We start from the raw sequence: 81496 nt of genomic DNA, 5'->3' as shown, positions 1-81496 counted from the left end.
GCTAAGTTTCTATTTTTTCTTTGTTTTTTCTTCTGGAAATGTCTTTTCCTTCGCAAATTTTCTTCTGAAAACTCATGCACTAGCCCCGATAGAAGTGGAAATCCTTTTATTTTGGGGTTCAAAATAAAAGATTGAAACGGATAGCGGGAAATAGCTCCATCAAAACAAAGTTAAAAGGCTTCGACTTCGCTCAGCCGGACATAATGTTCGTGAATTAGATTTCCTGTATCGATGCACTGCATTTTATACGTGACGTAGACGCACTGCTGTGCTTCTCTACGGAAAATTGGGATTCAATTTATTCTATACTTATATATATGTATAAAAAACAAACCCGACAGGTTTTGAAAACCTGTCGGGTTGTGGGAATGAAATCTACTCTTATATATAGTATACTTATATATGTATACTTTCATTTAGGCTGTCAATTGCTTCTTTTGTGATTTGAATGCTTTTTAGTTTTGCCTGATGATCGAAGATTGGACTGGTTACCATTAGTTCGTCGATTCTCGCGTAGTCAATGAACTTTTTCAAATCGGTTATTAATTGTTCTTTGTTTCCTGTGAAAGTTCCGGCTGTCATTTGATTGACATGGAAACGTTCTTGTTCGTTCATGATATCATCTAATGACGGAACCGGCGGCTGTAAACCTTTGCGGTCGTTTCTAATTAAGTTCAGGAACATTTGATACAAACTTGTAGACAATAGTTCTGCTTCTTCGTTTGTGTCTGCCGCAATGATATTGACGCAGGCCATTGTTTTTGGTTTGTCTAGAAACTCTGAGGCTTGGAAATTTTGACGGTAAAATTCAAATGCCTGAATCATCAGCTTTGGAGCAAAGTGTCCGGCAAAGGCATACGGTAATCCGTAAGCTGCTGCCAAGGCTGCACTATCCATACTTGATCCTAGAATCCAAATTGGAACTTTTAAACCTTCGGCTGGAAATGCACGCACTTTTCCTGTTTCATTTTCACTTGAAAAATACTCTTGAAGTTTGCTTACGTTTTGCGGAAAACGTTGTGCTTGCTCAAAAAAGTCTTTTCGAATGGCTTCGGCAGTTGGCTGATCTGTTCCAGGCGCTCTTCCTAAACCTAAATCGATTCTATTTGGATAAAGTGTTTCCAGAGTTCCAAACTGTTCTGCAACTACTAAAGGAGAATGATTCGGAAGCATAATTCCACCAGAACCTACACGGATATTTTTGGTCTGACTTGCCACATAACCAATTAAAACCACTGTTGCTGTACTTGCAACGTGTGCCATATTGTGATGTTCTGCAAGCCAAAATCGCTTGTATCCTAAAGTATCTGCTAATTGCGCTATGTCTTTTGTTTTTTGAAATGTTTCTGAAGCGTTGCTATCCTGAGTGATGATAGCGAGGTCTAATAATGAGACTGAAATTGGGTTTTTCATATAAAAAAATGCTAATATGCAAAATTAACTCATTTATATGGATGCCTTTTGTTTTCTAATGTTAATAGATTTATAATATTTCCAAAACGTTTCAAAAATGTAATTTTTAATAATTAATTATTGTTTTACGATAATTAATTATACATTTGCAATATCAATCTAACTTTTCAATATATGAAGACAACTCATATTGTATCTAGAATATTATTTTACTTTACCCGATTTTTGGCTGTTGTTTATTTCTTTTTGGCCTCATATTCTGTTTTTACTTTGATAACGGGATTGTTTTTGACTTTTAAGGACAACAGAAAGTATTTTCAGGTTTGTTATCCTTTTACTTCTCATCCTTTAATGCTTGGGGATTACAATCTGCCTTATATTCTTTTTGATTTTTTGGCTCCGCTGAGTTTGTACGGACTTTTCTTTTTATTGAGCAGTAATGTTTTTAAAGTATTTTTTCAGCCTAAATTATTTACTCCAAATGGAATTTCTCATTTAAGGCGTTTCTATTTATCTAATCTATTAATTCCGGGTATTGTGATATTTATAGCTTTCTTTTTTGTTCCATTGGATAATGAAGTTTCGCTTTTTATTCTGTTGCACGGAATGCTTGGTGTTTTTGCTTACTTTTTAGCCGCCATTTTTAAACAAGGTTTAAACCTTCAGAACGAACAAGACTTATTTATATAACTATGCCAATAATTGTAAATGTTGATGTAATGCTTGCCAAACGCAAGATGCAGAGTAAAGAGTTGGCAGAAAAATTAGATATTACACCTGCCAATTTATCGATTCTAAAAACTGGAAAAGCAAAAGGAATTCGGTTTGACACTCTCGAAGCTATTTGTAAAATATTGGATTGCCAGCCTGGCGATATTTTAGAATACGTGGCAGAATAGCTTTCTTTTAAATCTTATTTCACTCCTAAATAAATCGGTTTTTGAAGCCGACAGGTATTCTACTGCCTAATTTTTTCAAATCATAGTTTAATTCAATCATCAAAATCAATCAAAAAATGAACAGTTTATCAATCCAAAATCTCAGCAAAACGTATGAGAACGGTACAAAAGCGATTGACGATTTATCGCTTGAAATTACAAACGGAATGTTTGGTTTACTAGGGCCGAACGGCGCTGGAAAATCGACTTTAATGCGAACTATTGCGGCTTTGCAGGAATCCACTTCGGGAATTATTGAATTTAACGGAATTAATATTCTGGAAAACCCAATTTTTATCAGACAAAATCTGGGTTATCTGCCACAGGAATTTGGTGTTTATCCTAAAATTTCCGCTTATCGCCTGCTCGATCATCTGGCAGTTTTAAAAGGAATTGTCGATAAAAAGGAACGACACGATCAAATTTTGTATTTATTACAGCAGACCAATTTATTACAGCATAAAGATAAAGCGGTTCATTCTTTTTCAGGCGGAATGCGTCAGCGCTTTGGAATTGCTCAGGCATTATTGGGAAATCCGAAGATAATTATTGTGGATGAACCAACCGCTGGACTTGATCCGGAAGAAAGAAACCGATTTAATAATTTATTAAGTGAAATTGGCGAAAGCATTATTGTAGTTCTATCAACTCATATTGTAGAAGACGTTCGTGATTTATGTCCAAAAATGGCAATTATTTCTAACGGAAAATTGATTTTGGAAGGAAAACCAAACGAAGCGATTGATTCTTTGAAAGATAAAATCTGGATGAAGGCAATTGAAAAAGCAGAATTAAAAGAACATCAATTGAACTTCAATATCATTTCGTCCAACTTAAATTCAGGAAAAATCAATATTCATGTTTTCTCAGATGAACGGCCAGATTCTGGTTTCGAATTGATATCGCCAGATTTAAGCGATGTTTATTTTAGTGTTTTAGCTCAAAATCAACTTAAAAATTAGTGTTATGCTTTCTAAATTAATTCAATTTGAATGGCATAACAATACCAGAAGCTGGACTTTTTATGCCATGTTTATTATTTATTTGGTTTTAGGATTTTTTGTGAGTGCTTTTGCGAATTTTTCTTTTTCGGGCGCTTACAAAAATAGTCCGTATGTGCTTACGTATGCGATTGGGCTGATTTCGTTAATGACGATATTTTCGATTACACTTCAGGTCGCGCAAAGTTTTTTAAAGGAATATGAAACGAAATTCGATTCGATTATTTTCTCCTCTCCTATTTCTAAGTTTCATTATTTGGCGCCTAAATTTATTACTGCGTTTATAATCGCCGTAGTTTCTTTTGGGGTGTTTATCGCAGGAATGATCTTTGGACATCAAATGTCGTGGCTTTCTAAAAGCGAGATTGGCCCTTTTGAAATTATAAATTATCTCTGGCCGTATTTTGTAATTGTGATTCCGAATATTTTTCTGTGTCTTTCTATATTGACGGCTTTGGCTTGGCTTACGCGAAGTAAACTTTTTATTTATGTTGGCGGTTTATTAATTTATATCTTATATATCGCGGGTTCGATTTTTTCTAATTCGCCGATATTTGCGAATGCTTCTCCATCTTCGGCGAAAGCCATGTCTTTGGCGGCAAAAATAGATCCGTTTGGTTTGGCAGCATTTTTAGAGCAAACGAGATATTGGACTTCAATTCAAAAAAATACCGAACTGGTTTCGTTTTCGGGGAACTTTCTTTTCAATAGAATTCTTTGGATTTCTATTGCGATACTTTTACTTTTTGTTTCGTATCGATTGTTTTCCTTCCGAAAAACGAAAACTAAAAAGATAAAAACGCTTAAAACTATTTCAAAAGAAGCAAAAGTCCTTTCTTCGGAAATTCCACAAAACATCGAGTTCAAAACTTTCAGGCATAATTTTGCTGTTTTTAAAAGCAATATCAAACTGGATATTTTCTTAGTTTTAAAAGGAATTCCGTTTTTATTGATTGTTTTTTTGTTTTCTGGATTATTGATGATTGAGATTTCGGATGAAATTGACGGCGGAATCCGATTAGCGGAAAAAATTACAGATACTGCTTTGATGATTTCCACCATAATGGATCGCCTTCCTTTTATTCTGATTTTAATTCTGCTTTTTTACAGCAGTGAATTATTAAACCGAAGCGAAAATTCAAGATTTGAAATGCTGGAAAATACCGCACCTTATTCTCAGTTCATAGTTTTACTATCCAAACTGACAGCACTTTTTATCATTCCGCTAATCATCATCAGCATTAGTATATTGATTGGATGTGCATTTCAGACAGCTAATGCCAATGCTCCAATCGAAATGGGTCTTTATATTTCTTTGTTTTATTATCTCGGATTTCCGTTGTTGCTGATTTCGATTTTGGTAATTGCGATTCAGACTTTTATTAAAAATAAATACATCGGACTTTCGGCTGCTTCTTTTGTCTGTATTTTGTTTTGTACGGGAATTGGAGAACAATTGGGAATTTCGCATCCTTTACTTCGATTTGGAGATGCTTTTAAAAGAGAATATTTTGATATCAATGGTTTCGGAAAATACACTTATCCATTTCATATTTCGATGTTGTACAATTTTGGATTGGCTTTACTGCTTCTTACTTTGACTGGAATTTTATGGAAAAGAAATGCTTCAATCGTAAAAACCTTCCGAAGAAATTCCTGCAATGCCATTCAAAAAGCAACTTTCTCATTAGGAATTATTCTTTTTATTGGTTTTGGAAGTTATCTTTTTTATAAAACTAATATTGAATATCCGTATTTGAGCGAAGACGATCAGAATAACTGGAGCGATAAATATGAAAAGCAATTCAAAAAATATACAAATCTGCCACAGCCTACAATTGTTTTTGTAAAAAGTAAAGTCGATTTATTCCCTGAGGAAAATCGTTATGAAGTAAAAGGCAGTTATGAATTGATTAATAATTCTGAAAAACCAATTGATAGTTTACTCCTATATATAGATCGAAATTCGAAACTGACTTCTGTTGAAATTCCGAATTCTAAAAATCTGGACGATGTTTCGGCATTTCACCATTATTGGTATCGATTGGAAAAGCCTTTAGAACCTCAGCAGAAAATAAAAATAAGCTTTTCTTTTGAGTCATCATGGTCGCCATTTAAAGGACACACGGCTTTTAATTCTATAATCGAAAATGGATCGTTTATGCGAATAAGCCGTTACTTTCCACTTTTTGGTTATCAGGAATCGAATGAAATCAGCAGTAAAAAAGAACGGGCAAAAAGACATTTGAAACCGCAGACGCCTCTTAAAAAACTGGAAGACAAATCGGAAATTAAATATGATTTTGTTGATTATGATGCTGTGGTTTCGACTTCTAAAAATCAAACCGCGATTGGTGTTGGAGATTTAATTGGGAAATGGAAAAAAGACAACCGCAATTATTTTCATTATAAATCTAATGGCAGGATTCCGTTTCGATTTGCTTTTTCTTCTGCCGAATATGAAATCAAAAAAACAGATTATAAAGGTATTTCTATTGAAGTTTTTTATGATAAAAGACATTCGAGAAACATCAAAAAACTAATTCAGGATGTAAAAAATACTTTAGATTATTGCCAGAATAATTTTGGAAAATATCCATACAAAACCATTCGTTATGCCGAAGTTTCTGCTTTCGCCGATGGATTTGCTGCGACTTCTTATCCGTCGACGGTTTTTATGAAAGAGAATTTTGGATTTTACAGCAACCTCAACAACAAGGATAAGGAAGATGTAATTAATCAATTAACGGCACATGAATTGTCGCACGAATGGTGGGGAAATTCACAGATTAGTCCGGAACAAAAAGAAGGAAGCTGGATTTTGACTGAAACTCTGGCGCAATACACGGAACTGATGTTGTATGAAAAAGAACATGGTTTGGAAAAAGCGCTCGAAACTTTAAAAATTCATCTCGATTTATATTTGAGCAGCCGAAGTTATGATCCTGAAACGCCTTTGTATAAAACGAATTATGATACGCCGCATTTACCTTATGATAAAGGAATGTTGGTGATGTATCAGCTTCGGATTTTAATTGGTGAAGAAAAGGTAAATCTGGCTTTGAAAAATTTTCTGAATCATTATAAATATCCAAACCCGTTTCCTGATTCTGAAGATTTATTAAAAAAGATTTATGCTGTGACAGATCAAAAACTGCATGCTAAATTAGATGAAATGTTTAAGCAGATTATTACTTATTCTTCAAAAATAGAATCGGTTTCAAGTAGTAAAAAGAATGGTTTTTATGAAGTTTCATTTAAAGCTGATTCTAAAAAGTATATGGAAAATGCAACGGGAGAACGCAGACAAATTCCAAATGATCCCACAATAGATATTGGTATTTATGATGAAAATGGAAAATTGTTTCTTTATCCTTTTGCCATCAAAAACAATAAAATTGAAGGCAAAGTTAAACTCAAAACAAAACCTCAACGCATTGTTATTGATCCGTATTTAATGAATATCGATACTTTTATAAAAGACAACGAAAAGGAGATTGATTAGTTTTTTTGCCACTAATTCCACTAATTTCCACTAATTTTTAATTTTAGTTTTTCGCAAATGCTCAAAATATAGCTCGCGGTTTCAACCGCGAGAAACGTTACGAATCGGGTGTAATTATATATTGTGTACCCGTGGTTGAAACCACGGGCTATGTTTGAAATAAAAACCAGTCAAAAAAGTAGGAATTAGAGAAATTTGTGTAATTCGTGGCAAAAAAAATCATTTTAATCCTTTTAATCTGTGGTAAAAAACTTTTACTTCTGCTGAATCAAAATCTGTTTGTGAGTTGTTTTTCCGTCGTTTTTAATTTTTAAACCTTTATTTGATTCGATTTCAAATTTTGAAGAAGTATCAACTGCTAATGAAATATCATGGTAACGAAAGTTTTCTGGAATTTCAGGCAATTCAATCGTAACTTCTATTTCTTTATTTTTTTGCTTGTAATCGACTTTGATTCTGTCTCTTAACCAAATATATTCGTAAACTTCCTGCCACGGCGCCATCCAGATAGAATCTTTTCCTTTTGCGCCATATTTATTGGCAAGCGTTGTGATATAGTATTTAAAATCATGAAAACGCATGCTTAGACTCCACAAATTTGTATTTCCGGTTCCATGTGTAAACTCATTAAACCAAATTGTATTAGGCTGTTTTACAATTGAATCCATCGTTTTTAGATAACGATCCATCGTTTTAAAACTAGTCGTGTCTTTTGAACTCTGCACAAAAGTTCTGACCGTAATCATTTTATCTAAATTTACTTTTGAATCGACATTAAAAACTGGTCCGACACCATAATAAGAAGCTACAGAAAAATATCCGTTATTAAGTGCCTCTTTTTCATATTCCAAATAATATTTCTCATCGCCTTCTCCGCCTGGAACCACAAAATGCGACATGGTAAAATCAAGATTTTGTTTTATCGAAGTGGTATTTTCGGTTACTTCTGTCAAATAATTTGTGCCGTGTTTTGTTGCGTGGTGAAAACCATGATTCAGGATATCCCAGCCTGCATTGTACATTTCTTTAATTTCAGGCCATGAAAGATGTCCGCGGTTTGCCGGTAAATCACGAATTACGCCGCCGTTTACTGCCAAAGCCAATTTAAATGGAATTTTATTTCCGAATCCATCTGAATAAAAAAGACCTTTTGAAGTTGTTCCGTCTCCGCCTTGATCAATTTTCCATTCGTTTTTATCTGGACTGCTAATTTTTCCTCCATTCAATAACGGAAATGCTGTTAAATAAGCAGATCTATATCCATCATCTAACGTAAAACTGTATGCGAAATGTTTATTGAATTTTAAAGGAGCTGGTTTTATTTTGACTTTATTGTCTGATTTCAATTTAATTTTAAAGGAAATGGTTTTCGTTTTTGAAGAATCAATTTTAGTATTGAATTCATTTGCAAAACAAAGTGAAACCGAATTAATCAGGAGAACAAAAATGAATAAAAAGAGTTTTATTTGGGAATGTGGTATTTTCATTTTAGGATTAGAATTAGAGATTTTAAAGATACAAGATAATTGATAAGTTTTGAGTGTAATAATTGCACACGGATAAAACGGATTCGCTTCGCGAAAACGCTGATTGACGCAGATTTGATTTTTTAAATGATAAAACAGAAATAAAAAATCCGTTTTTATCCGCGTTTTCACGAAGTGAATCCGTAAAATCAGTGTTCTAAATTTTATCGCTTTAAAAGTTGATATTTCAACACATTAAACGTATTTAACGAAATATAATAGTTCTCCATAATTCAAAATAGCAGAAAATCCTTTATAATCAATACTTCGCAAAAGGGCATGTAGATTGTATTTTAAAATACAATTAAAAAATCCTGCTATGTATCTATCTAATACAAAAACAATTGTGTTTATTTCGGGAGCTTTTGTAAGTCACTTTTATTGGGAAGAATGGCTTGCTTTTTTTGAAAATAAAGGATACAAAGTTGTAGCTCCGCCATGGCTTCATAAAAATGATTCAGCTGAAAATTTAAGAAAACTAAACCCGTGCGTAAAAATTGGATCGATCAGTTTATTTGATCTTTTGTGTTATTATACCGAAATCATTGAAAAACTTCCTGAGAAACCTATTTTAGTTGGACATTCTTATGGTGGGCTTTTAGTACAATTATTGGTTCAGAAAGATCTGGCCGAGGCAGGAATTTGTATCAATCCTTTTCCGCCAAAAGGTTTTACGACTTTAAAATTTTCGTTTTATAAAAATATTATGCCTTTTTCGTTCAATATTTTTTCTTCTAAAAAAACTTTCATTTTATCCTTCGAAAATTGGAAAGCTGCATTCTTTAATATTGTTTCAATTGAAAAACAAAAAATGGAGTATGAGAAATTTATAATTCCCGAATCTAAAAAAGCGTTGCGGAATTTATTTTCAAAAAATGCTAAAATCAATTTTAGAAAAAAACATGTTCCGTTGTTTTTTATTTCTTGTTCTGAAGATCAAATCATTTCCCAAAAATTGGTTCATTGGAATTTTAAAAAACACAGAAATTTACATTCTATAACCTGTTACAAAAAATTCAAAAACAAAAATCATTTTGTAATTATTCAAAGCGAATGGCAGGAAGTCGCAGAATGTGTGGCAAAATGGATTGAGAAAGTTACTTAACTTAATTAATGTAAACACATAGAAACATAGGTTTTGCTACTGCTAAAAGGCATTTCACTTGCATTGACAAACATAGAACTATGTGTTAGAAACTAGTTTCTTTTGATTTTCTTTTTATAGATAAAGAAAGACTATGTTTCTATGTGTTTAATTATATTTTATGTAGAGAACCCCGCTAACTTATTTCTCGCTTAATTTCTAATTTCTTGATTTTTGAATTTAAGGTTGAAGGATGAATATCCAGAATTTCGGCTGCACCGCCCGCACCAGAGATTTTTCCATTACATTTTTTAAGGATATATAAAATGTAATCCCGTTCATTTTCTAAAATGGTTTTAATCGAAAACGAATCAGTGTTTTGCTGTGCGTGCATTTTTGACGAAGGCGAAAATTCAATTGCTTTAATTATATTTCCTTCTGTAAGCAATAATGTACGCTGTATAAGATGTTCGAGTTCTCTAATATTTCCCGGCCAGTCGTAATTTGTTATTTGCTGTAAGGCATTCTCAGAAAGTGTTGGCATTTTTCTGTTTGTTCTTTCGCTATAAATTTTTATAAAATGATCTGCCAGTTCTGGAATATCTTCTTTTCGTTTTTTTAATGACGGAACCAAAATTGGGAAAACGTGCAAACGATAATATAAATCCATTCTAAAACGCCCGGCAGCAACTTCTTCTTCCAGATTTTTATTGGTTGCAGCAATAATGCGGACATCAATTTTTATGGGCATCAATCCACCAACACGTTCAATTTCACGTTCTTGTAAAACACGCAATAATTTTACCTGAAGTTCTAACGGCATCTCTCCTATTTCATCCAGAAAAATTGTTCCACCATTTGCTAATTCAAATTTTCCAATTCGTTTTTCTAAAGCTCCTGTAAAAGCACCTTTTTCATGTCCGAAAAGCAGTGATTCAGCAAGGTTTTCAGGAATCGCACCACAATTTATAATTATTAATGGTTTCTCTTTTCTTGGCGATAAATCGTGAATGCTTTTGGCAATTTTCTCTTTTCCGGTACCGCTTTCTCCTAAAATTAAAACCGAAGTATCTGATGGTGCTACTTTTTTGATGTAGTTAAAAACCGTTACCATTTGGGAGCTGTTGCCAATTATTCCCTCAAAACCAGATTTTATGTTTTCCGTTTTTTCTTTTTTCTGTGGAGTTTCTTTTGTCTCTAAAATTATTGCTGCAGGCGAATAAAAACGAGAAATAAATTGCGAAAATGTATTTTCTAAATTAGATAACAGTTTTAGATTTTCATCAGAATAAACATTAAAATTACGACTGTAAAAAGTAAAACAAAAACGCTGCGAAACCGCAATTGAAAGCGGAAAAACCAAATACGATTTGATTCCGAAATTATGCGAAATAATTCCTTTTATCGGCGCGGCCTGAAAATTATTAATCAGCGATTCTTCACTGTAAATAATTGGTTTTATGTCTATTTGAGATTTTATGTAAGTTTCGTTTAACTCTTTTATGGATATATCGGCAATTTGAGAAAACTTTTGTACGCTGATAATTTGGTATTGGTCGATATTTTTTCGGATGATTCCGAGGTTCGAATATTGTTCTGCATTTACAAATCCAACTTCTAAATAATCAAAGCAAATAAAAGTCTGGATTATTTTGGCAAAAGCCAATAAAGCTTCTTCGAGTTTTAGGTTTGAATTGATTAATTCTGTAATCTCATTTTTCAATTCTAATTGCTGCATTAACTGCGATTCGAGACTGTATTTTTGTCTGTAAAAAGCAATTTCGAGCGTTGTTAGAATATCTTGTTCTCTAAAAGGTTTTACAATAAATCCGTATGGCTGTGTGGTTTTGGCCTGATCCAGGATTCTCTTACTTGAATTTGCCGAAATAAAGATAAAGCCAATATTTTTTTCCTTTAAAATATGTGCCAGATAAATTCCGTTTTTATCTCCTTTGAGCATAATATCCAAAAATACCAAATCTGGTTTTTGGGTCTGAATTACATCCAAAGCCTGATCGACAGAACGCACAATTCCTATAACTTTATAGTTTGCTTTTTCCAGAATTAACTGCAAGTCGTGCGCTTCAATAAATTGGTCTTCAACAATTAATATTTGCTTTTGATAGTCGGTTTCGTCAGATTGGGTGCTTTTATCAGACAAGGTTCCCATAAATGTAGTATTATTTATATTATAATCTTCATAATTCACTGGCATAAAATTAGTTAAATAATACCAGTAATTCCAGTGTTTTTGAAAATTTAAATCAAAAAAAATCACATTTAATGTGAATTTTCTTGATATTTTTCAAAAAAAGCACACCTCTTTATTTCTATATTTGTTTACTAAAACCAATCCAAAAAACTAATTTTTAACAAATTATGAAACGACCGCTTACTTTCTATTTGATTTTGTTAATTACCAATTCATTATTTGCACAAATAGCCCCTGCCGTTGCTAAATATGATCTTGCTAAAAAAAGACTATTGATACAAAGCTGTTCTATATATTTATTTAATGCCAATCAAGGTGCAATAGATGTCGATAGTGCTGTAGTTGTTGCCTGCAAAGCTTACAAATTGCCTGTTTCATTAAGCTATACTGAGGGTTTTAATGATGGCACAAAATTAATTGGGAGTGAGTTCATAGATAAAGGAAACATCACTTCTGTACTAAAGCTTTTGGCTAAATCAAAAGGTGAAGACCAAATTAAATTATTACTTCAATTAGGAAGTTTTTATCTTTTTAAACCCGGAACTAAACCACAAGATCTACAAAATGCAAAACTCTATATTGATAAAGCAGTTTTGGCAGGCAATCAGTTTAAAATCAAAAAATGGCAGCATCAAAGTTTACTGCTATTAGGCAAATATTATTATCAGGCAAGTAATCCGGCAGAAGGAAAAAAAATATTTTTGCTGGTTATAGATGAATGCCGAAAACAAAATGACAAATTAGGTCTTGCCAAAGCTTTAGATACTTACGGAACTCTTTTATTCAATCTTGATCCCGAAAAAGAAAAAATACTTCAGGAAGCTGTTTCACTTTATGCTTCTTTAGGTTTAGAAGAAAAGAGAATAGAGAATTACACCAAAATCACGACAATCTATTTTTGGACAAATAAAGTAAATAAAGCTAAAAAAAGATTGTATCAAAATTTAGTTGATTTACGAAAAATTGGTTTTACACATCAGCAATTTGCAGAAACAACTATAACTTTTATTGAACTGGGTCAGCACAATATTCCAACTGCTCTATATTATGCATTAAAGAGTGTTAAAAGAATGGAAGCTGAAAAGGATTATACTTTTGCTGAAATTTTTTATACACGTCTGGGCGATGTATATAACACCTACGGGCATAATGAAGAAGCACTTGAATTGTATAAAAAAAGCATTAAGATTGGACGTCAAACTCTAAACACCGGCACTTGGTATAAAAGTTTTTTAAGCGCCGTCGCTGCTTTGTCTTTAAAGAAAAAAAACAAAGAAGCTCTTGCTTATATCGACACCATAACTGCTGATTATCCTCCGCAAAGTATTTTTGATAAAATGCTGGTAGCTTATGCGAGAGCAAATTGTTATGGAGCATTAAAAAAATATGATTTAGCAGAAAAATATTTTATCGAAATGGATTCTTATGCTCAACAATTAAATACTCCCGAAACCTTTCGAGAAGTTGTACATTGTTACGCAAGTATGGCTTATTTTTATTCGTTTATAAATAACGCTCAAAAAGCAAAATATTATACCAATAAAGTTTTTACACTCTGTAAAACTCACAACAAACCTTACAACTCAGAAATTTTTGAATACTCTTTATATAAAATTGATTCGCTTAACGGCAATTATCTTGGTGCTTTAGAGCATTACCGGAATGTAAAAAAACTTAGTGATTCTACTAGCGGTATTAACAAAAACAAGCAAATTGACGAGTTAAAAATTGAATACGAAACAGCTAATAAAGAGCAAAAAATTAAACTTTTAAATGATCAGGATAAATTGCAAAAAAGCGAACTGCAAAAATCGAAACTCTTAAATAGTGTATCGATCTGGAGTTTGATTTTATTACTGATTACCATTGGATTATTATATAACCGATACCGGTTAAAACAACGTAATCACGCCAAACTTGAAATCAAGGAAAAAGAAATCAACCAGAAAAACATTAATCTGAAACATTTACTGGATGAGAAAGAATGGCTGCTGAAAGAAATTCATCATCGTGTAAAAAACAATCTGCAAACTGTAATTAGCCTATTGAATTCGCAATCGGCTTATTTGGAAAATGATATGGCATTGTCGGCTATAAAAAATAGTCAGCACAGAATTCATTCGATGTCCTTGATTCATCAGAAACTATATAATTCTGAGAATATTTCGACGATTAATATGCCGAATTATATTAAGGAATTAGTCGAATATTTACGAGAATCTTTTTCGCTTGGACAGAGAATTCGTTTCGAAGTAAAAATTGATCCGCTGGAATTAGATGTGGCACATGCCGTTCCGCTTGGGTTGATTTTAAATGAAGCGATTACGAATTCTATTAAATATGCTTTCCCTGATGATCGAACCGGAATGATTTATATAACGCTTGAAACGAAAGCTGAAAATCAATATGTGTTGACGATTTCTGATAACGGAATTGGTTTTGATCTAAACCTCAACAACACGAAAGCAAACTCGTTTGGAATGAGCTTAATAAAAGGTTTAACGGATGATCTTGACGGAAAATTGACAATGGAAAATAATAACGGAACGATTTTGAAAATTGAATTTTCGCAAGAATTTCCTCTGAACCAAAAAAGGAATGTGATTTAAAACCTAAATTTGTACATCAAAATACCAATTCGGTTTTAGCTTATCTGCAAATGACACATAAAATTTTAATTATAGACGACGAAGAAAAACTGAGAAGTCTATTGGCGCGTATTATAAAATCGGAAGGATTTGAAGTTATCGAAGCCAAAGATTTAAAATCAGGTTTTAAAAAACTGGAACAAACGGATATTGATGTTGTTTTATGTGATGTGAAACTTCCTGACGGAAATGGTGTTGATTTTCTTCAAAACATAAAAGGAAGTTTTCCGTTTACGGAAGTTATTCTGTTAACTGCTTTTGGAAATATTCCCGACGGTGTTCAGGCGATGAAAAACGGTGCTTTTGATTATATTGTAAAAGGCGATGACAACGATAAAATTATTCCGCTTCTTTATAAAGCTGTTGAAAAAGTTCATTTACAGAAAAAAGTGCAGCAGCTTGAAAAACGTATCAACGATAAATATTCCTTTAGTACCATTGTAGGCAAATCGAAAGGAATTGAACAAGTTATTGATCTCGCCCAAAAAGTTGCCAAAACAGATTCGACCGTTTTACTTACAGGTGAAACAGGAACGGGAAAAGAGGTTTTTGCACAGGCCATTCATGAAAACAGCAATCGCGTCGGTAAATCATTTGTGGCATTAAACTGCAGTACTTTCAGCAAAGAAATTTTAGAAAGCGAACTTTTTGGTCATAAACAAGGGGCATTTACCGGTGCTTTAAAAGATAAAAAAGGTTTTATTGAAGAAGCAAACAGCGGAACTTTATTTCTGGATGAAATTGGTGAAATGCCAATTGATCTTCAAGCCAAATTGTTGCGTGTTTTAGAAACTTCTGAATATATTCCCGTTGGTGACACAACTCCAAAAAAATCAAACTTTAGATTAATTGCAGCTACAAACCGAGATTTAAAAACAGAAAGTGATGAACATCGTTTCCGTTCTGATTTGTATTTTCGTTTGAATATCTTCGAAATTAAATTGCCTTCATTAAGAGAAAGAATCAAAGATATTGGTGTTTTGACGCATCATTTCGTGAAACAGTTTTCTGAAAAAACGAATAAAAAAACTTTACATATCAGTGATGATTTTCTGCAGAAATTAGAAAACTATTCCTGGCCGGGAAATATCCGCGAACTTAAAAATATTATCGAAAGATCGGTTATTTTGAGTAATGGTGATACTTTAACTTCAGATGTTTTACCATATGAAATGCAGCATCCAGCCGAAAAAAGCAGCAAACCTATGTCAGCTTTCTCCATGCAGAGTGTTGAGAAACTTCATATTCAAAAGGTTTTAAATTATACTAAAGGAAATAAAGCAGAAACGGCTAGATTGTTAGAAATTGGGATTGCGACTTTGTATAGAAAACTAGAAGAATATAATATACAGCCGTGATCCTGCAAGGTTTTCAAAACCTTGTAGGTTTAGATTTTTAAACAATTTAATATTTTGCACTTAAATAGAATACCTACAAGGTTTTGAAAACCTTGCAGGAAACGATACTAATCGAAATAACCCTATCATTTCAATAAAAGCTTATCATTTTGATAGGCTTTTTTTATGCCTGATTTTTGGCACACAACTACATTCCTTTTATTGACAGCACTTTAGCTGTAACTTCATTTTTTCGGAACACATTTTGGCATAAGGAGGGAGAACATTAAAAATTCATTCCAAATGAAAAATCAAGTAACCTCAATCTACAAACAGGCCGAACGGTTTGCTGAGATAACCAAAAAATCTATTATTTCTGGAAACATCGTTCGAGCAAAAAAATGCTTGGCACTTGCTGAACGTCTATTTATAACCGGAAGCATCGAAACTAAAAATGCCATTTCTAATGTGTACGTTTTTTCGGTTTCTTCTTTTATGGAAGTGCGTCACTGTAATATTTCACATCTTTTTCCACAAACACTTAAAACGGAATATATCAAGCAGATTAATGCTTCGGGAGTCTAAAAAGTTTAATCGGTTAACTGTTTAATCGCTAAAGTCCTAAATCTAAATTCTGAACTCTAAAATCTAAAATAAATCCTATGATCACTTTTCTTTTACTCGGACTGGCCGTCGTGCTGTTTGCAATCTGTTTTCTCTCTGTTGAATTTTTTGAAAAAATCTAAATCATGACCGCACTATTTATTGTTTCAATCGCCGTTTTCGTGTACTTGGTTTATGTATTAATCAAACCCGAAAAATTTTAAAATATGAATTTTTAGAATTTAAGATTGTCTCAAAGAAATCTAAAATCTAAAATCAACAATCTAATATTAAATATATGAACACAGAATTAATAGGCGTCATTGGTATTTTTATCTTAACCATTGTTTTAGCAATTCCATTAGGAAAATATATTGCTAAAGTTTATTTGGGAGATAAAACACTTCTTGACCCGATTTTCAATCCAATTGAAAAATTTATCTTTAAAATCAGTGGTATCAATTCCACTGAAGAAATGAACTGGAAACAACACTTGAAAGCACTTTTAAGTATTAATATGGTTTGGTTCTTTCTTTGCTTTTTTGTCTTATTGTTTCAGGGTTCTTTGCCTTTAAATCCGGATAACAATCCCTCTATGACGCCTGATTTGGCATTTAATACTGCTATTTCATTTTTAGTCAATTGTAACTTACAGCATTATTCAGGCGAAAGCGGGGTTTCTTACCTTTCACAAATCGTCTTGATGTTCCTTCAATTTGTTTCTGCAGGTATCGGTATGGCTGCTGCTGCAATGATTTTTACAGCAATGAAAGAAAGAACGACAGAACAATTAGGTAATTTTTATAATTATTTCATCAAAAGCTGTACTCGTATTTTATTACCACTTTCAGCAATTGTAGCTATTGCATTAGTTTTCAGTGGTACTCCAATGACTTTTGAAGGAAAAGATGCTATTACAACGCTTCAAGGTGATCATGTAGAAGTTTCTCGCGGACCAGCTGCAGCATTTATTGCTATTAAACATATTGGTACAAATGGTGGTGGATTTTTTGGAGCCAACTCAGCGCATCCATTAGAAAACCCAACTTATTTTACTAACCAAGTTGAACTTTGGGCGCAAATGATTATTCCGTTTGCCATGATTTTTGCACTTGGATTTTTCCTAAACAAAAGAAAATTATCAAACATCATATTTGGTGTAATGACGGTTGGATTTTTACTTCTGGTTGTTCCAACAGTTATAAGTGAAATAAACGGAAATCCAGCTATCGAAAAAATGGGCATCGCACAAACAACCGGAGCGATGGAAGGAAAAGAAGTTCGGTTTGGACCCGCAATGTCAGGTTTCTGGAGTATTGCTACAACAGTAATTTCTACAGGTTCTGTAAACAGTATGCACGATAGTTCAATGCCAATGTCTGGTACTATGCAATTATTATCTATGATGGTGAATGCCTTTTACGGCGGATGTGGTGTTGGTATTTTGAACTACTATATTTTCATTATTCTGGCTGTATTCATTTCCGGATTAATGGTTGGTCGAACTCCTGAATTTTTAGGGAAGAAAATCGAAGCACGGGAAGTTAAAATTGCTGCTTTTATCGCTATTCTTCACCCCTTATTAATATTAGCCGGAACTGCTTTAGCCTCTTATTTTGCTGCGCATGATACTGCAATGGGGTATTGGTTTAACGGAAACGCAACAGGCTGGTTAAACAATCCTGGAAATCACGGATTCTCAGAAATGTTATATGAATACACTTCAAGTGCTGCCAATAATGGTTCTGGTTTTGAAGGTTTGGGAGATAACAATCCGTTCTGGAATATCACAACTGGAATTGTGTTACTGTTAAGCCGTTTTATTCCAATCATTGGTCCGTTAGCAATTGCAGGTTTATTGGCAGGTAAAAAATACATTCCAGAGAGTGCAGGAACTTTAAAAACTGACACATCAATTTTCGGAATAATGACTTTTGCCGTAATCGCAATTATCGCTGCTTTATCATTCTTCCCAGCGTTGGCGCTTGGACCTTTGGCGGAATATTTTACACTAAAATAAAAATGCTGGATATTTTAAACACATAGAAACATAGAATTTAAATCTATAGAAAAGAATAAAAAGAAAACTCGTTTTCACACATAGTTAGAATAAAAATTAGCAATTCAATATAGCCCGTGGTTTCAACCACGGGAAACAAATTGCAGAGACACAGATTGTGATATACGTTGCGTTCCAACGGTTGAAACCGCTGGCTATGTTTTCTAATCTATTTGTTTTCCAACGCATAACATTTTACAAATAACATTTTACACAACAAAAAATGACAACTAATAAATCCACATCATTGTTTGAAAGTAAACAGGTAAAAGAAGCCTTAGCGCAGTCTTTTGTGAAGCTTAATCCAAAAATGATGATCAAAAATCCGGTAATGTTTACCGTAGAAATTGGAACTGCCATTATGTTTGCTGTCTGCATTTCAATATTAATGGGGGCAAATGACCAAGGTAGTTTTACTTATAACTTAATTGTGTTTTTAATTTTATTGGCAACGCTTTTATTTGCCAATTTCGCCGAAGCAATTGCCGAAGCAAGGGGAAAAGCACAAGCCGACAGTTTGCGAAAAACAAGAGAAGAAACTCCTGCAAGACAAATTTTACCTAACGGAGAAATTAAAAACATTAGTTCTTCGGCATTAAAAAAAGACGATATTTTCGTTTGTGAAGCAGGCGATTTAATTGCTGCCGATGGTGAAATTATCGAAGGTCTGGCTACAATCGACGAAAGTGCCATTACCGGAGAAAGTGCTCCTGTAATCCGAGAAGCAGGCGGTGATAAATCATCGGTTACCGGAGGAACAAAAGTATTATCTGATAAAATTAAAGTAAAAGTTACTTCTGAACCTGGCGAAAGCTTTTTAGATAAAATGATTGCTTTAGTTGAAGGTGCGAGCCGTCAGAAAACACCAAACGAAATTGCATTAACTATTTTATTAGCCGCATTTACTTTAATTTTCGTGATTGTGTGCGTTACGCTAAAACCGTTTGCCGACTATGCAAATGCACCCATCACGATTGCGGCTTTCATTGCTTTGTTTGTATGTTTAATCCCAACTACAATTGGAGGTTTACTTTCTGCGATTGGTATTGCGGGAATGGACAGAGCTTTACGAGCTAACGTAATTACAAAATCGGGTAAAGCGGTTGAAACTGCTGGGGATATTGATGTACTGCTTTTGGATAAAACTGGAACAATTACAATTGGAAACAGAAAAGCAACTAATTTTTATCCAACAAAAGGAATTTCTTTAGATGATTTTATTAAATCTGCCGTATTAAGTTCCCTTGCAGATGATACTCCGGAAGGAAAAAGTATTATTGAGTTGAGCAAAACGATCGACTTAAATGGTAAAATCCAATCTGATATTGCACAATTTACAGAGAACATTTCGCACACTATAAAATTTACTGCCGAAACCAGAACTTCTGGAGTAGTATTAAAAGATGGAACTAATATTAGAAAAGGTGCTCAGGATGCTGCAAAAAATATTGCGCAGCAAGCCGGAAATTCTTTTCCTGAAGATACTGCCCAACAAGTTATCACGATTTCGTCTAACGGAGGAACGCCGCTGGTTGTTATTAAAGACAATGTAGTTCAAGGTGTTATCGAACTTCAGGATATTATAAAAACCGGAATGAAAGAACGTTTTGAGCGTTTACGAAGAATGGGAATCAAAACGGTTATGGTTACGGGTGATAATCCGTTGACTGCGAAATTTATTGCCGAAGCCGCTGGTGTTGATGATTTTATTGCTGAAGCTAAGCCTGAGGATAAAATGAATTACATTAGAAAAGAACAGGCTGAAGGAAGATTGGTTGCCATGATGGGTGACGGAACAAATGATGCTCCTGCCCTTGCCCAGGCGAATGTTGGAGTTGCGATGAACAGCGGAACTCAAGCTGCAAAAGAAGCAGGAAACATGGTTGATCTTGACAATGACCCAACCAAACTAATTGAGATTGTTGAAATTGGAAAACAGCTTTTAATGACTCGCGGAACTTTAACCACTTTTTCTATTGCAAATGACGTTGCGAAATATTTTGCTATTGTTCCTGCTCTTTTTATTACTGCGATTCCTGCGCTGCAAGGTTTAAATATCATGCATTTACACAGCCCTGAAAGTGCAATTTTATCAGCGGTAATTTTCAATGCGATTATCATTCCAATTTTGATTCCGCTTGCGCTGAAAGGTGTTGATTATCGACCAATTGGAGCAAGTGCAATTCTTAAAAGAAACCTTTTGATTTATGGCCTTGGCGGATTGATTGTTCCTTTTATCGGAATAAAAGTTATTGATTTGCTGGTTGCTCTATTTATGTAAACAAAAGTTGCTAAGGTTCTGAGATGCTAAGGTGCTAAGTTTTTTTCTTAGTCCCTCAGAATCTTAGTCCCTTAGAACCTCTAAAAATAAAAAACATGAAAAATCTATTTTCACTATTAAAACTTACCGTATTTACTTTGATTTTGTTTGCGGTTATTTATCCTTTAGCGATTTATGGAATCGCACAATTGGCTCCAAATCAAGGAAAAGGAGAAACGATTTCGGTTAACGGAAAAGTTGTTGGTTATCAAAAAATTGGTCAGAAATTCGATAAGTCGAATTATTTCTGGGGAAGACCTTCAGCTGTTGATTATAATGCTGCCGGAAGTGCCGGAAGCAACAAAGGCCCAAGCAATACCGATTATTTGGCTCTAGTTCAAAAAAGAATTGATACGCTTTTATTGGTTCATCCTTATTTGAAAAAATCTGATATTCCGTCAGATATGGTTACGGCTTCTGGAAGTGGTTTAGATCCGAACATTTCTCCACAAGGGGCTTTGATTCAGGTAAAACGAATTGCTAAAGAAAGAAAACTGGATGAAGCTAAAGTAAAAGCTTTGGTTGAATCTAAAATTAATACTGCTGTTGTAGGTCCTGAAACAGTTAATGTTTTAGAATTGAATGCGGCTTTGGATCAATTGAAATAATACGTTTTAAAAACCTGCCGGGTTTGACAAACTGATTCGCTCATTTTTGTCATTGCGAGGAACGAAGCAACCTCACTAACAATTATACATAAAGTTGATTTTGTAAATGTGATTGCTTCGTTCCTCGCAATGAGAAATCGAGACGTTGATCTACTAAACTTATAATTATACCTACAAGGTTTTGAAAACCTTGCAGGAAACAAAAAATCCTTTTTACCCCAAATTTCCTAGCCCCGATAGTAGTGGAAATCCTTTTATGCCGGGGTTCGGCACAAAAGATTGAAACGGATAGCGGGATTAGCTCCTAAAAAATCTACTAATAATTTAATTAAGAGGATGAGATTGCTTCGTTCCTCGCAATGACAAAATGAAAAAAATAATACTTACTGCTTTAATCGCTTTTGGTTTTAGCAATTTACACGCACAAGAAGAATCAAAAAGTCCGTTTACGTTTTCAGGATATATAGACGCTTATTATAGTTATGATTTTGCAAAACCGGAAGATCATACGCGCCCGGGATTTTTTTACAGTTATAATAAAAGCAACGAGGTAAACCTAAATTTAGGTATGGCAAAAGTGAATTATTCGAAAGAAAATATTCGAGGAAATTTTGCCTTAATGGCGGGAACTTATGCCGAATATAATATGGCTGCCGAGCAAGGTTTATTGAAAAATGTTTACGAGGCAAATGTTGGTGTAAAGATTTCAAAAAACCATAATTTATGGATTGATGCGGGAATCATGCCTTCACATATTGGTTTTGAAAGTGCGATTGGAAAAGACTGCCAAACCTTGACGAGAAGTATTCTTGCTGAAAATTCTCCTTATTACGAAACGGGAGTTAAAATTGGTTATACTTCTGAATCTGGAAAATGGTATTTGGCGGGTATGTACTTAAACGGCTGGCAGAGAATTGAAAAAGTCGAAGGAAATCAAACACCTGCTTTTGGAACTCAAGTTACATACAAGCCATCTGATCGAGTTGTTTTAAACTGGAGTACTTATGTTGGAAATGAGCAGCCGGATATTGACAAAAAATGGCGTTATTTTAATAACTTTTACGGACAATTTAAAGTAACAGAGAAAACAAACGTAACAGCTGGTTTTGATGTTGGATCACAGCAATCAGCTAAAAGCAGTAATAAATACGATACTTGGTTTTCGCCAGTTTTGATTCTGCAATACAAACCAACAGATAAAATTCAGCTTGCAGCACGCGGTGAATATTATAGTGATGAAAAAGGTGTAATTATAGCAACTGAAACGCCAAATGGTTTTAAAACTTACGGATTTTCAGCTAACTTTGATTACTTAGTTACTGATAATGTTATGTTTAGAATTGAAGCGAGAAATCTTTCAAGTAAAGATGAAATCTTCACAAATAAAGATAATCTTCCAACGGATACAAATACGTTTGTAACGACTTCCTTGGCGATTAGTTTTTAGAGGAATATTTCTTGCCACAGATTACACAGATTAAAAGGATTTTTTAATCGCTTTGTGTAGATTTATTTGCCACGAATTACACAAATTTTCACGAATTATATTAAATAAAAATTTGTGCAAATTTGTGTAATTCGTGGCTTAAAAAAAATCCTTCTAATCTGTGTAATCTGTGGCTTAAAAAAAACTTTGTGACTTAGCGCCTTCGTGGCAAAAAATATGGAAAACGAAAATAATAACGCACAGCACTTTCTCGATTTAATTCAGAAATCACGAAAGGGAAAGTTTAAAATCTACATTGGAATGAGTGCCGGTGTGGGCAAGACTTTTCGTATGCTTCAGGAAGCGCATTCGTTATTGAAAAACGGAATCGATGTAAAAATTGGCTACATCGAAACGCACATGCGAAAGGAAACTCATGAATTATTAGCGGGTTTACCTATAATTCCGAGACGGACTATTTTTTATAAAGGAAAAGAACTGGAAGAATTAGATGTTCAAGCCATAATCAATCTTCGTCCAGAAGTAGTTATTGTTGATGAATTAGCACACACTAATGTTGAAGGAAGCAAAAATGAAAAACGCTGGCAGGATGTTTTAGAAATTCTGGAAGCGGGAATTAATGTGATTTCTGCGGTGAATATTCAGCATATTGAGAGTTTAAATGAAGATGTAAAACGTATAACAAACATTGATGTTCAGGAACGCATTCCGGATAATGTTTTGCGATTGGCAGATGAAGTCGTCAATATCGATTTAACATCTGAAGATTTGATTGCGCGTTTGAAAGAAGGAAAAATTTATACTCCGGATAAAATTCAGACGGCTTTAACGAACTTTTTTAAATCGGAACAAATTTTACAACTTCGAGAACTGGCTTTGAAAGAAGTAGCGAGTCAAGTCGTTCGAAAAGTTGAAAATGAGGTTCCGAACCTTCATGCTTTACGACATGAAAAATTGTTGGCGTGTATTAGCAGCAATGACAAAACGGCTAAAATTGTAATTAGAAAAGCAGCACGACTGGCCAGTTATTACAACGGATCGTGGTATGTTTTGTATGTGGAAACTCCGCAGGAAAGCAGTACGAAAATTGCTTTAGATAAACAGCGACATTTAATTAATAACTTTAAACTTGCCGTACAATTAGGCGCGGAAGTAATTAAATTAGAAAATAAAAATATTGCCAATGCGATTTTAGCAGCCGTAGAAGAAAAACAAATTACAACTGTATGTATCGGGAAACCGCATTTGAATTTATTTAAAGTAATTTTGTCTACAACAATTTTTAGGCGTTTGCTAAACAAACTGTCTCTATCAAATGTTGATCTTGTTATTCTGTCATAAAATTTTCTAACCATTAAGACATTAAGTAAATAAAGACTATGCTTATTTTCTCATTCAAAGTTTCATTAAGTAAAAACTTAATTTACTTAATATCTTAATGGTTCAAATAAAAAACTTGTTTTTAAATAAACGTCATGAGAATTAAAACCAAATTGAATCTGGGAGTTGGATTGTTATTTTTAATGATCATTATACTTTCGTTAGTAAGCGGTTATTCTGTTTTTTTGATAAAAGCAGACACAGAGAATATTCTGAAAGCGAATTATAATACGCTGGAATATTCCCGAAATATGATTTTGTCTTTGGACGAAATTAAAGCGAGCCCTGATAGTAAGATTCATGTTTTCAAGGAATATCTTGAAAAACAAACACAAAATATTACCGAACCTGGAGAAAAAGAAGCAACTGCAAGTCTTGAAAAAAGTTTTGCTCTTTTAGAAAAAAACGGGTCTAACGAAGCTTTAAAGTCACAGGTTAGACAGGATATTTTTGCTATTATGAAATTGAATCTGGATGCCATAAAACAGAAAAGCGATATCGCCAAACATACGGCTGAAAATGCTAATTTATGGATTGCTATTGTGGGAACTTTATGCTTTTTAATTGCTTTTAATTTACTGATCAATCTGCCCAATAATATTGCCAATCCAATAAAGGAATTAACACTAAGTATTAAGGAAATTGCCAATAAAAATTATTCAGAACGTGTTCATTTTACGAGTCATAGCGAATTTGGAGATTTGGCCAAATCGTTTAATACGATGGCGCAGAAACTTCAGGAATATAACGACAGTAATTTGTATAAACTCTTTTTCGAAAAGAAACGACTGGAAACTTTAATCAATAATATGAACGATCCTATTATTGGTCTGGACAATGAAGGAATAGTTTTGTTTGCCAATGATGAAGCACTTAAAATTATTGGTTTAAAATTGGAAGATGTTATTGGTAAATCAGCTTCTACTCTAGCCTTGTCAAATGATTTGATTCGTTCTTTGATTTTAAAAGATGATGTCGACGCTCCTAAAAAACAACCGCTTAAAATTTATGCGCACGGAAAAGAAAGTTATTTTGAAAAAGAAATTCTGAATATTACTATAATTCCAACAGGTGAAGAAAAAGAAATCAATATTGGTGATGTTATTATTCTGCGAAATATTACACTTTTTAAAGAATTGGATTTTGCTAAAACCAACTTTATTGCAACGGTTTCGCACGAATTAAAAACACCAATTGCGTCTATAAAATTAAGCCTTCAATTGCTTGAAAATGGTAAAACAGGCGACATGAACGATGACCAGAAACAATTGGTCGAAAGTATAAAAGATGATAGTCAGCGATTGTTGAAAATTACAGGTGAATTGCTTAATCTATCTCAATTAGAAACTGGAAATATTCAGCTGAATATCGAAAAAAGCAATCCCCATGAAATTGTAAATTATGCTGTTGAAGCTGTTAAAGTTCAGGCTGATCAAAAACAAATTAAACTTTTAATTGATGCTGATGAAAATCTGCAAGATGTAAAAGCCGACAGCGAAAAAACAGGCTGGGTTTTGATTAATTATTTGTCGAATGCGATTCGGTATTCTTCTGAAAAAAGCACGATTATCATCAAATTAAAAAAAGAAAACAATCAAATCGTCTTTCAGGTTATCGACACCGGAAAAGGAATTGATACAAGATATAAAGACAAAGTTTTTGATAAATATTTCCAGGTTCCGGGAAGCCAAAAATCCGGAACGGGATTAGGTTTAGCGATAAGCAAAGAATTTATTGAAGCCCAAAACGGAAGCGTTGGTGTTGAGAGTAATTTAGGATTGGGAAGTACGTTTTGGTTTTCGTTGAAGGTTTAGATTTTTTTTGCCACAGATTTCACAGATTAGAAGGATTTTTGAATGACCTTGTCATTTGTCTGCCACGAATTACACGAATTTGCACGAATTAAATTTAAATAAAAAATACAAAAAAGAGCCGAAGGCTCGATCTATATTGTAGGGCTGGATTTCAATCCAGTCTATTAAACAATATGTACCGAGCCTTCGGCTCTTTTGAATTATGGATCTATTTTTTAACCGGATTGAAATCCGGCCCTACAATATGAATCGTCCCTTCGGGACTTAAAAAATGTGTGAAATATTTCTTTAGAATTTTAGAAAACATATTTAACATTTTTGTTTATCTAATTGCGATTGTCAGTCTGAGCGAAGTCGAAGACCTTTTTTACGTATTCGAAGTATTATTCTTAATCTCCCTAACTTCTCTTTTTAATTCTAAAAGCAAATCCTTCATTGCTCCCGTTTCTGTCATTTCTTGTTTTTTATCCGAACGGCCAATGTTACATTCGTATTCCCAAATCTCCAAAATATCAGAAGCTTTCACTTCATAATTTGGATAAAAACTATTATCCGATTCTAAAACCAAGGCGTTCTTTTTGTTTTTATTGAGACGCTTATATACCATTCCTTCATTCTTAGTGATAAGAATATAGGTTTTACCATCCATCACCTCTCCCAGCTTTTCCACATAACGGCCAATAATAATAGAACCATCTTCGTGTGGAGGCATTGAATCACCTTCAACAGGAAATCCGCGATGTTTTCCCGGTCCTAAAAAAGGAAGTGTAATCTGCTGTAAACTTTCAATATATTCAGGATCAGCATATCCGTTTAGATAACCTGCTTTTGCTTTTTGAGATACAATTTCAATAAAGTTTTCTCCAAAACTATCCACTTGAATGGGTAAAATAAGTCGATTGCCTTCCAGTTTTATCAAATTTTGCACATCAATTTTGCGTATATCGACAGATAATATCAAATCAATACTCATATGAAAATATAAGGCAATTTTCTTTAAAATATCATACGGTGCTTCCGAAGTTCCATCTTCGTATTTAACGTATCTTCCTCTGGTAATGCTAAGGTTCTCAGCTAATTTCTCCTGAGATATTTTATGCTTAACCCTCAATGCTCTGATGTTATCTGAAAATAAGGACATAATTAATTTGTTATAATTTGGAACAGCAAATATATAAAAAAATGTTATCAACTGTACTAATTTTGCTTTATACAAAAAAACATTTTTTTGAAGTGATTATGAAATTGAGAAATATAAATACCACAAGATCAATAGAATTGTACATTCCGGATGTAAGTTCAAAAGTAATGCTGCCTTTTTTTGACGTTGGTATCAGCGCAGGTTTTCCTTCGCCTGCTGATGACTTTATCGAATTATCGATTGATCTCAACAAAGAATTCATCAAAAATAAATACACTACTTATTTTGCCAGAGTTAAAGGACATTCTATGAAAAATGCAGGTATCAATGATGGCGATTTATTGATTATTGATAAAAGTCTGGAACCTCAAAATAATAAAATTGCTGTTTGCCAAATTGATGGAGAATTTACCGTAAAACGTATCAGAATAGAAAAAGACATCATCTGGCTTATTGCCGAAAATGAAGATTATCAGCCTATAAAAGTAACTCCCGAAAATAATTTTGTGATTTGGGGAATTGTAATTCATAGTATTAAAACTTTTTGAGTTGTCAGTCTGAGCGAAGTCGAAGACCTTTTATACGATAAAGCCCTTCGACTTCGCTCAGGGTGACAAAAGAGAAATAGAAATAAAAAAACACATTCAGAAAATGTTTGCTTTAGTCGATTGTAACAATTTTTATGCTTCTTGCCAAAGAGTATTTGAGCCAAGTTTAAGAGGAAAACCTATCGTTATTCTCTCTAACAATGATGGCTGCGTTATTTCGCGTTCTGATGAAGCTAAAGCGCTGGGCATACCAATGGCTATTCCTGCTTTTAAATATGAATCTGTTTTTAAAGAAAAAAACATTTTTGTTTATTCTTCAAATTATCCGCTATATGGAGATATGAGCAATCGGGTCATGAACCTGCTTCAAACTTATACTCCCGAAATCGAAATTTACAGTATTGATGAAGCTTTCCTAAAATTTTCAGGTTATGATTTATTTGACCTGAATACGCTGGGGTTGAAAATGCGAAAAGAAGTCACTCAAGGAACAGGCATTCCTGTCAGCATAGGTTTTGCGCCGACCAAAGCTTTGGCTAAAATGGCGAATAAAATTGCCCGAAAATTTGCAGATCGTACGCAAGGTGTTTATTCTATTGACTCTGAAGAAAAAAGAATTAAAGCGTTAAAGTGGACTAAAATTGAAGACGTGTGGGGAATTGGAAGAAAGCACGCCAAACGGCTTAAATTGAAAAAAATCAATACAGCTTATGAATTTACTGAGCTTCCTGATGCTTGGGTAAGAAAAGAAATGTCTGTAGTTGGGCTTCGGCTAAAACATGAATTAGAAGGGAAACCAACTTTAGGTTTAGAAGAAGCCACAGATCGTAAAATGATTGCCACTACGAGATCTTTTGAAAAAAGGTATACTACTTTTGAAGAAATATCGGAACGAATCAGCACGTTTACAGCTTCTTGCGCTGAAAAATTAAGACGTCAGGAGTGTCATTGCAATATGGTAACTGTTTTTATCCAGACTAGTTTTATAAAAAATGAAGAATCGCAATATTCACGAAGTATTACCATCACTACTGATTTTCCAACCAATTCGACAATAGAACTTAACGAGGCTGCACAAAAAGGATTTAAAGCTATTTTTAAAAAAGGCTATCGTTATAAAAAAGCGGGTGTAATTGTAATGGGCTTAACTCCAAATAGTGAAACACAGCTTAATTTATTCGAAACTTCAAATCCTAAACATCAGCCTTTAATGAGTGTAATTGATAAAATGAATCAGAGTTACGGTAATAATAAAATTAAATTCGGCGTACAGTCGTTAGGGCGGCAATGGAAAATGAAGCAGAACAGATTATCTCCCAAATTCTCTACTTTGCTCAAGGATGTTATTACGGTTAAAGTTTAAATATAAACAACAGAAAAACAATCGGTTTTACGTTATATAAAGATGAAAAATACGGAATATGCCATAGTCGATATTGAAACCACAGGCGGGAACGCCAGTGGCAGCCGCATTACAGAAATTGCCATTATTATTCATGACGGCAAAAATGTACTTGATCGTTATGAAACACTCGTTAATCCAGAGCAGGACATTCCTCCTTCTATTTTTGGATTAACAGGTATTAATAACGAAATGGTGGCTAATGCACCTATTTTCGATGATATTTCAGATAAAGTATTAGAAATGCTTACTGATCGTGTTTTTGTTGCTCATAATGTAAACTTCGATTATTCATTTGTTCATCATCAGTTGGAAAAAGCGGGTTTTAAATGGTCTGCAAAAAAGCTTTGTACCGTTCGCGCAGCCAGAAAAATTAAACCGGGTTTAGGTTCTTACAGCTTAGGAAATCTCTGCAACTCCTTAAATATTGGTTTAGAAAACAGACACCGCGCGGGCGGAGACGCAGATGCAACTGCTATTTTATTTTCGCTTTTACTGGAATGGGATGATGCGGGAGAAATCGATAAAATGATCAAAAAAACGGCACAAGACCAACGTTTACCACCGAATCTTCCACCTGATGATTTTAATAATTTACCCGAAAAACCGGGCGTGTATTATTTTTATAATCAGCAGAAAAAAGTGATTTATGTGGGGAAAGCTATCAATGTAAAAAAACGTGTGGCTTCGCATTTCAGCGGTAACAATATTAATCCGCAAAGGCAGCATTTTTTAAGGGATATTCACGGAATTTCTTTTGAAATCTGCGGTACCGAATTAATGGCCCTTTTATTAGAATGTACCGAAATCAAAAAACTCTGGCCAACTTACAACAGGGCCTTAAAACGCTTTGAAGCGAAATTTGGAATCTACCAATATGAAGCCCGAAACGGTTATAAATATCTCGCCATTGGAAAAGTGAGCAAATTTCAGATCTGCATTCATGAATTTAACAGCCAATATGATGGAATTAATTTATTGAGAAGTCTGGCCGAGCAGTTTGAAATCGATCATAGATTCTGCAAATATACAAGGCTCGAAGAAGGAGAACTTTTTCAAAATAATGAAGTAAAAGATCTGCCTGATGTTTTGCTTCACAACGAGCAAGTTGACAATGCTATTGATTTTTTATTGACTAACAGGCCCACTTTTGCTATTATAGATAAAGGAAGATCAAAGGATGAACGCAGTTGTATTTGGATTGAAAACGGACATTTTCATGGTATGGGATATATTCCGTCAGATATTTCGATTCATGATCCGTTAGAAGTAAAAAACTATACTGAACCTTATAAAAGTAATCAATATATCGAGCATTTGATTTTTGCTTACGCAGAAAAACATCCGGGTAAAGTGTTCTTTAACAAACAGTTCCTGAAATAAGAATATTAAATCAATCTAGATTAAATGCTTAATAATCAGTAAATTTAATAATACAACTAATTAAATGTACCATGAAAATAGCAACATATAATGTAAACGGAATCAACGGACGCCTGCCTGTATTATTACGCTGGCTTGATGAAGCTGCTCCAGATATTGTGTGCCTGCAGGAATTAAAAGCGCCACAGGATAATTTCCCACTTAAAGCGATTAATGATGCCGGTTACAATGCAATTTGGCACGGACAAAAGCAATGGAACGGTGTTGCAATTCTTGCCCGAAACATGGAAATTGAAGAAGTAACGCGGATTCTTCCGGGAGATGATGAAGATGTACAAAGTCGTTATATCGAAGCTTTGATTAATGGAATCGTGATTTCCTGCCTGTATCTTCCAAACGGAAATCCTCTGCCGGGACCTAAATTTGACTATAAACTGAAATGGTTTGATCGTTTAACTGAACGCGCACAAACATTATTGGATTTAAAAATCCCTGTAATCCTAATTGGTGATTTTAATGTTATGCCAACAGAATTAGATGTCTATAAACCAGAAAAATGGGTTAACGATGCGCTGTTCAGACCCGAAGTTCGAAAAGCTTTTGGTGCTATAGTTTCGCAAGGTTGGACAGATGCGATTCGGAAATTATATCCTGACGAAAAAATTTACACTTTTTGGGATTATTTTAGAAATGCTTACGAACGAGATGCCGGTTTAAGAATTGATCATTTTTTACTGAGTCCGCAAATAGCTTCAGCATTACGTTCGGGCGGCGTTGACCGTCATGTGCGAGGCTGGGAAAAAACAAGTGATCATGCTCCTGTTTGGATTGAAATTGACAAAAAATAAATGGAAAATGACATTATTTAACGACACCGAGTTATTTACCGCAGGTTTGGCAGGAAAAAAAGTATTTGACATCCCTGATTCTGAATTGATTTTGATTGATAATTTCTTCACTAAAGAAGAATCTGATCGTTTTTATGAAAGACTGCTTCGTAAAACGAAATGGAGAGAATACGAAATGGAAATTTACGATAAAACTTATACGGTTCCCAGAATGATTGCCTGGTATGAAGATAAAGATAATCCCGGAGCAGACCCAAAAGGCCCCGACTGGAATTACGAATTACTAACGATTAGAGGCCGCGTAGAAAAAGAAACACAGCTGGATTTTAATACCGTTTTACTTAATTTATACAGAGATGGAAATGACGGCGTGAGCTGGCACAGCGATAAAGAACACAATACGGGACCAAACCCGGTTATTGCTTCGGTCACTTTCGGAGAAACCAGAATGTTCAGGCTTCGTCATAAATTCAACAAGGAAATTCCGCAGGTCGAAATTCCGCTGCACCATGGATCTTTTTTATTGATGGCAGGAACAACAAATAGTTTTTGGCAGCATCAGGTTCCTAAAACGGCACGGAATGTTTTACCCAGAATCAACCTTACTTTTAGGCAAACCAAACGTAATGTATGATTTATAATCAATTCAAAATGAGTTTTTTCACCATTTAATAACGATGAGGAAAATTCTGTCGAAAAAAGTTAAAATACTGATTGTATGAAGGTTTTATTAGGCAGACCCTTTCTTTTTTACTAGTTTTGCAACCCTTTTTTAAAATATAATACCAAAATGGCTTATTCAAACAATGATTTATCGCGTTTCTTAGATGCGCAAAATAAACTTTATCTTACTGCCCTGGCTGAGATCAAAAAAGGAAAAAAAGAAACACACTGGATGTGGTTTATTTTTCCTCAGATTAAAGGATTGGGTACTAGTGATACTTCAAATCTTTATGCGATTGCCGATCTAAAAGAAGCTTCAGAATTTCTGGAGCATCCTATTTTAGGAAAACATCTTATTGAAATTTCTGAAATCTTATTGACTTTTAAAAGAAAATCAGCTGACGGAATTTTGGGCGATTTAGATGCTAGAAAATTACGTTCTTCAATGACGCTTTTTTCAATGGCCGAAAATACGAATCCTATATTTCAGGAAATTTTAGATGCTTTTTTCTCTGGAGAATCAGACCCGCTTACTATATCTATTATTAATTCAACTATAAAATCATCTACTGAAACTGTTGTTATATAGTTTATAACACTCATAGATTTTTACGTATAAAGGCACTGCATTATGTAGTGCCTTTTTTGTTTTTATCTGCTGCGTTTTTGCCATCAAAACACGAAAACATAAAGTTTTATATTTGGTATTCTATTTAGTTTTACCTTGCATAAAAAAACCAAATCATGACCGAAAAAATCAAAACCCTTCAAATTATTCACCTTGCCATTTGTGCAGGAACAATTGTTGCTTATTTCTTTTTAGGTGAACTTTCAGTCGAAAAACTAAATATTCCCAATATTGATTCATCGTCATTGGTGTATGTTTTTATTCCTGTTTTAGCCTTTGTTTTGAGTACTTTTTTATTCAAATCACAATTAAAACAAATTGACCCAAAACTAAAAACCGAAGACAAATTACCCATTTATCAGACAGCATCGATTATGCGATGGGCAGTTTTAGAAGGCGCTGCTTTTTTAATCTTATTTTTAAAACCAGATTTCGTGTTATTCGGAATCCTTATTATTATATATCTTATTTTCTTAAGACCTACAGAAGAGAGAATCAATAACGATTTAAAAGAACTTTGATTCTTAATACATAAAATACCAAACCACAAAGAAAAATAAACCTTTGCGGCTTCGCGAGATTATCTAACTTTTTTTCTCTTTATTCTATCTTCTTGCCTCTATTCTCTTAAGCAGCGAAATTTCACGAAATAGAATTTGATTCTCGAAATATAACAGCGTATCAAAAACATAAAATGCCCAAAATGCTTTGTTTTTCGGGCATTTTTTTATGTGGCATACGTATTGGTTTCTTACAAATCAATTAACATTAAACCACATGAATTATGAAAAAATCAATTTTTATTTTATGCTTCATTTTTTTTAATTACACTGTTTCGAAAGCCTGTGACAAATGCGGAACTTACAATAATAGTGACTTTAAGATAAAATCGGCCACAATTACTCATAAAGCAGATTTAGGTATTACGGTTTGGGATATTAAGGTTGAAGGAACTGCCGGAAAAACAATGCCTAAACCTGTTGGACAATTAAACGGAGCTCCCGTTTTGGCTTACGTTTTTCCAACCACTTTAAAATCATCTGATATTGGTTTCGGTCAAGCCGAAGGAATCGTAGCACTTGCCCTGACTTCACATCCTGATTTTGAAGATACTCCGCTTTGGGATGAAAATCTGGACGGAAATTATCTTAACGACGGATTGGTTTGGCATGCTCATTGGGTTCTTTTAGTTGAAGATAAACGTGTTGCGGGCGGACTTTCTGTTAGGGAATTTACAAAAGGTGATCCTAATGTCATTTTACCTCCAACAAATCCCGGAATGGCAATGTATATGGACAGTCCCGGTTTTAATATCGTTTCTAAAGGAAATTCAATAAAAGTAATTGTTCCCAATTTTAGGATCAATAACAAAACTAATTTCAAGTTTGATGCTGTAAGCTGTTATATGGAAGTCAGCACTGGTGCCGGTGGTTCACATGAAGGAGAAGGAAAAAAACCAATGCTGGGCGTTTACAAAGTTTATACCGTTGCCAGCGGAAATCTATCCCTTCCTTATTCTGTTAAATAAACTCGCTTTACAAAAGTTTTTTCCCACGGTTCTAACGGATTAAACGGGTTTTCACTGGTTATTTTAATTCAATCGCATAGTTTTAATAAAACAGCGTAAACCCGTTTAATCCGTTAGACCGGTGGGCATATTCATATTTTTTTTGAGGAATTTTATTTTATTTTTGGTTATAATTTGTTGCACAAAAAAGCGCCTTGAGATTATCAAGGCGCTTTGGTATTTTTTAGAGTTTGAAACTTGAAACCTCAAACTTGAAATAAAAACTTTATTTTTTTGGTTTTGTTAAGTAGTAAACCGGAATTCCAGTTAGCATAATTAAAACTCCCCATCCGCAGGTTGAGAATTTTGTGATTAATAATGAAACACAAATTGCCGCTGCTATTATAATATATAACATTGGTAAAAATGGATATCCGAAAGCTTTATAAGGTCTCTCGGCATCTGGCATTTTTTTACGCAAAATGAAGATTCCGTAGATTGTTAGAATATAGAAAATCAAAACAATGATGATTACGAAATCTAATAAATCACCATATTTTCCAGTCAAACATAAAGCCGAAGCCCAAATACATTGTGCCCAAAGCGCCCAAGCAGGAACGCTTGATTCGTTTAGAACAGCAGCTTTTTTAAAGAACAAACCATCTTTTGCCATTGTATAATAAACTCTCGCACCAGCCATGATTAATCCATTGTTACAGGCAAAAGTCGAAATCATAATCATGATCGCAATAATCAATGTTCCTATATTCCCGAAAATATATTGAGATGCTACAACTGCTACACGATCAGATTTTGCTGTTGCGATTTCGTCTAACGGAATTACAGCCAAATACATAATATTTGTTAAAACATAAATAATCGTTACAATAAAAGTTCCCAGAAATAAACTGAAACCTACGTTACGTTTTGGATTTTTAATTTCTCCGGCAATAAAAGTAACTCCGTTCCAGGCATCACTTGAAAATAACGATCCAACCATTGCAGCAGAAATTCCTGTAATTAAAGCTGTTCCGCCAATTGGCAGCCAAGAACCCGTTTCTTTATCAAACGAACGTGTATTCCATGCATCAGCCCAGTTGGCATCCCAAACCGAAGCTTTTGCTGCAAGCGTTAATCCAAAAACAATTAATCCCAGCAATGATAAAATTTTAATAATCGTAAGAACGGTTTGAAGAATTTTTCCGTTTTTAACCCCGCGGCTATTAATATAAGTCAATAAAATAATAGTGAAAATCGATACTAACTGCGCTGCATTTAATTTGAAAGAACCTATTTCATAAAGTATATTTTCATCACTAAAAGGTTCGTATAAATAAGCAGCAAATTTTGAGAAAGCTACTCCAACCGCTGCAATTGTTCCGGTTTGAATTACGGCGAAAAAACTCCAACCGTATAAAAAGGCAATTAATTTGTTGTAAGCTTCTTTTAAGTACACATATTGTCCTCCGGCTTTTGGGAACATAGCACTTAATTCGCCATAACTTACGGCTGCGATAATGGTAATTAATCCTGAAATCAGCCAAATTAAAGTAAGCCATCCGGCAGATCCTACTTGTCTGGCGATATCGGCACTTACAATAAATATTCCAGATCCAATCATAGAACCAACTACAAGCATGGTTCCGTCTAATAATCCTAGTTCTCTTTTAAAGTGTTCTTGGTTTTCTTCTTGCATTTTTTTGGTTTTTGGGTTGGTTAAAGATATACTTTTTTCTGAAATTTTAGATTATTAAAAATTTATAACATAATCAGCCTCTTGAGTATAAATTTGAATTAAGTCTGCAGATAGTAATAAAAACAATCTGAAAACTACATAATAATTAATTATTTCTAAAACAATTATTTTATCAAATCTTGTTTTATAATAGTATTCCTTTAAATTAAAATAATATTAATACTTTAGTTACTAAATACTGCTTTTTAAAATGTAAACATTTTTTATAGATTAATTTTATTTTAATATTAAATCACATTATGAGCCTTACATTAAAAACCAAAATCGACGCTATTAAAAACGTCTGTCCTACAATCGAAGATTTTCTAAAAAAGGGTTTTGATCAGGATTATGCTGAACAAATAAGTTCTGATTTTTCAATTTCAATAAAACCCAATGCTGTATTTCTAGAAAATGCAGTTTTATTGGAGCAATTCAATAAAAATGTAAATTTTAAAAATTTTTCGTTTTTAGGTTTTACACTAAAAAATCATGAAGATCATAAAGATTTCGTTAGTATTGGTTTTCGTGATTCTGAGTTATTAATTGTAATAAAAGAAACCAATGAAATTGCTTTATTAGATGAAGAAAATTTTGAAATAATGAATTATATTTCAAAAGATTTTGAGTCATTCCTTGATCTAATTTCAATTTTAGTATCTTATGATAAAGTTGGTTTTTTAGGCGATAGCTACACTTCCGAAATAAAATCTGAAACACTAAATAAGGTAAGAGAAATACTGTCTGATCAAAAATATTTTTCTTTTTTTTCTGAAACAATTGTCGGAATTAAATAGAATTATGCCTTATAATCGGGGATTTAAACACAAATTCAGCGAAAAAAATAATAAATTAAAGCATTCAAACTTAAATAAAACTGCATCGTGGATTTGAATTTTAGAGAAAAACTTATTAATCAAATTGCACAAGATAAAATTGATTTCAAAATAGGATTACAACTTCTGCTAGATGATGATCAGTATGACTTTCACAGTCTTTTTATCACTTTGAATAATTATATTATTAATGCTATTCCAAACAAAACCGATTACAATTCAGAAGCTTATCAACTTGCTATAAATACTATTCCGTTAAAGCCAACTTATACTCCAATTGTACTTCTTAAAACTTATCCAACAAAAATTGCATTACAAAAGTTAGTTCTTCTTCCTGAATCTGAAAATAAAAAACGATCACATCAATGCTTTGGATTTTTAAAATAACAGATACAGAAAGAAGAAATACAGAATGCAAAAATGGCTGTGGTCATTTTTGGCATGAATTCGAATTTTAATATTCATAATTTAAGCTACATACTATTTTACAGCTTTTTTACATTAAACAAAAAATCATTCTTTACTATAACATTTTTCATCAAATAAAGTAATAATCAAATGATATTTTTAAATTAACAATTATTTAAAACAAACATAAAATTTTAATTATCAATTGTTTAAATTTAAAATATAAAAATAAATAAGAAAAAAACAACCGCTTGTAAAAAGATACATATTTTTTACTAAATTTGGTTAAAGACTCAATAAGTCTTAAAATTTAAGTATTTTTATTAACAATTGTTTATTTTTAACCTTTAAAATAGTCAGCCTCAATACTATTTTAAAAAGAGAAAATCATACAAGCTTGATATAGACCGGATATTAATATTAACCTACTAATATGAAAATCATAGACAAGATTCGATCTTTAAAGAGCTTTCGTCTGCCTAATGTTTTTATTTTAATTTTGATCGTTTTTATTTCGTGTGCATTGTTAATCTGCATCAATTTTTTTACGATCAAAATATTATCTGCTAACAGGGCATATGTAAACGGAGAATCTCATTACTCTAAAGGACAAAAAGATGCTTCGCTCCATCTTATTACCTATTTATATAATAAAGATCCACATCAGTATAAATTATATTTAGAAGAACTAAAAGTGCCTCAAGGCGACGGAATTGCCAGAAAAACTCTTATAAAGGCCGGTGACAATAAAGTAGCAAGACAGGGTTTTACAATTGGTCGAAATCATAAGGATGACTTAGACGATCTTGTTTGGTTATTTGTGAATTTTAAAAATGTTCCTTTTTTGGCTAAAGCAATTCATGAATGGGAAGAAGGAGATGCTTTAATCGAGAAACTTTTTATCATTGGAACCCAAGTTAATGCTAAAATCCAACATAACACCTTAACTCATGCTGATCAAATAAAATTTCTTCATCAAATAAGCAGTATTAGTGCTAAACTTACTATTAACGAACGAAATTTTTCAAATACGCTGGGAGAAGGAACTCGTAAAATCAAAAACCTGCTTATCATTACTAATATTATTTTCACTTTAATAATCATTTTAAGTGTTTGCTCTTATTATTCGATAATGGTAAAACGTTTAATTGTTTCAAAAAAAGAAATTGAGGTTAAAAATGAAAATCTAATTTTAGCCAATAACGAGTTAGACCGTTTTGTATATAGCGCTTCGCATGATTTAAGATCGCCTATAACTTCTTTAAAAGGCTTAATAGAAATTACTCAATTAGAAGATGATGTTGATCAAATAAAAGATTATCTGCATTTGATGTATCAGAGTCTTGCTAAGCAGGATCAATTTATCAGTGATATTATTGACTATTCTAAAAACAAACGGAAACAGATTATAATGGAACCTGTAAGCTTGCAGGAGATATTCAATGAAGCCATTTCGCAATTGATGCATATCGAAAATGCCAGTAAAATAACTTTTAAACAGGAATTATTAGTGGACCAAATTGAAAGTGACGGCCTGCGTTTAAAAATCATTATCAGCAATTTACTTTCTAACGCTATCAAGTATGCGGATAATACTAAACAAGAAATGTTTATTTCGATTAAAACTTATATCCATGAAGGTTTTAATAAAATTGAAGTTTCTGATAATGGAATTGGGATTAATGACGACTGCAAGGATTATATTTTTGAAATGTATTTTGGAACAAACAAAAACAAAGGCTCAGGATTAGGGCTTTACATCGTTAAAGAAGCTGTAGAAAACATTAAAGGAAATATTTCGGTATTTTCTGAAAGCAATATTGGAAGCAAATTCATTGTAACAATACCAACTTCATATGGAGCTTAAACCTTTATTTCTATTAATTGATGATAATTTGATTGATCAGCTTGTTACCAGAAAACTGCTGAAAAAAGTTCTGGATATAGATCAGATTTTTGTTGCCAATAATGGCCTTGAAGGTTTGCAGTGGATTATTAAAAATAAAAAAATCTGCCATTCCTTAATTATCTTATTAGATATCCAGATGCCAATAATGAATGGCTTTGAATTTCTGGATATATTCGAAACACTAAACGAAGAAATCAAAAATGAAATTCAGATTTTCGTAATGTCTTCAACTCTAGATCAGGAAGAAATTAAGCGTATAAAAGATAATATATATGTGAAGGATTTTTTAAATAAACCTTTTCCGATCGAAGAGTTAAAAAAACAACTTACCAGTAAATTTTTATTCTAGAATACGATTTATTTGCGAAAAGGCTCTTTGATAATACGCTTCTTTAGTTGAAGAGATCATAACGCCTCCATGTGTTGAAGAATGCACAAATTTGATTTCGCCATCAGTATTTTCAACGACCATTCCTACATGATTAATCTGGCGCCTTCCATTGGTTTTAAAGAAAATTAAATCTCCTTTTTGCGCTTCTGTAGTAGCTACTTTTGTCCCAATGCGAGATTGCTCGATAGAGCTTCTTGGCAGTTTTATATCAAAATTTCCATAGGTGCAAAACATTAAACCAGAACAATCAAAACCTGCTTTTGTAGTTCCGCCAGAACGATAACGGGTTCCTATATTTTCTGTAGCGTTTAGAATTAACTGGTCAATTAAATCAGAGTGATTGCCATTATAAACAAAAGTTGAATCTTTTTTAATCACTGTATTGTCTGCAATTTGAGTTGTAGTTTCAGTAGTCGGATTTTCTAATTGAGTCGCTGGAGAACTTACTGCATTTAATGCATCAGCTTTTTCTTTGGTTGTCCTTATTTTTAAAACGTATCCAACTGGAAGTTTTCCTTTAATAAACGGATTTTGGCGTTCTAATTCTTTTACCGTTATGCCATATTTCTTGGCTATCGCATATTTTGTTTCCTTGGGCTGCACTTCAACAACAACTTCAACATCTGCTGCAGGATTAATTTCTGGTTTTCCTCCATCAGCTTTAATTACATTTTCTGAAACTGTCACAGAAGTGTTATTTGGTTTCAAATCAGCTCCTGGGGTATTATTAGTAACAGTTTTTTCAGCAGCCTGAGTTTGTGCAGCAGAAGCATCCTTTATATTCTGATTTGCTTTTTCTGCTGAAGTGCGGATTTTTAACATGTAACCCACCGCTAATTTCCTTTTAATAAAAGGATTTTGGCGCTCTAATTCTGCAACTGTTATTCCGTATTTCTTGGCTATTGAAAATTTTGTTTCCTTAGGCTGCACTTCAACAATAATTTCTCCTTCTGCTGCCGGAATAATTTCTGGCCTTGCTTCATTCGTCTTAATTGTATTTTCTGAAATTACCGGCTTATTAGACGGAATATTCAACTGCTGTCCTATTTTTAGCCCTTCAGTTTCTAACGTTGGATTTGCTTTTTTCAAATCATCAACAGAAACATTGTATTTTTTAGCGATTCCCCAAAGTGTTTCTTTTTGCAAAACTTCGTGAGAACCAGAAGTATTATTTGCAATTGTTTGAGGAGTGTTTTGTGAAGGTTTTGCGTTTTTATTCGGAATTAATAAAATCGAATTGAGTTTTAAAACTTTAGGCGCATCCGGATTTGCTTCTTTAATATCTTTAGCTTTTAATCCGTATTTTTTAGCAATTACAGTAAGGTTTTCTCCTTTTGAGATTTTATGTTTGATAAATTTTTCCTGAGAAAAAGCGCCAACACTGAAAAAAAACAATACTATAATTAATCTAAAAACCATATTTACCTATTCAAAGTTTATTACTCCTTTTTTAAGTTTAGATAATATTTTAAACTCAAAAAAGCGCGAATATATTACCTAAAAAGGCGAATTTAACTCTTTAAAGCACAAAAACCATTTTTTTTAACAATTAATTTACTTCAAATTAACAAGAAAACCTCCACTTCAACCTTAACTTCTAGTCTATCTGGCAATTGCATTTTCTCTTCTTTATGGTACTTTTTAATATAATTTTCATGTTGAAACATTTTGCGCCAGCTCAAATAGTAGTGGCATCTTTTACTCTTTTCTTTAAAAAGTAAAAGATATAGTGGATCCCGAATTTTCGAATAATAGCTTTTAAATAAAAAACGCCCTGTTTTCACAGAGCGTTTTTAGTATATAATTAATCTTTAATATTAAGCTTTTCCGGCTGCGATTAAGTTTAATGCAGAACCTGCAACGAACCATCCAATTTGTCCGGCGTTGTAAGTATGATTGGCCAAGATAATATCTTTTGTGCCATCTGCATGAACGAATTCTAATGTTAATGGTTTTCCCGGGGCAAACTCAGTTAAATCAGTAAAATTGATTGTATCGTTCTCCTGAATTTTATCATAATCTGCTTCGTTTGCAAAAGTTAATCCTAAAAGACCTTGTTTTTTAAGGTTTGTTTCGTGAATACGAGCAAAAGATTTTACCAATACTGCTTTAACGCCTAAGAAACGTGGCTCCATAGCCGCATGTTCACGAGATGAACCTTCACCATAGTTATGATCTCCCACAACGATAGACGGAACTCCAGCCGCTTTGTATGCACGTGCAACAGCAGGAACAGCATCGTATTCTCCTGTTAATTGATTTTTAACGGAGTTTGTTTTTTGGTTGAATGCATTTACAGCACCAATTAACATATTGTTAGAAATATTATCTAAGTGTCCGCGGAAACGCAACCATGGTCCAGCCATAGAAATATGGTCTGTTGTACATTTTCCGAAGGCTTTGATTAATAATTTTGCACCTGTAATGTTTTTACCATCCCAAGCATCAAACGGAGCTAATAATTGCAAACGCTCTGATGCAGGATTTACTACAACCTGAACACCTGAACCATCTGCTGCCGGAGCCTGAAAACCTGGATCTTCAGCATAAAAACCTTTGGCAGGCAACTCGTCTCCTGTTGGAGCATCAAGCATTACTTCTTCCCCATCTTCGTTGATTAATGTATCTGTTAATGGATTGAATCCTAAATCACCAGCAATCGCCATTGCAGTTACCAATTCTGGAGAACCAACAAAAGCTAATGTATTCGGGTTACCGTCTGCACGTTTTGAGAAGTTACGGTTGAAAGAGTGAACGATCGTATTTCTTTCTTCTTTTTCTGCCCCTTCTCTATCCCACATACCAATACATGGTCCGCAGGCGTTGGCAAAAACAGTCGCTCCAATTTTATGAAAAGTATCAATAAATCCGTCTCTTTCGATAGTTGAACGAACTACTTCAGAACCCGGAGTAATAGTAAACTCAGCTTTTGTTTTTAAGTTTTTATCTGCAACTTGTCTTGCTAAAGAAGCTGCACGAGAAATATCTTCGTAAGAAGAATTGGTACAAGATCCTATCAAACCAACCTGAATTTGTAATGGCCAGTTGTTTTTGATTGCTTCTTCTTTCATTTTAGAAATTGGAGTAGCTAAATCTGGCGTAAATGGACCGTTTAAGTGCGGTTCTAATTGAGATAAATTGATTTCGATAACCTGATCAAAATATTTCTCTGGGTTTGCGTAAACTTCTGGATCTCCAGTTAAGTACGAAGCTACTTTATCTGCAGCCTCAGCAACATCGGCTCTGTTTGTAGAACGCAGGTAACGACTCATAGAATCATCGTATCCAAAAGTTGAAGTTGTAGCTCCAATTTCAGCACCCATGTTACAAATAGTTCCCTTACCAGTACATGACATAGAAGTTGCACCTTCTCCAAAATACTCAACGATTGCTCCAGTTCCTCCTTTTACAGTAAGAATACCGGCAACTTTAAGAATAACGTCTTTTGGAGCTGTCCATCCTGATAATTTACCAGTTAATTTTACTCCAATTAGTTTAGGAAATTTAAGTTCCCAAGCCATACCAGACATTACGTCTACAGCATCGGCTCCACCAACACCAATGGCTACCATTCCTAAACCACCTGCATTTACAGTGTGAGAATCGGTACCAATCATCATTCCGCCAGGAAAAGCATAGTTTTCAAGTACTACTTGGTGAATAATTCCAGCTCCCGGTTTCCAGAAACCAATTCCGTATTTATTAGAAACCGACGACAAGAAATCGAAAACTTCGTTACTTTGTGTTTTTGCTCTCGCTAAATCGGTTGCAGCGTCTACTTTTGCCTGAATCAAGTGATCACAGTGAACCGTTGTAGGCACTGCCACTTTAGATTTTCCGGCGTGCATAAATTGTAATAATGCCATTTGAGCAGTTGCATCCTGACATGCAACACGATCTGGTGCAAAATCAACATAATCAACTCCTCTTCCAAACGCCTTAGTTGGATCTCCATCCCAAAGGTGATTGTATAAAATTTTCTCCGTTAAAGTAAGTGGACGACCAACAATCTCGCGTGCTTTGTCAACACGACCCGGCATGTTCTCATACACTTTTTTAATCATTTCAATATCAAAAGCCATAAGTTATAATTGTTTTTGTTTTTTTTATTTTGAACATGACAAGTTACAAAAAATAGAAGTGACAGAAAAGAAAAAGCCCGAGTTTATCACTCGGGCTTTTAAAATATTAATAATCGTAAGATTACATTACTAATGATTTATTTGAAGGCGCAAACTTAGTCAAGTTAATACCGTCTACAGCTGTTGTATATTCAGCTAATGTTGGGGTTCTACCTAAAATTGTAGATAAAACTACAACCGGAGTTGAAGAAAGTAATGATTCTCCTTTTTTACCATCAGCATCTTCTACTACTCTTCCTTGGAAAAGACGAGTTGAAGTTGCCATTACTGTATCTCCTTTTGCTGCTTTTTCCTGATTACCCATACAAAGGTTACATCCCGGACGCTCTAAGTATAACATGTTTTCATATTCAGTACGTGCCGCACCTTTTGGAGCATTATCGTCGAATTCGAAACCTGAGTATTTTTGTAAAACTTCCCAGTCACCTTCAGCTTTAAGCTCATCAACAATATTATATGTAGGTGGCGCAACAACAAGCGGAGCATTGAATTCAACTTTACCATTTTGTGCTTCTACGTTTTTCAACATTTGAGCAAGGATTTTCATATCTCCTTTGTGAACCATACAAGATCCGATAAATCCAAGATCTACTTTTTTCACTCCTCCGTAAAAAGAAAGAGGTCTGATGGTATCGTGCGTATATCTTTTAGAAACGTCAACGTTATTTACGTCTGGATCAGCAATCATTGGCTCTGCAATCAAATCAAGATCAACTACAACTTCAGCATAATATTTAGCGTTTGCATCTGGAGTTAAAGCTGGTTTCTCTGCAGATTTAATCTCTGTAATTCTCTTATCAGCTTTATTGATTAATCCTTGAAGAACACGTTTTTCATTATCCATACCTTTATCAATCATGATTTGGATTCTGCCTTTTGCAATTTCCAATGATTCAATTAAAGTATCATCTTCAGAAATACAGATAGAAGCTTTTGCTTTCATCTCTGCAGTCCAGTCTGTAAATGTAAATGCCTGATCCGCGGTAAGCGTTCCAATGTGAACCTCAATAATTCTTCCTTGGAAAACATTTTCTCCTCCAAATTGATGAAGCATTTGTGCTTGTGTAGCATGAACCACATCACGGAAATCCATGTAGCCTTTCATATCTCCTTTGAAAGTCACTTTTACAGATTCTGGAATTGGCATTGAAGCCTCACCAGTAGCAAGAGCAAGAGCAACAGTTCCTGAGTCAGCACCAAAAGCAACACCTTTTGACATTCTTGTATGAGAGTCACCACCAATAATGATAGCCCACTCATCAATAGTAATATCGTTAAGTACTTTATGGATAACGTCTGTCATTGCATGATAAACACCTTTTGGGTCACGAGCTGTGATCAAACCAAAATCGTTCATGAATTTCATCAATTTTGGAATGTTTGCCTGCGCTTTTTTATCCCAAACCGAAGCAGTGTGACAACCTGATTGGTATGCACCATCAACGATTGGTGAAATTACTGTAGCAGCCATAGATTCTAATTCCTGCGCAGTCATAAGACCTGTAGTATCTTGTGAACCTACGATATTAACTTCTACACGAACATCAGAACCAGCGTGTAATACTTTACCCGCAGGCACACCAACAGCGTTTCTGTTAAAGATTTTTTCAACAGCTGTAAGACCTTGTCCTTCAATTGAAATTTCTTTTGATGGAGCAAATACAAGCGGAGCTTCAACATTTAAAATTTTTGCTGCTAATGTTTGAAGTTTTTTCCCAAACACAATAGCATATGAACCACCAGCTTTAATGAATTCCATTTTTTGAGGCGTAAATGCCTTAGAAATGTCAATTAATTCCTGGTCGCCGTTATAAAGTTTTTTCTCTTTAATATTGATTGTTAAAACTGTACCTGTTTCAACAGAATAGGTTTGCTCTAAAATTGGTTCGTCGTTTTCATTACGCAAAACGTTACCATTTGCATCCACCTTTTTAACCCAGTTTTTAAGGTCTAAACCAATACCACCAGTTACATCTACAGTTGTTAAGAAAATTGGAGAAATTCCGTTTGTTCCACCAACAATTGGCGCGATATTAACGAATGGAATATATGGACTTGCTTGTTTTCCTGTCCAAAGTGCCACGTTATTTACACCTGACATTCTAGAAGATCCTACTCCCATTGTTCCTTTTTCAGCGATCAACATTACACTTGCATCAGGATGTTGTGCTTGTAAAGCCTTAATTTCTTGCTGTGCTTGAGGCGTAATCATACATTGACCATGTAATTCACGATCTGAACGTGAGTGTGCCTGATTACCCGGAGAAAGTAAATCTGTAGAGATATCACCTTCACCAGCAATAAAAGTAACCACTTTAATTGTATCTGCTACTTCTGGAAGTTTTGTAAAAAACTCAGCCTGTGCATAACTTTCAAGGATTTCTTTTGCAATTGCATTATTATTTTTGAATGCCTCTATTAAACGATCTGTATCTGCTTCATAAAGGAAAACTTGTGTTTTAAGAACTTTAGCTGCTTCTTTTGCAATAGCAGCATCATTTCCTAAAGCTAAATCCAGCAATACCTCTATAGAAGGTCCGCCTTTCATATGTGATAATAATTCAAAAGCAAAAGCTGGTGTAATTTCTTTAACTACAGCTTGTCCAAGAATAATTTCTTTTAAAAACTTGGCTTTTTCACCAGCAGCACTTGTTGTTCCTGGTAAAGTATTGTAAATGAAAAATTTAAGAGAATCTTCTCTATACTCGTTATCTAAATCTTTAATTTGTGCAATAATTTCGCTTAATAATTCAGCACTATCGATTGGTTTTGGGTGAAGTCCCTGATTTTTACGTTCTTCAATCTCTTGGATATAATCCTTATAAATATTCATAATTAAGGCAGATTTATTTTTTTGTTCGCAAATTTAATCATTAATGCGGATAATTAAAAATAATATAATAGAAGTCGCCTTTTCAAAAATTATTATTGTTAAAAAACGATTTTCACTGCTTGTTTTTGTCAAAATATCAATTATGTATTAAAAAAATGAATTATTGATATTTTAAAATCTTTTCTTTAACAAAGTCGAAATTTGGTGTTATAAAGTAAGTGGGGTTTTACCTCTATTTTCGTGAAGAATAGTTCTAAATTAGAAATTATAACGTTATAGTTGCGATTTTGAACGCCAAATTCTGCTCTTTTTCTGATAGCTAGATTTTGTATAAATCTTGCTTAAAAAAAAATTGCACAAAACAATTGTAATTCAATTTTTCTTTTAACTTTGTAATTCAAAGTTCTTTTAAAAATAAAACTCTATGAAAAACAAATTACATTTATTTAAAGAATACACACAAAATGAAGGAGTCATAATGAGCTTAGTTGTTTCATCAATTTGCTTGTTTTTGCTCTGCATTATATTAATCTGTTCCGCCTTCGACTCACGCGGCGCAGAACCTTTATGTGTAATAAGCCTGATATTTGAATTCACTTATTGTGTTACGCTCTCTTTTTTTCTTTTAAGAAAAAGAGAAAAATATGTTCATTTACTTCCTTTTTTGTTTTTAAACTGGCTTATTGGATGCTTTTGCCTTAACGTTTTCTTCTCTATTTTTGAAGATCTGCCAGTTTGGGTTTACCTCATTACTTTGACTTTTTGCATTTCAAATTTCTTTATCTATTCTACACAAAACAAAAGCAATACTGTTCTGACTCTTTTCTTTATTAATGGATTATCTTATTCATTAATACTATATTACGCTTTATATCTCTTACCCATTACATTAATTTCTGTGATTGGAATTATAGTTTTAGGAATAGGATTTTATGGCTTAGTTCCGGCAATAATTTCAATAGGACATTTAATACGATTGGTAAAGTTGTTTGAGGAAGACAGACAATACTTTATTTCTTTTGCTTCTGGTATTTTAAGCGTATTAATAGCTTTGTTTGTTTTTACTTATCGACTGAATATTGAAAGTGAAAGAATCAGCCAAAACGAAATTGCAAAATCATTTGATTATAATGATGATTTACCAGCTTATATTAAGATTTCACAGCATTTAGAGCCTAATTTTTTCAATGAAATTTTACTTAAAAAAGGCATTGTTTATAAAAGTAGTGATGATTTCTTTAGTTTTAGAGGCTTGGATTCATTTGGAAGTTCTAAGTATAATGAGAGAAAAGTTCATAACCCATTTATAAACATTGCTTATGCTTTTTGCAACGAACTTAATTTAAGTACTGACGACCGAATTAATATTCTGAAATCAAATTTTGACAAAAGGTTAGAAACAGAGGAACAATTATGGAGCGGGGAGGATTTGTTTACTAAAGACATTAAAGAAGATGTAAAAATTTATCCTGAATCAAGATTAGCCTACACCGAAATTACTATGAATATTGCCTGCGAGAAAGAATCCTGGCAAGACAAGGAAGCCATTTATTCTTTTCAGCTTCCGGAGGGTTCTGTTGCAACTTCTCTTTCTTTATGGGTAAACGGCATTGAACGCAAAGGTGTTTTAACGACTAAAGAAAAAGCGCAGGCTGCTTATAAACAAATTGTTGGAGTAGAAAGCCGTGACCCTTCGTTGATGCAATGGAAAGAAGGAAACAAAATTGTTGTTCGTGTTTTTCCTGTAAGTCACGAAAAACCCCGAACTTTTAAATGTGGTTTTACTACTCCTTTACAAGCGGGTAATAATGAAATGAAATATCAAAGTCTTTCGATAAAAGGCCCTAACATTTCAAATGCTTCTACTCTTTCCCGAATTCAGATTACGGGCGATGCAAAAGTCAGAACCAGTAAAGATTTTGAGTTTAAAAATAATTTTTATGTTAACGAATCAAAAGGATTAGATGACTGGGAAGCCGCTATACCTTTAAACAAAATCAATTCGAGTTCCTTCACATGGAAAGATAAGACCTATAAAGTAAAAGAAATTCAAAAAGTGAATGTTCCTTTTACGGCTTCAGAAATTATTCTGGATTTAAACAGCAGCTGGACTTTAAACGAAATAGAATCATTTGTGAACTTACCACGAAAATCAATTTATGTATACAGCGACAAAGAAAAAAAGGAAATAACTAAAGAGAACTTCAAAGAAATTCAATGGGAATTTAAAAACCTGCATTATTCATTACTGCCGCTTTATAAGATTGCTAAAAACAGTTTAATTATTACTAAATCTGGTGCATTTTCAGCCAATTTTGAAGAACTAAAGGAATCTCAATATTTAAACAAAATAAAAACCGGAACCAAACAGCAAAATTTAAAAGTCATTAATATTTCCGGAGAAATTAATCCGTTTTGGCAAACCGTCAAAGAGCAAAAATATCTTGACTATTATCAGGCTTCTCTTCAAAAGAGTTTACAACTGATAAATCAAAATCAGTTTGTATTGTATAAAACCGATGAAAGCTCCGTTAATATTGAACCTGCACATATTTCAATTCAGGAAACGGCTAAAGACAGTGTTTCTAAAAGCAATGGTCCAAATCATATTTACAGAATGTATGCTTTTGGAAAAGTTTTAGAAGAACAAGTTAAAATTCAGAATGATACTTTAGCTGCAAATAAATACGTAACCCTTGCAAAAGATGCTAATGTGGTAACTCCAATTTCGTCTTTAATTGTTTTAGAAACGGATGCCGATTATGAAAATAACGGAATTGAGAAAAATGTGGATACTCTTGGAAACGCTTCGATTAAAAATGACGGTGCGGTTCCGGAACCTCACGAATGGGTAATGATTATTATTGGCCTGACTACTCTTTTATTTTACTATCAAAGAAACAAAAAACAAAAAGCTTAATGAAAGTTTTACTGCAGCCACACGCCAAATTAATTGCAATTCTTGCTATAACAATACTGTTAGTCTTAAACTATAGTATTGTATCAACAGGATTAGATAATAATTTTTTTGGCGTTATATTTTCTATTTTCCTATTTCTTTATGCAGGAAGAAAAACTGCTTTAAGGATAAGTTATCCGCTGCTTGCATTAATTTTTTTATTGGAATTTATAAGCTACAGACTGCATACAAAGTCATTGCATTTTCATGCTCTCTTGTTGTTTGCTTGTTTTGTTTATTACAGCTTTACCCAAAAGTTTTCTTTTATTGCTTTTATCTGTCTCTTTTTGTTTTCGTCAGTTTTTGATCAGTTATTCAATTATTTAACTGTCGAAATAAAACAGACGCTTTGTTACGGAGTGTATTTAACATTAAAAAATTTCATTCCGATAACTAAAATTGAAGGCGTTAATTTTTATATCAATAATGCAAAAGTTTCGATAGATACCGCTTGTATGGGGTTGTCGATGTTTAAAACGGGATTATTATTCGGAGCTTTTTTATTGACTTTAGAAGAACGTAAAAACCAAAAGTATTTCAACATTCTGCAAATTTTATTATTTTGCTGTATAATAGTAGTTCTGAATATTATTTCAAATTATTTCAGAATCATTACTTTAGTTTTATTCAATTGTACCGAAGAAAATATACTGCATCACACTATTGGAATTATGTGTTTTGTATTTTATCAAATTGTTCCTCTTTTATTTCTAATACGATTCTTTCATCCCAAAAAAGAAAGCATAACCGGCAATTCATTTTTTCCAAAACTTTTACCAATGATAATTGCGACCGGAATATTGTTTATTACTAGTTTAGAAATTAAAAAGGAGCAGAATTATTCGCTGTTAGAAAATCTCAGTCCTCATTATAATATTAAAAAAGGAGTTTGGGTCAATAATGAAGTTTTTAAGATTGCAGCGCCAGAAACCTTAATTTATATCAAAACACCAATTCACAAGCCTTTAATTTGCTGGACAGGAAACGGATATAAAATCATTGAATCTAAAGAAATCATGAGAAGCAATGAAAAAATATGGCTGACGAAATTAGAAAAGAATAACATTAGATATTTCTCTTATTGGTGGTATGAATATGACAATAAAAAATATACATCGCTTACCGAAGTTTTACTGCTAAAACTTTTTCACAACAAAACGGTGCGGTTGATAAATGAAACGAGTATTAAAGAATTGAACTAAAAAAAAGCCTGATTTAAAAATCAGGCTTTTTAGATATATCTTACATCAGCTTTTTAATAATAACTTCTTCCGTTATTCCTTCAGCGTCTGCTTTGTAGTTTTTAATAATTCTGTGGCGTAAAATTCCGGTTGCCACTGCTTTTACATCTTCAATATCAGGCGAAAATTTACCATTGAAAGCTGCGTGAGCTTTTGCTGCTAAAATTAAGTTTTGCGAAGCTCTCGGCCCTGCTCCCCAATCAAGATAATTCTTTACAAAATCATTTGTCAAAGCATTATCCGGACGTGTTTTACTTACTAAAGTTACCGCATATTCAATAACATTATCGGCAACAGGAATTCTTCTGATTAAATGCTGGAAATCGATAATTTCCTGCGCTGTAAATAATGGGTTTATTTCTACTTTATTATCAGATGTAGTTTGTTTTACGACTTTTACTTCTTCTTCAAAAGTTGGATATTCTAATTTAATAGCAAACATAAAACGGTCTAATTGCGCCTCTGGTAAAGGATAAGTTCCTTCCTGCTCAATTGGGTTTTGTGTTGCCAGTACAAAATAAGGTAAATCTAATTTATAGTTTTGTCCTGCAATTGTAACTGAACGTTCCTGCATTGCTTCCAATAAAGCTGCCTGCGTTTTTGGCGGCGTTCTGTTGATCTCGTCAGCCAAAATAATATTAGAAAAAATTGGCCCTTTTATGAATTTAAATTGTCTGTTTTCATCTAAAATTTCACTTCCTAAAATATCCGAAGGCATTAAATCCGGTGTAAACTGAATTCTTTTAAAATCTAAACCTAAAGCTTGAGATAAAGTATTAATCATTAAGGTTTTTGCCAAACCAGGAACCCCTATTAAAAGAGCGTGTCCTCCTGAAAATATACAAAGTAAAATTTGGTCAATAACGGCATCCTGCCCTACAATGATTTTTGCTATTTCGTTTTTTAATTCGTTGCGTTTCTGAACTAAGTTATGAATTGCTGTTACGTCAGACATTTATGAATATATTTTAAATTAAAAAGAGTTAGTTGAATGAATTCATAAAACTAACTCTTTTTCTTTATTTAATAAAAATTATTTTTTCAACCAGTTATTAGCAAACGTACAATCTCTGTACTCTCCAATAATTTTGATATAAGTATCTTTAATTTTAGTATCAAACCATTTTGCAATTGCGTTGATTTGTTTTTCTTTTAATGCTAATTCTTTAATTTTCGTGTAATCCTTAGCATAGTCAGCAGTATGTTCGTCGATTCTGTTTGTAACAGTGATTAATTTATACGTTTTCTTCCCTTTATCATCTGTATTTAAAAGCGGCTGAGAAACTTCATCATCTTTTAAATTAGAAACCTGACCGTATAAAGTTGGATCCATTTTAGTTAATTCAAAACGAGTATCCTGAGTGTTTGGATTTATTAAAGTTCCTCCGTTTGCTCTGGTTTCTTTTTCGTCAGATTCTGTTCTTGCAGCCTCTGCAAAAGTAATTTGCTTGCTTACGATTTTCTCTCTAATATTTGCCGCTCTTTCTTTAGCTTCTTTCAAAGCACTTTCAGAAACTACTGGAGCAATTAAAATATGTCTTAATTCAACTTCCTGTCCTTTTATTTTGTCAACCATTATAATGTGGAAACCAAAAGTAGTTTCAAATGGCTGAGAAATTTCACCTTCCTGCAAACTAAACGCTACATCCTTAAATTCTTTTACGAAAGGCGTTTTACGTGTCATTTTATAATAACCTCCATTTGGTGCAGATCCAGGATCCTGAGAGTACAAAACTGCTTTTGTAGCAAAACTTGAACCTTCTAAAACATCTTGTCTAATAGCGATTAATCTATCTTTAACCTTTTGCTTATCTTCATTAGAAACTTTAGGCTCAGTAACAATCTGCGCTACTTCCATTTCTGCTCCAAAAGTTGGCAATTCATCTTTAGGGATTTTTTTAAAGAAATTACGAACTTCCTCTGGAGTAATTTCTACATCTTTTACAATTTTATCTCTCATTTCTGAGGCTAATTTTTGCTCTTTTAAGATGTCAGCAAAATATGTTTTAAATTCTTCTACAGAACTCTTTTTATAATATTCAACCACTTTATTGATATCTCCAACTTGCTGAATCATATAATTCAAACGTTCTTCCATCATCCCTCTAACTTCGGCATCGCTTACAATAATACTATCCTGAATTGCCTGATGTGCGTATAATTTATCTTCTAAAAGTTTACCAAGCATTTGACATCTTGTAATATCTTTAGTATTACCACCCTGACTTGCAATCTCTAAATAACCTTTATCAATGTCAGAATCTAAAACAATATAATCTCCAACCGTAGCAATGATACCGTCAATTTTTTGTTTTCCGTGTACCGTTTCTGCCGGCTTTTCTGCTACAACATCCTTAATAATTTCCTGTGCTGAAATTACTGAGTTGAAAAAAAATAAAAAACACATTGTTAAGACTACCTTATAATCAATTGTTTTTAGTTGCAATTTTTTTAATGACATTATTTTAAATTTAATTTTTGGATGTAAAGATCTGTATTCTAAAATTTAATTGGGCTATTATTTATTTTCAAAAGCTATTCTCAAAAACTAAATAATGAACTTCTGTTTTCTTTTATAAAACGAACAAAAATAACAATTCAATTACATAATACAACTATCAGCCATAGTATTAACAAAAAATTATGTGGATCGTATTTAAATTCACGACAAGAAGTTTAATTCTTCAATCTTTTTCTTTTTCAAAAGGCCATTAACCCAAAAACGACCAAAACAATATCAGTTGATTTTCAGTCCTATAAAAAAAAGTTTTAAACACTACAACGTTTTCGTTGTAAAACTATTTTCCTACAAAAACAAATCGAATCAAAAAACCCCTACTTTAGATGCGTTATTAATAATTTATAGCTGCAAAAAATAAGAATATCTTGTTTTTAAAGTCTTAAAATTAGCAATTTCAAACTTTATTAATTTAACCTTAACCACAATCTATTATGAAAAAACCTATTGTAAGATTATTTTTTCTTACTGCAATTACAACCTTTTTGTATTCTTGTACAAATGAAACGAATGATGTTGACGCTAAAGCAGAAAGTCAGCAATTTAAAATTATCAATGTCACTAACCACGATGGAAAACCTTTTAGCACCGGAGCTTCTTTATCATCTCCAACCGGAAAATATGTAGACAATCCGGGCGGAGGTGTAATGATGCAGGCTTTTTATTGGGATGTTCCTGCTGGAGGAACCTGGTGGAATACCGTAAGCGGTAAAGTAGCTGCCTGGGGTAATGCAGGAATTGGCTCAATATGGTTACCGCCTGCTTCAAAAGCACAAAATGGTGCATTTTCTATGGGATACGATCCTACTGATTATTTTGATTTTGGAGATTACAATCAGAATGGCTCTACTGAAACCAGATTTGGCTCTAAAACAGAACTAGTAAGTTTGATCACAAATGCTCATACTGAAAACCTTAAAGTATATGCCGACATCGTAATTAATCACAATAGCGGCGGTCAATCTGAAGCTAATCCGTTCACTGGAACAAATACATGGACTAATTTTACTGGAGTAGCTTCAGGAAAATTTCCACGTACTTACAATGACTTTTACAAAAACAGTTATGGCAATAATGATGAAGGTGCTTTTGGTGGTTTTCCAGATTTATGCCACGCTGCTCCAAATGTTCAAAATTGGTTATGGCTTAGAACTGACGGAGTTGGTAAATATTACAAAAATACCATGAAGTTTGACGGATGGAGATTTGATTACGTAAAAGGATTTGGCGCGTGGGTTGTAAATTCATGGAACGCTAATGTAGGCGGATTTTCGGTTGGAGAATTATGGGATTCAAACGTAAATATATTAAATGACTGGGCAAACGCTGCTAATAGCTCTGTTTTTGACTTTGCATGTTATTATAAAATGAATGATGCTTTTGATGGCAATAATCTGGCGCTTTTGAATGATGATATGATGTGGAAAAGAAATCCGTATAAAGCGGTGACTTTTGTAACCAATCATGATACAGATGAAATTTGGAGCAAAATGCTGGCGTATTCTTATATTTTAACTCATGAAGGATATCCAACAATTTTCTACAGAGATTATGAAGAATGGCTGGATAAAGCGAAATTAAACAACTTGATCTGGATTCATAACAACAAAGCAACGGGTACAACTTCTATTTTATATTCTGATAATGACGAATATGTAGCAAGAAGAAACGGTTACAACGGAAATCCTGGATTGGTTGTTTACATCAATAATTCTGATGCTTGGCAGGAAAGATGGATTCAAACCAATTGGGCCAATACACAGATTAAAGATTTTACAGGAAATTCGACTTGGTACCCAACAACTCAAGCCGATAAATGGGTAAAAATTCAATGTCCGCCAAAAGGATATTCTGTTTGGTCAATTAACCAGTAATTTATTTTTCAATATCAATGTAAGGCTGTTTTTAAAAACAGCCTTATTTTTTTATAAAAAGTGATGTTTTGAAAAGTTATCGCTTTCAATTTAAGAACTGAATATTTTTATTAAGCCGTAATTAATAGTACTTTTGCAACCTATTTATACAAAATATGAGCTTTTTAAAAGAAATACAACGCAGAAGAACATTTGGAATTATATCGCATCCCGATGCCGGTAAAACAACATTAACGGAAAAATTATTATTATTTGGAGGGGCGATTCAGGAAGCTGGAGCTGTAAAAAATAATAAAATTAAAAAAGGAGCAACGAGTGACTTTATGGAGATCGAACGCCAGAGAGGTATTTCGGTTTCGACTTCTGTACTTGCTTTTAATTATAAAGATAAAAAAATCAATATCCTTGATACTCCGGGACACAAGGATTTTGCCGAAGATACTTTTAGAACTTTAACCGCAGTTGATAGTGTAATCGTTGTTATTGACGTTGCAAAAGGGGTTGAGGAACAAACGGAAAAATTGGTTGCTGTTTGTAGAATGCGTAACATTCCTATGATTGTTTTCATCAATAAGTTAGACCGTGAAGGTAAAGATGCTTTTGATTTAATGGATGAAGTAGAGCAAAAACTGGGATTAAAAGTTACACCTTTAAGTTTTCCTATTGGAATGGGTTACGATTTTCAGGGAATTTATAATCTTTGGGAAGAAAACATTAATCTTTTCAGCGGAGACAGCCGTAAAAATATCGAAGAAACTATTGCATTTTCTGATGTTCAAAACAATCCTGAATTAGATAAAATTGTTGGGCAAAAAGCAGCTGAAAAACTTCGTGAAGAATTAGAATTGATTGATGAAGTTTATCCAAAGTTTGAGCGTCAGGATTATTTAGATGGAAAAATTCAGCCTGTATTTTTTGGTTCTGCATTAAATAATTTTGGAGTTCGTGAATTGTTAGATTGTTTCGTGACAATTGCTCCATCTCCAAGACCAAAAGATTCTGAAACTCGTTTGGTTGATCCGGCAGAAGAAAAAATGTCTGGTTTTGTATTTAAAATTCACGCTAACATGGATCCGAAACACCGTGACCGTTTAGCTTTTATAAAAATTGTTTCTGGAACTTTCGAAAGAAACAAACCTTATTATCACGTTCGTCAGAAGAAAAATTTAAAATTTTCAAGTCCGAATGCCTTCTTCGCAGAGAAAAAAGAAATCGTTGATATTTCTTATCCGGGTGATATTGTGGGTTTACACGATACAGGAAACTTTAAAATTGGAGATACTTTAACTGAAGGTGAAGTAATGAGCTTTAAAGGAATTCCAAGTTTCTCTCCGGAACACTTTAGATACATCAACAACGCCGATCCTATGAAAGCTAAGCAATTAGAAAAAGGGGTCGATCAGTTAATGGATGAAGGTGTTGCACAGTTGTTTACTTTAGAACTGAATAATCGTAAAGTTATTGGAACTGTTGGAGCACTTCAATATGAAGTTATTCAATATCGTTTAGAGCACGAATACGGTGCAAAATGTACTTATGAAAACTTCCCTGTTCACAAAGCTTGCTGGGTAAAACCTGATGATGCTAAAAATGAAGAGTTCAAAGAATTTAAACGTATCAAACAAAAATTCCTTGCCCACGATAAATACGGTCAGTTGGTATTTTTAGCCGATTCTGATTTTACAATTCAAATGACACAAAGTAAATATCCAAGTGTGAAATTATACTTTACTTCTGAGTTTGATTAATCACTTCTTTAGAAAAATATAAAGGCTGTCTAATAGACAGCCTTTTTTCATTACATCCCCAACATTTTGTTTTATTGATCTGTATAATTAATTCCTAATCCGCCGGCAATAAAAATTTTAGTCAGCTCATCTGCATCAATAATTATATTTTGTGATAAAACATTATTTTTAACTGCTTTTATAGTAAAAGGTATTTCTTTTGAAAGATAATAATCGCTTCCTGAAATAGTGACTATTAACGTTTTGCTGTTTTTTGAAACTTGCGCTGCTATAGAAAACTCTCCTGTTTTTGGATTTACTTTCACAGGATTTTGTGAACCATTAACAGATAACATTAAATCTGGATATGTTTCTTTATTAAAAGGTTTATGTGTTTTTGCTTCTAATAATTTTCCTTTTACTGTAACCAGGACTTCTTCATTTACAGTTTGATTAGAAACCACTTTGCCTAATCTATACATAGGCTCTGCACAGGCTTTTTCAATTTTAACAGGCTCCTTTTCTTGTGCAGTAAGATTTGAGGCAAGTAAAATAGTTGCTGCAACTGCTGCATATTTTAAAGTATTGATTTTAGAAGTCTCACTGTATTCAAATTGTTCTTCAAGCTGTGTAGTTTTTAATCGTGCGCAAATGTTTGCATCTTTATTTCCGGCAATGAACCTGGCAACTTCAGAATTCGTTTTTTTACTTAAATCAATCACATTTTTCATGCATGAATCACAAAATGAACCGCTAGCGTTAGGAATCATTTTATCAAAATTTTCAGAACAAGGATTTTTTATTTCTAAGGTGAATTTCTTTTTCATACTATACATTATTTAAGTTAAAACCTTTGTTAGTGGTTCTTACTTATATAGAGTACATTTTAAATAAAAAGGTTGGGAAGAGATTAAAATATTTTCAAATTATAAATTGATTCATTCGTTTTTGAGCATAAAAAAAGCGCTAATTTGATTAGCGCTTTTTTTTAATTTGAATTAAATCAACCTTACTAAGTCATTATATTTCAAAAATTAATCTTTCATAGGCAGAGCCAAATTAGAACAATATAACCACGCAGGAAAATTTAGTCGATTAAAGTATATTAAATCAGATTAACTGCATTTATTGTTAACTCTAAAGCAAAAAAAAGCCCCATTAAAATGGGGCTTTAAAATTTATGCTTGTCCTGCCGGACCAAAATTAAGCGGTATTGGTGCTTGTTCCGTTTCTTTGATTTCGCCGTGAGCGGCCTCAAATCTATGGATATTTTCACCTATTGCTCTTAATAATCTTTTAGCATGTTGTGGTGTCAAGACAATTCTTGACTTTACCTTGGCTTTAGGAATACCCGGCATAATGCTGACAAAATCTAAAACAAATTCTGATGATGAGTGATTGATAATCGCAAGATTAGAATAAATTCCTTCTGCAATACTTTCGTCTAACTCAATGTTAATTTGCTCTTGTTGTTGTTTCGGATTACTCATAGTTTCCTAAATTAATAAATATATTCTTCTTTATTAGCCATCATTTCATTATAATCGTCTTTAGATCCTACGATAGTGTTATCGTATTCTCTCATACCAGTTCCCGCAGGAATTCTGTGTCCAACAATTACATTTTCTTTTAATCCTTCTAAATCATCTACTTTACCAGCTACAGCAGCTTCGTTAAGTACTTTCGTTGTCTCCTGGAATGAAGCCGCAGAAATGAATGATTTAGTTTGTAACGAAGCTCTTGTAATACCTTGTAGAACTGGCGTTGCAGTTGCAGTAATTACGTCTCTTGCTACAACAAGATTTTTATCATTTCGTTTCAATAATGAATTTTCATCACGTAAATCACGAGGTGAAATAATCTGACCTGGTTTCAATACAGCAGAATCTCCAGCGTCTTCAACTACTTTCATACCATATAATTTATCGTTTTGAACGATGAAATCTTTAGTGTGAATTAATTGGTCTTCTAGGAATAATGTATCTCCTGGATCCTGAACTCTTACTTTACGCATCATTTGACGAATAACTACCTCAAAGTGCTTGTCATTAATTTTTACCCCTTGTAAACGGTAAACCTCTTGAATTTCATTTACCAAGTACTGTTGAACAGCAGCTGGACCTTGAATTCTTAAGATGTCATCTGGTGTAATTGCACCGTCAGACAATGGAACTCCCGCTCTTACGAAGTCATTTTCTTGTACTAAAATTTGGCTAGAAAGCTTAACTAAATACTTTTTAATTTCACCAAATTTAGATTCGATAACGATCTCACGGTTACCTCTTTTGATTTTTCCAAAAGAAACAACACCATCAATTTCAGATACAACCGCTGGGTTTGAAGGGTTACGAGCCTCAAGCAACTCAGTAATTCTTGGTAAACCTCCCGTGATATCGCCTGCTTTAGAAGAACGACGTGGGATTTTTACTAATACTTTACCTGCTTTAATTTTCTCACCGTTTTCAACCATTAAGTGTGCACCTACTGGTAAGTTGTAAGAACGAATTAATTCACCTTCTTTACCATAAACTAATAACGTTGGGATTAATTTTTTATTTCTAGCCTCAGAAATTACTTTTTCCTGGAAACCAGTCTGCTCATCGATCTCCACCATGAACGATTGTCCTTGCTCTAAATCCTCGTAAGCAATCTTACCAGTAAACTCAGAAACAATTACACCGTTATATGGATCCCATTTACAGATTACAGTTCCTTTAGCAACAGTTTCTCCATCTTTAACAAAGATACTAGAACCGTAAGGAATGTTATGTGTATTTAAGACGATTCCAGTTTTCTCATCAACTAATTTTAATTCAGTTGAACGTGATACTACGATATCTACCGCATTACCTTCGCTGTCTTCACCTTTAACAGTTTTTAAATCTTCAATCTCAAGTCTACCGTTGAATCTTGTAACAATACTAGATTCTTCAGAAATACCTCCAGCAACCCCTCCAACGTGGAACGTACGAAGTGTTAACTGTGTACCTGGCTCACCAATAGACTGAGCTGCAATAACTCCAACTGCTTCACCTCTTTGTGTCATTTTACCAGTAGCTAAGTTTCTACCGTAACATTTAGCACAAATACCTTTTAAAGCTTCACAAGTTAATGGAGATCTAACCTCTACTTTTTCAATTGGAGAAGCTTCTATAGTTCTCATAATTGCTTCAGTAATTTGCTGTCCAGATTGAACCATTACTTCATTAGTAAGCGGGTTTATAACATCTTGCAATGCAACACGTCCTAAAATTCTTTCTCCTAATGACTCAACGATTTCCTCATTTTTCTTCAATGCAGAAACTTCAACACCTCTTAAAGTTCCACAATCTTCGATGTTAACAATAACATCTTGAGAAACGTCATGAAGCCTTCTTGTTAAGTATCCAGCATCGGCCGTTTTAAGAGCCGTATCCGCAAGTCCTTTACGAGCACCGTGAGTAGAAATAAAGTACTCAAGAATCGAAAGACCTTCCTTAAAGTTAGAAAGAATCGGGTTTTCAATAATCTCACCACCACCAGCAGTAGATTTTTTAGGCTTAGCCATCAAACCACGCATACCAGTTAACTGACGAATCTGTTCCTTAGAACCCCTCGCCCCAGAGTCAAGCATCATATATACAGAGTTGAAACCTTGTTGGTCTTCTCTAATATTTTTCATTGCTAATTCTGTTAACTGAGCATTTGCTGAAGTCCATACGTCAATAACTTGGTTGTAACGTTCGTTATTCGTAATAAGACCCATATTATAATTCACAGAAATACCTTCAACTTGCTCTCTGGCATCTGCAATTAATTTTGTTTTTTGCTCTGGAATTCTAATATCACCTAAAGAGAATGATAAACCTCCTCTAAATGCGAATTTATACCCCATATCTTTCATATTATCCAAGAAAGCAGCCGTTGTAGGTACATCAGTCACACTTAAAATGTGTCCGATAATATCTCTAAGGTTTTTCTTAGTCAATACATCATTGATATATCCAGCTGCTTCAGGTACTACTTCATTAAATAATACACGTCCTGCAGTTGTTTGAATAATTTTAAACACTAATTCTCCAGCGTCATTAAAATCTTTTGCTCTAATTTTCACACGAGCATTCAATTCTAATCTTCCTTCGTTTAATGCAATGTTTACTTCTTCAGCAGAATAGAAAGTCAAATCCTGACCTAAAATAATGTGATCTTCTGTAGAAATACGTTCTTTGGTCATATAATATAGACCCAAGACCATGTCCTGAGATGGTACCGTAATAGGAGCTCCATTTGCAGGGTTCAAGATATTGTGAGAAGCCAACATTAATAATTGAGCCTCTAAAATAGCTTCTGGTCCTAAAGGTAAGTGAACCGCCATCTGATCCCCGTCGAAATCGGCGTTGAAAGCCGTACAAACTAATGGGTGTAACTGGATCGCTTTTCCTTCAATTAATTTTGGCTGGAAAGCCTGAATACCAAGTCTGTGCAAAGTAGGAGCACGGTTCAGTAATACTGGGTGTCCTTTAATTACATTTTCTAGAATATCCCAAACTACCGGCTCTTTTTTATCAATAATTTTCTTAGCAGATTTTACTGTTTTAACAATACCTCTTTCAATCAATTTACGGATAACGAAAGGTTTGTATAACTCAGAAGCCATATCTTTTGGCAATCCGCATTCGAATAATTTTAACTCAGGACCAACAACAATTACCGAACGAGCAGAATAATCCACACGTTTTCCAAGTAAGTTTTGACGGAAACGTCCTTGCTTACCTTTTAATGAGTCAGATAATGATTTTAATGGTCTGTTAGATTCTGTTTTAACAGCAGAAGCTTTACGAGTGTTATCAAATAATGAATCTACAGATTCTTGTAACATACGTTTTTCGTTTCTTAAGATAACTTCTGGAGCTTTAATCTCCATTAATCTTTTCAAACGGTTGTTACGGATGATTACACGACGGTATAAGTCGTTCAAATCTGAAGTTGCAAAACGACCTCCATCAAGCGGCACAAGCGGACGTAATTCTGGCGGGATAACTGGAACCACTTTCATGATCATCCATTCTGGACGGTTTTCGCGGTTTTCGTTAGACTCACGGAAAGACTCAACAACTTGTAATCTTTTTAAAGCTTCAGTTTTACGTTGTTTAGATGTTTCGTTGTTAGCGCTGTGTCTTAATTCATAAGATAAAGCATCTAAGTCAATACGAGCCAATAAATCCATAATACACTCTGCTCCCATTTTGGCAACAAATTTATTTGGATCTAAATCATCTAAATATTGGTTTTCCTGCGGAAGAGTATCTAAAATATTTAAATATTCTTCTTCAGTTAAGAAATCTAGTCTTTGTAAAGATTCTCCATCTGCATTTTTAGCAATACCAGCCTGGATTACTACGTATCTTTCGTAGTAAATGATCATATCTAATTTCTTAGATGGAAGACCAAGGATATAACCAATTTTGTTTGGAAGAGAACGGAAGTACCAGATATGAGCAATTGGCACAACAAGGTTGATGTGTCCTACTCTATCACGACGTACTTTTTTCTCAGTAACTTCAACACCACAACGGTCACAAATGATACCTTTGTAACGAATTCTTTTATATTTACCACAAGCACATTCAAAATCCTTAACAGGTCCGAAGATTCTTTCGCAGAAAAGTCCGTCACGTTCTGGTTTGTGAGTTCTGTAGTTGATTGTTTCTGGCTTTAAAACCTCTCCTCTTGATTCTTTCAAGATAGATTCTGGCGAAGCCAATCCAATAGAGATTTTGTTAAATCTTTTAATTGGATTCTTATCTTTATTATTTCTATTATTCATCATAGTTTTTACTATTGATTTACTTGCTATTAAAAATTGATTTAGATTCACAATCTACATCTTTAAAAAAGTTCCCTTTTAAAAAGAGTTAAATCATTACGCTTACCACGAGTTACTTCTCTAAACTTCAAACTTAGTTTGAAGCGCTAGTTATAAAATGCCTTGCATTATTATAAAAAATCGGAACGGGTTACGGGTATAAATCTTAAAAACTTAAACTTTAGTAAACAGCTTAAGTCTCAGTTTCGATTTACGTCGAATACTGAGACTATCACTGAAAATTATTTTTATTCTTCCAAACGAAGATCTAAACCTAGACCTTTCAATTCGTGCATTAATACATTGAATGATTCTGGTAAACCTGGTTCTGGCATAGTTTCACCCTTAACGATAGCTTCGTAAGTTTTAGCTCTACCAATAACGTCATCAGACTTAACAGTTAAGATTTCACGTAAAGTACTAGAAGCTCCATAAGCCTCAAGCGCCCAAACCTCCATCTCTCCAAAACGCTGACCTCCAAATTGAGCTTTACCTCCAAGTGGCTGCTGCGTAATCAATGAGTATGGTCCGATAGAACGTGCGTGCATCTTATCATCAACCATGTGTCCTAATTTAAGCATGTAAATTACACCCACAGTTGCTTTTTGTGCAAAACGCTCTCCAGTTCCACCATCATAAAGGTATGTATGCCCAAAACGTGGTACGTTAGCCTCATCAGTCAAAGCATTGATTTCGTCAAGAGAAGCACCGTCAAAAATTGGAGTAGCAAATTTTCTACCCAAGTTCATACCAGCCCATCCAAGAACAGTCTCATAAATCTGACCAATGTTCATACGTGAAGGTACCCCAAGTGGATTCAATACGATATCTACCGGTGTTCCATCTTCTAAGAAAGGCATATCTTCATGACGAACGATTCTTGCAACAATACCTTTGTTACCGTGACGTCCTGCCATTTTATCCCCTACTTTCAACTTACGCTTTTTAGCGATATAAATTTTCGCCAATTTCAAGATTCCAGATGGTAATTCATCTCCAACTGTAATAGTGAATTTTTCTCTTCTTAAAGATCCTTGTAAGTCGTTCAGCTTAATTTTATAGTTATGAATTAAATCATTAACCATTTTATTTGTAGCGTCATCAGCAACCCATTGACCTTTGCTTAAGTGAGCAAAATCTTCTACTGCGTAAAGCATTTTTTGAGTATATTTTTTACCTTTTGGTAAAACTTCTTCACCCAAATCATTCATTACACCTTGAGATGTTTTTCCGTTAACGATCAAGAATAATTTTTCAACCAATCTGTCTTTTAATTCAACAAATTTAGTTTCGAATTCCATTTCTAAAGCGCCTAAAGCATCTTTATCTTGAGTACGTTTACGTTTATCTTTTACGGCTCTTGCAAATAATTTTTTGTCAAGAACTACACCATGTAAAGATGGAGAAGCTTTTAATGAAGCATCTTTTACATCACCTGCTTTATCCCCGAAGATTGCACGAAGCAATTTCTCCTCTGGAGTAGGATCTGATTCTCCTTTTGGTGTAATTTTTCCGATTAGAATGTCGCCAGGTTTAACCTCTGCTCCAATTCTAATCATACCGTTTTCATCTAAATCTTTAGTAGCTTCTTCAGAAACGTTAGGAATATCGTTTGTTAACTCTTCGTTTCCTAACTTAGTATCTCTAACCTCTAATGAATAATCATCAACGTGGATAGATGTAAAAATATCATCACGAACTACTTTTTCAGAAATTACAATCGCATCCTCGAAGTTGTACCCTTTCCATGGCATGAACGCAACTTTTAAGTTTCTACCTAAAGCTAATTCTCCATTTTGAGTAGCATAACCTTCTGATAATACTTGTCCAGGAATAACTCTGTCACCTTTTCTTACGATAGGTTTCAAGTTGATACTTGTACCTTGATTGGTTTTTCTAAATTTAATTAGGTTGTATGTTTTTTCATCAGCATCAAAACTAACCATTCTCTCGTCTTCTGTACGATCATATTTAATAGTAATGATATTAGCATCAACATATTCAACAGTTCCATGCCCTTCAGCATTGATTAATACTCTTGAATCTGAAGCTACCTGACGCTCTAAACCTGTACCTACAATTGGTGCTTCAGGACGGATCAAAGGAACTGCCTGACGCATCATGTTTGATCCCATCAACGCACGGTTCGCATCATCATGCTCCAAGAAAGGAATCAATGACGCAGAAATCGATGCAATCTGGTTAGGAGCAACGTCTGTATAATGAACTACAGATGGTTCAACAACCGGGAAGTCACCTTCCTCACGAGCAATAACATTGCTAGCTGTAATTTTACCAGTTTCATCCATTTCAATGTTTGCCTGAGCAATCATTTTACCTTCTTCTTCTTCAGCACTTAAGTAAATTGGAGTACTTTCTAAATCAACTACACCATTAGTTACTTTACGGTATGGAGTTTCGATGAATCCCATTCCGTTTACTTTTGCATAAACACCAAGAGATGAAATCAAACCAATGTTTGGTCCCTCAGGAGTTTCAATCGGACATAAACGACCATAGTGTGTATAGTGAACGTCACGAACCTCGAAACCAGCTCTCTCTCTCGAAAGTCCACCTGGTCCTAGTGCAGAAAGTCTTCTTTTGTGCGTAATCTCAGCAAGTGGATTCGTTTGATCCATAAATTGAGATAACTGGTTAGTACCAAAGAAAGAGTTGATAACTGATGATAATGTTTTAGCATTAATCAAATCAATTGGTGTAAACACCTCGTTATCTCTAACGTTCATACGCTCTCTAATAGTTCTAGCCATACGTGCTAAACCTACACCGAATTGTTGAGACAATTGTTCACCAACTGTTCTAACACGACGGTTTGATAAGTGATCAATATCATCAATCTCTGCTTTAGAGTTGATCAATTCAATCAAATATTTTACAATGGTAATGATATCTTCTTTGGTAAGCACTTGCTTTTCCATTGGGATATCTAAACCAAGTTTTTTGTTCATTCTGTAACGACCAACTTCACCTAAGTTATAACGTTGATCAGAGAAGAACAATTTATCTATAATACCACGAGCAGTTTCCTCATCAGGCGGTTCAGCGTTACGCAGCTGACGGTAAATGTGCTCTACAGCTTCTTTTTCAGAGTTTGTTGGATCTTTTTGTAACGTGTTGTGGATAATAGCATAATCTGCTTGATTGTTATCCTCTTTGTGTAACAAAATAGATTTAACGTTAGAATCGATGATTTCTTCAACATTATCTTTGTCGATAATTGTATCACGATCAAGGATAATTTCGTTACGTTCGATAGAAACTACCTCACCAGTATCCTCGTCAACGAAATCCTCGTGCCATGTATTCAATACACGTGCAGCAAGTCTTCTTCCAATATATTTCTTAATACCAGTTTTAGAAACTTTAATTTCTTCTGCTAAGTCGAAAATTTCAAGGATATCCTTATCTCTTTCGAAACCGATAGCACGGAATAAAGTTGTTACAGGTAATTTTTTCTTTCTATCGATATAAGCGTACATTACGCTGTTAATATCTGTAGAGAATTCTATCCAAGATCCTTTAAAAGGAATTACTCTTGCAGAATAAAGTTTAGTTCCATTTGCGTGGAATGACTGTCCAAAGAAAACCCCAGGAGAACGGTGTAATTGTGATACTACTACACGCTCAGCACCATTGATTACAAAAGTACCGCTAGGAGTCATATAAGGTATTGTTCCAAGATATACATCTTGCACAATTGTTTCAAAATCTTCGTGTTCTGGATCTGTACAGTATAGTTTTAACCTGGCTTTTAAAGGCACACTATAAGTAAGACCTCTCTCTATACATTCTTGAATTGTATAACGTGGCGGATCAACAAAATAATCTAGGAATTCCAATACAAAGTTGTTTCTTGTATCTGTAATTGGGAAGTTTTCCATGAAGGTATTGTATAACCCTTCGTTGCCTCTTTCGTCAGATTTCGTTTCTAATTGGAAGAAATCTTTAAAAGATTTAACCTGAACATCTAGGAAATCCGGATAGTCAGGGATATTTTTTGTAGAGGCAAAATTCAATCTTTCAGTCTGATTTGTTATCATCAATGGACAAAATTTTGATTAAAAAAAAGTAATTTTTTTGTGTAAAAACACAGTGCTTAGTTTATACTTTCTTTTTAAAATCAATACATCTTTAAAAATAAACAGATAAAATCAGTTTCATTTTTTTTCTTCGTATTGATCAAAAACTTTTTCGTATTTTAAACTATTTGATAATAAAATTTAATGTATTTTATTATACGAAAAATGGTTTAGGCCTTTGAGTGTTAACTCAGGACCTAAACCTAGTTCTTAAAACTGAGTTGAATTATTTAAGCTCAACTACAGCTCCAGCTTCTTCTAATGATTTTTTAAGACCTTCAGCCTCTTCTTTAGAAACACCTTCTTTAACGTTACTTGGAGCTCCGTCAACTACATCTTTAGCTTCTTTCAAACCTAAACCTGTAAGTTCTTTAACTAATTTTACAACTGCTAATTTAGAAGCACCAGCTTCTTTTAATACAACTGTAAATTCAGTTTGTGCTTCTTCAGCAGCACCTTCTCCACCACCAGCAGCAACTACTACAGCTGCAGCAGCAGGCTCGATACCATACTCGTCTTTTAATATTGTTGCTAATTCGTTAACTTCTTTAACTGTTAAGTTAACTAATTGTTCTGCGAATTGTTTCAAATCTGCCATTTTTCTATCGTTTAAAATGATTTGTAAAAATATAATTTATTTATTGTGCGCTAATTAAGCAACAAGGAAGCAAGCTTCCCTGCTTTGATTATTATGCTTCAACTTCTTCGCTTCCTGCGAATTTGTTTTGTAAAGCAGAAATAATTCTTTGAGCTGGAGATTGTAATAATCCAATGATTTCTCCAATTAACTCTTCTTTAGACTTGATAGTTGCTAGTGCATCTAATTGGTTATCACCAATATAAACTTCATTATTAATGAAAGCACCTTTTAAAACTGGTTTATCAGATTTCTTACGGAAATCTTTAATGATTTTTCCAGGAGCATTAGCTACATCAGAAATGAAAATAGCACTATTACCAGTCAAAACTGAAGGTAAGTCACCATAATCAGTAGAAGAAGCTTCCATTGCTTTTGCAAGCAAAGTGTTCTTTACAACTTCTAATTTGATACCTGCTTTAAAGCAAGCTCTACGTAAGCTTGAAGTTGTTTCTGCGTTTAAACCAGAAATATCAGATACATAAATGATATTTGTACCAGCTAACTGCGCAGTTAAATTTTCAATCGCGATTGATTTTTCTTCTCTAGTCATACTAAAAATTTTTAACTACCAATTATACTGCTTTTGGGTCTAATGCAATAGCAGGACTCATTGTGCTTGTAAGGTGAATACCTTTAATGTATGTACCTTTAGCAGCAGTTGGTTTAAGTTTTATTAATGTTTGAATAATTTCGTGTGCGTTGTCAACAATTTGCTCAGCTCCAAAAGAAACTTTACCAATTCCTGCGTGAACGATACCAGTTTTATCAACTTTAAAGTCAATTTTACCAGCTTTAACCTCTTGAACAGCTTTTGCAACATCCATAGTTACAGTACCTGTTTTAGGGTTTGGCATTAAACCTCTAGGTCCTAAAATACGACCTAATGGACCTAATTTACCCATAACAGCCGGCATAGTGATGATAACATCAACATCTGTCCAACCATCTTTAATTTTTTGTAAGTAATCATCAAGACCAACGTGATCTGCTCCAGCTTCTCTTGCTTCAGCCTCTTTATCTGGAGTAACCAATGCTAATACTTTAACATCCTTTCCTGTTCCGTGAGGTAAAGTTACCACACCTCTTACCATTTGATTCGCTTTTCTTGGATCAACACCCAAACGCACTGCGATATCAACAGACTCATCAAATTTTGCAGAAGCAACAACTTTCAATAATGCCGCAGCATCTTTTAGAGAGTATAATTTGTTCTTTTCAATTTTTGAAGCAGCCTCTTTTTGCTTTTTTGTTAATTTTGCCATGTCTTTTTCTTAATTAAAAAGGAGCATCTCCTGATACAGTTATACCCATAGATCTAGCTGTTCCAGCAACCATACTCATTGCTTTTTCTACTGTAAAAGCATTTAAGTCAGGCATTTTGTCTTCAGCAATAGCTCTAATTTGTTCCCAAGTAACACTAGCTACTTTTTTACGATTAGGCTCACCAGAACCAGATTTTAGCTTTGCAGCTTCCATTAACTGAACTGCTGCTGGAGGAGTCTTAACAACAAAATCGAATGATTTGTCTTTGTACACAGTGATTTGCACTGGACAAATTTTGCCAGGTTTATCCTGAGTTCTAGCATTAAATTGCTTACAGAACTCCATGATATTAACCCCAGCAGCTCCTAAAGCAGGTCCAACCGGTGGCGACGGGTTCGCAGCACCTCCCTTAACTTGTAGTTTAACTACCTTACTAATTTCTTTAGCCATTTTTAAAAAATTTAATATCACAATCAATTGGAAGCGATTGTGATAGATATTATATGTAACAAAAAATTATACTTTTTCAACTTGCATAAAGCTCAATTCTAATGGAGTTTTTCTTCCGAAAATCTTAACCATTACTTCAAGTTTACGCTTTTCTTCATTGATTTTTTCAACCGTACCATTGAAACCATTAAAAGGACCATCGATCACTTTTACTGTTTCACCTAAGCTGAAAGGAATAGCACGAGTATCTGTATTTACAGCTAACTCATCTACCTTACCTAACATACGATTTACCTCAGATAATCTCAAAGGAACAGGTTCTCCTCCTTTAATCTCACCTAAGAAACCAATTACACTTGTAATAGATTTAATAATATGAGGTATCTCACCAACTAAGTTAGCTTCAATCATAACGTATCCAGGAAAATATACTTTATCCTTAGACATCTTTTTTCCCTCTTTTACAGTAACTACTTTTTCAGTAGGCACTAAAACCTGGGAAACATAATCCTCCATCCCTAGTCTGGCAATCTCGGTTTCGATGTAAGCTTTTACCTTATTTTCCTGGCCGCTTACTGCTCTAACCACATACCATTTTTTCACATTATTATCTGCCATCACAAAAAAATTATCCTTTTAACCAGTTAAAAAATCCAGCCAAAGCTTTTGCAAAAAATTCGTCTACTCCCCAAGTTGCCAAAGCGAACAGAATCGAAAATACAGCCACAACAATTGTCAATTTTTGAACTTCAGCCCAAGCTGGCCAAGTAACATTTGACTTTAATTCTTCGAAAGCCTCTGATAAATAATTAGTAACTTTTGTCATTTGATATAATTTTTATTGCACGGGCGGAGGGATTCGAACCCCCATCAACGGTTTTGGAGACCGCTATTCTACCCTTGAACTACGCCCGTAATTAAAAGCCAGTGATTTCGTTAAAAAAATCAACTGGCTTTTTATAATTTGTTATAGGATTATCCTATGATTTCAGTCACCTGACCTGCACCTACAGTTCTACCACCTTCACGGATAGCAAAACGTAAACCTACGCTCATTGCGATTGGGCTTAATAAAGCAACATTGATAGTCAAGTTATCTCCTGGCATTACCATCTCTACTCCTTCTGGTAAAGTAATAACTCCTGTTACGTCAGTTGTACGTACGTAGAACTGTGGACGGTAGTTATTGTGGAATGGAGTATGACGTCCACCTTCTTCTTTTTTCAAGATATAAACCTCAGCTTTGAAAGTAGCGTGTGGTTTTACTGATCCTGGCTTAATGATAACCATTCCTCTTTTGATAGATTCTTTATCAATACCTCTTAACAATAAACCTACGTTATCTCCAGCTTCTCCTCTATCAAGGATTTTACGGAACATCTCAACTCCTGTAATAGTAGAAGTTAATTTATCAGCTCCCATACCAATGATTTCAACAGCATCACCTGTATTAGCAATACCAGTTTCGATACGACCTGTAGCAACAGTTCCACGACCAGTAATTGTAAATACGTCCTCAACCGGCATCAAGAATGGTTTAGCAACGTCACGCACTGGCTCTTCGATCCAAGCATCAACAGCTTCCATTAATTCAATGATTTTTGGTACCCAAGCAGGATCATTATTCAATCCTCCTAAAGCAGAACCTTGAACAACAGGACCATTATCTCCATCATATTCGTAGAAAGATAATAAATCTCTAATTTCCATTTCAACAAGCTCTAACAACTCAGCATCATCAACCATATCCACTTTGTTCATGAAAACAACGATTCTTGGAATACCAACCTGACGTCCTAAAAGGATGTGCTCACGAGTTTGTGGCATTGGACCATCTGTAGCAGCAACTACTAAGATAGCTCCGTCCATTTGAGCTGCTCCAGTAACCATGTTCTTTACGTAATCCGCGTGACCTGGACAGTCAACGTGAGCGTAGTGACGGTTAGCTGTTTCATACTCTACGTGAGATGTATTAATAGTAATACCTCTTTCTTTCTCCTCTGGAGCGTTATCGATTTGATCAAACGATTTTGCTTGACAGTAACCAGCATCTGACAATACTTTTGTAATTGCAGCAGTTAATGTAGTTTTTCCGTGATCCACGTGTCCAATTGTACCTATGTTTAAGTGCGGTTTGGAACGATTAAAATTCTCCTTTGCCATTTTACTTAATTTTTAATCTTAGTTATATATTAATTTTCAATTTCCTACTTACTTGAGCCAATGTCGGGATTTGAACCCGAGACCTCTTCCTTACCAAGGAAGCACTCTACCCCTGAGCTACACCGGCAGAGAGTTCTGATTTTAGATCTTTGAATTCAGATTTTAGATTTTGAAAATCTAAAATCTAAAATCCGAAATCTTAACTTCTTTTTTTGTGGGGAGAGCAGGATTCGAACCTGCGAAGTTCACACAGCAGATTTACAGTCTGCCCTCGTTGGCCGCTTGAGTATCTCCCCGAATAATTCATGGTTTTAATTTGCAGATTTCAGATTGCTCTAAACCGAAATTTATACCGTAAATTCTTGTTTTCCAATATTTTAAAAGAACCTATTTCAAATCGCATTTGAAATATTTTTGAGCCGATAGAGGGACTCGAACCCACGACCTGCTGATTACAAATCAGCTGCTCTAGCCAGCTGAGCTACATCGGCGAATACATTAAAAAAGTCCGCTATTTCTAACGGACTGCAAATGTAGCTATTTTATCTTTGAATCAAAACATTTTTTAAAAAAAATTTCAATTAAATATGTGCTCTTATTTTTTCTTTCCTTTTTACCAGTAAACGTTCTAAAGATTCTGCCGAAAGCTCAACTGCCTCTTCAAACGATTTACATTGCTTTTTAACCAAAAATTCATCTCCCGGAACATTAATCTTAATCTCTACCGCCTTATTCTCCTTATCACTTGTTCTTTCAACTTTTAAAAAAACATCAGCCGAAACAACTCGGTCGTAATACTTTTCCAGCTTATCCATTCTTTCTTGAATAAAATCCACCAATTTTCTGTCGACAGTAAAGTTAACTGCATGAACATCTACCTTCATAATAATTATTTTAGGGTTAAACATTTCAGAGTTATTACTTATTTCTTGGATGAGCATCTGAATAAACTTTTTTAAGTTCTGCTAAACTATTATGAGTATAAACTTGCGTAGATGCCAAACTCGAATGCCCTAATAACTCCTTAACTGAATTTAAATCTGCTCCGTTATTTAATAAGTGAGTCGCAAAAGTATGCCGAAGCACGTGAGGACTTTTTTTTACCTTTTCAGAGACCCTACTAAAGTAACAATTTATTAATCGATACACAAACGATTCACTCAATTTTAACCCTTTTTTCGAAATAAAAAAATAATCAGAATCTACGATTTCTTCAACCCCCGATCTTTCTTTTAAATACAAATTAATCTGATCTGCAACAATGGGTAAAAGCGGAATAATTCGCTCCTTATTTCTTTTTCCTAACACCTTAATAAGATTCGAAGACAAATCGACATTCTTTATCATTAAACCTATTAATTCTGCACGACGCATTCCCGTCGTATAAAAAAGATCAACAATAAGCTTATCTCTTATTTCTTCAAATCCGGACGGAGAATCTACCCCAAGCATTAAATCACTTACTTCTTTTTCTGAAAATGGAATCTGAACAATTTTAGGAGTTTTAAGCGCTTTATGTTTAAGCATTGGATTTACCTCTATTTGCTTAATCTTTAAAAGAAATTTATAAAAGGCTTTTAAGGAAGCCATTTTTCGATTTACAGAAACATTAGAAATTTCCTGATCAACTAAAGAAACAATCCAGCTTCTTATTTGACTATAATTAACTTTCTCAACGTTTTCCTGCTCAAAACGAGATTTATTAAATTCTTCAAAAAAACCAATATCATTCAAATAAGCATTAACCGTATGTGGAGAATATTTTTTTTCCAGCTGCAAATAATCACGAAAAGCTTCTTTGTTTGATTTCATAAGAAAGATTTTTTTCGATTTATACCTATTATATATAAATCATCAGAAGATTTTTAAAATAAAAAAAAACCGTTAGCATCAAAGTTAAAACTTTTTGATGACTAACGGTAATTATTTTTGAAAAGCGAAATACTAACTTTCTAAACTATCTTTCAAAGTTTGAATGTAAGCAGCTTTTTGAATTTGAGCTCTTTTTACAACAGAAGGCTTAATAAAAGCAGTACGTGCTCTTAATTGACGAACAGTTCCTGTTTTATCAAATTTTCTTTTATAGCGCTTTAATGCTCTATCGATATTTTCTCCGTCTTTAATTGGTATAATTAACATAATATAGACACCTCCTCTCGTTAAGGCTGCAAATGTAAAAATTAATTATTAATTATGAGTTATAAATTGTGAATTATTTTTTTGAAAGAGAATAGAGTATAAAAAATAGAGAAAAAACAGAGCTTCTTTACTCTTTACTCTTTACTCTTTACTCTTTACTCTTTACTCTTTACTCTTTACTCTTTACTCTTTACTCTTTACTCTTTACTCTTTACTCTTTACTCTTTACTCTTTACTCTTTACTCTTTACCCTTTACTCTTTCAATAAGTTTCTAGAGATAACTAATTTTTGAATTTCAGTTGTTCCTTCTCCAATCGTACACAACTTAGAATCTCTGTAGAATTTCTCTACCGGAAAATCTTTTGTATAGCCATAACCTCCGTGAATCTGCACTGCTTCGTTTGCAATTTTAACGCAGGCTTCTGAAGCATACATTTTCGCCATTGCTCCAGATGTTGTTACCGGTTTATGCTGTTGTTTTAAGTATGCTGCTTTATGCAATAATAATTCTGAGGCTTCAATTTCTGTTGCCATATCGGCTAGTTTAAATGAAATTCCCTGAAAACTGCTTATTGGCTGACCAAACTGATATCTTTCTTTTGAATATTTTAATGCTGCTTCATAAGCTCCTTTTGCAATTCCTAATGATAAAGCTCCAATTGAAATTCGGCCTCCATCTAAAATTTTCATTGCCTGAACAAATCCTTGTCCAACTTCACCTAATCTGTTTGCATCTGGAACCCGGCAGCTGTCAAAAACTAACTCGGCAGTTTCGCTGGCACGCATTCCTAATTTATTCTCTTTTTTACCAGAAGAAAATCCAACCATTCCTTTTTCTAAAACAAAAGCAGTCATCCCTTTAGAATCACCTTTTTCTCCTGTTCTAACAATTACAACCGCTACATCTCCAGAAATAGCATGTGTAATAAAGTTTTTAGCACCATTAATAATCCAAAAATCTCCGTCTTTAACAGCCGTTGTATTCATTCCTCCGGCATCAGATCCTGTATTATGTTCTGTTAAACCCCAGGCTCCTATATATTCGGCCGTAGCTAATTTTGGTAAATACTTTTTCTTTTGCTCTTCGTTTCCAAAGGTCAAAATATGGTTGGTACAAAGCGAATTATGCGCTGCAACTGACAAACCAATTGAGGGATCTACTTTTGAAATCTCTTCAATAACCGTAATATATTCATGGTAACCTAATCCAGATCCACCATATTCTTCGGGTACTAAAACTCCCATAAACCCCATTTCACCGAGTTTTTTAAATAAATCAACCGGAAAAATCTGGGCTTCATCCCACTCCATTATAAAGGGCTTAATATTTTTTTCTGCAAAGTCTTTTATAGATTGAGCAATCATCGACTGCATTTCGTTATAATCAAAATTCATTATGTACTATTTTTTTAGAACTCCAAATATAAACTAATTATTTTTGCTTTTTCAACAGGAAAACCTTTAATTTTTGACAAATCCTCAATATTATTAAAATTTCCGTTCATACTTCTATAGGTGACTATTTGTTTTGCAAGTGTATATTTAAAGTATGGAAACTGTGATAATTCTTTTAATGTCGCGTCATTTATGGCAATCTTCTTAAAACCTGAAGGCATAATCACTTTAAAATGGCTGTTTAGCTGGGCTATCACTTCTGGCGAAAGTCCCCAAACTTCGTCAAGCTGTTCCATAGAAACAAAACCTCCTAAAATTTCTTTCTGTTTTAATATTCTTGCAGACAATGCTTCGCCAATACCATATATTGCAATTAAATCTTCCTGACTGGCTTGATTTATATCTTTAACTATTATACTTTCTTTTTTGAAAGATGTTTTTTGAACGTACTCTTTTTTCTCTGTTTTAAAATCGTTTTTCTTTTGTGTCCAATCCGGGAATTTAAACAAAGGAGACATTGCCTTTAATAATGAATCTGAAATTTGTGTTACTTTTTGAAACTCTTCGGCTGAGTTTACATATTTATCTTGTTTTCGGAAAGCTAACAAACGATCTATCTCTTCTACAGACATTCCAAGTTTGTATCCTTTATAATCAGAAATAAAATTTGGGTTGAAAGTATATACTTTTTGTTTGTTCTTATATTTTGTCACTTTTGCTGCATCTATTCCTTTTTGTAAGGAGAGCCATTTTTTCTCTTCAGGAAAAGTTTTTTCATACTGGTTAAAATCGGCAAAGAAATAAATTAACTGTAATGCGATGATAATTATAAAAAGTAAAAAGATACCAGTTCTTTGCTGGCTTGTAAATTTAAAATATTGACTGAACATCTTGAAAGTTGTGATTATTATAAATGTAATGTTATTATAAAAAGTATAAAATACGGGATAAAATTTATATTTATTAAGAAAAATACTAAAAATATTATTTCTAAATTTGGCACTTTCAAACTCAATCGATATAATAGAGATTAAAATAAACTCAGCTCTAACTGAACATTGCAAACCGAATAAATCAAAAATTTAAATATTTTATAACTTAAAATATGATTATTGTTTTTATTTTTTACAAAAAACGATACATTTGGAGCTTAATAACAATAAACCAATAAAATAGTATGTCAATTTGGAGAGTTAAACCAATATCAGCCTTTGAGGCCGATATGAAAAAAAGTGATTTAAAAAGAGTTCTTACAAGATGGGGTTTAACTTCATTAGGAATTGGGGCAATCATAGGTGGAGGAATTTTCACTTTAACAGGAATCGCAGCTCATGATTATGCGGGTCCAGCTCTGGCTCTATCCTTTGTTATTGCAGGTATAGGCTGTTTATTTGCTTCTCTTTGTTATGCTGAATTTGCTTCAGTATTACCGGTAGAAGGTTCTGCATATGCTTATGCATACGGAACAATCGGCGAAATTTTTGCCTGGTTCATTGGATGGAACTTAATTCTTGAGTACATGATGGGTGCCACCACCGTCGCCGTCGCCTGGAGCGGGTACTTTGTAAAACTTCTCCATTTATTTGGAATTAACATCCCAATCTGGCTCTGCAATGATTTTCATACTGCTACAGAAAAAATCATCGAACATAATAAAGAGTTTCCTCACGATTTAATCGATCTTCCAACATTTGCATTTAACTTACCTGCCTTTTTAATTACATGGGTTGTAACTGCAATTCTTGTAAAAGGAATTAAAGAGGCTGCAAGTACAAATAATATTATTGTAATTGTAAAAATTGCTGTAGTTCTTTTTGTAATTGTTTGCGGTGCTTTCTACATCAATACTGATAACTGGCATCCATTTATTCCTACTGAAGTTCCTGCTCTTGATGCGCTAGGAAATGCAACTGGAAAAATGAATTTCGGATTTGGAGGTGTATTAACGGCTGCAACAATTGTATTCTTTGCTTATATTGGATTTGACGCTGTTTCGACTCAGGCCGGAGAAGCAATTAATCCTAAAAAAGATGTACCATTTGCTATTATTGCTTCTTTAATTATTTGTACAATTCTATATATTCTGGTTTCATTAGTATTAACCGGAATGGTTCATTACGATCAATTAGACAAAGCTGCTCCGGTTGCTTCTGCTTTTAGTGAAAACGGATTAACATGGGCTGTATTTATTATCACAATTGCTGCAACTGCAGGTTTAACATCTGTAATGCTTGTAATGATGCTTGGACAAACTCGTATTTTCTTAGGAATGTCCAGAGATGGTTTATTACCTCCATTTTTCAGCAAACTGCACACAACTTTCAAAACACCTTATAAGAGTACCTATTTAGTTGGAACAATTATTTCGATTGTTGCTGCGCTTACCCCAATTGAAAAAGTAAGTGAAATGTGTAGTATGGGAACATTATTAGCATTTGGAATGGTATGTGTTGCCGTTATGATCTTAAGATATAAAAAACCAGAATTAGAAAGACATTACAAAACTCCGGCAGTTTACTTAGTTGGAACTTTAGGTGTATCTTTCAATTTATTCTTAATGACTCAGGTAAGACATGATACCTGGATCGCTTTTATATGCTGGGGAACTTTAGGTATCATTGTTTATTTTGCTTACAGTAAAAAACGAGCGAAACTTAACAATCCTCAAAACGAAATCGAAGAAATTCAATAATGATTATCATAAAAAAACCTGTTCAATTGAACAGGTTTTTTTATATAGAGATATGCTTTAAAACTTTTGAATTATAAATCAAAAACAGAAGTCCTTTTTGCACGGATTAAATCTTTTAGACGAATCCAAAAAGCCAATGTAAGGTAAACTCCAAAACCTAAACCAGCCGTTACAAACGAAATGTAAATAAAAAACAACCTTACGCTTGTTACGCGCATTCCCAGTTTATCAGCCAGTCTGGATGATACATGAAAACCGTATTTTTCAAAAAAGAATTTAAGTTTTAATATTGCTGACATTACTTGATTTTAGATTTTAGACCTAAGATTTTAGATTTCTTTGACTTCGATTAGGCAAAAGTACAAATTATCTCATTAGCACATTTTCTAATTACCTAATTATTTTTGAGCAGCTCCATTCCTAATGCACATTTTAAACACGCTTTATTATTGCAGTATTCGTTTTTAAGTTCCAATAATGTTTGGGTCTCAAATGCATTTTTAGATTTTATTCCGAAGGAAGAAAACTTGTCGATAATGGCGTTTTTTTCTGGGGCGACTTCATTCATGAAATCAATTAAATCTTCTGAAACTGAATCTCCCATTATGTTAGAATACGCAAACTGAATTGGAATTATGGTATTTATGATTACTAAATCAACAAATGATTTGGATAATGTTTTCGTTTTCTTCGGGCTTTCTTTATCGAATTGATAATGATTCTGCCAATAGGAACTTACGGAAACATTAAGTAATTCATACACACTTTTAGCTGATTTTAACGCAATTATTTTCGAAAACAAGTTTTGATGTTTGTGATACAAATTAGCGAGCTGAGAAAGCCGAATTGTTGGAAAATTATCTGGTCGATGTTTAAAAAACTGAACAGGATCGATAAATGATTTTTCTAACTGATATTTATGCAGCAGATAAAAATACCTAAACTTCAAATCTTTAAAATAAACATCTTCCTTTTCTCCATCTAATAAATTTAAAGTTCCTAAAAGCAATGACTCCAGGTTTTCTACTTCAAAACTTTCTTTTCTGATGATTGAAAAAGGAATTGATTTTGACATTTGAAGAAAGGCCAATCCGTTTGTATTTAATCCGAAGTTCTTAGCCAAAAGACAAAACAAAACCGCTTCCCAATCCTGATTGGTTTCTTCCAGTAATTCGTAAACAAATTTAGATTTACGTTCTAATCGCTCAAAAAACAATCTTTCCTGCCAGTTTTTAAAAACAAAAGCATCGATTTCATGTATTTGTTTTTCGCACGAAATCCAGCTTTTAGGAGAAACAAGTGCATTGTAATTATCCAAAACTTCCTTTTCTACATAATCTTTGAGAACCAAAACCGGAATTTCGGTATTATCTTCTCTAAAAATTGTGGTGTCGTTTTCCCAAACTACATGAAGGATTACATTTTCGTAGGCAGCATCTTTTTCATGATTATGCAAGTACCAATCTGATGATTTTACGTGAATCTCTACATTTCCAGCCCATTTTTGATCGCCAATTTTAATATGTGCATTAAAAAAATCAGGTCCGGAAAGTTCTAAATAATCTCCTGTTTTAATTATGGTAATCGATTCATTTTGAGCAGTTACAAGATTCAACGTATCAAACTTTTTGAATCTCCATAAGTAATGAAGAAAGTCTTCTTTCATTTTTAGATTTTATAGTATTACAAAAATCTAAAATAACAAAAAATTTAATACTATTCTTACAAATAATAAAATTATTTATCTAAGCATATATAATTTTGCACAAGCTCTTGCATCCGAAAGTGCTTCGTGGTGATTTAACTGTATTTTCATTTCGCGACAGCAATCACTTAATTTTGTTGGTTTTAAACCTTTTGCTTTATAAATTTTAACGGTACATTCCCATTTTGGGGCAATATTTAAATCTTCATAATTTAAACCATGCAGCAGCATCGACTTCATTAAAACATTACGGTCAAAACTTTCGTTGTGTGCTACCACAACTCTATTTTTTAATCTTTTCTCAATTTCAGGATAGACCTGAAAAAAGGATTTTGCATTGATAGTATCTTTTGGATAAATGCCATGAACACGAATCGTAAACGGATTATATTCGTTATTTGGCGGTTTAATTAAAGTAACGAATTCATCTACTATGATTCCGTTTTCAACAGTAACAATTCCCACAGAACACGGATGATGTCCTGTTGCAGTTTCAAAATCTATAGCGGTAAAATTCATTCTTTAATTATTTTTTAAAAGATAAAATCCATAAACCTAATTGCAATCACAATCAGATTTATGGATAAAGTTTATTTATAAGTTTCTTATTTTATCGAACCAATAATATCATATTTAGTAATAATATGATGATTTCCGTTTCCTAAATCAATTAAAACGGCATCATTTTCTTTGGTAAATAATTTCGAAACTTCTTCGATTGGAGTTCCTAATTTTACAATTGGGAAAGGTTTTCCCATTACTTCTTTAATTGGTTTTTCGGCTACGTTTTTATCGGCAACATAACTTCTAAACAAATCTGTTTCATCAACAGAACCAACAAATCCGTTGATATCAACCACCGGAATTTGCGAGATTTTATATTTACGCATACGCTCAATTGCGTGCGAAACCAATTCTTCTGTACGAACAACGATCAATTCTTTATCAATATGATCTTTAATAACATCTTCGGCTTTCGTAACGTTTTCTTCTAAGAATCCACGTTCGCGCATCCAGTCGTCATTAAACATTTTACCCACATAACGGCTTCCTGAATCGTGAAATAATACCACAACAACATCATCTGGCTTAAAATGCTCTTTTAACTGCAATAGTCCTTTGATACAAGCTCCAGCAGAATTTCCAACAAAAATAGCTTCTTCAAGTGCTATTTTTCTTGTATAAACCGCAGCATCTTTATCTGTTACTTTTGTGAATCCGTCAATTAGAGAAAAGTCAACGTTTTTTGGTAAAATGTCTTCTCCAATTCCTTCTGTTATATACGAGTAAATTTCGTTTTCATCAAAAATTCCGGTTTCGTGGTATTTTTTAAAAACAGAACCATACGTATCAATTCCCCAGATTTTAATGTTTGGGTTTTTCTCTTTTAAGTATTTTCCAACTCCGGAAATTGTTCCGCCTGTTCCAACTCCTACCACAAAATGCGTGATTTTACCATCTGTTTGTTTCCAGATTTCTGGTCCAGTCTGCTCATAATGTGCCAATGAATTTGACAAGTTATCATATTGGTTTACATACCATGAATTTGGTGTTTCTTCTGCCAGACGTTTTGAAACTGAATAATAAGAACGAGGATCTGTAGGTTCAACATCTGTAGGGCAAACCACTACTTTTGCGCCAACAGCACGCAGAATATCCATTTTTTCTTTAGACTGTTTGTCTGAGATTACACAAATCAATTTGTAACCTTTTATAATCGCAACAAGAGCAAGTCCCATTCCGGTATTTCCAGAAGTTCCCTCAATAATAGTTCCGCCTGGTTTAAGTCGGCCGTCAGCTTCGGCATCTTCAATCATTTTCACAGCCATTCTGTCTTTAACAGAATTTCCAGGATTAAAAGTTTCGACTTTTGCTAGTACTAACGCATCAATTTCAGCAACAATTTTGTTGAGTTTTACCAATGGCGTATTACCAATTGTTTCTAAAATATTATTTGAAAAGTCCATTTTTATCTAAGTTTAATATTTGGTTTTTTAAGTAAAGTTACGATTCGTTTTTATTGGAAGAAATTCCAGACTAAACCAAATCTGATTACAAAATCACGATACGGATTATTAGGCGTAGAGTAATAATTACTGCTTGAAAATAAAGCATTTAAATGTTCTCCTTTTATATAAAAACGTGTCTGGCGAATTCTTGCATTTATGAAAACATCAAAAGTGGCATAATTCCCAATTTCTTTTTTATCCTGCACAAAAAACTCCCCAATAACCGGGTTATAATCGTTAGCATAATATTTTGTAAAGTAATTAAATACAACTCCTGCCTGAGCATATAATGCTTTTTTGAAATAATAATTTGAATAATAAAGTGTATTTCTGGTTACAAAATCAGGTACATTTAAAATCAAATCTGATTGATCTACTTTTTGATACAAAAGTGTATTGTCTAAGGCAAAATTTCCAAATTTAAATTCTCTATTTGCTTTTATTTCTAAATAATTAATCGCATTTCCGTATTGAGCCGGACTTATGATTTGGGTTCTAACTGCATC

Annotated in this window: 62 protein-coding genes, 4 tRNA genes and 1 pseudogene (1 of these 67 running past the window's edge); 32 read left to right on the top strand and 35 right to left on the bottom strand. The window is 33.7% G+C overall.

What is annotated here, in order from left to right; translation table 11 throughout:
- Positions 1-396: 396 nt before the first annotated feature.
- The gene (locus BUE10_RS23440; RefSeq protein ID WP_073489521.1) at positions 397-1413 is read right to left on the bottom strand and encodes an LLM class flavin-dependent oxidoreductase; all 1017 of its coding nucleotides are present in this window, start codon (positions 1411-1413) and stop codon (positions 397-399) included.
- 174 nt (positions 1414-1587) lie between these two features.
- Between BUE10_RS23440 and BUE10_RS23435 the strand changes: the two genes are divergently transcribed.
- The 4 genes from BUE10_RS23435 (at position 1588) to BUE10_RS23420 (ending at position 6857) form a co-directional block, all read left to right on the top strand.
- A complete protein-coding gene (locus tag BUE10_RS23435) occupies positions 1588-2103 on the top strand; it encodes a DUF2975 domain-containing protein (RefSeq protein ID WP_073489519.1) in 516 nt (171 codons plus the stop codon).
- Between the two features lie 2 nt (positions 2104-2105).
- Entirely contained in the window at positions 2106-2312 is a 207-nt protein-coding gene (locus tag BUE10_RS23430) for a helix-turn-helix domain-containing protein (RefSeq protein ID WP_012024053.1), read from the top strand.
- Positions 2313-2428: 116 nt separating this feature from the next.
- Positions 2429-3313 carry an ABC transporter ATP-binding protein gene (locus BUE10_RS23425; protein ID WP_073489518.1) on the top strand — a complete coding sequence of 295 codons (885 nt, stop codon included), beginning with the start codon at positions 2429-2431 and terminating at the stop codon, positions 3311-3313.
- Between the two features lie 4 nt (positions 3314-3317).
- Positions 3318-6857: an ABC transporter permease/M1 family aminopeptidase gene (locus tag BUE10_RS23420; RefSeq protein ID WP_073489516.1), complete on the top strand. Its 3540-nt coding sequence runs from the start codon at positions 3318-3320 to the stop codon at positions 6855-6857.
- Positions 6858-7111: 254 nt separating this feature from the next.
- Here the strand turns inward: BUE10_RS23420 and BUE10_RS23415 are convergent, their stop codons facing one another.
- Positions 7112-8344: a polysaccharide deacetylase family protein gene (locus tag BUE10_RS23415; RefSeq protein ID WP_143056009.1), complete on the bottom strand. Its 1233-nt coding sequence runs from the start codon at positions 8342-8344 to the stop codon at positions 7112-7114.
- Positions 8345-8702: 358 nt separating this feature from the next.
- Here BUE10_RS23415 and BUE10_RS23405 point away from each other — a divergent pair, with 358 nt between their 5' ends.
- Positions 8703-9488 (top strand): alpha/beta fold hydrolase, encoded by a 786-nt coding sequence (locus BUE10_RS23405; RefSeq protein WP_073489510.1) that lies wholly within the window; start codon positions 8703-8705, stop codon positions 9486-9488.
- Between the two features lie 175 nt (positions 9489-9663).
- Here BUE10_RS23405 and BUE10_RS23400 read toward each other — a convergent pair whose 3' ends face one another.
- Positions 9664-11682: a sigma 54-interacting response regulator gene (locus BUE10_RS23400; protein ID WP_143056010.1), complete on the bottom strand. Its 2019-nt coding sequence runs from the start codon at positions 11680-11682 to the stop codon at positions 9664-9666.
- Between the two features lie 164 nt (positions 11683-11846).
- Between BUE10_RS23400 and BUE10_RS23395 the strand changes: the two genes are divergently transcribed.
- The 10 genes from BUE10_RS23395 to BUE10_RS23350 all read left to right on the top strand — a co-directional run bounded on the left by BUE10_RS23395 (position 11847) and on the right by BUE10_RS23350 (position 25895).
- Positions 11847-14288 (top strand): sensor histidine kinase, encoded by a 2442-nt coding sequence (locus BUE10_RS23395; RefSeq protein ID WP_073489508.1) that lies wholly within the window; start codon positions 11847-11849, stop codon positions 14286-14288.
- Between the two features lie 50 nt (positions 14289-14338).
- Positions 14339-15685, top strand: coding sequence for a sigma-54-dependent transcriptional regulator (locus tag BUE10_RS23390; protein WP_073489506.1), 1347 nt, complete (start codon positions 14339-14341; stop codon positions 15683-15685).
- A gap of 282 nt (positions 15686-15967) precedes the next feature.
- Positions 15968-16249, top strand: a complete 282-nt coding sequence (locus BUE10_RS23385) for a DUF7674 family protein (RefSeq protein ID WP_053472271.1) — start codon at positions 15968-15970, stop codon at positions 16247-16249.
- A gap of 164 nt (positions 16250-16413) precedes the next feature.
- Positions 16414-16491: a K(+)-transporting ATPase subunit F gene (gene kdpF, locus BUE10_RS23380; RefSeq protein ID WP_073489533.1), complete on the top strand. Its 78-nt coding sequence runs from the start codon at positions 16414-16416 to the stop codon at positions 16489-16491.
- A gap of 74 nt (positions 16492-16565) precedes the next feature.
- Positions 16566-18287: a potassium-transporting ATPase subunit KdpA gene (gene kdpA, locus BUE10_RS23375; RefSeq protein ID WP_073489504.1), complete on the top strand. Its 1722-nt coding sequence runs from the start codon at positions 16566-16568 to the stop codon at positions 18285-18287.
- A gap of 262 nt (positions 18288-18549) precedes the next feature.
- Entirely contained in the window at positions 18550-20607 is a 2058-nt protein-coding gene (kdpB, locus tag BUE10_RS23370; protein ID WP_073489503.1) for a potassium-transporting ATPase subunit KdpB, read from the top strand.
- A 95-nt stretch (positions 20608-20702) separates the two neighbouring features.
- Complete coding sequence (locus BUE10_RS23365) at positions 20703-21254, top strand: K(+)-transporting ATPase subunit C (protein ID WP_073489501.1); 552 nt, start codon at positions 20703-20705, stop codon at positions 21252-21254.
- A 367-nt stretch (positions 21255-21621) separates the two neighbouring features.
- Complete coding sequence (locus BUE10_RS23360) at positions 21622-22701, top strand: porin (RefSeq protein WP_073489499.1); 1080 nt, start codon at positions 21622-21624, stop codon at positions 22699-22701.
- 216 nt (positions 22702-22917) lie between these two features.
- The gene (locus BUE10_RS23355) at positions 22918-24042 is read left to right on the top strand and encodes a histidine kinase (protein WP_073489497.1); all 1125 of its coding nucleotides are present in this window, start codon (positions 22918-22920) and stop codon (positions 24040-24042) included.
- Positions 24043-24176: 134 nt separating this feature from the next.
- Positions 24177-25895, top strand: a complete 1719-nt coding sequence (locus BUE10_RS23350; protein WP_073489495.1) for an ATP-binding protein — start codon at positions 24177-24179, stop codon at positions 25893-25895.
- Positions 25896-26262: 367 nt separating this feature from the next.
- Here BUE10_RS23350 and BUE10_RS23345 read toward each other — a convergent pair whose 3' ends face one another.
- Positions 26263-27036 carry an XRE family transcriptional regulator gene (locus BUE10_RS23345; RefSeq protein WP_073489531.1) on the bottom strand — a complete coding sequence of 258 codons (774 nt, stop codon included), beginning with the start codon at positions 27034-27036 and terminating at the stop codon, positions 26263-26265.
- 98 nt (positions 27037-27134) lie between these two features.
- On the opposite strand from BUE10_RS23345, the gene BUE10_RS23340 reads away from it, so the two are divergent.
- The 8 genes from BUE10_RS23340 to BUE10_RS23305 all read left to right on the top strand — a co-directional run bounded on the left by BUE10_RS23340 (position 27135) and on the right by BUE10_RS23305 (position 34036).
- On the top strand, positions 27135-27584 hold the full coding sequence (locus BUE10_RS23340) for a LexA family protein (RefSeq protein ID WP_091291050.1): 450 nt from the start codon (positions 27135-27137) through the stop codon (positions 27582-27584).
- A gap of 103 nt (positions 27585-27687) precedes the next feature.
- The gene (locus tag BUE10_RS23335) at positions 27688-28947 is read left to right on the top strand and encodes a Y-family DNA polymerase (RefSeq protein WP_073489493.1); all 1260 of its coding nucleotides are present in this window, start codon (positions 27688-27690) and stop codon (positions 28945-28947) included.
- A 42-nt stretch (positions 28948-28989) separates the two neighbouring features.
- A complete protein-coding gene (locus BUE10_RS23330) occupies positions 28990-30369 on the top strand; it encodes an exonuclease domain-containing protein (RefSeq protein ID WP_073489491.1) in 1380 nt (459 codons plus the stop codon).
- A 71-nt stretch (positions 30370-30440) separates the two neighbouring features.
- Positions 30441-31217: an exodeoxyribonuclease III gene (xth, locus tag BUE10_RS23325; protein WP_073489490.1), complete on the top strand. Its 777-nt coding sequence runs from the start codon at positions 30441-30443 to the stop codon at positions 31215-31217.
- A gap of 7 nt (positions 31218-31224) precedes the next feature.
- Positions 31225-31851, top strand: a complete 627-nt coding sequence (locus tag BUE10_RS23320) for an alpha-ketoglutarate-dependent dioxygenase AlkB family protein (RefSeq protein ID WP_073489528.1) — start codon at positions 31225-31227, stop codon at positions 31849-31851.
- A 156-nt stretch (positions 31852-32007) separates the two neighbouring features.
- The gene (locus BUE10_RS23315; RefSeq protein ID WP_073489488.1) at positions 32008-32469 is read left to right on the top strand and encodes a DUF1810 domain-containing protein; all 462 of its coding nucleotides are present in this window, start codon (positions 32008-32010) and stop codon (positions 32467-32469) included.
- A 155-nt stretch (positions 32470-32624) separates the two neighbouring features.
- Positions 32625-33029 (top strand): MFS transporter, encoded by a 405-nt coding sequence (locus BUE10_RS23310; RefSeq protein WP_073489486.1) that lies wholly within the window; start codon positions 32625-32627, stop codon positions 33027-33029.
- A gap of 263 nt (positions 33030-33292) precedes the next feature.
- Entirely contained in the window at positions 33293-34036 is a 744-nt protein-coding gene (locus tag BUE10_RS23305) for a hypothetical protein (protein WP_053472283.1), read from the top strand.
- Between the two features lie 265 nt (positions 34037-34301).
- Here the strand turns inward: BUE10_RS23305 and BUE10_RS23300 are convergent, their stop codons facing one another.
- A complete protein-coding gene (locus BUE10_RS23300) occupies positions 34302-35711 on the bottom strand; it encodes an APC family permease (protein WP_073489484.1) in 1410 nt (469 codons plus the stop codon).
- A gap of 299 nt (positions 35712-36010) precedes the next feature.
- On the opposite strand from BUE10_RS23300, the gene BUE10_RS23295 reads away from it, so the two are divergent.
- The 4 genes and pseudogenes from BUE10_RS23295 (at position 36011) to BUE10_RS23280 (ending at position 39252) form a co-directional block, all read left to right on the top strand.
- Complete coding sequence (locus BUE10_RS23295; protein WP_073489482.1) at positions 36011-36547, top strand: hypothetical protein; 537 nt, start codon at positions 36011-36013, stop codon at positions 36545-36547.
- 87 nt (positions 36548-36634) lie between these two features.
- Positions 36635-37044 (top strand): annotated as a pseudogene (locus tag BUE10_RS23290) (DUF5958 family protein).
- Between the two features lie 383 nt (positions 37045-37427).
- The gene (locus BUE10_RS23285) at positions 37428-38861 is read left to right on the top strand and encodes a sensor histidine kinase (protein WP_073489478.1); all 1434 of its coding nucleotides are present in this window, start codon (positions 37428-37430) and stop codon (positions 38859-38861) included.
- Positions 38851-39252: a response regulator gene (locus tag BUE10_RS23280; RefSeq protein WP_073489476.1), complete on the top strand. Its 402-nt coding sequence runs from the start codon at positions 38851-38853 to the stop codon at positions 39250-39252. Before BUE10_RS23285 ends, BUE10_RS23280 begins: the two co-directional genes overlap by 11 nt.
- Here the strand turns inward: BUE10_RS23280 and BUE10_RS23275 are convergent.
- The 3 genes from BUE10_RS23275 to BUE10_RS23265 all read right to left on the bottom strand — a co-directional run bounded on the left by BUE10_RS23275 (position 39244) and on the right by BUE10_RS23265 (position 46269).
- Positions 39244-40713 (bottom strand): C40 family peptidase, encoded by a 1470-nt coding sequence (locus BUE10_RS23275; protein ID WP_073489474.1) that lies wholly within the window; start codon positions 40711-40713, stop codon positions 39244-39246. The genes BUE10_RS23280 and BUE10_RS23275 overlap by 9 nt on opposite strands.
- Before the next feature lie 398 nt (positions 40714-41111).
- Positions 41112-43376 carry an aconitate hydratase gene (locus tag BUE10_RS23270; protein WP_073489473.1) on the bottom strand — a complete coding sequence of 755 codons (2265 nt, stop codon included), beginning with the start codon at positions 43374-43376 and terminating at the stop codon, positions 41112-41114.
- Positions 43377-43497: 121 nt separating this feature from the next.
- Positions 43498-46269: a bifunctional aconitate hydratase 2/2-methylisocitrate dehydratase gene (locus BUE10_RS23265; protein ID WP_073489471.1), complete on the bottom strand. Its 2772-nt coding sequence runs from the start codon at positions 46267-46269 to the stop codon at positions 43498-43500.
- A gap of 424 nt (positions 46270-46693) precedes the next feature.
- Here BUE10_RS23265 and BUE10_RS23260 point away from each other — a divergent pair, with 424 nt between their 5' ends.
- Together BUE10_RS23260 and xrtN are read left to right on the top strand one after the other, a co-directional pair.
- Positions 46694-49189, top strand: a complete 2496-nt coding sequence (locus tag BUE10_RS23260; protein ID WP_073489469.1) for an XrtN system VIT domain-containing protein — start codon at positions 46694-46696, stop codon at positions 49187-49189.
- A complete protein-coding gene (gene xrtN, locus BUE10_RS23255) occupies positions 49189-50430 on the top strand; it encodes an exosortase N (RefSeq protein ID WP_159439083.1) in 1242 nt (413 codons plus the stop codon). The genes BUE10_RS23260 and xrtN overlap by 1 nt, the downstream gene beginning before the upstream one ends.
- A 40-nt stretch (positions 50431-50470) precedes the next feature.
- Here the strand turns inward: xrtN and BUE10_RS23250 are convergent, their stop codons facing one another.
- Both BUE10_RS23250 and BUE10_RS23245 read right to left on the bottom strand, forming a co-directional pair.
- On the bottom strand, positions 50471-51424 hold the full coding sequence (locus BUE10_RS23250; RefSeq protein WP_073489465.1) for an AAA family ATPase: 954 nt from the start codon (positions 51422-51424) through the stop codon (positions 50471-50473).
- Between the two features lie 78 nt (positions 51425-51502).
- On the bottom strand, positions 51503-52930 hold the full coding sequence (locus tag BUE10_RS23245) for a peptidylprolyl isomerase (protein WP_073489463.1): 1428 nt from the start codon (positions 52928-52930) through the stop codon (positions 51503-51505).
- A gap of 491 nt (positions 52931-53421) precedes the next feature.
- Here BUE10_RS23245 and BUE10_RS23240 point away from each other — a divergent pair, with 491 nt between their 5' ends.
- Positions 53422-54861, top strand: coding sequence for an alpha-amylase (locus BUE10_RS23240; protein ID WP_073489462.1), 1440 nt, complete (start codon positions 53422-53424; stop codon positions 54859-54861).
- A 155-nt stretch (positions 54862-55016) separates the two neighbouring features.
- Positions 55017-56609 (top strand): peptide chain release factor 3, encoded by a 1593-nt coding sequence (locus BUE10_RS23235; protein ID WP_073489460.1) that lies wholly within the window; start codon positions 55017-55019, stop codon positions 56607-56609.
- A gap of 71 nt (positions 56610-56680) precedes the next feature.
- Here BUE10_RS23235 and BUE10_RS23230 read toward each other — a convergent pair whose 3' ends face one another.
- The 20 genes from BUE10_RS23230 to BUE10_RS23130 all read right to left on the bottom strand — a co-directional run bounded on the left by BUE10_RS23230 (position 56681) and on the right by BUE10_RS23130 (position 75474).
- A complete protein-coding gene (locus BUE10_RS23230) occupies positions 56681-57415 on the bottom strand; it encodes a hypothetical protein (RefSeq protein ID WP_073489458.1) in 735 nt (244 codons plus the stop codon).
- Positions 57416-57766: 351 nt separating this feature from the next.
- Positions 57767-58078, bottom strand: a complete 312-nt coding sequence (locus tag BUE10_RS23225) for a DUF3467 domain-containing protein (RefSeq protein WP_053472302.1) — start codon at positions 58076-58078, stop codon at positions 57767-57769.
- Between the two features lie 11 nt (positions 58079-58089).
- Positions 58090-62397 carry a DNA-directed RNA polymerase subunit beta' gene (rpoC, locus tag BUE10_RS23220; protein ID WP_073489457.1) on the bottom strand — a complete coding sequence of 1436 codons (4308 nt, stop codon included), beginning with the start codon at positions 62395-62397 and terminating at the stop codon, positions 58090-58092.
- Between the two features lie 284 nt (positions 62398-62681).
- Positions 62682-66494 carry a DNA-directed RNA polymerase subunit beta gene (gene rpoB / locus BUE10_RS23215; RefSeq protein WP_073489455.1) on the bottom strand — a complete coding sequence of 1271 codons (3813 nt, stop codon included), beginning with the start codon at positions 66492-66494 and terminating at the stop codon, positions 62682-62684.
- A 265-nt stretch (positions 66495-66759) separates the two neighbouring features.
- The gene (gene rplL, locus BUE10_RS23210) at positions 66760-67131 is read right to left on the bottom strand and encodes a 50S ribosomal protein L7/L12 (protein WP_007807437.1); all 372 of its coding nucleotides are present in this window, start codon (positions 67129-67131) and stop codon (positions 66760-66762) included.
- Between the two features lie 91 nt (positions 67132-67222).
- Positions 67223-67723, bottom strand: a complete 501-nt coding sequence (gene rplJ / locus BUE10_RS23205; protein WP_073489453.1) for a 50S ribosomal protein L10 — start codon at positions 67721-67723, stop codon at positions 67223-67225.
- 22 nt (positions 67724-67745) lie between these two features.
- The gene (rplA, locus tag BUE10_RS23200) at positions 67746-68435 is read right to left on the bottom strand and encodes a 50S ribosomal protein L1 (protein WP_012024013.1); all 690 of its coding nucleotides are present in this window, start codon (positions 68433-68435) and stop codon (positions 67746-67748) included.
- Positions 68436-68448: 13 nt separating this feature from the next.
- A complete protein-coding gene (rplK, locus tag BUE10_RS23195) occupies positions 68449-68886 on the bottom strand; it encodes a 50S ribosomal protein L11 (RefSeq protein WP_026713295.1) in 438 nt (145 codons plus the stop codon).
- Positions 68887-68952: 66 nt separating this feature from the next.
- Complete coding sequence (gene nusG / locus BUE10_RS23190; protein WP_031456759.1) at positions 68953-69504, bottom strand: transcription termination/antitermination protein NusG; 552 nt, start codon at positions 69502-69504, stop codon at positions 68953-68955.
- Between the two features lie 10 nt (positions 69505-69514).
- Positions 69515-69712 (bottom strand): preprotein translocase subunit SecE, encoded by a 198-nt coding sequence (secE, locus tag BUE10_RS23185; RefSeq protein ID WP_008466927.1) that lies wholly within the window; start codon positions 69710-69712, stop codon positions 69515-69517.
- An 18-nt stretch (positions 69713-69730) separates the two neighbouring features.
- Positions 69731-69801, bottom strand: a tRNA-Trp gene (locus tag BUE10_RS23180).
- 60 nt (positions 69802-69861) lie between these two features.
- Positions 69862-71049, bottom strand: a complete 1188-nt coding sequence (gene tuf / locus BUE10_RS23175; protein ID WP_053472306.1) for an elongation factor Tu — start codon at positions 71047-71049, stop codon at positions 69862-69864.
- Between the two features lie 55 nt (positions 71050-71104).
- Positions 71105-71176: transfer RNA gene (locus tag BUE10_RS23170), tRNA-Thr, on the bottom strand.
- 88 nt (positions 71177-71264) lie between these two features.
- A tRNA-Tyr gene (locus BUE10_RS23165) sits at positions 71265-71345 on the bottom strand.
- A gap of 121 nt (positions 71346-71466) precedes the next feature.
- Positions 71467-71540, bottom strand: a tRNA-Thr gene (locus tag BUE10_RS23160).
- Between the two features lie 90 nt (positions 71541-71630).
- Entirely contained in the window at positions 71631-71933 is a 303-nt protein-coding gene (gene hpf, locus BUE10_RS23155; protein ID WP_053472330.1) for a ribosome hibernation-promoting factor, HPF/YfiA family, read from the bottom strand.
- 34 nt (positions 71934-71967) lie between these two features.
- Positions 71968-72861 (bottom strand): tyrosine-type recombinase/integrase, encoded by an 894-nt coding sequence (locus tag BUE10_RS23150; protein WP_073489451.1) that lies wholly within the window; start codon positions 72859-72861, stop codon positions 71968-71970.
- Positions 72862-72993: 132 nt separating this feature from the next.
- Positions 72994-73188: a 30S ribosomal protein S21 gene (gene rpsU, locus BUE10_RS23145; protein ID WP_012024008.1), complete on the bottom strand. Its 195-nt coding sequence runs from the start codon at positions 73186-73188 to the stop codon at positions 72994-72996.
- 253 nt (positions 73189-73441) lie between these two features.
- The gene (locus tag BUE10_RS23135; RefSeq protein ID WP_073489449.1) at positions 73442-74584 is read right to left on the bottom strand and encodes an acyl-CoA dehydrogenase family protein; all 1143 of its coding nucleotides are present in this window, start codon (positions 74582-74584) and stop codon (positions 73442-73444) included.
- A 14-nt stretch (positions 74585-74598) separates the two neighbouring features.
- Complete coding sequence (locus BUE10_RS23130; protein WP_073489447.1) at positions 74599-75474, bottom strand: ComEA family DNA-binding protein; 876 nt, start codon at positions 75472-75474, stop codon at positions 74599-74601.
- A 287-nt stretch (positions 75475-75761) separates the two neighbouring features.
- Between BUE10_RS23130 and BUE10_RS23125 the strand changes: the two genes are divergently transcribed.
- Positions 75762-77276, top strand: a complete 1515-nt coding sequence (locus BUE10_RS23125; protein WP_073489445.1) for an amino acid permease — start codon at positions 75762-75764, stop codon at positions 77274-77276.
- 71 nt (positions 77277-77347) lie between these two features.
- Here the strand turns inward: BUE10_RS23125 and BUE10_RS23120 are convergent, their stop codons facing one another.
- The 5 genes from BUE10_RS23120 to BUE10_RS23100 form a co-directional block, all read right to left on the bottom strand.
- The gene (locus tag BUE10_RS23120; RefSeq protein WP_007810860.1) at positions 77348-77575 is read right to left on the bottom strand and encodes a PspC family transcriptional regulator; all 228 of its coding nucleotides are present in this window, start codon (positions 77573-77575) and stop codon (positions 77348-77350) included.
- A gap of 95 nt (positions 77576-77670) precedes the next feature.
- Positions 77671-78942 carry a DUF2851 family protein gene (locus tag BUE10_RS23115; RefSeq protein WP_073489444.1) on the bottom strand — a complete coding sequence of 424 codons (1272 nt, stop codon included), beginning with the start codon at positions 78940-78942 and terminating at the stop codon, positions 77671-77673.
- A 75-nt stretch (positions 78943-79017) separates the two neighbouring features.
- The gene (locus BUE10_RS23110) at positions 79018-79500 is read right to left on the bottom strand and encodes a 3'-5' exonuclease (RefSeq protein ID WP_073489442.1); all 483 of its coding nucleotides are present in this window, start codon (positions 79498-79500) and stop codon (positions 79018-79020) included.
- An 86-nt stretch (positions 79501-79586) separates the two neighbouring features.
- Entirely contained in the window at positions 79587-80948 is a 1362-nt protein-coding gene (locus tag BUE10_RS23105) for a pyridoxal-phosphate dependent enzyme (protein WP_073489440.1), read from the bottom strand.
- Between the two features lie 50 nt (positions 80949-80998).
- A protein-coding gene (locus BUE10_RS23100) for a putative porin (RefSeq protein ID WP_073489438.1) crosses the window boundary here: on the bottom strand, positions 80999-81496 show its 3' portion. It continues 1482 nt past the right edge of the window; only the last 498 of its 1980 coding nucleotides appear in the window; the start codon falls outside the window, past its right edge; its stop codon occupies positions 80999-81001.

Source organism: Flavobacterium sp. CF108, assembly GCF_900129795.1.
In the GTDB taxonomy this organism is placed as follows: domain Bacteria; phylum Bacteroidota; class Bacteroidia; order Flavobacteriales; family Flavobacteriaceae; genus Flavobacterium.
The sequence above is the reverse complement of the archived record's forward strand: the minus strand, read 5'-3'. Positions and strand labels throughout refer to the sequence as shown.

Bases quoted from the DNA above. Each gene is read 5' to 3' on its own strand.
- BUE10_RS23440 (WP_073489521.1), bottom strand. From the start codon at position 1,413: ATGAAAAACCCAATTTCAGTCTCATTATTAGACCTCGCTATCATCACT.
- BUE10_RS23435 (WP_073489519.1), top strand. From the start codon at position 1,588: ATGAAGACAACTCATATTGTATCTAGAATATTATTTTACTTTACCCGA.
- BUE10_RS23430 (WP_012024053.1), top strand. From the start codon at position 2,106: ATGCCAATAATTGTAAATGTTGATGTAATGCTTGCCAAACGCAAGATG.
- BUE10_RS23425 (WP_073489518.1), top strand. From the start codon at position 2,429: ATGAACAGTTTATCAATCCAAAATCTCAGCAAAACGTATGAGAACGGT.
- BUE10_RS23420 (WP_073489516.1), top strand. From the start codon at position 3,318: ATGCTTTCTAAATTAATTCAATTTGAATGGCATAACAATACCAGAAGC.
- BUE10_RS23415 (WP_143056009.1), bottom strand. From the start codon at position 8,344: ATGAAAATACCACATTCCCAAATAAAACTCTTTTTATTCATTTTTGTT.
- BUE10_RS23405 (WP_073489510.1), top strand. From the start codon at position 8,703: ATGTATCTATCTAATACAAAAACAATTGTGTTTATTTCGGGAGCTTTT.
- BUE10_RS23400 (WP_143056010.1), bottom strand. From the start codon at position 11,682: ATGCCAGTGAATTATGAAGATTATAATATAAATAATACTACATTTATG.
- BUE10_RS23395 (WP_073489508.1), top strand. From the start codon at position 11,847: ATGAAACGACCGCTTACTTTCTATTTGATTTTGTTAATTACCAATTCA.
- BUE10_RS23390 (WP_073489506.1), top strand. From the start codon at position 14,339: ATGACACATAAAATTTTAATTATAGACGACGAAGAAAAACTGAGAAGT.
- BUE10_RS23385 (WP_053472271.1), top strand. From the start codon at position 15,968: ATGAAAAATCAAGTAACCTCAATCTACAAACAGGCCGAACGGTTTGCT.
- kdpF (WP_073489533.1), top strand. From the start codon at position 16,414: ATGACCGCACTATTTATTGTTTCAATCGCCGTTTTCGTGTACTTGGTT.
- kdpA (WP_073489504.1), top strand. From the start codon at position 16,566: ATGAACACAGAATTAATAGGCGTCATTGGTATTTTTATCTTAACCATT.
- kdpB (WP_073489503.1), top strand. From the start codon at position 18,550: ATGACAACTAATAAATCCACATCATTGTTTGAAAGTAAACAGGTAAAA.
- BUE10_RS23365 (WP_073489501.1), top strand. From the start codon at position 20,703: ATGAAAAATCTATTTTCACTATTAAAACTTACCGTATTTACTTTGATT.
- BUE10_RS23360 (WP_073489499.1), top strand. From the start codon at position 21,622: ATGAAAAAAATAATACTTACTGCTTTAATCGCTTTTGGTTTTAGCAAT.
- BUE10_RS23355 (WP_073489497.1), top strand. From the start codon at position 22,918: ATGGAAAACGAAAATAATAACGCACAGCACTTTCTCGATTTAATTCAG.
- BUE10_RS23350 (WP_073489495.1), top strand. From the start codon at position 24,177: ATGAGAATTAAAACCAAATTGAATCTGGGAGTTGGATTGTTATTTTTA.
- BUE10_RS23345 (WP_073489531.1), bottom strand. From the start codon at position 27,036: ATGTCCTTATTTTCAGATAACATCAGAGCATTGAGGGTTAAGCATAAA.
- BUE10_RS23340 (WP_091291050.1), top strand. From the start codon at position 27,135: ATGAAATTGAGAAATATAAATACCACAAGATCAATAGAATTGTACATT.
- BUE10_RS23335 (WP_073489493.1), top strand. From the start codon at position 27,688: ATGTTTGCTTTAGTCGATTGTAACAATTTTTATGCTTCTTGCCAAAGA.
- BUE10_RS23330 (WP_073489491.1), top strand. From the start codon at position 28,990: ATGAAAAATACGGAATATGCCATAGTCGATATTGAAACCACAGGCGGG.
- xth (WP_073489490.1), top strand. From the start codon at position 30,441: ATGAAAATAGCAACATATAATGTAAACGGAATCAACGGACGCCTGCCT.
- BUE10_RS23320 (WP_073489528.1), top strand. From the start codon at position 31,225: ATGACATTATTTAACGACACCGAGTTATTTACCGCAGGTTTGGCAGGA.
- BUE10_RS23315 (WP_073489488.1), top strand. From the start codon at position 32,008: ATGGCTTATTCAAACAATGATTTATCGCGTTTCTTAGATGCGCAAAAT.
- BUE10_RS23310 (WP_073489486.1), top strand. From the start codon at position 32,625: ATGACCGAAAAAATCAAAACCCTTCAAATTATTCACCTTGCCATTTGT.
- BUE10_RS23305 (WP_053472283.1), top strand. From the start codon at position 33,293: ATGAAAAAATCAATTTTTATTTTATGCTTCATTTTTTTTAATTACACT.
- BUE10_RS23300 (WP_073489484.1), bottom strand. From the start codon at position 35,711: ATGCAAGAAGAAAACCAAGAACACTTTAAAAGAGAACTAGGATTATTA.
- BUE10_RS23295 (WP_073489482.1), top strand. From the start codon at position 36,011: ATGAGCCTTACATTAAAAACCAAAATCGACGCTATTAAAAACGTCTGT.
- BUE10_RS23285 (WP_073489478.1), top strand. From the start codon at position 37,428: ATGAAAATCATAGACAAGATTCGATCTTTAAAGAGCTTTCGTCTGCCT.
- BUE10_RS23280 (WP_073489476.1), top strand. From the start codon at position 38,851: ATGGAGCTTAAACCTTTATTTCTATTAATTGATGATAATTTGATTGAT.
- BUE10_RS23275 (WP_073489474.1), bottom strand. From the start codon at position 40,713: ATGGTTTTTAGATTAATTATAGTATTGTTTTTTTTCAGTGTTGGCGCT.
- BUE10_RS23270 (WP_073489473.1), bottom strand. From the start codon at position 43,376: ATGGCTTTTGATATTGAAATGATTAAAAAAGTGTATGAGAACATGCCG.
- BUE10_RS23265 (WP_073489471.1), bottom strand. From the start codon at position 46,269: ATGAATATTTATAAGGATTATATCCAAGAGATTGAAGAACGTAAAAAT.
- BUE10_RS23260 (WP_073489469.1), top strand. From the start codon at position 46,694: ATGAAAAACAAATTACATTTATTTAAAGAATACACACAAAATGAAGGA.
- xrtN (WP_159439083.1), top strand. From the start codon at position 49,189: ATGAAAGTTTTACTGCAGCCACACGCCAAATTAATTGCAATTCTTGCT.
- BUE10_RS23250 (WP_073489465.1), bottom strand. From the start codon at position 51,424: ATGTCTGACGTAACAGCAATTCATAACTTAGTTCAGAAACGCAACGAA.
- BUE10_RS23245 (WP_073489463.1), bottom strand. From the start codon at position 52,930: ATGTCATTAAAAAAATTGCAACTAAAAACAATTGATTATAAGGTAGTC.
- BUE10_RS23240 (WP_073489462.1), top strand. From the start codon at position 53,422: ATGAAAAAACCTATTGTAAGATTATTTTTTCTTACTGCAATTACAACC.
- BUE10_RS23235 (WP_073489460.1), top strand. From the start codon at position 55,017: ATGAGCTTTTTAAAAGAAATACAACGCAGAAGAACATTTGGAATTATA.
- BUE10_RS23230 (WP_073489458.1), bottom strand. From the start codon at position 57,415: ATGAAAAAGAAATTCACCTTAGAAATAAAAAATCCTTGTTCTGAAAAT.
- BUE10_RS23225 (WP_053472302.1), bottom strand. From the start codon at position 58,078: ATGAGTAATCCGAAACAACAACAAGAGCAAATTAACATTGAGTTAGAC.
- rpoC (WP_073489457.1), bottom strand. From the start codon at position 62,397: ATGATGAATAATAGAAATAATAAAGATAAGAATCCAATTAAAAGATTT.
- rpoB (WP_073489455.1), bottom strand. From the start codon at position 66,494: ATGATAACAAATCAGACTGAAAGATTGAATTTTGCCTCTACAAAAAAT.
- rplL (WP_007807437.1), bottom strand. From the start codon at position 67,131: ATGGCAGATTTGAAACAATTCGCAGAACAATTAGTTAACTTAACAGTT.
- rplJ (WP_073489453.1), bottom strand. From the start codon at position 67,723: ATGACTAGAGAAGAAAAATCAATCGCGATTGAAAATTTAACTGCGCAG.
- rplA (WP_012024013.1), bottom strand. From the start codon at position 68,435: ATGGCAAAATTAACAAAAAAGCAAAAAGAGGCTGCTTCAAAAATTGAA.
- rplK (WP_026713295.1), bottom strand. From the start codon at position 68,886: ATGGCTAAAGAAATTAGTAAGGTAGTTAAACTACAAGTTAAGGGAGGT.
- nusG (WP_031456759.1), bottom strand. From the start codon at position 69,504: ATGGCAGATAATAATGTGAAAAAATGGTATGTGGTTAGAGCAGTAAGC.
- secE (WP_008466927.1), bottom strand. From the start codon at position 69,712: ATGACAAAAGTTACTAATTATTTATCAGAGGCTTTCGAAGAATTAAAG.
- tuf (WP_053472306.1), bottom strand. From the start codon at position 71,049: ATGGCAAAGGAGAATTTTAATCGTTCCAAACCGCACTTAAACATAGGT.
- hpf (WP_053472330.1), bottom strand. From the start codon at position 71,933: ATGAAGGTAGATGTTCATGCAGTTAACTTTACTGTCGACAGAAAATTG.
- BUE10_RS23150 (WP_073489451.1), bottom strand. From the start codon at position 72,861: ATGAAATCAAACAAAGAAGCTTTTCGTGATTATTTGCAGCTGGAAAAA.
- rpsU (WP_012024008.1), bottom strand. From the start codon at position 73,188: ATGTTAATTATACCAATTAAAGACGGAGAAAATATCGATAGAGCATTA.
- BUE10_RS23135 (WP_073489449.1), bottom strand. From the start codon at position 74,584: ATGAATTTTGATTATAACGAAATGCAGTCGATGATTGCTCAATCTATA.
- BUE10_RS23130 (WP_073489447.1), bottom strand. From the start codon at position 75,474: ATGTTCAGTCAATATTTTAAATTTACAAGCCAGCAAAGAACTGGTATC.
- BUE10_RS23125 (WP_073489445.1), top strand. From the start codon at position 75,762: ATGTCAATTTGGAGAGTTAAACCAATATCAGCCTTTGAGGCCGATATG.
- BUE10_RS23120 (WP_007810860.1), bottom strand. From the start codon at position 77,575: ATGTCAGCAATATTAAAACTTAAATTCTTTTTTGAAAAATACGGTTTT.
- BUE10_RS23115 (WP_073489444.1), bottom strand. From the start codon at position 78,942: ATGAAAGAAGACTTTCTTCATTACTTATGGAGATTCAAAAAGTTTGAT.
- BUE10_RS23110 (WP_073489442.1), bottom strand. From the start codon at position 79,500: ATGAATTTTACCGCTATAGATTTTGAAACTGCAACAGGACATCATCCG.
- BUE10_RS23105 (WP_073489440.1), bottom strand. From the start codon at position 80,948: ATGGACTTTTCAAATAATATTTTAGAAACAATTGGTAATACGCCATTG.